This window comes from Celeribacter neptunius (assembly GCF_900113955.1).
Classification (GTDB): domain Bacteria; phylum Pseudomonadota; class Alphaproteobacteria; order Rhodobacterales; family Rhodobacteraceae; genus Celeribacter; species Celeribacter neptunius.
In genome coordinates, this window is the sequence record NZ_FORH01000002.1 from 1 (window position 1) to 115343 (window position 115343).

Annotated in this window: 108 protein-coding genes (1 of these 108 running past the window's edge); 52 read left to right on the plus strand and 56 right to left on the minus strand. The window is 62.3% G+C overall.

Features of this window, described 5'->3' with window-relative positions:
- Both BM151_RS06150 and BM151_RS06155 read left to right on the plus strand, forming a co-directional pair.
- The coding region (locus BM151_RS06150) for an AMP-binding enzyme (protein ID WP_425429535.1) at positions 1-366 on the plus strand (366 nt) is incomplete at its 5' end.
- A gap of 450 nt (positions 367-816) precedes the next feature.
- Positions 817-1674: a GNAT family N-acetyltransferase gene (locus tag BM151_RS06155; protein ID WP_090059232.1), complete on the plus strand. Its 858-nt coding sequence runs from the start codon at positions 817-819 to the stop codon at positions 1672-1674.
- A 15-nt stretch (positions 1675-1689) separates the two neighbouring features.
- On the opposite strand, the gene BM151_RS06160 is transcribed toward BM151_RS06155, so the two are convergent.
- A complete protein-coding gene (locus tag BM151_RS06160; RefSeq protein ID WP_090059234.1) occupies positions 1690-2010 on the minus strand; it encodes a DnaJ family domain-containing protein in 321 nt (106 codons plus the stop codon).
- Between the two features lie 80 nt (positions 2011-2090).
- Between BM151_RS06160 and BM151_RS06165 the strand changes: the two genes are divergently transcribed.
- The gene (locus BM151_RS06165) at positions 2091-2576 is read left to right on the plus strand and encodes a MarR family winged helix-turn-helix transcriptional regulator (RefSeq protein ID WP_218151329.1); all 486 of its coding nucleotides are present in this window, start codon (positions 2091-2093) and stop codon (positions 2574-2576) included.
- Positions 2577-2931: 355 nt separating this feature from the next.
- Here the strand turns inward: BM151_RS06165 and BM151_RS06170 are convergent, their stop codons facing one another.
- The 9 genes from BM151_RS06170 to BM151_RS06210 all read right to left on the minus strand — a co-directional run bounded on the left by BM151_RS06170 (position 2932) and on the right by BM151_RS06210 (position 10251).
- Positions 2932-3915, minus strand: a complete 984-nt coding sequence (locus tag BM151_RS06170; RefSeq protein WP_090059236.1) for an ABC transporter substrate-binding protein — start codon at positions 3913-3915, stop codon at positions 2932-2934.
- 67 nt (positions 3916-3982) lie between these two features.
- Complete coding sequence (locus BM151_RS06175; protein WP_090059237.1) at positions 3983-4759, minus strand: ABC transporter permease; 777 nt, start codon at positions 4757-4759, stop codon at positions 3983-3985.
- A complete protein-coding gene (locus tag BM151_RS06180) occupies positions 4756-5625 on the minus strand; it encodes an ABC transporter permease (protein ID WP_090059239.1) in 870 nt (289 codons plus the stop codon). Before BM151_RS06180 ends, BM151_RS06175 begins: the two co-directional genes overlap by 4 nt.
- On the minus strand, positions 5622-5837 hold the full coding sequence (locus tag BM151_RS06185; RefSeq protein WP_143093056.1) for a hypothetical protein: 216 nt from the start codon (positions 5835-5837) through the stop codon (positions 5622-5624). The genes BM151_RS06180 and BM151_RS06185 overlap by 4 nt, the downstream gene beginning before the upstream one ends.
- Entirely contained in the window at positions 5834-6268 is a 435-nt protein-coding gene (locus BM151_RS06190) for a GNAT family N-acetyltransferase (protein ID WP_090059242.1), read from the minus strand. Before BM151_RS06190 ends, BM151_RS06185 begins: the two co-directional genes overlap by 4 nt.
- Complete coding sequence (locus tag BM151_RS06195; RefSeq protein WP_090059243.1) at positions 6265-7041, minus strand: ABC transporter ATP-binding protein; 777 nt, start codon at positions 7039-7041, stop codon at positions 6265-6267. The genes BM151_RS06190 and BM151_RS06195 overlap by 4 nt, the downstream gene beginning before the upstream one ends.
- Positions 7022-7450 (minus strand): NUDIX hydrolase, encoded by a 429-nt coding sequence (locus BM151_RS06200; protein WP_177213047.1) that lies wholly within the window; start codon positions 7448-7450, stop codon positions 7022-7024. The genes BM151_RS06195 and BM151_RS06200 overlap by 20 nt, the downstream gene beginning before the upstream one ends.
- A gap of 7 nt (positions 7451-7457) precedes the next feature.
- Positions 7458-8912 (minus strand): dihydropyrimidinase, encoded by a 1455-nt coding sequence (hydA, locus tag BM151_RS06205; RefSeq protein WP_090059246.1) that lies wholly within the window; start codon positions 8910-8912, stop codon positions 7458-7460.
- Positions 8913-8997: 85 nt separating this feature from the next.
- Positions 8998-10251 carry a Zn-dependent hydrolase gene (locus BM151_RS06210; RefSeq protein ID WP_090059248.1) on the minus strand — a complete coding sequence of 418 codons (1254 nt, stop codon included), beginning with the start codon at positions 10249-10251 and terminating at the stop codon, positions 8998-9000.
- A 400-nt stretch (positions 10252-10651) separates the two neighbouring features.
- On the opposite strand from BM151_RS06210, the gene BM151_RS06215 reads away from it, so the two are divergent.
- Entirely contained in the window at positions 10652-11284 is a 633-nt protein-coding gene (locus BM151_RS06215) for a TetR family transcriptional regulator C-terminal domain-containing protein (RefSeq protein ID WP_090059249.1), read from the plus strand.
- Positions 11285-11700: 416 nt separating this feature from the next.
- Positions 11701-12336 (plus strand): hypothetical protein, encoded by a 636-nt coding sequence (locus BM151_RS21415; RefSeq protein ID WP_143093057.1) that lies wholly within the window; start codon positions 11701-11703, stop codon positions 12334-12336.
- 550 nt (positions 12337-12886) lie between these two features.
- Here BM151_RS21415 and preA read toward each other — a convergent pair.
- Both preA and BM151_RS06230 read right to left on the minus strand, forming a co-directional pair.
- The gene (gene preA, locus BM151_RS06225) at positions 12887-14188 is read right to left on the minus strand and encodes an NAD-dependent dihydropyrimidine dehydrogenase subunit PreA (RefSeq protein ID WP_090059252.1); all 1302 of its coding nucleotides are present in this window, start codon (positions 14186-14188) and stop codon (positions 12887-12889) included.
- Positions 14189-14192: 4 nt separating this feature from the next.
- Complete coding sequence (locus tag BM151_RS06230; RefSeq protein WP_090059254.1) at positions 14193-15530, minus strand: NAD(P)-dependent oxidoreductase; 1338 nt, start codon at positions 15528-15530, stop codon at positions 14193-14195.
- Positions 15531-15818: 288 nt separating this feature from the next.
- On the opposite strand from BM151_RS06230, the gene accB reads away from it, so the two are divergent.
- The 3 genes from accB (at position 15819) to aat (ending at position 18403) form a co-directional block, all read left to right on the plus strand.
- A complete protein-coding gene (gene accB, locus BM151_RS06235) occupies positions 15819-16313 on the plus strand; it encodes an acetyl-CoA carboxylase biotin carboxyl carrier protein (protein ID WP_090059256.1) in 495 nt (164 codons plus the stop codon).
- Positions 16314-16324: 11 nt separating this feature from the next.
- The gene (accC, locus tag BM151_RS06240) at positions 16325-17671 is read left to right on the plus strand and encodes an acetyl-CoA carboxylase biotin carboxylase subunit (RefSeq protein ID WP_090059257.1); all 1347 of its coding nucleotides are present in this window, start codon (positions 16325-16327) and stop codon (positions 17669-17671) included.
- An 87-nt stretch (positions 17672-17758) separates the two neighbouring features.
- The gene (aat, locus tag BM151_RS06245) at positions 17759-18403 is read left to right on the plus strand and encodes a leucyl/phenylalanyl-tRNA--protein transferase (RefSeq protein WP_090059259.1); all 645 of its coding nucleotides are present in this window, start codon (positions 17759-17761) and stop codon (positions 18401-18403) included.
- Here aat and BM151_RS06250 read toward each other — a convergent pair.
- The 3 genes from BM151_RS06250 to BM151_RS06260 are packed head-to-tail and all read right to left on the minus strand — an operon-like array spanning position 18367 to position 19768.
- Positions 18367-18915 carry a DUF2155 domain-containing protein gene (locus tag BM151_RS06250; RefSeq protein WP_090059260.1) on the minus strand — a complete coding sequence of 183 codons (549 nt, stop codon included), beginning with the start codon at positions 18913-18915 and terminating at the stop codon, positions 18367-18369. The two genes, aat and BM151_RS06250, sit on opposite strands and share 37 nt — an antisense overlap.
- A complete protein-coding gene (gene mlaD, locus BM151_RS06255; RefSeq protein ID WP_090059262.1) occupies positions 18915-19385 on the minus strand; it encodes an outer membrane lipid asymmetry maintenance protein MlaD in 471 nt (156 codons plus the stop codon). Before mlaD ends, BM151_RS06250 begins: the two co-directional genes overlap by 1 nt.
- The gene (locus BM151_RS06260) at positions 19385-19768 is read right to left on the minus strand and encodes an NADH:ubiquinone oxidoreductase subunit NDUFA12 (RefSeq protein ID WP_090059263.1); all 384 of its coding nucleotides are present in this window, start codon (positions 19766-19768) and stop codon (positions 19385-19387) included. Before BM151_RS06260 ends, mlaD begins: the two co-directional genes overlap by 1 nt.
- Positions 19769-19990: 222 nt before the next feature.
- Between BM151_RS06260 and BM151_RS06265 the strand changes: the two genes are divergently transcribed.
- Positions 19991-20470: a hypothetical protein gene (locus tag BM151_RS06265; RefSeq protein ID WP_090059265.1), complete on the plus strand. Its 480-nt coding sequence runs from the start codon at positions 19991-19993 to the stop codon at positions 20468-20470.
- Between the two features lie 144 nt (positions 20471-20614).
- Here BM151_RS06265 and clpX read toward each other — a convergent pair whose 3' ends face one another.
- From clpX to BM151_RS06325, 12 genes are all read right to left on the minus strand, one after another.
- The gene (gene clpX / locus BM151_RS06270) at positions 20615-21880 is read right to left on the minus strand and encodes an ATP-dependent Clp protease ATP-binding subunit ClpX (RefSeq protein ID WP_090059267.1); all 1266 of its coding nucleotides are present in this window, start codon (positions 21878-21880) and stop codon (positions 20615-20617) included.
- A 308-nt stretch (positions 21881-22188) separates the two neighbouring features.
- Positions 22189-22812, minus strand: a complete 624-nt coding sequence (locus tag BM151_RS06275) for an ATP-dependent Clp protease proteolytic subunit (RefSeq protein ID WP_090059268.1) — start codon at positions 22810-22812, stop codon at positions 22189-22191.
- A 352-nt stretch (positions 22813-23164) separates the two neighbouring features.
- A complete protein-coding gene (locus BM151_RS06280) occupies positions 23165-24271 on the minus strand; it encodes a DUF1513 domain-containing protein (protein ID WP_090059270.1) in 1107 nt (368 codons plus the stop codon).
- A gap of 58 nt (positions 24272-24329) precedes the next feature.
- On the minus strand, positions 24330-25391 hold the full coding sequence (locus BM151_RS06285; protein WP_245781123.1) for an imelysin family protein: 1062 nt from the start codon (positions 25389-25391) through the stop codon (positions 24330-24332).
- Positions 25392-25402: 11 nt separating this feature from the next.
- Positions 25403-26941: a di-heme oxidoreductase family protein gene (locus BM151_RS06290; protein ID WP_245781124.1), complete on the minus strand. Its 1539-nt coding sequence runs from the start codon at positions 26939-26941 to the stop codon at positions 25403-25405.
- A 13-nt stretch (positions 26942-26954) separates the two neighbouring features.
- Entirely contained in the window at positions 26955-27440 is a 486-nt protein-coding gene (gene bfr, locus BM151_RS06295) for a bacterioferritin (protein WP_090059273.1), read from the minus strand.
- A gap of 4 nt (positions 27441-27444) precedes the next feature.
- A complete protein-coding gene (locus BM151_RS06300; protein ID WP_090059274.1) occupies positions 27445-27696 on the minus strand; it encodes a (2Fe-2S)-binding protein in 252 nt (83 codons plus the stop codon).
- A gap of 71 nt (positions 27697-27767) precedes the next feature.
- Entirely contained in the window at positions 27768-29033 is a 1266-nt protein-coding gene (locus BM151_RS06305) for an imelysin family protein (protein ID WP_090059276.1), read from the minus strand.
- A gap of 477 nt (positions 29034-29510) precedes the next feature.
- Positions 29511-30656, minus strand: coding sequence for an ABC transporter permease (locus tag BM151_RS06310; protein ID WP_090059277.1), 1146 nt, complete (start codon positions 30654-30656; stop codon positions 29511-29513).
- A complete protein-coding gene (locus BM151_RS06315) occupies positions 30653-31618 on the minus strand; it encodes an ABC transporter ATP-binding protein (RefSeq protein ID WP_090059279.1) in 966 nt (321 codons plus the stop codon). Before BM151_RS06315 ends, BM151_RS06310 begins: the two co-directional genes overlap by 4 nt.
- A gap of 3 nt (positions 31619-31621) precedes the next feature.
- On the minus strand, positions 31622-32584 hold the full coding sequence (locus BM151_RS06320) for an HlyD family secretion protein (protein ID WP_090059280.1): 963 nt from the start codon (positions 32582-32584) through the stop codon (positions 31622-31624).
- Positions 32577-33311, minus strand: a complete 735-nt coding sequence (locus BM151_RS06325) for a TetR/AcrR family transcriptional regulator (protein WP_090059282.1) — start codon at positions 33309-33311, stop codon at positions 32577-32579. The genes BM151_RS06320 and BM151_RS06325 overlap by 8 nt, the downstream gene beginning before the upstream one ends.
- A gap of 270 nt (positions 33312-33581) precedes the next feature.
- Between BM151_RS06325 and BM151_RS06330 the strand changes: the two genes are divergently transcribed.
- Positions 33582-35252, plus strand: coding sequence for an NAD(P)-binding protein (locus BM151_RS06330; protein WP_090059284.1), 1671 nt, complete (start codon positions 33582-33584; stop codon positions 35250-35252).
- On the plus strand, positions 35245-38877 hold the full coding sequence (gene nifJ, locus BM151_RS06335; RefSeq protein WP_090059286.1) for a pyruvate:ferredoxin (flavodoxin) oxidoreductase: 3633 nt from the start codon (positions 35245-35247) through the stop codon (positions 38875-38877). Before BM151_RS06330 ends, nifJ begins: the two co-directional genes overlap by 8 nt.
- Before the next feature lie 101 nt (positions 38878-38978).
- On the opposite strand, the gene fdhA is transcribed toward nifJ, so the two are convergent.
- Positions 38979-40166, minus strand: a complete 1188-nt coding sequence (gene fdhA, locus BM151_RS06340) for a formaldehyde dehydrogenase, glutathione-independent (protein ID WP_090059288.1) — start codon at positions 40164-40166, stop codon at positions 38979-38981.
- A 298-nt stretch (positions 40167-40464) separates the two neighbouring features.
- Between fdhA and BM151_RS06345 the strand changes: the two genes are divergently transcribed.
- Positions 40465-40899 carry a cupin domain-containing protein gene (locus BM151_RS06345; RefSeq protein ID WP_090059289.1) on the plus strand — a complete coding sequence of 145 codons (435 nt, stop codon included), beginning with the start codon at positions 40465-40467 and terminating at the stop codon, positions 40897-40899.
- 198 nt (positions 40900-41097) lie between these two features.
- Positions 41098-41790, plus strand: coding sequence for a L,D-transpeptidase (locus tag BM151_RS06350; RefSeq protein ID WP_090059291.1), 693 nt, complete (start codon positions 41098-41100; stop codon positions 41788-41790).
- Positions 41791-42121: 331 nt separating this feature from the next.
- Here BM151_RS06350 and BM151_RS06355 read toward each other — a convergent pair whose 3' ends face one another.
- Both BM151_RS06355 and BM151_RS06360 read right to left on the minus strand, forming a co-directional pair.
- On the minus strand, positions 42122-42412 hold the full coding sequence (locus BM151_RS06355; RefSeq protein ID WP_245781125.1) for a hypothetical protein: 291 nt from the start codon (positions 42410-42412) through the stop codon (positions 42122-42124).
- A 174-nt stretch (positions 42413-42586) separates the two neighbouring features.
- On the minus strand, positions 42587-43540 hold the full coding sequence (locus BM151_RS06360) for a 2-hydroxyacid dehydrogenase (RefSeq protein WP_090059293.1): 954 nt from the start codon (positions 43538-43540) through the stop codon (positions 42587-42589).
- A 426-nt stretch (positions 43541-43966) separates the two neighbouring features.
- Here BM151_RS06360 and BM151_RS06365 point away from each other — a divergent pair, with 426 nt between their 5' ends.
- The 16 genes from BM151_RS06365 (at position 43967) to BM151_RS06435 (ending at position 57331) form a co-directional block, all read left to right on the plus strand.
- A complete protein-coding gene (locus tag BM151_RS06365) occupies positions 43967-44509 on the plus strand; it encodes a Na+/H+ antiporter subunit E (RefSeq protein WP_090059295.1) in 543 nt (180 codons plus the stop codon).
- On the plus strand, positions 44502-44765 hold the full coding sequence (locus BM151_RS06370) for an MrpF/PhaF family protein (protein ID WP_090059296.1): 264 nt from the start codon (positions 44502-44504) through the stop codon (positions 44763-44765). Before BM151_RS06365 ends, BM151_RS06370 begins: the two co-directional genes overlap by 8 nt.
- Entirely contained in the window at positions 44762-45106 is a 345-nt protein-coding gene (mnhG, locus tag BM151_RS06375) for a monovalent cation/H(+) antiporter subunit G (RefSeq protein ID WP_090059298.1), read from the plus strand. Before BM151_RS06370 ends, mnhG begins: the two co-directional genes overlap by 4 nt.
- Positions 45103-45384: a Na(+)/H(+) antiporter subunit B gene (locus tag BM151_RS06380; protein ID WP_090059299.1), complete on the plus strand. Its 282-nt coding sequence runs from the start codon at positions 45103-45105 to the stop codon at positions 45382-45384. Before mnhG ends, BM151_RS06380 begins: the two co-directional genes overlap by 4 nt.
- Positions 45381-46088 (plus strand): Na(+)/H(+) antiporter subunit B, encoded by a 708-nt coding sequence (locus tag BM151_RS06385; protein WP_090059301.1) that lies wholly within the window; start codon positions 45381-45383, stop codon positions 46086-46088. The genes BM151_RS06380 and BM151_RS06385 overlap by 4 nt, the downstream gene beginning before the upstream one ends.
- Positions 46085-46444, plus strand: a complete 360-nt coding sequence (locus tag BM151_RS06390) for a sodium:proton antiporter (protein ID WP_090059302.1) — start codon at positions 46085-46087, stop codon at positions 46442-46444. The genes BM151_RS06385 and BM151_RS06390 overlap by 4 nt, the downstream gene beginning before the upstream one ends.
- A complete protein-coding gene (locus BM151_RS06395; protein WP_090059304.1) occupies positions 46438-49572 on the plus strand; it encodes a proton-conducting transporter transmembrane domain-containing protein in 3135 nt (1044 codons plus the stop codon). Before BM151_RS06390 ends, BM151_RS06395 begins: the two co-directional genes overlap by 7 nt.
- Complete coding sequence (locus BM151_RS06400) at positions 49569-50486, plus strand: respiratory chain complex I subunit 1 family protein (protein WP_090059306.1); 918 nt, start codon at positions 49569-49571, stop codon at positions 50484-50486. Before BM151_RS06395 ends, BM151_RS06400 begins: the two co-directional genes overlap by 4 nt.
- Before the next feature lie 13 nt (positions 50487-50499).
- Positions 50500-51192 (plus strand): NADH-quinone oxidoreductase subunit B, encoded by a 693-nt coding sequence (locus BM151_RS06405; RefSeq protein WP_090059307.1) that lies wholly within the window; start codon positions 50500-50502, stop codon positions 51190-51192.
- A gap of 8 nt (positions 51193-51200) precedes the next feature.
- On the plus strand, positions 51201-51785 hold the full coding sequence (locus tag BM151_RS06410) for an NADH-quinone oxidoreductase subunit C (RefSeq protein WP_218151330.1): 585 nt from the start codon (positions 51201-51203) through the stop codon (positions 51783-51785).
- The gene (locus BM151_RS06415) at positions 51782-52963 is read left to right on the plus strand and encodes an NADH-quinone oxidoreductase subunit D-related protein (RefSeq protein ID WP_218151331.1); all 1182 of its coding nucleotides are present in this window, start codon (positions 51782-51784) and stop codon (positions 52961-52963) included. The genes BM151_RS06410 and BM151_RS06415 overlap by 4 nt, the downstream gene beginning before the upstream one ends.
- Positions 52964-52967: 4 nt before the next feature.
- The gene (locus BM151_RS06420) at positions 52968-54764 is read left to right on the plus strand and encodes an FAD-dependent oxidoreductase (protein ID WP_090059309.1); all 1797 of its coding nucleotides are present in this window, start codon (positions 52968-52970) and stop codon (positions 54762-54764) included.
- The gene (locus tag BM151_RS06425; protein ID WP_090059310.1) at positions 54761-55255 is read left to right on the plus strand and encodes a ferritin family protein; all 495 of its coding nucleotides are present in this window, start codon (positions 54761-54763) and stop codon (positions 55253-55255) included. The genes BM151_RS06420 and BM151_RS06425 overlap by 4 nt, the downstream gene beginning before the upstream one ends.
- Before the next feature lie 205 nt (positions 55256-55460).
- Positions 55461-55631 (plus strand): hypothetical protein, encoded by a 171-nt coding sequence (locus tag BM151_RS21595; protein WP_177213048.1) that lies wholly within the window; start codon positions 55461-55463, stop codon positions 55629-55631.
- A complete protein-coding gene (locus BM151_RS06430) occupies positions 55628-56257 on the plus strand; it encodes a ParA family protein (protein WP_090059312.1) in 630 nt (209 codons plus the stop codon). The genes BM151_RS21595 and BM151_RS06430 overlap by 4 nt, the downstream gene beginning before the upstream one ends.
- Positions 56258-56392: 135 nt before the next feature.
- Positions 56393-57331 carry a PHP domain-containing protein gene (locus BM151_RS06435; RefSeq protein ID WP_090059314.1) on the plus strand — a complete coding sequence of 313 codons (939 nt, stop codon included), beginning with the start codon at positions 56393-56395 and terminating at the stop codon, positions 57329-57331.
- 50 nt (positions 57332-57381) lie between these two features.
- On the opposite strand, the gene BM151_RS06440 is transcribed toward BM151_RS06435, so the two are convergent.
- Positions 57382-57777, minus strand: coding sequence for a RidA family protein (locus BM151_RS06440; protein ID WP_090059316.1), 396 nt, complete (start codon positions 57775-57777; stop codon positions 57382-57384).
- 250 nt (positions 57778-58027) lie between these two features.
- On the opposite strand from BM151_RS06440, the gene BM151_RS06445 reads away from it, so the two are divergent.
- From BM151_RS06445 to BM151_RS06485, 9 genes are all read left to right on the plus strand, one after another.
- Positions 58028-59023 carry an ABC transporter substrate-binding protein gene (locus BM151_RS06445; RefSeq protein WP_090059318.1) on the plus strand — a complete coding sequence of 332 codons (996 nt, stop codon included), beginning with the start codon at positions 58028-58030 and terminating at the stop codon, positions 59021-59023.
- Between the two features lie 69 nt (positions 59024-59092).
- Positions 59093-59899: an ABC transporter ATP-binding protein gene (locus BM151_RS06450; protein ID WP_245781126.1), complete on the plus strand. Its 807-nt coding sequence runs from the start codon at positions 59093-59095 to the stop codon at positions 59897-59899.
- Entirely contained in the window at positions 59896-60762 is an 867-nt protein-coding gene (locus BM151_RS06455; RefSeq protein WP_245781127.1) for an ABC transporter permease, read from the plus strand. Before BM151_RS06450 ends, BM151_RS06455 begins: the two co-directional genes overlap by 4 nt.
- 8 nt (positions 60763-60770) lie before the next feature.
- Positions 60771-62075, plus strand: coding sequence for a cytosine deaminase (locus BM151_RS06460; protein ID WP_090059323.1), 1305 nt, complete (start codon positions 60771-60773; stop codon positions 62073-62075).
- Between the two features lie 4 nt (positions 62076-62079).
- Complete coding sequence (locus BM151_RS06465) at positions 62080-63492, plus strand: FAD-binding oxidoreductase (RefSeq protein ID WP_090059325.1); 1413 nt, start codon at positions 62080-62082, stop codon at positions 63490-63492.
- Positions 63489-64088 carry an NAD(P)H-dependent oxidoreductase gene (locus BM151_RS06470; RefSeq protein ID WP_090059327.1) on the plus strand — a complete coding sequence of 200 codons (600 nt, stop codon included), beginning with the start codon at positions 63489-63491 and terminating at the stop codon, positions 64086-64088. The genes BM151_RS06465 and BM151_RS06470 overlap by 4 nt, the downstream gene beginning before the upstream one ends.
- Positions 64088-64708, plus strand: a complete 621-nt coding sequence (locus BM151_RS06475; RefSeq protein WP_090059328.1) for an NAD(P)H-dependent oxidoreductase — start codon at positions 64088-64090, stop codon at positions 64706-64708. Before BM151_RS06470 ends, BM151_RS06475 begins: the two co-directional genes overlap by 1 nt.
- Positions 64709-65647, plus strand: coding sequence for an isopenicillin N synthase family dioxygenase (locus tag BM151_RS06480; protein WP_090059330.1), 939 nt, complete (start codon positions 64709-64711; stop codon positions 65645-65647).
- The gene (locus BM151_RS06485; RefSeq protein ID WP_090059332.1) at positions 65644-66432 is read left to right on the plus strand and encodes a creatininase family protein; all 789 of its coding nucleotides are present in this window, start codon (positions 65644-65646) and stop codon (positions 66430-66432) included. Before BM151_RS06480 ends, BM151_RS06485 begins: the two co-directional genes overlap by 4 nt.
- Before the next feature lie 60 nt (positions 66433-66492).
- Here the strand turns inward: BM151_RS06485 and BM151_RS06490 are convergent, their stop codons facing one another.
- The 4 genes from BM151_RS06490 to BM151_RS06505 all read right to left on the minus strand — a co-directional run bounded on the left by BM151_RS06490 (position 66493) and on the right by BM151_RS06505 (position 70957).
- The gene (locus BM151_RS06490; protein WP_090059334.1) at positions 66493-67692 is read right to left on the minus strand and encodes an ABC transporter permease; all 1200 of its coding nucleotides are present in this window, start codon (positions 67690-67692) and stop codon (positions 66493-66495) included.
- The gene (locus tag BM151_RS06495) at positions 67689-68612 is read right to left on the minus strand and encodes an ABC transporter permease (RefSeq protein ID WP_090059336.1); all 924 of its coding nucleotides are present in this window, start codon (positions 68610-68612) and stop codon (positions 67689-67691) included. Before BM151_RS06495 ends, BM151_RS06490 begins: the two co-directional genes overlap by 4 nt.
- Positions 68609-69727: an ABC transporter ATP-binding protein gene (locus BM151_RS06500; RefSeq protein WP_090059338.1), complete on the minus strand. Its 1119-nt coding sequence runs from the start codon at positions 69725-69727 to the stop codon at positions 68609-68611. Before BM151_RS06500 ends, BM151_RS06495 begins: the two co-directional genes overlap by 4 nt.
- Positions 69728-69808: 81 nt before the next feature.
- Complete coding sequence (locus BM151_RS06505; RefSeq protein WP_090059340.1) at positions 69809-70957, minus strand: extracellular solute-binding protein; 1149 nt, start codon at positions 70955-70957, stop codon at positions 69809-69811.
- Positions 70958-71291: 334 nt separating this feature from the next.
- Here BM151_RS06505 and pdxR point away from each other — a divergent pair, with 334 nt between their 5' ends.
- Positions 71292-72764 (plus strand): MocR-like pyridoxine biosynthesis transcription factor PdxR, encoded by a 1473-nt coding sequence (gene pdxR, locus BM151_RS06510; RefSeq protein ID WP_090059342.1) that lies wholly within the window; start codon positions 71292-71294, stop codon positions 72762-72764.
- Positions 72765-72785: 21 nt separating this feature from the next.
- Here pdxR and BM151_RS06515 read toward each other — a convergent pair whose 3' ends face one another.
- Positions 72786-74276 (minus strand): aldehyde dehydrogenase family protein, encoded by a 1491-nt coding sequence (locus BM151_RS06515; protein ID WP_090059344.1) that lies wholly within the window; start codon positions 74274-74276, stop codon positions 72786-72788.
- Positions 74277-74481: 205 nt separating this feature from the next.
- Between BM151_RS06515 and BM151_RS06520 the strand changes: the two genes are divergently transcribed.
- Entirely contained in the window at positions 74482-75855 is a 1374-nt protein-coding gene (locus tag BM151_RS06520) for an aminotransferase family protein (RefSeq protein WP_090059346.1), read from the plus strand.
- A 31-nt stretch (positions 75856-75886) separates the two neighbouring features.
- Here the strand turns inward: BM151_RS06520 and eutC are convergent, their stop codons facing one another.
- The 3 genes from eutC to BM151_RS06535 form a co-directional block, all read right to left on the minus strand.
- Positions 75887-76648 carry an ethanolamine ammonia-lyase subunit EutC gene (gene eutC / locus BM151_RS06525; protein ID WP_090059347.1) on the minus strand — a complete coding sequence of 254 codons (762 nt, stop codon included), beginning with the start codon at positions 76646-76648 and terminating at the stop codon, positions 75887-75889.
- The gene (locus tag BM151_RS06530) at positions 76645-78027 is read right to left on the minus strand and encodes an ethanolamine ammonia-lyase subunit EutB (RefSeq protein ID WP_090059349.1); all 1383 of its coding nucleotides are present in this window, start codon (positions 78025-78027) and stop codon (positions 76645-76647) included. Before BM151_RS06530 ends, eutC begins: the two co-directional genes overlap by 4 nt.
- Before the next feature lie 114 nt (positions 78028-78141).
- The gene (locus BM151_RS06535; RefSeq protein WP_090059350.1) at positions 78142-78831 is read right to left on the minus strand and encodes a TetR/AcrR family transcriptional regulator; all 690 of its coding nucleotides are present in this window, start codon (positions 78829-78831) and stop codon (positions 78142-78144) included.
- Positions 78832-79041: 210 nt separating this feature from the next.
- On the opposite strand from BM151_RS06535, the gene BM151_RS06540 reads away from it, so the two are divergent.
- Together BM151_RS06540 and BM151_RS06545 are read left to right on the plus strand one after the other, a co-directional pair.
- Positions 79042-80241 carry an efflux RND transporter periplasmic adaptor subunit gene (locus tag BM151_RS06540; RefSeq protein ID WP_245781128.1) on the plus strand — a complete coding sequence of 400 codons (1200 nt, stop codon included), beginning with the start codon at positions 79042-79044 and terminating at the stop codon, positions 80239-80241.
- A 21-nt stretch (positions 80242-80262) separates the two neighbouring features.
- Positions 80263-83373: an efflux RND transporter permease subunit gene (locus BM151_RS06545; RefSeq protein WP_090059352.1), complete on the plus strand. Its 3111-nt coding sequence runs from the start codon at positions 80263-80265 to the stop codon at positions 83371-83373.
- 327 nt (positions 83374-83700) lie between these two features.
- Here the strand turns inward: BM151_RS06545 and mntR are convergent, their stop codons facing one another.
- Complete coding sequence (gene mntR / locus BM151_RS06550) at positions 83701-84129, minus strand: manganese-binding transcriptional regulator MntR (protein WP_090059354.1); 429 nt, start codon at positions 84127-84129, stop codon at positions 83701-83703.
- Between the two features lie 235 nt (positions 84130-84364).
- On the opposite strand from mntR, the gene BM151_RS06555 reads away from it, so the two are divergent.
- Positions 84365-85654: an Nramp family divalent metal transporter gene (locus tag BM151_RS06555; protein WP_090059355.1), complete on the plus strand. Its 1290-nt coding sequence runs from the start codon at positions 84365-84367 to the stop codon at positions 85652-85654.
- Between the two features lie 247 nt (positions 85655-85901).
- Positions 85902-86396 (plus strand): P-loop nucleotide/nucleoside kinase family protein, encoded by a 495-nt coding sequence (locus BM151_RS06560; RefSeq protein ID WP_177213049.1) that lies wholly within the window; start codon positions 85902-85904, stop codon positions 86394-86396.
- Between the two features lie 175 nt (positions 86397-86571).
- On the opposite strand, the gene BM151_RS06565 is transcribed toward BM151_RS06560, so the two are convergent.
- The 8 genes from BM151_RS06565 to BM151_RS06600 form a co-directional block, all read right to left on the minus strand.
- Complete coding sequence (locus tag BM151_RS06565) at positions 86572-88203, minus strand: alpha-D-glucose phosphate-specific phosphoglucomutase (RefSeq protein ID WP_090060086.1); 1632 nt, start codon at positions 88201-88203, stop codon at positions 86572-86574.
- 115 nt (positions 88204-88318) lie between these two features.
- Entirely contained in the window at positions 88319-90220 is a 1902-nt protein-coding gene (locus BM151_RS06570) for a 4-alpha-glucanotransferase (RefSeq protein WP_090059356.1), read from the minus strand.
- A complete protein-coding gene (glgX, locus tag BM151_RS06575; RefSeq protein WP_090059358.1) occupies positions 90213-92303 on the minus strand; it encodes a glycogen debranching protein GlgX in 2091 nt (696 codons plus the stop codon). The genes BM151_RS06570 and glgX overlap by 8 nt, the downstream gene beginning before the upstream one ends.
- Positions 92300-93733, minus strand: coding sequence for a glycogen synthase GlgA (gene glgA / locus BM151_RS06580; RefSeq protein WP_090059360.1), 1434 nt, complete (start codon positions 93731-93733; stop codon positions 92300-92302). The genes glgX and glgA overlap by 4 nt, the downstream gene beginning before the upstream one ends.
- On the minus strand, positions 93733-94992 hold the full coding sequence (gene glgC / locus BM151_RS06585) for a glucose-1-phosphate adenylyltransferase (RefSeq protein ID WP_090059361.1): 1260 nt from the start codon (positions 94990-94992) through the stop codon (positions 93733-93735). The genes glgA and glgC overlap by 1 nt, the downstream gene beginning before the upstream one ends.
- Before the next feature lie 57 nt (positions 94993-95049).
- Positions 95050-97254, minus strand: coding sequence for a 1,4-alpha-glucan branching protein GlgB (gene glgB / locus BM151_RS06590; RefSeq protein ID WP_090059363.1), 2205 nt, complete (start codon positions 97252-97254; stop codon positions 95050-95052).
- 48 nt (positions 97255-97302) lie between these two features.
- A complete protein-coding gene (locus BM151_RS06595; protein WP_090059364.1) occupies positions 97303-99708 on the minus strand; it encodes a glycogen/starch/alpha-glucan phosphorylase in 2406 nt (801 codons plus the stop codon).
- 246 nt (positions 99709-99954) lie between these two features.
- Entirely contained in the window at positions 99955-100578 is a 624-nt protein-coding gene (locus BM151_RS06600) for a glutathione S-transferase family protein (protein ID WP_090059366.1), read from the minus strand.
- A gap of 154 nt (positions 100579-100732) precedes the next feature.
- Between BM151_RS06600 and BM151_RS06605 the strand changes: the two genes are divergently transcribed.
- The gene (locus BM151_RS06605; protein WP_245781129.1) at positions 100733-101308 is read left to right on the plus strand and encodes a carboxymuconolactone decarboxylase family protein; all 576 of its coding nucleotides are present in this window, start codon (positions 100733-100735) and stop codon (positions 101306-101308) included.
- 45 nt (positions 101309-101353) lie between these two features.
- Here BM151_RS06605 and BM151_RS06610 read toward each other — a convergent pair whose 3' ends face one another.
- The 8 genes from BM151_RS06610 to BM151_RS06645 form a co-directional block, all read right to left on the minus strand.
- Complete coding sequence (locus BM151_RS06610) at positions 101354-102142, minus strand: DNA-binding transcriptional regulator (RefSeq protein WP_090060089.1); 789 nt, start codon at positions 102140-102142, stop codon at positions 101354-101356.
- A 138-nt stretch (positions 102143-102280) separates the two neighbouring features.
- Positions 102281-103135 carry a fumarylacetoacetate hydrolase family protein gene (locus BM151_RS06615; RefSeq protein ID WP_090059367.1) on the minus strand — a complete coding sequence of 285 codons (855 nt, stop codon included), beginning with the start codon at positions 103133-103135 and terminating at the stop codon, positions 102281-102283.
- 3 nt (positions 103136-103138) lie between these two features.
- The gene (mhpA, locus tag BM151_RS06620; protein ID WP_090059369.1) at positions 103139-104647 is read right to left on the minus strand and encodes a bifunctional 3-(3-hydroxy-phenyl)propionate/3-hydroxycinnamic acid hydroxylase MhpA; all 1509 of its coding nucleotides are present in this window, start codon (positions 104645-104647) and stop codon (positions 103139-103141) included.
- A gap of 2 nt (positions 104648-104649) precedes the next feature.
- Positions 104650-105642, minus strand: a complete 993-nt coding sequence (locus BM151_RS06625; protein ID WP_090059370.1) for a VOC family protein — start codon at positions 105640-105642, stop codon at positions 104650-104652.
- Positions 105643-105746: 104 nt separating this feature from the next.
- Positions 105747-106751, minus strand: a complete 1005-nt coding sequence (locus BM151_RS06630) for a TRAP transporter substrate-binding protein (RefSeq protein WP_090059371.1) — start codon at positions 106749-106751, stop codon at positions 105747-105749.
- A 28-nt stretch (positions 106752-106779) separates the two neighbouring features.
- Positions 106780-108081 (minus strand): TRAP transporter large permease, encoded by a 1302-nt coding sequence (locus tag BM151_RS06635; protein ID WP_090059373.1) that lies wholly within the window; start codon positions 108079-108081, stop codon positions 106780-106782.
- Complete coding sequence (locus BM151_RS06640; RefSeq protein WP_090060091.1) at positions 108081-108566, minus strand: TRAP transporter small permease; 486 nt, start codon at positions 108564-108566, stop codon at positions 108081-108083. The genes BM151_RS06635 and BM151_RS06640 overlap by 1 nt, the downstream gene beginning before the upstream one ends.
- A 261-nt stretch (positions 108567-108827) precedes the next feature.
- On the minus strand, positions 108828-109784 hold the full coding sequence (locus BM151_RS06645) for a LysR family transcriptional regulator (RefSeq protein WP_090059375.1): 957 nt from the start codon (positions 109782-109784) through the stop codon (positions 108828-108830).
- Positions 109785-109934: 150 nt separating this feature from the next.
- On the opposite strand from BM151_RS06645, the gene BM151_RS06650 reads away from it, so the two are divergent.
- The 7 genes from BM151_RS06650 to BM151_RS06680 form a co-directional block, all read left to right on the plus strand.
- Positions 109935-110720: a transporter substrate-binding domain-containing protein gene (locus BM151_RS06650; protein ID WP_090059376.1), complete on the plus strand. Its 786-nt coding sequence runs from the start codon at positions 109935-109937 to the stop codon at positions 110718-110720.
- Between the two features lie 127 nt (positions 110721-110847).
- Entirely contained in the window at positions 110848-111495 is a 648-nt protein-coding gene (locus tag BM151_RS06655; RefSeq protein ID WP_090059378.1) for an amino acid ABC transporter permease, read from the plus strand.
- 42 nt (positions 111496-111537) lie between these two features.
- Positions 111538-112194, plus strand: a complete 657-nt coding sequence (locus tag BM151_RS06660; RefSeq protein ID WP_090059379.1) for an amino acid ABC transporter permease — start codon at positions 111538-111540, stop codon at positions 112192-112194.
- Positions 112195-112212: 18 nt separating this feature from the next.
- Positions 112213-113019 carry an amino acid ABC transporter ATP-binding protein gene (locus BM151_RS06665; RefSeq protein ID WP_090059381.1) on the plus strand — a complete coding sequence of 269 codons (807 nt, stop codon included), beginning with the start codon at positions 112213-112215 and terminating at the stop codon, positions 113017-113019.
- A complete protein-coding gene (locus tag BM151_RS06670) occupies positions 113020-114378 on the plus strand; it encodes an aminotransferase family protein (protein WP_090059382.1) in 1359 nt (452 codons plus the stop codon). It abuts the gene before it with no gap.
- Positions 114365-115057, plus strand: a complete 693-nt coding sequence (locus tag BM151_RS06675; protein ID WP_090059384.1) for a CoA transferase subunit A — start codon at positions 114365-114367, stop codon at positions 115055-115057. The genes BM151_RS06670 and BM151_RS06675 overlap by 14 nt, the downstream gene beginning before the upstream one ends.
- Positions 115058-115076: 19 nt before the next feature.
- Positions 115077-115343, plus strand: the beginning of a protein-coding gene (locus tag BM151_RS06680; protein WP_218151332.1) for a 3-oxoacid CoA-transferase subunit B. It continues 384 nt past the right edge of the window; 267 of the gene's 651 nt are visible here — the first part of the coding sequence; the start codon lies at positions 115077-115079; its stop codon lies beyond the right edge, outside the window.

Here is a 115343-nt window from a genome sequence, read left to right on the forward strand (position 1 = left end):
GCCGAGGTCGAGAGCGCCCTCGTGGCCCACGCCAAGGTCGCCGAAGCCGCCGTGGTCGGCATGCCGCATGAGCTCAAGGGTCAGGGCATCTACGCTTACGTGACCCTGATGAACGACGTGGAACCGACCGACGAGCTGCGTGTGGAACTCGAGAAATGGGTGCGCACCGAGATCGGCCCGATCGCCAAACCGGACTTCATCCAGTGGGCCCCCGGCCTGCCGAAGACCCGCTCCGGCAAGATCATGCGCCGCATCCTGCGCAAAATCGCCGAAAACGACACCGGGTCCTTGGGCGACACCTCAACCCTCGCAGAGCCGCAGGTCGTCGACGAACTCATCAGCAATTCGCTCTATAACAAGGGCTGATCCCCGGTGACGGGCGCGCAGATCTGAAATGCAAACAGGCCACCCGCTCGGGTGGCCTGTTTGTTTTGCTGGCGGTGCATCCGAATGTGTCTCAACCCGTGACACACCGCCCAAGGTCAGCCCCCAGCGGACCCTTGTTCTGACGTGAGCAACCTGCTGAACCCATCGCGCCGCGTGAGGGGTGGGGTATGGCGCGCCGGATCATTTTGAGCACCAACACATCGGTGAGATGCGTGGGAAATGGTGCCGTTGCCTCCTGAGAAACCTCATTGGTTAATAAGCTCACTCTGCGGCATTAACCCTGACAAAACCTTAACGAGGCGAAGATTTTTCGAAAATTTTCGTCAACTCCCGAAGACCCGGGAAACTGCGAGGAAAAATGCCGGAGAAAGCCGCGCCGCGCATGAAAAAGGAAGGCTTTGTTAACCAAGACGCGCGACATCTGGAGCCATGGAGATACGTGAGATCGATCGGCAAAAAGATTGGGAGGTTCTGGCGGACCGCGTCATGGCGCCCCTGCCGCAACGCTGGATCTATGGCGAAGCTGCAAAGCGCATCGGGCGCGAGGTGCAAAGGCTTTGTGTCTTTGATCGCGAGACCCGGCCCCTCGCCATGGCGCAGGTCATCTTGCGCCCCATGTTCGGAATGCGCACCAGCCTGATCACCCGCGGACCGCTCTTTCTCGAGACCTGCGAGCGCAAGGCGGCGGTGAAGGCGCTGCGCCGCGCCCTGCCCTTTGGGATCAAGCTGATGAGCCCGGAAGAACCGCTTGCCGGGCTGAAGCTCTCCGCCCCGCCCGAACTGGCCGAGCTGGACCTCCTGCCCGATCTCGACACCCTGCGCGCCGGTCTCGACGGCAAATGGCGCAATGCGTTGAAAAAGGCCGAAAGCTCCCGGCTGCGCGTGACGCAGATCCAGGCCTCGGCCCAGACCCTGATGCCGCTTCTGAAGGCGGAAAAAGACCGTCAGGCCGAGGGCAAATATCGCGGCCTGCCGCCGGAATTCGCGCTGGCGCTTCAGGATGTTGCACCACGTTCCTTACGGTTGTTCGCGGCCTCTGACGCGCAGATGCTCTTTGTGCTGCATGGCAACAGCGCCACCTATCAGATTGGCCATACCGGCCCCGAGGGACGCAAGGCCAATGCCCACAATCTCATTCTGTGGGACGCGATGAAGCGGCTGAAAGCCGAAGGGGTCATGCGGCTCGATCTCGGCACGCTCGACCGGGAAAAGGCCCCCGATCTGGCGCGTTTCAAGCTCCGCACCGGGGCGAAAGCGCGCAAGCTCGCGCCGGCGACGCTGATGTAAGGTGATGCGCCAAGCTCATGAAGTGCGGTAATATTTCCGCCTGGCTTCGATCTCGATGTCGAGCCGGAGCTGCACCCCGGTGATCTTCTTGATCAGCGCCTTGCGGGCCTCGGGCTCGGTGAGCTGTTTCAGCTCTGCATTCATCGCCTCGACCTCTTTGCGCAGCTCAAACTCGCGCGGCACCACGCCCGCCTCCGCCATGATGCGAAACCCGGCGGCGTCGCTGTCATTGCCGGTTCGCGCGTTCAGGGGCTTGCCCGCCCCCTTGAGATCATCGAGCTGGCCTTCGGCCTGCGCCTTGAGAATTTGCCGCTCGCTGAGGGATGACCATTTCATCGCACGCACCTCACACAGATTCGTCAACTTGGTTGACAATATAGCTCATCCCCGCCTAAGAGACAAGAAAGGAGTGACGCATGACCGAGATCGACAGATCAGAAATGAGCCTGCCGGAGCAGCTTTATGCCGGCATCACCCTCACCCGACCGCTGGTGCGCAATATCACCGCGCGGGTGGAGCAGGATTTGCAGGACACCGGCATCACGGTCGGCCAGCGCGCCATTCTCGAAGCGCTTCTGGCCTTGGGGCAAGCCACGGCGCCGGAGATCACCGACGCGCTCGATGTCACCCGCCAGTTTGTCGGGCGGGAACTCAAGAGCTTGCTCGAAGACGGCAAGCTGGAGACGGTCGAGAACCCGCGTCACAAGGCGTCGAAATACTATCGGCTGAGCCCAGAGGCGCGGCGGGCGATCGAGGCGATCCGGGCGCGGGAAATGGCGGAGATTGCGGAATTTTCCAAAGGGTTCACGGCAGAAGAAATTGGCGGTTTTTACAAGATCCTCACGGTGCTGAACCGCGAATTCGCCAAGACCCGCACGGAGCGCCCCGCCGCCCCGGAATAGACCTGCGCGGAGACGCCAAAACCCGCGTTCGCGCCCTTGGGGGAATTCGATTGGAGAGCGCCTGCGCTGGCCCGTAGGGGAGCGCTCTACCAAGTGTGGTCGCCGCTTTATGCCAATCAACTCCGCAGGAATTCAACCCTTTGCGCGTGGCAGAAAATGCGCTCGCCCGCAGGGACGGGCCAGCGCAGGCGCGGCGGCTTCGCCTTGTTCCGCGCCGATAGCTCTTCGTTCAAATGACAGCAAAGTCCCGCAAAACCGTCATTGGCAGGACCATGAAATTCGCTTGGCCTGACTGAAAAGCGCCCGATCCATACGGACCGGGCGCTCAAGGTTGATGCAACCAAGGGTGCCGTGCTTAGTTCAGCGCCGCGTCGGTGATTTCCAGCGTATAGGCACCTTCCGGCTCTTTGGTGATCACCGGATCGGAGCCACCGGACAGCAGAGAAGACACGGTACGCTCGTAGTCGGCCACGTCGAGCGCACCGTTGGAGCCGGCGGTGAGCTTGGCCACTTCGGTCATCATGCGTTCCTGATGCTTCATGGTCTGGGCACCGGTTTCATCGTATTCGAGCACGATCTCGGCGGCCTCGGTCGGGTTCGCTTCGGCGTATTTCCAGCCCTCCATGGAGGCTTTCACGAAACGCACCATCTTGTCCTTGAAGGCGGCATCGCCGAGGTTGTCCTCGAGCACATAGAGACCGTCCTCGAGCGTGGCCACGCCCTGATCCTCGTATTTGAAGGTGATGAGATCGTCGGCGGAAATGCCGGCATCGATCACCTGCCAATATTCGTTATAGGTCATGGTGGAGATACAGGCGGCCTGTTTCTGCAACAGCGGATCGACGTTGAAGCCTTGCTTGAGCACGGTCACGCCACCGTCGGAGCCATCGGTCGCGATGCCGAGCTTGCCCATCCACGAGAGGAACGGATATTCGTTGCCGTAGAACCAGACGCCCAGCGTCTTGCCCGGGAAATCCTCGGGACCGGTAATGCCGGATTCCTTGAGACAGGTCAGCATCATGCCGGAGCTCTTGTAAGGCTGGGCGATGTTGACCACCGGGGCGCCATTTTCACGAGCGGCGAGCGCAGACGGCATCCAGTCGACCATGACATCGGCACCGCCGCCCAGGAGCACCTGCACAGGTGCCACATCAGGGCCGCCCGGCTTGATCGTCACATTGAGATCTTCGGCTTCGTAAAAGCCCTTTTCCAGAGCGACATAGTAGCCCGCGAACTGGGCCTGGGTCACCCATTTGAGCTGCAGCGTCACATCGTCAGCGGCAAACGCACCGGTTGCCATAGCGGCGAGAGCAGCAGCGCTCGTCAGTAGCTTCTTCATAGTCTTACAACCTCCAAGTTGTGTCTTCGGCCGGGGTATTCCCCCCCGTGCCTTCGTCTTGCGGGACTTACCCGCGTTGGGATGGGTGCCAGAAGGTCACCCGTTTTTCGATGCCCGCCACGAGGCCGTAAAGCGCCGTGCCGGTCACTGCGGACACCACGATTTCAGCCCAAACCATGTCCGTTGCCAAGCGTCCCATCTCTGTTGTGATGCGAAACCCCATGCCGCGGATCGGAGAGCCAAAATATTCAGCAACAATGGCGCCGATCAGGGCCAAAGATGTCGCGATTTTCAAACCGTTAAACAGAAAAGGCAGCGCCGCCGGACCGCGCAGTTTTTGCAGGGTCTGGGCATGTGAGGCGGCATAGGTGCGCATCAGGTCCCGCTGCATAGGATCGACGGCGGCGAGACCGCCCAGGATGTTCACCAGCATCGGGAAAAACACCATCACCGCGACCACGGCCGCTTTCGAATGCCAATCGAACCCGAACCACATCACCATGATCGGTGCGAGGCCGACGATGGGGAGGGCTGCAAAGAAATTCGCCACCGGCAAAAGCCCGCGTTTCAAAAAATCGAACCGGTCGATGATCAACGCCACCACAAGCGCGGCGAGCGTGCCCATCCAGAGCCCGTTGACGGCGCCCTTGAGCACGGTCTGCACCCAGTCCTCCCAGAGCGTGCCGGGATTTTCCCGGATCGCGGCGGCAATCGCGGTCGGCGCCGGCAGGATCGCCGGTGAGACGCCAAAGCCCCGCACCACGATTTCCCAGAGCACCAGCACCGCGAGCCCAAAGCCGATGGGCCAGGCGATCTTCTCAAATGTCGTATCGGGACGGTTCATGCCGTACGCCCTCCCATCAGTTGCCGGGCGATGCGTTCAAACGTGCCGACCAGGAAAATCAGAATGGCGGCGAGGATCGCGGCGGCAAACAGCGCCGCCCACATGATCATCGGTTCGCCGAATTGCGAGCCGATCAGCATCCGCGCGCCGAGACCCGCGATGGCCGAGGTCGAAAGCTCCGCCACCACCGCACCAACAAAGGCCGCCGCCACCGAAACCTTCAGCGAGGCGAAGAAATAGGGCATCGAGGACGGCAGGCGCAGTTTCCAGAACACATTGCTCTGGCTGGCGCCATAGGTTCTGAGCAGATCCAATTGCATGGCATCCGGGCTTGAGAGGCCTTTCACCATCGACACCAACACAGGATAGAAGCTCAGATAGGCGGCGATGATCGCCTTGGGCACCATCAGCGTGCCGGTGCCTGCGGCGTTCGACAGCACCACGATGATCGGCGCCAGGGCCACGATCGGAATGGTCTGGGAAATGATCGCCCAGGGCATGAGCGTCAGCCGCCCGATGCGGCTCAGCACGATGATCGTGGCCGAGGCAACACCGAGCACGATGCCCAGAGCAAAGCCCAGAAGCGTGGTTTTCAGCGTAATGGACCCCTGATAGATCATCGAGCGTTTCGAGGTGATCTTCTTCTCCACCGTGGTCTTCCACAGCTCCGTCACGATCTGATGCGGCGCCGGCAGAAGCGGCCGCGATTGCGACATGGTGTCGGAGATCAGCTCGGAAAATGTCACTTGGGTGCCGGCGCGTTCGGCCTGATCATAGGTCCATGTGCTGTTCATCTTGATGGCGGCCCCATACCAGAGGACGACGAGCGCCGCGACGACGGTGAGAATGGCCGTGAGATTCTTCATTCCCCGCCCTCCTGTTTGTTCAGCCAGCGCCAGTCGAGCCAGGCAATGACAGGCGCGGCGATGGGGATGCCATAGCTCAACACGATCAACAGTGCGCCGAACATCCCGTCGGGGCTTGCACCGCGCGCGACAAAGAGCACCACGAGCCAGACCGCGAGCAACAGCGCCATGCGGGCCATGAGGCGGCGTTTCACAGATGCAGCGCCGCTCATGCCGCCCACTCCATTTTCAACTCATCGGGCATGCCGTCCAGGGTGGCCGCCTGCTCTTCGAGGGCGGTGAAACCTTCGCGGGCATAGAAGCGCTGCGCGTCAGCGTTGGGCAGATGGGTGTTGAGCGTGAGATGGGTTCGGCCTTCCTTGACCTTGTCCATCAATCGCTTGCCATAGCCCTGCCGCTTCGGCCCGACATAGAAACCACCGATATGTTCACGGCTCGGATCAACCGAAATATAGGCTTCGACGGGGTCGCCGATCACCCAGATCTCGCGGAGATCAAAAGCCTCATCGAGGGCGTTTTCGATCACCTCGAGTGAAGCATGGGCCGGGTTCCAGTCGGTCTCCGCCTCCCAACGCGCGACAATCGCGGCCATGGCCGGAATATCCCCCCGCGTGGCGGATCGTATTTCTGCCGTCACGCTCATGCGTCATGCCCCGCGCGCAGGCCTTCGCGGACGCGATGGGCGATCTCGATGAACTCCGGCGTGTCGCGAATCTCGAGCGGGCGTTCCTTTGGCAAGGGGCTCTCGATCACATCGGTGATCCGGCCGGGACGCGGGCTCATCACCACGATCTTGGTCGAGAGATACACCGCCTCGGGGATCGAATGGGTGACGAAACCGATGGTCTTCTCGGTCCGGGCCCAGAGCTGCAACAATTGCTCGTTGAGGTGATCGCGGACGATCTCGTCCAGGGCGCCGAAAGGCTCGTCCATCAACAGGATCTCGGCGTCAAAGGCCAGCGCCCGGGCAATCGAAGCACGTTGCTGCATGCCGCCGGAGAGCTGCCATGGGAATTTCTTCTCAAATCCCGAAAGATCGACGAGTTCCAAGACCTTGCGCACATGTTCGTCATGCTCGGATTTCGGGTAGCCCATGATCTCCAGGGGCAATTTGATATTGCCCGCGATCGTCCGCCACGGGTAAAGCCCCGCCGCCTGGAACACATAGCCGTAAGCCCGCGCCTTGCGCGCCTCTTCCGGGCTGATGCCGTTCACCGTGAGCTTGCCGCCGGTCGGCGTCTCGAGCCCGGCGATACAGCGCAGAAACGTCGTCTTGCCACAGCCCGACGGGCCGATGAAAGAGACGAAATCGCCCTTGTTGATCTCGAGATTCACATCCTTGAGCGCATGCACCGGACCATCGTTGGTCTGAAAGGTCAGATCCACCCCCTGCGCGTCAATCACTGGCTTTTTCATTGGCTCGTTCGTCTCCCGTCCGCCAGATCAGCGGCATGATTTTATTCTTCGTCAGGGGCGCGAGGCAAAGCTCATCACCCGCCCCCACCCATCGTGTTTCCTCGATCTCGGCGGTCAGTTCGAAATCCGGCCAATGCCGGGGCGCGAGCTGAAACACATCCGCGACCACCTCTGTGTCCGGTTCATTGGCGGCGATTTCGCCAGCCTGACCGAGGTGGTGCAGCGCCTCCTGTGCAATGTCCAGCCCCAACTCTTCACGCAACTCCCGGACCAGAGCCGCTTGCGGGCTCTCGCCCGCATCGATCTTGCCGCCCGGCTGCATGAAGGCCTCGGTGCCGCGTTTGCGGACGACCAGCATCCGGTCCTCCGCATCGCAGATCACAGCAACGGCCAAATTGAGACGCTGCATCAGAGGCTTACACCCCGGTCGCCGGAATGCCAGAACGCTCGACCGGCTGCGGCGAGGTGAGGGCTTTCCATTTGCTGAGCGCCTTGTTCACCGTGGCATTCGGGTCGCGGGCGACGAATTCACCGTGGCCTTCCTTGGCCTTCAATTCGCCCTTGTCCACCGCGACATAGCCGCGGGTCAGCACGTAGCGCGGCAGGGCCGTCACCTCGATGCCTTCAAAGACATTATAGTCGATGGAGGAGGCTTGCGTGTCTGCCGAGATGGTCTTCGACATGGTCGGGTCCATGACGATGAGATCGGCGTCGGAGCCCACGAGAACCGCGCCCTTTTTCGGGTAGCAGTTGAGGATCTTGGCGATATTCGTCGAGGTCACGGCGACGAATTCGTTCATCGTGATGCGGCCGGTATCGACCCCCTTGGACCACAGGACCGGCAGGCGGTCTTCGAGCCCGCCGGTGCCATTGGGGATTTTCGAGAAATCGCCGACGCCGTAGCGTTTCTGCTCGGTGGTGAAGGCACAGTGATCGGTGGCGACACAGGAGAGCGTGCCCGAGGCCAGACCGGCCCAGAGGCTGTCCTGATGCTTCTTGTTGCGGAACGGCGGCGACATGACGCGACGGGCGGCATGATCCCAATCCTCGTTGAAATACTCGGACTCGTCCAACACGAGATGCTGGATCAGCGGCTCGCCCCAAACGCGTTTGCCGTTCATCTTGGCCCGGCGGATCGCTTCATGGGCTTCCTCGCAGGAGGTGTGCACCACATAGAGCGGTGCGCCGGCCATATCCGCGATCATGATCGCACGGTTGGTGGCCTCGCCTTCAACCTGGGTCGGGCGGGAATAGGCGTGGCCTTCTGGACCATTGTTGCCCTCGGCCAGAAGCTGCGCGGTCAGCTCGGCGACGACATCGCCATTCTCGGCATGCACCAGCGGCGTGGCACCCAGCTCGGCACAGCGTTTGAACGAGGAATAAAGCTCGTCATCATTGACCATCAGCGCGCCCTTGTAGGCGAGGAAGTGCTTGAAGGTGTTGATGCCTTTTTCTTCGGTGATGATCTTCATCTCGTCGAAGACCTGCTCGCCCCACCAGGTGATCGCCATGTGATAGGAATAGTCGCACGACGCCTGGGCCGACTTGTTGTCCCATTTCTTCAACGCGTCGAGCAAGCTCTCGCCCGGATCGGGCAGCGCGAAATCGACCACCATCGTGGTGCCGCCGGCCAGAGCCGCGCGGGTGCCGGAGGCGAAATCGTCCGAAGAATGCGTGCCCATGAAGGGCATTTCCAAATGGGTGTGCGGGTCAATGCCGCCGGGCATGACATAGCAGCCCTCCGCGTCGAGGATCTCGTCCCCGGTGAGATCCGGCCCGATCTCGACGATCACCCCGTCCTCGATCTTGACGTCTGCCTTGTAGGTCAGGTCCGCGGTCACCACCGTGCCGCCTTTGATCACCTTGCTCATATTGTCACTCCTTGTTGGTCGAAGCGGCGCGCCGATACCGGCGCGCTCTGGCTTATGTCTTGTGTCTTGGCCCTTCAGCGGGCGCTCACTCCACGATCTCCGCCGTCTCCAGAACCGCGTGCATCAGCACGTCGGTGCCGGCGGCGGCCCAGTCCTGGCTGATATCCTCGGCCTCATTGTGTGACAGACCGTCGACACAGGGGCACATGACCATGGTGGTTGGCGCCATGGCGGCGGCCCAGCAGGCGTCGTGACCGGCGCCGGAGACGATATCCATATGCGAGTAGCCGAGTTTCTCGGCCGCGTTGCGGACATTCGAGACGAGGTCCGGGGTGAAGGTCACCGGGTCGAAATGGCCCACGGCCTCAACCGCATAGCCGACACCAAGCTCATCACAGATCTTCTCGGCGCGTTCCTCTATCTGGCTGCGCATCGAGGTGAGTTTCTCGATGCTGGGCGTGCGGATATCGACGGTAAAGACCACACTGCCGGGCAGCACGTTGCGCGAATTCGGGGTGAATTGCATCTGGCCGACGCCACCCACCGCGTTGGGCTGATGATCCATCGCCACGTCCTGCACCATCTCGAGGATACGTGCCATGGCAAGACCGGCGTTGGTGCGCATCGCCATCGGGGTCGAGCCGGTGTGCGCCTCTTTGCCGGTAAGCGTGAATTCGAGCCACCACAGACCCTGACAATGGGTCACGACCCCGATGTCTTTGCCCTCGGCCTCCAAAATCGGCCCCTGTTCGATATGCAGCTCATAGTACGCATGCATCTTGCGGGCGCCGACCTCTTCCTCGCCTTTCCAGCCGATGCGGGCGAGCTCTTCACCATAGCTCTTGCCCTCGAGATCGGTGCGGGCGTAAGCATAGTCGAGCGTGTGCTTGCCGGCGAACACGCCAGAGGCCAGCATCGCGGGGGCAAACCGCGCGCCCTCTTCATTGGCCCAGTTGGTCACCACGATCGGATGTTTCGTCTTGATGCCGAGATCGTTCATCGTGCGCACGGCTTCGAGCGCGCCCAGCACGCCCAGAACCCCATCGTATTTGCCGCCCGTGGGCTGGGTGTCGAGATGCGAGCCGACGTAAACCGGCAGGGCCTCCGGATCGGTGCCTTCGCGGGTCATGAACATCGTGCCCATGGCATCGACACCCATGGTCATCCCCGCCTCTTCGCACCATTTCTGGAACAGTTTGCGGCCCTCGGCATCCTCATCGGTCAGCGTCTGTCGGTTACAGCCACCGGCGATCCCCGGCCCGATCTTTGCCATTTCCATCAGGCTGTCCCAAAGACGATCGGAATTGATTTTGAGGTTTTCACCAGCAGCGGCGGACATGGGCTATCCTTTCAAGTTTCATCATTGTGCCAAACGGTACCATAGAGGCATATTTCCCGGGACAGACATTCACGTCACATGAGCGGTGCCTTGCACCCGATCTCATGCCACTGCCTGCTGACCCGCTCCCTTTCACGGAGTTTTCATGACGCCTTTTCATGGCGCTTTCTCATGAAGCTTTCTCATGGTCAGTCAGACGATCCTCCCGGTCACACCCTCTCGCAGGTTTGACCATTTGGTCAAGAGAACACTAGCAGCAGCGTCGCGAGACACAAAACCATGCAAGTGCCGAAAAACCATGCAATCTTGCTACAAGTGCGGTTTTAAGGCGATTCCCTCTTCGGTTTGGCGTTTTTTTTGGCAATTATAGAGCAACCAACGACAAGAACGAGGGGACCCCATGGGAATCGAGCGACATATGCCGGGCCGTCAACCACGCACAAGAATCCAGAAAAAGAACACCGAAACCATTCTGGAGGCGGCTCTGGACGTGTTTTCCCAGCATGGGTTCCGCGGTGCGACGCTCGATCAGATCGCCAAGGCGGCGGGGCTCTCGAAACCCAATCTGCTCTATTATTTCCCCTCGAAAGTCGCCATTCACCGCGCCCTGATCGATGGTTTGATGCAAACCTGGCTCGATCCTTTGCGTAAAATGCGGGCGGATGGCGACCCGATCGAAGAGCTGCTTGCCTATGTCTTGCGCAAATTGGACATGGCCCGGGAGTACCCGCGCGAGAGCCGGTTGTTCGCCAATGAGATCGTCCAGGGCGCGCCCAATATCATGGACAAGATCGAGGGCGAGCTGAAAGATCTGGTCGAGGAAAAGGCCAAGGTGATCGAAGCCTGGATCGCCACTGGCAAGATCGCCCCGGTGAACCCCTATCACCTGTTGTTCTCGATCTGGTCGACGACTCAGCACTATGCCGATTTCGATGCCCAGGTGCGGGCGATCCTGCACCCCGAGGGCGACAGCCATTTCACCGATGCGGCCGAGTATCTCGAGACCCTGTTCCGGCGGATGCTGACGCCCTGAGGACGGGCGCTAATGGCCGCCTTGCGGACGAAGAAGACTTTGCGCTTACCGACGTGAGCCGTGACAAGCCTGCCCGTGGGATGGCGCCATGACAGTGGTGGTCTGTACTTAATCCCGACCAAGTCCGCGAGAGTTCAATCTCTTGCGCGTGGATGACAATGCGCCAGCCCGCCGGGACGGGCAGGCGCAGGCGCGGCGGCTTCGCCTTGTCCCGCGCCGGAAGACAAATGTCCCCAATGCCCCCCATCCCCCCTCTTGGAAACCATATCCCGCGCGCCCGCGGCCTGGCAGCGCCGGGGGCGTTAAGCTGGGGGCGTTAACCAAGATTAAAAATATCTGAAAACGTTAACCTTTAGGACACCAAGAACATATATAAAGGAAGCTGGTGGGGGCTCCTGAGAAGAAGGAGCAAGTGCATGACCAATATCGCTGGTGTGCCGGCTTTTGGAGGGGGTGGATTTGCATTCAGACAACCGCCCGATCCGCCAGAGCCCGCTGTTCCCCAGATCGCGGAAACCGCACTGAATGGAACAGCAACTTATACAAAGGGGAATGAACTCCCCGGACAAAACGGAGAACCTCTCTCCTATCGCCTGCCCGAAGTTTCGGAAGAGTCCGAAGCCAATGTCACGGCAAGCGAAAAGGCCATGACCGAGAGCTACGACATCTCCGAAAGACTGCCCGAAGATGTGTTGACCGGACCGACCCCGGCCTTCCAGGCCTCCGTACTGGAAGTCGAGCTCGACCTGCGCAACACGATCGCGGAACTGGCCGCGCGCCGCAGCCAAGCCGCGGATGAAAGAGCCATTGCCGCGGCGGCTTCGGAGCAACGCTCCGACGCGCCGACATCGGTACAGGCCCAGCGGCAGACCGCTGAGGAAACCACCGAAGCGCCGGATACCACTGCGGAAGACAGTGCCACGGATTACGCCGAGGACAGTGCGAAAGCACAAACGACCGCCCTGTCGGCCACGCCGTCAGAGGCTCAGGACCCGGAGGCCCAATATGCGGGACCTGCTGCGGTTCTCCGGACACCCTACGACAAGGGTTGATCCGATCTCCCGTGCCAGGATGGCGCGGTCTACAGATATTTTGACGACAGCTCCTCATCGCGCACCCCTGCACGTGTCGCTATGAGCGGCGAGCTGGTTCAATCGGGCAGAAGTCCGCCACCCCCTCCGCGTCCGTGGTGACGTTCGGAGCCAAGGACTTTGTCTTGGACTTTGTCTTGCCCCGGCCCCCAAAGGGGAGCCCGGCCCCTTTGTCATGCGCAAATGTCGTCATGCGCAAATGAGACGCCCAAATACTTTGTGCCAAATATTCTGTGCAACGCTCAGCGCAAAACAGCAGGCAGACGACCACGCGGATCGGGCAACCGGGCGCCCGGCCGCTCTTCGATCCACCCTATCGCTTGAAGTTTCAGAAAACGTAAACGCGGGTCGCCGATCCGCCCACCCGTTTTGAAAAGACGATCTCTGTCAGAGGATTGCGTCACGGGATGACCCTGGGAATGGAATTGGGACCGGGATAGAAACCGGAAAGACCCAGAAAGCCGCCGCGCGCGAAGGACAGGGACAACAGCCCCCGCGCGCGGCTTTGACGTCACTCCGCCGAAACGGCGGCAACGTTGTTCGGGTGCGTGGTCCAGTTGGCATAATCGCCGACCGGCTTGCCCGTGCGCTCATCCACCGCGCCTTTATCAAGCGTTTTCATGGTGATACAGCCCTCGATCGGGCAAACGTTGACGCAAAGGTTACAGGCGACGCATTCGTCATCCTTGACCGTGAACACGCGATCCTCGGACATTTCGATGGCCTGGTGCGAGGTATCTTCGCAAGCCGCATAGCAACGCCCGCAATTGATGCACTCGTCCTGATCGATCACCGCCTTGGTGACGTGGTTCAGGTTGAGATATTGCCAATCGGTGACATTGGGCACGGCCCGGCGCGAGATCTCGGAGACCGAGGTAAAGCCCTTCTCATCCATATATTGGCTGAGACCGGAAATCATCTCCTGCACCACTTTGAACCCATAGGTCATCGCCGCGGTACAGACCTGCACATTGCCGGCGCCAAGCGCGAGGAACTCTGCCGCATCGCGCCATGTGGTCACGCCGCCGATGCCCGAAATCGGGATCTGCGAGGTTTCCGGGTGACGGGCGATCTCGGCCACCATGTTCAGCGCGATCGGTTTCACCGCCGGGCCGCAATAGCCGCCATGGGTGCCCTTGCCGTCGATCATCGGCTCCGGGGAGAACGTGTCGAGATTGACCGAGGTGATCGAGTTGATCGTGTTGATCAGACTGACCGCATCGGCGCCGCCGCGCACCGCGGCCTCGGCCGGGTAGAGGATATTGGTGATGTTCGGCGTGAGTTTCACGATTACCGGCAGGTCGGTCGCCTCCTTGCACCAACGCGTCACCATCTCGATATATTCGGGCACCTGCCCCACGGCAGAGCCCATGCCGCGTTCGGCCATGCCATGCGGACAGCCGAAGTTCAGCTCGAACCCGTCACAGCCGGTCTCGGCAATGCGCGGAATGATCGTTTTCCAGCTGTCGGCATCGCAGGGCACCATGACCGAGGCAATCAGCGCGCGATCCGGATAGTCCTTTTTCACCCGGGTCATCTCTTCGAGATTCACCTCGAGCGGACGATCGGTGATCAGCTCGATATTGTTGAGCCCCAGAAGCCGCCGGTCGGCGCCATGGATCGCGCCATAGCGCGGGCCGTTGACGTTGACCACCGGCGGGCCTTCCTCGCCGAGGGTCTTCCAGACCACACCACCCCAACCGGCCTCGAAGGCGCGGCGGACGTTATATTCCTTGTCGGTCGGCGGCGCAGAGGCCAGCCAGAACGGGTTCGGGGATTTGATGCCACAGAATTCAGTTGTCAAATCGGCCATTGGCTTACCCTTTCATCAGGCTGGCGTGAATGTCTTCGGCGGCGTCGCGGCCCTCGGCCACCGCCGTCACGGTCAGGTCTTCGCCGCCCGAGGCACAGTCGCCCCCGGCCCAGACGCCCGCAACAGAGGTTCGGCCCGTGGCCGACACGGCGATCTTGCCGCCGGTGATCTCGATCCCTTCCGGAGCGCCGACAAGGGTCTGACCGATGGCTTTGAACAGCTGATCAGCGGGCAGACGGAACATTTCGCCCGTGCCGGTGAGTTTACCGTTCTCATCCTTGGTGTATTCGAATTCGACCTCGGCACAGGCGCCGTTGCCATGCACCGCCACGGGCGCAGCCCCGTAGATGATCTGCACGCCTTTCGAGGTGGCGAGTTCCTGTTCATACTCGGAGGCGCTCATCCGTTCCTTACCGCGGCGGTAAACCATGGTGACGCTCTGGGCGCCCAGAAGCTTCGATTGCACCGCGGCATCGACGGCGGTCATGCCGCCACCGATCACCACGACATTGCGGCCCACCGGCAAGGTCGACAGGTCCTCGCTCTGGCGCAGGTCAGAAATGAAATCCACCGCATCCATGACGCCTTGCTTGTCTTCGCCCTCGGCGCGCAGCGCGTTGACGCCGGCAAGCCCGATGGCGAGGAAGACCGCGTCAAAATCGGCTTTCAGAGCCTCAAGCGAGAGCCCTTCCCCGAGTTTCTTGCCGGTCTCGACGGTGATCCCGCCGATCTGCATCAGCCAGTCGACTTCCTTCTGGGCGAAATCATCCGGCGCCTTGTAAGAGGCGATGCCATATTCGTTCAGACCGCCCACCTTGGCGCGCGGATCGTACATCACCACGTCATGACCATGCATCGCCAGACGGTGCGCCGCAGACAGGCCCGCCGGGCCGGCGCCGGCCACGGCGATTTTCTTGCCGGTGCTCGCGGCGCGGGTGAACGGATGGGAATTCTTCGCCATCAGCCGATCGGTGGCGTAGCGCTGCAGGCGTCCGATCTCGACCGGCTGGCCCTCTGCCGCCTCGCGCACACAGACCTCTTCGCAGAGCGTCTCGGTCGGGCAGACCCGGGCGCACATGCCGCCGAGGATATTCTGTTCGAGAATGGTCTTGGCCGCGGCCTCCGGCGTGCCGGTCATGATCTGACGGATGAACAGCGGGATGTCGATTGAGGTCGGACAGGCCGTCATGCACGGCGCATCATGGCAGAAATAACAACGGTCGGCGGCCACCAGCGCCTCATGGTCATCGAGGGCCGGGTGCAGATCGGAAAACTGCGCCGCGTAGCTCTCTTGAGGCAGGCGTCCGGCGGTGATTCCGGGCGTCAGCGGGGTGTTGGACATCGGGCTTGCTCCCTGTAGGCTTGCTTTTATCTCGCTTCAGCGTGGCATGTCGTATTTTTTTATCAAGCGGTAAAATTTATACTTCGGACATTTTCGATCCGAAACCCGGCCCGACGCCACAGAATGATGCGCGGACGCCTAAATTCTGGGCAAATTTTACCGCCGCCGCCCGGCAGAGAGATCGGATATCGGGTTTTCACGCAACGTCACAGGGCCTATATACGGTGATCAGAACACCAATCAGCCTGGGGCAAAGCGATCCCGGGCGGCCCCAACTCGAGTGAACATATGACCAAGCAAAACGACGCCGATGTGGCTTTCATTCAGGCACTGGCCGAGCTTCTTGCCGCCAACGATCTGACCGAGCTCGAAGTGAAACGCGAATATGGCGAGAATGACCGCCTGAACGTCCGCGTCTCGAAAGCGCAGGAAATCGTTCAGACCGTGGCCTCCGTCGCTGCGCCGGCCCCTGTCGCCACCGCCGCGCCCGCCGCCGCACCGGTTGCGGCGGCCCCTGCCGCCGTCGAGGCCGGCGACCCGGCCAATGACCCGAATGCCGTGCCCTCGCCGATGGTCGGCACCGCCTATCTGTCGCCGGAACCGGGTGCCGCAACCTTCGTCAAGATCGGCGATCAGGTCTCCGAGGGCCAGACGCTCCTCATCGTCGAAGCGATGAAGACCATGAACCACATCCCCGCTCCGAAATCCGGCACCGTGAAACGCGTGCTCGTCGAGGACGGCACCCCGGTCGAGTTCGGCGCCCCCTTGATGATCATCGAATAAGGGGTTTTTCGATGTTCGATAAAATCCTCATTGCCAACCGCGGCGAGATCGCGCTCCGGGTGATCCGGGCCTGCCGCGAAATGGGCATCCAGTCCGTGGCGGTGCACTCCACCGCCGATGCTGACGCGATGCATGTGCGCATGGCCGACGAGGCCGTCTGCATCGGCCCGAACAGCTCGGCGCAGTCCTACCTGTCGTTTCCGGCGATCATCGCCGCCTGTGAAATCACCGGCGCCCAGGCGATCCACCCGGGCTATGGCTTTCTCTCCGAGAACGCCGCCTTCGTGCAGATCGTCGAGGATCACGGCCTGACCTTCATCGGACCCTCGGCGGAGCATATCCGCCAGATGGGCGACAAGATCACCGCCAAGGAAACCGCCGAACGCTTGGGCATCCCGGTGGTGCCCGGCTCCAAGGGGGGCGTGCCCGATGTCGAGGCCGCCAAGATTGCCGCCGCCGAGATGGGCTATCCGGTGATCATCAAGGCGACCGCCGGCGGCGGTGGCCGCGGCATGAAAGTGGCGAAAGACGAGGCCGATCTCGAGGTCGCCTTCCGCACCGCACGCTCCGAGGCCAAGGCCGCCTTCGGCAATGACGAGGTCTATATGGAGAAATATCTCCAGAAGCCGCGTCACATCGAGGTACAGGTCTTTGGCGACGGTCAGGGCGGTGGGGTTCACCTGGGTGAACGTGACTGTTCCTTGCAGCGCCGTCACCAGAAGGTCTTCGAAGAGGCCCCCGGCCCCTCGATCAGCCCAGAAGAGCGCGCGCATATCGGTGGCATCTGTGCCAAGGCCATCGCCGAGATGGGCTATCGCGGCGCCGGTACGATCGAATTCCTCTACGAGGATGGCGAATTCTATTTCATCGAGATGAACACCCGTCTTCAGGTGGAACACCCGGTGACCGAGGCGGTGTTCGGCCAGGATCTCGTGCGCGAACAGATCCTCGTCGCGTCCGGCGAGAAACTGTCGTTCAAACAGGAAGATCTCACGGTCAACGGTCACGCCATCGAGGTGCGGATCAACGCCGAGCGCCTGCCGAACTTCACCCCCTGCCCCGGCAAGATCACCCAGTATCACGCCCCGGGCGGTCTCGGCGTGCGGATGGATTCCTCGCTCTACGACGGCTATTCGATCCCGCCCTATTACGACAGCCTGATCGGCAAGCTGATCGTGCACGGGCGCGACCGGCCCGAAGCGCTGGCGCGTCTCAATCGCGCCCTTGGCGAGCTGATCGTCGACGGCGTCGACACCACCGTGCCGCTGTTCCATGCGCTGTTGCAGGAAGAGGATGTGCTCACCGGCAATTACAACATTCACTGGCTGGAAAAATGGCTCGAGGAAAACCTCGGCTAACAGGCTGGAAATGATGATGAAAGGCCGCGCCCCTTCGCCCGGGACGCGGCCTTTTCTTTTGCCGCAATTCACGTCAAAGTCTGCGCCATGAACCATGTCACCCTGACCCCGGACCTGATCCTGCAAGCCTATGCCAATGGGGTGTTTCCCATGGCCGAAAGCCGCGAGGATCAAAGCCTGTTCTGGGTCGATCCGAAGGAGCGCGGCATCATTCCGCTCGAAGGGTTTCACATCTCGCGATCTCTGGCCCGCCTCATTCGGCAAGAGCGCTATCAGGTGACGCTGAACCGCGATTTCACCGGCGTCATGGAAGGCTGCGCCGATCGGCCCGAGACCTGGATCAACGACACGATCTTCGAGCTTTACGGCACGCTGCACGAAATGGGCTTTGGCCATTCGGTCGAAGTCTGGGAGGGCGACCGGCTGGTCGGCGGCACATACGGCCTGGCGCTCGGCACGGCGTTTTTCGGCGAGAGCATGTTTTCACGGGTGCCCAATGCGTCGAAACTGGCGCTGGCCTATCTGGTGGCGCGACTCCGGCGGACCGGCTTTACGCTGTTCGACACGCAGTTTCTCACCGATCACCTGGCCAGCCTCGGCGGCATCGAGATCCCACGGGTCGAATACCGGGCGCGCCTGCGCGATGCTTTGGAAAAGCGGGCGGATATCACGGCGCTCGACGCGCCGCCCTCGCCTCAGGAGGTCTTGCAGCTCAGCGGCCAGATGTCATAGCGCTGATTGTCCATGGCGTTCAAAGCCGGCGATGAGGCGACCATCCAACCGGAAAACACCGGCGCCTCGACGCCCTCTTGCCGCACCACGAGATAGGCATAGGCATTGCCGGACGGGTTCTCGACCGGGTAGCGGCAATCGCCGAGAAAGACGTTGATCCGGCCGAATGTCTGATTGCCACCGGTCTCGAGCGCCAGATCCTTGACCTCGCCCGTGAGTTTGTCGAGCGCACGCACCGTGGCGCCGGGGGCCGAGGCGACCTTTTCCTGCAGCTCGGTGGTGATGTCTTTCAACTCTTCCTGAAACCCGCCATTGGGCAGGTTCTGCAGATCTTCGAGCGACAGGCCGCCAGTGCCGAAACCGCCGACATTGTCCCCCTCATCCAGCGGCTGGATGGTGATCTCGTCGAGCCCGGTTTGCAGATCGTCGGTGAACCCGCCCTCCTGTGCATATGCAGATGCGGACACCAGACAGGCGGCGCAGAACGCCGGGACGACAAAAGAAAGGCGCATCACTGGCTGCTCCCGTCGCCGCTGTCGCCACTGCCGGTGACGAATTTCAGCAAGAGGTTGATCAGGCTGACCGACCCCTGGGTATCGGCGATCACCTGACCGTCTTCAAAATTGAACATCGAGCCGCCGGGGATCAATTCGACGAAATTGCCGCCCAGCAACCCCTCGGACGAGATCATCGCCGCCGTGTCATCGGGCAGTTCGACATCGCCGTCGAGCGTCAGCCCGGCCTCGGCGCGGAAGGTGTCACGGTTGAGATCCAAAGAGGTCACGGTGCCGACTTTCACCCCGGCCAGACGCACATCGGTGCCCGTGGCGATGCCTTCGGCAGAGCGGAAGGAGGCGGTGAGACGATAGGTCTCGCTCGCGCCCGCGCCAAAGCCCGTCACCTGGCCCGCATAGACCAGAAAGCCAAGAGCGAGCGCAATCACGCCCGCTCCAACGGCGACTTCTGTCGGATTCTCGGCCATTATTCGGGCTGCCACGCCTCGTAATCACGGCGTTCGACCGGCTGGGCCTGACGCAACGAGCCGGCCGGCGCATAGGCGGCCATGGTGCCGGTGAGGTTTTCCACATGCTCTTTCTCCCAGAGCTTGTGATCCAGCGCTTCGTGACCCGGGTGGTTGGCAAACGTGTGGTGCAGCCAGCCATGCCAGTCGGGGGAAATCCGCGAGGCTTCGATATCGCCGTTATAGACCACCCAGCGGCGGCTATCATTCTCGTTGCGATAGAAGATATTGCCCTGCGCGTCTTCGCCGACCTTGATGCCATGGCGCCAGGTGAAAAGCTGCGTGCCGATGGTCCCGTCTTTCCACCAGATCAATGCCCGCAAGGCCGTGTTCAAAATCCCCATGGAAGTGTCACCTTTCGAATTTCGCTTGGTCTTTCTATGAACCATCCTGTGGCCGAGGTCCAGAGGCAGGAATGCATTCCGGTGATTTGAACGCGAGAGATCGCCCATCGCGCGCGATAAGGAAAGGATGGAGGGAAAGATCAAGGGCAGCTTTGCGGGACGAAGCAGACATTGCATTCTTGCAGGTTTCTGCGAAAACCAACTGATCCAAGAGTACAGACGATGAAACTGTTCGGCACATTCTATTTGGTAAATGCGTTTTACCTGCTTGTAGCTTCTATCGCCCATGCCTCCGATCCAGCGGACCTCGGGGGCTTCATATTGGGCAGCTCATTGGAAGAAGCGCAGAGCCATGCGAGGACACAGGAATGGACGCTTGCGCCGATTTCAGAGAATCTGCCTGGAAGCTGGACTGTCGAAGGCACGAACCTTTCCCTGTTTATTTGCAACGGGACGGTCAAGTCGATCAAAGAGAAACTGGAAGGCGACTTCGAAGAATTTACGGCCCTCGTTTTCTCGATGCAGCTCGAACTTGGCCAGCCGGAAATCAAGATCCTTAGCCTTCCCTCTGGTGTCGGCGTTATATCGACGATTGATGTCCGTTTCGAAATGGCTGGCGGAGGTGCCTCCGTTCAACTTCAGAGCATCGGCGGTAACCGGACCTTTTCCACAAATCGTTGGATCGAGTCTGAGTGCCCGTGAGGGCTGCTGATAATCGCACGGGGTGAGCGGCGACAAAGGGCTCAAAGCTCCCCTCCCCTAAAGGCCGGCCAGACAAGAAAAACCCCGCCAACGTCTCCGTGGCGGGGTTCAAAAGATCGCGATCTATGGTGATCGGAGAGCGGCTCAGGACGCCGTCGCTTCCTTGTCTTCCTCGGAATAGATCATCAGCGGCTTGGCCTCGGAATTGACGGCCTCCTCGTTGACCACCACTTCGGTGACATTGTCCATACCCGGCAGTTCGAACATGGTGTCGAGCAAGATGTCCTCGAGAATGGACCGCAGGCCCCGGGCACCAGTCTTGCGCTCGATCGCGCGTTTGGCGATGGCGGTGAGCGCCTCCTCGGTGAACTTAAGCTCCACATCTTCGAGCTCGAACAGGCGCTGATACTGTTTCACCAGCGCGTTTTTCGGCTCGGTCAGGATGGTGACCAGCGCGTCTTCGTCGAGATCCTCGAGCGTGGCCAGAACCGGCAGACGACCGACGAATTCCGGAATCAGACCGAATTTCAGCAGATCCTCGGGCTCGAGTTCCTTGAACAGCTCGCCGACGCCACGATCATCGTCGTTCTTCACATCGGCGCCAAAGCCCATCGCGGAGCCCTTGTTGCGCTGCGCGATGATACGGTCGAGACCGGCGAATGCGCCGCCGCAGATGAACAGGATATTAGTGGTGTCCACCTGCAGGAATTCCTGCTGCGGATGCTTGCGCCCGCCCTGCGGCGGCACGGAGGCCACGGTACCTTCCATGATCTTGAGAAGCGCCTGCTGCACCCCCTCGCCCGAGACATCGCGGGTGATCGACGGGTTGTCGCTCTTGCGGGTAATCTTGTCGACCTCGTCGATATAGACGATGCCGCGCTGCGCGCGTTCGACATTGTACTCGGAGGCCTGCAACAGCTTCAGAATGATGTTTTCGACATCCTCGCCCACGTAACCGGCTTCGGTCAGCGTGGTCGCATCCGCCATCGTGAAGGGCACATCGAGAATGCGTGCAAGCGTCTGGGCCAGAAGCGTTTTACCGCAACCGGTCGGACCGATCAGCAGGATGTTGGATTTCGCCAGCTCGATATCACCCGCGCCCTTGGCGGCATGATTGAGGCGTTTGTAATGGTTGTGCACGGCGACCGAGAGCACGCGTTTCGCGGTGGCCTGACCGATCACATAATCATCGAGAACCTGACAGATCTCTTTCGGCGAGGGCACGCCCTCGGAGGATTTCAGACCGGAAGTCTTGGTCTCTTCACGGATGATATCCATGCAGAGCTCGACGCATTCGTCACAGATGAACACGGTCGGACCCGCGATCAGTTTGCGCACCTCATGCTGGCTCTTGCCACAGAAAGAGCAGTAAAGCGTGTTTTTGCTGTCACCACTGGACGAATTGCTCATCACATTCCCCTGGGCCCCGGATCGGACCCGTTTGTGTTACGCCCTGACCGACAGATGCCAGCCAGTCTTGCCCGAAGCGGCGCCGATCAGCGCCTTGGCCCCGAGGGCTGCAGCCCTTAACTTGCAGCCGTCGGAAAGTCTCATCCCGAGAAGTGTAGGACAGGCATTTTTCAGGCACAATGGCAAAATCCCATTCGCCTTAACGTCTGCCCGCCCTGCCCCTGCGAGATGGGCCGTCCTTCTCGGTTGCCCTGCACCGGTTCAAACCGGAACAGGTCTTCACTCTAGGCCCGTCTGGGCCCCGGGGATTACTCCTCGGGGGCTGCGCGGTTCTCGACGATCTCGTCGATCAGGCCGAATTCCTTGGCATCCTCGGGCGACATGAAATTGTCGCGCTCGAGCGCATCGACCACCGTCTGAAGCTCCTGACCCGTGTGTTTCACGTAGATCTCGTTCAAGCGGTTCTTGAGCTTCTGGGTCTCCTGGGCGTGGATCATGATATCCGTCGCCTGGCCCTGATAGCCGCCGGAGGGCTGGTGCACCATGACGCGGGAATTCGGCAGCGAGAAACGCATGCCCTTCTCGCCGGCGGTCAGCAGCAACGAGCCCATGGAGGCCGCCTGCCCCATCACCAGTGTCGAGACTTTCGGGCGGATGTATTGCATCGTGTCATAGATCGACAGGCCGGAGGTGACGACACCGCCCGGGCTGTTGATATACATGGCAATCTCTTTTTTCGGATTCTCGGCCTCGAGGAACAGAAGCTGGGCACAGATCAGCGAGGACATGCCGTCATGCACCGGGCCATTGAGGAAAATGATGCGCTCTTTCAGCAGGCGCGAGAAAATATCATAGGCGCGTTCACCGCGGCTCGTCTGCTCGACGACCATGGGAACCAGCGTATTCATATAGGTATCAATCGGATCTTTCATCGGGCCCTGCCTGTTGTGTCAACTGATGTGTTAGCGCGGAAGTGTTACCCGAATCTTAGTGTTGGACCGGGGGGGCTGCAAGAGCACCTGAGCCTTCGTGGCCCCCTCTTGCGGCACTGCACAGGTCGGCCTGACACGGGCAAGCGCATAACGACTAACAGTTTCGATTGAAAACAAAGCCTTAGATAGAAATTCCCTCAGGTAAACCATGACTTCAAAACGGCGCGCCCGGGGGGTGTTGCCAGTTTGCCTCAAATTTGGACAAAATTTTCTTAAAATTTTATCAGACACCTTGGATCGCTCCGGCACAGGGCCCTTCTCGCGATCCGGAACCTCCGCCCGACCCGCAGGATCAGGCGGCCAGCACCGGCAGGTTCACCAGATGATTGTCCCAGGCCAACCCCGGCACCGCGTTCAGAGGTGTCATCCCCTCTTTCAGCAAAGACAGCGCCCCGAACCCGTCCGAGCCGAGATAGCCCGCGCGCATGGGCGCCAAGCCGCAGATATCGCTGCGGATCACCGCGCCCAGGAAACGCCCGTCCGGTGCAAACCGATGGATGCGCCCGCCGCGCGGCGACGAGATCGCCACTTCGGAGCCATCACCGGCATGCGAGACCGAGCCCGCGTAGCCCTTCATCGTCATTTGCTCGGCCAGATCCGCTTCGCAGAGCACCGGTGCCTCGCCGCGGCGATGCAGGCCCAGAAGCGGCACGGTGTCGAGCGGATCGCCCTCCCATTGCATGGCAAAGGCGACCTGATCCGCCGAACCGATCGACAGGTGACGGATCGAATTCTGATGCAGCTCGGGCGCCAGTTCGACTTTCTCGAGCAGGGTATAGTCCGGTGACAGGTAGACGAGCGATCCGACCATCTCGGGGATGTTCAGCTTCTGCCGCCCCTCGCCGATCTCCGGATGGGTGAAAATCCCGCCATTGGCAATAACGAGCGTGCCATCAGAGAGCTGTTTCACATCATGCGGCCCGATGCCATGGCTCGCCACCTCGCCAATCCGCTTGTAGCCCAGCGAGCGCCGCCAGATGCCCAGCACGCCCTTTTTCTCGGCATAGTTGTTCTCCGGCGTCAGAAGGATCTCGCCATCTTCGACGAAGAGACCATGCCCCATGAAATGCCGCCCCTCGGGCGCCGCCAGCCGATGGGTGATCCGCCCGGTGGCGCAATTGACCACCACGGCGAATGTGCCCGGGCGGCGGGCAAAAGCCACGGCCTCGGGCTTTGCCGGATGGGCGGCGGCGGCATGGCCCCGGCCCGGCAAAGGCGCGCGGAACAGGATCTGCGCCTCGGCGTCCAACCCGTAGAGCGCGTAATCGCCCGAGGCATCCCTGGCGGCACCGAGATAGGCCGGCGATCCGGCATCGGCCCAGCTCAGACGCGGCACCACCGTGGCGGCGGTGGTGGCCAGGGCGGCTTTCAGAAAGCTGCGGCGGGAGGAGGTGCTCATGAGATTGATCCTGATGTCTGGTGGTCAGCGACGGGCAAGGCGGCGGTCGGGGCGCGGCTCAATCCCCGTCCCCGGCATTGAAGCCCACGGAAACGCCCAGAGGCGCGCCGAGCTCATTGGCGAGATGGCCGATGATGGCTTCGATATTCTGGCCGATGATCTCGATCTTGAGCCGCCCCATCGGATCGCCCGCCCCCTCGAACGACGGGTCATCGAGCGCCTCGGCCAGCGCGATGGTCTTGGCAAAGGCCTCTTCGGTGTTCGGCATCGCGACCGCGTCGCTTTGCGGCGCCATTTTACGGGCGAGATCGCGGGCGGCTTCGAGCTGCAGGATCACATTGCGCTCGGACCGGCCGGAGCGGCGCGCCTCGGCACGCGCCGGACGCGGCTTCTCAAAAGAACCGATCGGGCGGCCGATGCGCTGATCCTTGGTGTTTTCCAGGGACGAGGTCAGCATGGTGTAGAGCGCCTGCAGGCTTTCCATCCGGCTCAGATAGACCGGTGTCTCGGCCTCGGCCGCTTGCAAAAGCGTATCCTTGAAGCCGCCGTCCGAGGCCCATTCGACATCGATCGCATGGGCCATACGCCCGAGATCATTGGCGATCGCCTGCACCAGATGGCAGGAATAGCTGTCGCGCCCATAGCCATCATATTGGTCGTCATAGAGCATGTATTCGAGCGCGAAGAGCCCGCGCACCGCGATCGAGGCCTGGGCGAATTGCTCGGCATCGTCGATGATCGGGTCCTGATCGGCGATGAGCCGGCTCAGGGCGCGCGGCCCGAGACCCTTCTTGTCCGGCCAAAAGGCAATGGCGAGGATACGCCCGTCCTTTTCCACCGGCCCCATATGCAGGTGCTGCAGCCCCATCCAGGCGTCGAAGGCGGCATTGTAAGCAGGCTGCATCGCCTCTGGCCGGCAATCCTTTGCCGACGCCATGACCAGATCCCGCGCCGCATCGTCGAACGCGCGAACCGCCGGCACGGTGTGCTCGGTAACGGCGCGGTCCAGCGACTGCGCCTGAATCTCCTCGAGCGATTGGGCCGCGAGCGGCTGGACGAGCGGCTGGGCCGCCATCGGGGCCAGCAGAAACGTGGCAGCGGTGAGAAAGGATAGGCGCATGGGATCTCCAGTCACAGGCTTTCAAGAAAACGGATCAGCGCGGCGCGGTCATCCGGTGGCATCTGCACCACGGCATCGCGTGCGGCCTGCGCCTCGCCACCATGCCAGAGAATGGCCTCGAGGAGCGAACGCGCCCGCCCGTCATGCAGCAAGGTGGTATGCCCTGAGACCTGCGCCGTCAAACCGATCCCCCACAAAGGCGCTGTGCGCCATTCGCGCCCGGTGGCGCGGGCTTCGGGGCGCTTGTCGGCAAGCCCCGCGCCCATGTCATGCAGCAAAAGATCGCTATAGGGCCAGATCAGCTGAAAGGAGCGCGTCGTATTTTCCGCGCCTTCGAGCCGGGCGGTGACATGTTTCGGCGTGTGACAGGCCGCGCACCCGGCCGCGGCAAACAGCGCCTTGCCGCGCAAGACCTCCGGCTCCGCGACATCGCGCCGGGCCGGAACCGCCAGATTTTGCGCATAAAAAGTCACGAGATCGAGCCCGGCCTGATCGATCTCATCGCCCCGCGCATCGCCGGCACCATTGGGGGCATTGCGGCAGGCCGCCTGCTCCGGCGTGCAGTCGCCCGAGGGGGTCGGAAACAGCGGCGAGGAAATGCCGATATCGCCGTGAAAGGCGGCGGCGGATTGTTCCTCGACGGTTGGTTCCCCGGCTTTCCAGCCGAAACGCCCGAGCATCACCTGTTCGAACCGTCGCGACCAGACCAGATTGGCGCGGCCGGAAATCCCGTCGCCATCGCGATCCTCGGGATCGGCGGCGGCGAGGATCTCGGCGGCGGGAATCGCTTCGAGCAATCCGAGCCCGATCATCGGGTTGGCGACGCGCGGCGAGAGCTGAAGATCCTCGGGAAGCGCGCCATAGGCAGGATCGGCAATGGCATAGCTTGGCTGGCGCAGGGTGATCACCTCGCCGCCAGCGAGGCTCACGGGGATCTCCTCATAGAGGATCTGCATCCGCCCTTCCGGTGCGAGCCCGGGCAAAGAAAGATCCTGCAACTGCCCGCCATAGCCCGGAACCGGGCGGGTCCGCGCGGTGGCCGCCTCCCCGTCCAGCGCCGCAAGATAGTGCTCCAGCTCGCTCGCTGGCGCATCATCGGCGGCGGGGACGGAGAGACGCAGGAACATCGACGGGCTGCGATCCGCATCCTCCATCGGAGGGCGACCGCGCCCGTCGTTGACATGGCAGCTCTGACAGGAGCGCGCATTGTAAAGCGGGCCGAGCCCGTCGGAGGCCTTGGTCGAAGACGGCGACGAGACCCAGAGCTTCATGAAAAGCGCATTGCCCAGTTCGAAATCGAGTTTCCGATCAAACGGCAATGTCGCGGGCGGCAGGGAAAACGCCCTGTCATCCCCGGTATCCGCCACGGTGCCGGCGCCCCCCGAATTGGCTTCGAAAGCTTCCGGGGTCGTGACATCCGAGGCCAGCTTCGTCACCTGCGCAATACGTGCCGTCTCGGCCTCCGTGCGCGGCACGGTCTTCAGATGCGGATCAGATACCGGAAGCGTGGTCTGTGCCAAAGCGCCCTGCCCCGCGAGGGACAGGGTCAATCCCCAGACGACCTTATTCAGCTTCGTCCATGGGGACCGCGTTGAGGAGCGCGTAGCCTTGCTCGCCAAGACGGGCGTACAAATCGAGCTGGGTTTCGAGAAAATCAACATGGCCTTCCTCATCGGCGATCAGCTCTTCGAACAGAGATTTCGACACATGGTCGCCGACAGATTCACAATAGCTGCGCGCCTCGTTGTAGAGCGTCAGCGCATCCTGCTCGCCGGCGAGATCCGCCTCAAGCGTTTCTTTCGGGGTTTCGCCAATCCTGAGCGGATCGAGTTTTTGCAGGTTCGGGTGGCCTTCGAGAAAGATGATCCGGTCGATCAACTTGTCGGCGTGGTTCATCTCTTCGATGCTTTCCTCGCGCGATTTCTTGGCCATTTTCGCCAGGCCCCAATCGGCCTGAAGCCGGAAATGCAGCCAATACTGGGACACTGCAGTGAGTTCCGAGCGGAGTGCTGCGTTCAGGTATTCGATGACCTTTGCGTCGCCTTTCATGGGTTTATCCTCTCTGTCTGCGGGTGTTTTTGCGAAGTTCTTTCAGCCCGCGCAATTCGGCGGGAACTTCAAGGTTAGCATTTTGCCGCATCGTGGAAAGGAAGAGGGCCATACAGCCGCCGCAGTCCGGTTTTTTGCCCAAGGCGTGGTAGACCTTGCCGGGCGTGATGATCGTCTGCGGATCAGAGGCCCGCATCCAGTCGATCGCGGCATGGATGTCGCGATCCGTGATTGCATTGCAGGAACATACGATCATCCGAGCCCCCTTTCGACGGTCGCTTTGACGAAGCTATGGCAGGCCGGAAACCTCCGGCCCGCCGAATGGGTTTATTCGAAGACCGCCTCCGGGTTGTCGAGGCTGTCGGAGCCTTCGACCGCGATCTCGCTCGTGCTGAGCACGGCGACGGCACGTTCGATCTCGCGGGTCTGGGCGACGAGCGCATCGACGGCGGACATGATCAGCTCTTCGCCGGCGGCATTGCCGGTGGCGAGCATCTGGTCATAGGAGAAACCGCTCTCGGCCGCGGCCTTGATCTCGCCCAGCTCGGCCATGGTATGGTCGAGCGCACCACCCAGCTCTTTCGCCAGACCGGCATCCTGCGCCGTCAGAAGATCGGCCAGGCTTTCGCCCGTCACCTGCGTGCCATCGACACGGGTATATTTACCGAAATAGACGTTGTGAATGCCAAGACCGTCGTAGAAATGCGAGTTGTGGGTGTTGTCGGAGAAACAGTCATGCTCTTCCTCCGGGTCGTTCAGCATAACGCCGAGCTTCATCCGCTCGCCGGCCTGTTCGCCATAGGAGAGCGAGCCCATGCCGGTCAGCATGGCGGTGATCCCGGCAGAGGGATCGGCCAACACGGTCGCGCGCGCCTCGCCGCCCTCGGCCCATTGCCCGGCCATGAACTCGAGATCGGAGACCAGAAGATCGGTGGCGGCCTTCAGATATTGCGCGCGACGGTCGCAATTGCCATTGGTACAGGCCTCGCCCGCCGCGTAATCGGTGTAAGGCCGCTCGCCCGCGCCATGATCGGTGCCGTTGAGATCCTGCCCCCAGAGCAGGAATTCGATGGCGTGGTAGCCGGAGGCGACATTGGCCTCGACCTCATCGGCCTCGTGCAGCGTCTCGGCGATCAGATCCGGCGTGATGGTCGAGGCATCGACGGCCTCACCGGAGATCTCGAAAGCGGCATTGGCGATGACATTGAGCCCGCCCAGCGGGTTCTCATCGGTGGCGCCGGTGGTGGCGGGATCGACGTAATCGATCAGTCCCTCGTCCAGGGGCCAGGCGTTCACCTTGCCCTCCCAATCATCGACGATCGGGTTGCCGAAGCGGAAGACTTCCGATTGCTGATAGGGCACACGGGCCTCGATCCAGGCGGCTTTGGCGGCGGCGAGCGTCGCTTCGGAAGGGCTGGCGATCAGCGCGTCGATCGCGGCGCTCAGCTCCTGCCCCTTGATCAGCGCATCGCCATAGACGGCGGCACCGATGTTGGCGTAATTCTCGACCACCTCGGCCTCGCCCGCAATGGCGCCCGCGCCGGTGATGGTGGGAAGGCTCGCGGCGATCACGGCCGTCATCATGCGTTTCATTCTCTCAGTCCCTTCGCTTGCCCCTCTCGCACCTCTGATGGGCGCCCGGGGCCTTCCGATCTCTCGATTGTCATCTGTCATCTCGGGTGGCGCCGCCAAACGGGGCGACGCGTGCCTGAGGCTTAACTGACTTCTTTAGTCGGATATGTCAATCCCGATTATTTTAATAAGGATATTTGATTGCCGATGCCGCGATGGATTTCCGGATATGCGGCGCGCTTGCGAACGGCCTGAAAACCCGTCGAAACCGGTGAAAAGAGGCCTTTGGGGGCATTCACGCATCCGGCGCGGAACAAGGCGAAGCCGCCGCGCCTGCGCCTGCCCGTCCCGGCGGGGAGGCGCATTGCCATCCTCGCGCAACGATCTGATCTTTCCCGGACTTGGCAGGCATAAAGCGCAACGTTCAGTCGTTGCAGCGCCTGCCCACGCCCTCACGTCAGACCGATGACCAATGTCCGCTCCGTCCCGCACTCGCGTTCAATCGAGCGTCTGGCGATAGCGTTTCAGGGCCACGGCCACCACCACCAGCAGGATCACGGCAATCGCTGCCATATCCTGCGTCACCTCGGCCAGACCGCCGCCCTTGAGCATCACCTTGCGCACCAGCCGCAGGAAATGCGTGGCGGGAATGGCGGTGCCAATCGCCTGCGCCCAGCCGGGCATGGCGGCAAAGGGAAACATGAAGCCTGACAGGAGGATGGTCGGCAGAATGGTGAAAAACGACAGTTGCATCGCCTGCATCTGGGTCCGCGCCACGGTAGAAACCAGAAATCCGATCGCCAGATTGACGATGATATAGAGGTTGAACCCCAGAAAAAACGCTAGGAAAGACCCGGAAAACGGCACGCTGAACAGCGCGCGGGCCGCCAGCAGAAATACCGCTGTCTGCACATAGCCCACGAAAACATAGGGCAGGATCTTGCCCAGCATGACCTCCGACGGCGTCACCGGCGTGGCAATCAGGCTCTCCATCGTCCCTTTCTCGCTTTCGCGCACGATGGCCACCGCCGTGATCAACACCATGGTCATCGACAGGATCACCGCCAGCAACCCCGGCACGATGTTGAGCGAGGTTTCCCCCGACGGGTTGAAGGCCCGGTGGATCACCAGATCGAAAGGCGCCGGGCTTTTGGCGGCAAAGGACAGCGGGCCATTGAGGCTCTGCCCGATCGCGGTCTCCACCACGCCACTCATCGCACCGATGGCACCGCCGGCCGCCACCGGGTCGGAGGCATCGACGGTCAGCAGAAGCTCCGGCGTCACGCCCCGGATCAGGTCGGCTTCGAACCCGGGCGGGATGGTCAGGATGACCGAGGCCGTGCCATCTTTCAGCGCCTCGTCGCTCGCCGCTTCCGAGGTCACGATGCCGATGAAATCGAAATAGTCCGAGGTGTCCATCGCCGCCGTCAGGCTGCGCACCACCGGGCTTTCGTCGGCCACTTCGATCAGCGTCGGCAGGTTGTGCGGATCGGTGTCGATGGCATAGCCAAAGAGCAGGAGCTGCATCAAAGGCACGCCGATCATCATGCCGAAGGTCACCCGATCCCGGCGCATCTGGATGAATTCCTTGACCAGAACCGCATAAAACCGCGACCAGGCAAAAATATTGGCGAGACGGCTCATGACACGGGCTCCAGCATGAAATTGTCCTTGGCCCCGGCCATCAGGTAGATGAAGGCCTCTTCGAGCCCGGCCCTCTTCGCCACCCATTCATGGGTGCCCCGGGCGCGTTCGACCTCGGCCAGCGCATCGAGCGCCGCCTTGTCGGTGCCCGAGACATGCAGCTCGGCGCCGAAGCGGATCACCTGACCGGTGCCATCCTCCGCCTCGAGCCGCGCTTCCAGTTCCGAGAGATCCGGCCCGGTGACCACATAGGTCGAGAGCCCGATCTGGCCGGGAATATCGCGCGCCGCGCCGTCGATGAGCTTCTTGCCATAGGCGATATAGGCGATGTGATCGCATTGCACCGCCTCGTCCATGTAATGGGTCGAGACCAGCACCGTGACGCCCCGGGCCGCGAGCTTGCGGATCTCGTCCCAGAAATCCCGCCGGGCCTTCGGGTCGACCCCGGCGGTCGGTTCGTCCAACAGCAACAGATCCGGGGAATGGATCATGCAGGCGGCCAGAGCGAGGCGTTGCTTCCAACCGCCCGAAAGCGTCCCCGCGAGCTGACCGGCGCGGCCTTCGAGCCCGAGATCGCGCACCGCCTCGGCGACCAAGGCCTTGCGGTTCTTCATCCCGAACATGCGGGCGGTGAAATCGAGGTTTTCGGCGATGGTCAGGTCTTCGTAGAGCGAAAACTTCTGGGTCATGTAACCGACGCGTTTCTTGATCTCGCGACTGTCGCGCACGATGTCGAGGCCGAGACATTGGCCCGCGCCGCCATCGGGGGTCAGAAGCCCACACATCATCCGGATCGTCGTGGTCTTGCCGGAGCCGTTGGGGCCGAGAAAGCCATAAATGGCCCCTTTGCCGACCTGCATATCGAAACCGTCGACCACCTTGCGCGTGCCGAAGATCTTGGTCAGCCCCGTGACCGAAATCGCCACTTCCCCAGCCACTTTCTCAGGCACTTGCTCAGCCATGGCTCACTCCCCCGCCGCCCCGGATGCGTCAACCGAGATCGGCTGACCCGGCAGCACCCCATGCGGGTCGATCACTTTGGCCTCGACCCGGTACACAAGCCGCCCGCGTTCCTCACGGGTGTAGAGAATGGGCGGGGTATATTGCGGGTCTGAGGCCAGCCGCGAGATCTGCGCCGTCAGATCCACCGGGCAACCGTCACAAGACAGCGCCACATGATCGCCCGGGGACAGATCGGCCCGTTCGGATTGCGGCACGAAAAACAGCGCGGTCATCTGTCCGGGCGGCAGGATCGAGACCACCGGCGTGCCGGAGGACGCCACCTCACCCGCCTCGAAGAACACTTTCTCGACCTGACCGGACACCGGCGCAAAGATCTGACGGTCTTCGAGATCGGACCGCGCAATATCCACCTGCGCGGCGGCGGCATCGACGGCGGCCTCGGCGGCCAGGCGTTCGGCATCGCGGGCCGGCAGCTCAGCCACTTTCAGCTGTGCTTCCAATTGCTTGACCTGGGCGGCGGCCTCATCGACCGCCGCCTGTTGATCGTCCACGGTGGCCCGCGTGGTCGCTCCGCGGGTCAGAAGCGCCTCGGAGCGCTCGAGCCGGGTCCTGGCGATATCCAGCGCCACCCGCGCCTGATCGAGAGATGCCCGCACCACTTCGGTCTCCGCCGCGCGCGAGCCGGTGGAAAGGTTTTCGAGCTGGGCTTTCGCCTGCGCCAATTGCGCCTCTGCACTGCGCAGCGCGGCGCGGTATTGATCATCCTCGAGCGCGAACAGCAGCGTGCCTTTTTGCACCGCATCCCCCTCGGTCACATCGATCGTCTCGATCCGCCCGGCAGAAGCCGGGGCGGCATAGGTGAACTCCCCCTCGATATAGCCGTCATAATGATAGGGCGGCGGCGGGGTGATGCCGGGATAGATCGCGGCGATGACGCTCACAAGCCAGCTTGGAAGATCAGCCATGGGTCGGCTCCTTTCGCGGATCGGGGTCGGGCTCCAGCCCGGCAAACAACAGGGTCAGATGGGTCTCGAACAGCTCCGGGATGCGCAGATCGCCCGGCCTGTCGCTTTCCGGGTAGATGCCGAAGACATCGGCCAGAAGCACATGCATGAGAAACGGCCCGAGCAGCACCCGCACCGCCATCTGCGGATCAATCGCGCGGATATAGCCGCCCTCGACGCCTTGCCGAAACAGCGCGGTGAGCGCCGGTTCCACCCGGCCGATCACCCGGTCACGATAGATCTGCGCCAATTTCGGATGCGAGGGCGCTTCGCGGATCACCAGTTTCGGGATGGCCAGAATGCGTGGATCCGAGACCCGGGCCAGAAACAGCGGCATCAACTGCCGCAACAACACCCGTGGATCGCCGCGATAGTGTCGGATCCGCTCGGTCACCTCACCGACAAGCGTGCCCACGGCGCGGTCGACCAGCGCTTCGATCACGGCGTCTTTCGACGGAAAATACAGATAGACCGCGCCTTTCGAGACCCCGGCCCGACGGGCGATCTCCTCGACCTTGGTGCGGTCAAATCCCTTCTCGACAAAGAGATCGAGCGCGGCATCGAGCAGCTCATCGGGGCGCGCTTCCTTGCGGCGGCGGAACTTCGGCGCGGCCTCACCACCCTCGTCTGCGGCCTCGTTCCCAGTCCTGTTCCCGACCCCATCCTCGGCGGGTTTTTCCTCTGACATCTGCGCCTCCTGTGTGAGTCGCGGCAATAACTAACTGACCAGTCATTTATTTAAATTCCCGGCAAAAGTAAAGCCCCGCCCCGGAAAACCGCGCCAGAAGAGACATAAAGTTTCGCAAAATCACATGGATAGAACCGAGAGTTGCGCGGCACCCTCCTCACATGCGACGGTTGATATACATCAACGCCCGGCCCGAGTTTCCCCGCGATGGTGTGCCCAGCTCAGATCCGTTCAGCGACCGTTCACAAGACCTGCAAAGGGCTTACGCCAATGACCTCCGACACAAAATCCGGCAGCAAACGCGCCGACTTCACCCCTCTGGTAGATCAGACCAAGAGCTCCGGCACCGGCCCGATCCGCAGCCAGATCCCGTCTTATGTCACATTGACCCCGCCCTGTGCCGCGGCCTGCCCGGCGGGCGAGAATATCCGCGAATGGCTGGCGGCGGCCACCGCCGGCAACTATCGCGAAGCCTGGGAGATCCTGACGGCGCAGAACCCGATGCCGGCGGTGCATGGGCGTGTGTGCTATCATCCCTGCGAGGGCGGCTGTAACCGTGGTGAGGTCGACGCCCCGGTGTCGATCCACGCGGTCGAGCGGTTTTTGGGCGATATGGCCAATGAACAGGGCTGGCAATTCAAAGCGGTCCATCCGCCCACAGGCAAAAAAGTGCTGATCGTCGGCGCCGGTCCTTCGGGGCTCTCGGCCGCCTATCACCTCGCCCGTCTGGGTCATGAGGTGGAAATTCGTGAGGCCGGGCCGGTGGCGGGCGGCATGATGCATTTCGGCATTCCCGCCTACCGCATGCCGCGCGAGGAGCTGGCACAGGATGTGGCGCGGATCGAGGCCTTGGGCGTCAAGATCACGCTGAACCACAAGGTCACCGATCTGATGGCCGAGAAACAGGACGGCGGTTTCGACGCGGTCTATCTCGCCATTGGTGCGGGCGCCGGCAAACATGTCGACATCCCGGCTAAGGAAGCGCCGAAAATCCTCGACGCGGTCAATCTCCTGTCTGACACGTCGAAAGGCGATGCGCCGCTTCTCGGCCGTCGCGTCGTGGTCTACGGCGGCGGCAACACCGCAATGGACGCGGCGCGCACAGCCAAACGGCTCGGCGCCACCGAGACGCTGATTGTTTACCGCCGCGACCGCGAGCACATGCCGGCGCATGAGTTCGAGGCCGACGAGGCCATGGCCGAGGGCGTCAAGATCAAATGGCTCACCACGATCAAGGAGATCGATGGCGATGAGCTCAAGGTCGAGCGGATGGAGATCGGCGCCGATGGCCGCGCCAAGCCGACCGGCGAGTTTGAGACGCTGACGGCGGATGCCGTGGTGCTGGCGCTGGGACAGGAAACCGATTCCACATTCCTCAAAGGTGTGCCCGGTCTCGAGTTCTCGTGGAATGGCACGGTCGAGGTCGGTGAGAACCGCATGACCGGTTGCGCGGGCGTGTTTGCCGGCGGCGACATGGTGCCCGATCAGCAGTCTGTGACCATCGCCACCGGCCACGGCAAACTGGCGGCGCGCCATATCGATGCCTGGCTCTCCGGCACGACCTATGCGGAGAACGAGCCCCCTGCCCTTGTCACCGCCGACATGCTGCACCTGCCGGTCTACTCCGATGTCGATCCGAAAGAACAAGCGGCGCTGGCGACGCATCAGCGCGAGAGCTTCGACGAGGTACTGAGCGGGTTGACCGAGAAGGAAGCCCGCTACGAGGCGGCGCGCTGCTATTCCTGCGGCTCCTGTTACGAATGCGACAATTGCTATGCCGCCTGCCCCGAGGAGGCGATCGTCAAACTCGGCACCGGCAAGGGCTACGAGATCGACGCATCAAAATGCACCGGCTGTCAGTCCTGTTTCGATCAATGTCCCTGCCATGCGCTTGAAATGATCCCGGACGGAACCGTTTCGGAGGAGGCCTCCCATGCTTGATACCGCCAAACATCACAACACCGGGGATCGCAACACAGCGGTGCAAGCGACGATGGACGGCAATGCCGCCGTGGCCCATGTCGCCTACCGGGTCAATGAGGTCTGCTCGATCTACCCGATCACGCCGTCGTCGCCGATGGCGGAACTGGCCGATGACTGGACCGCGCAAGGGGTGAAAAACATCTGGGGCGACATGCCGGTCATTCAGGAGATGCAATCCGAAGGCGGCGCCGCGGGCACGGTGCACGGCGCCTTGCAGGCGGGCGCGCTGACCACGACCTTTACCGCCTCGCAGGGCCTGATGCTGATGCTGCCCAATATGTTCAAGATCGCGGGCGAGCTGACACCCACGGTGTTTCATGTTGCGGCGCGCTCTCTGGCGACCCACGCTCTGTCGATCTTTGGCGATCATGCCGATGTGATGGCGGCGCGCACCACCGGCTTTGCCATGCTCGCCTCGGCCTCGGTGCAGGAAGCCCATGACATGGCGCTGATCGCTCAGGCCGCGACGCTCAAATCCCGCATTCCCTTCCTGCATTTCTTCGACGGCTTCCGCACCTCCCACGAGGTCAACACGCTCTCTCTGATCCCGGACAGCCAGATCCGGGCGATGATCGATGACGATCTGGTCCGCGCGCATCGCAAACGCGCGCTCTCACCCGAGAACCCGTTCATCCGGGGCACGGCGCAGAACCCGGATGTGTTCTTCCAAGGCCGCGAGGCGGCGAACCCGTTCTATGCCGCCGTGCCCGAGATTGTCGCGGAAGAGATGGTCAAGCTTGGCGCCATGACCGGGCGGTTCTATCAGCCCTTCGACTACATCGGTGCGCCCGATGCCACCCGTGTGGTGATCGCCATGGGCTCCGGCACCGATGTCATCGCCGCGACGGTCAAGGATCTGGTCGCAAAGGGACAGAAAATCGGCCTCATCTCCGTGCGGCTCTACCGGCCGTTCTCCGCCAGGCACCTGTTCGCGGTTTTGCCCGAAACGGTCGAGAAGATAGCCGTGCTGGATCGGTCCAAGGAACCCGGCACAACGGGTGAGCCCTTGTATCTCGATGTCGTTTCGGCGCTGGCCGAGGCGGTGGCCACCGGCACGCGGGCGACGATGCCGCGCGTCATCGGCGGGCGTTACGGGCTCAGTTCCAAGGATTTCACCCCGGCGCAGGCCAAGGCGGTGTTCGACAATCTGACCAAGGACAAGCCAAAGGTGAATTTCACCGTCGGTATCCATGACGATGTGTCTTTCACCTCGCTCGAGGTAGACACGCGCTATGACATCGAGAGCGACAAGGTGGTACGCGCCCTGTTCTACGGGCTCGGCGCCGATGGCACGGTGGGGGCGAACAAGAACTCGGTGAAAATCATCGCCGCCGAACCGGATCACTATGCCCAGGGCTATTTCGTCTATGACAGCCATAAATCCGGCGCTGTGACCGAAAGTCATCTGCGCTTTGGTCCCGAACCGATCGCCGCGCCTTACCTGATCAGCTCCGCCAATTTCGTCGCCTGTCACCAGTTCCATTTCCTGATGAAAATGGATGTGCTGAAACTGGCCGCCCATGGCGCAACCTTCCTGCTCAATTCCCCCTATGGCCATGAGGCAACATGGGATCGGCTGCCACAGACGGTGCAACAGGCGATCATCGACAAGGGGCTCAGGTTCTTTGTCATCGACGCCTCGCAGGCCGCCCGCGAGGTCGGTCTCGGGGCCCGCACCAACACGATCCTGCAGACCTGTTTCTTTGCGCTGTCGGGCGTGCTTCCACGCGACGAGGCGATTGCAAAGATCAAACATGCGATCGAGAAGACCTACACGAAGAAAGGCCGCGACGTCGTTGAAAAGAACTTCGCCGCGGTCGATGGCGCTCTGGCCGGTCTGCATGAGATTGCCGTGCCCTCTGAGGCGACGAGCGGCATTCTGCGCCCGAGCCTCGTCCCCGACGACGCGCCGACATTCGTGCGCGACGTGACCGCCAAGATGATGGAGGGCATCGGCGACGATATCCCGGTCTCGGCCCTGCCGGTCGACGGCACCTTCCCCTCCGGCACCGCCGCCTGGGAAAAGCGCAACGTCGCCGAAGATGTGCCGGTGTGGATCGCCGAGGACTGTATCCAATGCGGTCAATGTTCCTTCGTCTGTCCGCATTCGGTCATTCGCGCCAAGTATTTCGACGAAGCGCTTCTCGAGGGCGCGCCCGAGGGCTTCAAATCCGCGCCGGTCAACGCGCGGGGCTATCCGGATGCGGAGTTTGCGCTCGAATTCTATCTCGAGGATTGCACCGGCTGCGGATTGTGCGTCGAGGCCTGCCCCGCAGTGTCCGAGGACGACCCGACCCGCAAGGCCATCAACCTGCATCAAAAGCTCGACCTGCCGCAGCGGGAACGCGAGAATATCGCGTTTTTCGAGAGCCTGCCGGTCAATGACCGCTCGCGCGTCGATTTCGCCAATGTGCGCGGCGTGCAATTTTTGGAACCGCTGTTCGAATTCCCCGGCGCCTGTGCCGGCTGTGGCGAGACACCCTATGTCAAACTGTTGTCGCAGCTGTTCGGTGACCGGCTGATGGTCGCCAATGCCACCGGATGTTCGTCGATCTATGGCGGCAACCTGCCGGTGACGCCCTGGACCAAGAATGCCGAGGGCCGCGGCCCGGCCTGGGCCAATTCGCTCTTTGAGGACAATGCCGAGTTTGGGCTTGGCTTCCGCCTCGCCGCCGACAAACAGACGGCTCTGGCACAGTCCCTGGTGAAGAAACTCGCGCCCGAGCTGGGCGAAGATCTGGTCGAGGCCATCCTCACCGCGCCGCAGATCCGCGAAAGCGAGATCCGCACCCAGCGCGAGCGGGTCGGTGCGCTCAAGACCAAGCTTTTGGCCCTGCCCCGATCCGAGGATGTCGAACACCTGCTCTCACTTTCGGATCACCTCGTCAAACGGGCGATCTGGCTGTTGGGCGGCGATGGCTGGGCCTATGACATCGGTTATGGCGGCTTGGACCACGTGCTGGCCTCTGGCCGCAATGTCAACGTGCTGGTGATGGACACGGAGGTCTATTCCAACACCGGTGGTCAGGCCTCGAAAGCCACGCCTTTGGGCGCGATCGCCAAATTCGCCGCCGCCGGCAAGCGCACCAACCGCAAGGACATGGCGCTTCAGGCCATCGCCTATGGCAATGTCTATGTGGCGCAGGTGGCGCTTGGCGCCAATCCGCAACAGACCCTGCAGGCCTTCCGCGAGGCCGAGGCCTGGGACGGCCCGTCGATCATTCTGGCGTATTCGCATTGTATCGCCCATGGCATCGACATGTCCAAGGGTCTGAACCAACAGCAGAAAGCGGTGAAATCCGGCTATTGGCCGCTGTTGCGCTTCGATCCGGCGCGCCATGGCACGGGGCGCGCGCCCTTCATGCTCGACAGCCCGCGGCCGACAATCCCGTTCAAGGATTACGCCTATGGCGAGCTGCGCTATCGCCAGCTCACCCAGACCCGGCCCGAAGAGGCCGCCGAGCTTCTGGAACTGGCGCAATCGGGCATTCTCGACAAATACCGCACCTATGAGGAATTTGCCGAGATGGAGAAAGGCCCGGACCCGAGCCGGGTGATGGGCACGGGGTCGTTTGCGACCTGATCCCCGGTACGCTCTCCCACCCCAAAAAGACATGAAAACGCGCGAGGCTTTCCCCCCGCGCGTTTCTTTGCACCTTCCCTGATGCGGTATCTTTCAGCGGATCAGCTGGCTTTCAGCATGCCATGCGGGTCGAGCACGAATTTCTTCGCGGCGCCGTGATCGAACTCCTCATAGCCGCGCACCGCGTCCTCGAGCGAGATCACCTGGGCGTTGACGATTTTCGCGATCGGCAGCCGGTCGTGCAGGATCGCCTGCATCAGCTGACGGTTGTATTTCAGCACCGGGGTCTGACCGGTGTGGAAGCTCTGGGCCTTGGCCCAGCCCTGACCGAAACGCAGCGACAGCGAGCCAACCTTGGCGGCCTCGTCGACCGCGCCCGGATCTTCGGTCACGTAGAGACCCGGAATGCCGATATTGCCGGCGACGCGGGTGATGTCCATCATCTGGTTGAGCACGATGGCCGGCTGTTCGCCGCCCGAGTGACCGCGCGCTTCAAAGCCCACGGCGTCGATCGCAGCATCCACCTCGGGGCTGCCGGTGATCTCGGCGATCATCTCGCCCAGACGGTCGCTTTTCGACAGATCGATCGGCACGAAGCCCATATTGGCCGCGTGCTGCAGGCGTTCCTTGTTGAAATCGCCGATCATCACCACGGCGGCACCGAGGATCTGGGCGGAGGCGGCGGCAGCGAGCCCCACCGGACCCGCGCCCGCGACATAGACCGTGGAGCCGACGCCGACACCGGCTTTCACCGCGCCGTGGAACCCCGTCGGCAGAATGTCGGAGAGCATGGTCAGATCGGTGATCTTGTCGAGCGCCTGATCGCGATCCGGGAACTTCAGCAGGTTGAAATCGGCATAGGGCACCATCACGTAGCGCGCCTGACCGCCGACCCAGCCGCCCATATCGACATAGCCATAGGCCCCGCCGGCGCGATCCGGGTTCACGGTGAGACAGACACCGGTGTCCTGTTCCTTGCAGCAACGGCAACGGCCGCAGGCGACATTGAACGGCACGGAGACGATATCGCCAACGTTGAGCATTTCGACATCGCTGCCGACCTCGATCACCTCACCGGTGATCTCATGGCCGAGCACCAGACCCGCAGGCGCGGTGGTGCGACCGCGCACCATGTGCTGGTCCGAGCCACAGATATTGGTCGAGACAACCTTCAGGATCACACCGTGTTCGAGCTTGCGCCCGTCCGGCGCGGCCATGGTTGGGTCCGCGATCTCCTGAACCTCGACCTTGCCGGGTTCGATATAGACGACACCTCTGTTGGAACTCATTTGTCTTCCTCCCTGATGTTTGCGCCCCAGTCACGGGCCGCTCTTATGCGCAACGCATTGGACAAGGATGGGTCGTGAAACGACCGGGCGGCGAGGAGGCCTGCGTCAAATGACCGGAAGGACTGCGTCACCCTGTCGCAGTCGGCAAGATGCCGCCACCCCCCTGGTGAGAGGGCTTTTTCCATATCCGCGGCAAAAATATTGACCGATGCCCCTCGATCGGGCCGAATGGAGCAACGCACGACCTAAACCCAGGAAAGATCCAACGCACAAAACAAACAAGACAGGGAGACATCACATGACTGCTTCTACGGAAACGCACCATTGGCTCGGAGTGAGCTACAAAACCATTTTGAGCCCGGAGACCTCCGGCGGCGCCATGTCCATCGTCGACAGCACGTCGCCGCCGGACAGCGGCCCACCCCGCCATGTCCACCATAGCGAAGACGAGGTCTTCGTGATCCTGTCCGGGGCCTGCAAATTCTGGATCGAAGGCACAGAGACGATCCTCGAACCCGAAGGTACGATTTTCATCCCGCGCGGCAAGGAACACACGTTCAAAGCGATTGGCACAGCCCCCTGTCGCCATTTGATCATCCTCACCCCCGGCGGGTTCGAAGGCTTCTTTGCCGCCATGGCAAAAGGCCAGTACCGCATTCCCGAGGACATGCCGGCCATTCTCGAGGAAGCTCAGAAGTTCAACATGACCTTCACCGGTCCTCCTCTGGACTGACAGCCCTGCCCTTGTGCGAGACGGCCCTCTCGGGCGGCCGCATCGCGCAAGGGGCCTTCGCCCCACCACATGCAAACGCAGTCACCACACGGATTCGTGACTCCCCTCTCGGAAAGACTTCCGTTTTGATGACAATCGCTTAGGGTGGGACCCAGGCCGCGCTGCGCCCCGTCCAGATTGTCTTAAAAGGAACCCGCCATGTTGACCCGTCGTCATTTCATTCAAAGCTCTACCGCGCTCGTTGCGACGACGGCGCTCGGTCTCTCGGGCGCGCGCCCGGCATTGGCGGCGACACAGGCCGACTGGGCCGCCTGGGATGCCCAGGTGACGCCATCGGGCTTCGACATAGGCACCACCAATCCCTGGGGGCTGCATGCACGCTTCCTGCCGCGCCGGGTCAAGACCACCAAGCCGGGGCTCATTCCCGGCGACATCCATGTCGATGCCGTGGCGCGCTATCTCTATCTCGTCGAAGAGGGCGGTACGGCGATGCGCTACGGCGTGGCGATCGGGCGCGACGGGCTCTACACGCCCGGCACCTACACGATCAAGCGCAAGGCGAAATGGCCGACCTGGACCCCAACACCGGCAATGATCAAACGCGAGCCCGAGACCTATGCGCAATATGCCGATGGCATGGAGCCGGGACCGCGCAACGCCCTCGGCTCGCGGGCGCTCTATCTCTATGTCGGCAATCGCGACACCTATCTGCGCATCCATGGCACGCCCTACCCGCGTTCGATCGGCACGCGGGCGAGCTCCGGCTGCGTGCGCATGGTGATGGCGCATGTGATCGATCTCTATGAGCGGGTCAGCCTGGGCGCGACGGCACATCTCTACCCGGCCACGGATGTCTATCGCCCCTATGATCCCTATTTGGCACAGAGCTGAGTCAACGATCAAGGCAGGCCGAGAGGGGCAGAAAGAGCCCATGGCGGACGTTGGGAACATCGCGCAACCGCCCGGAACAGCAACGCAGTTGCCCGGGCGTGCGCCGGACCGTTCCGGCGGTCAGGCGCATTTGTCATCCCCGTGCAACGGATTGATCTTTATCGGATTTGGCTGAGATAAAGCGCGGACCACCGAGAGCAGATGCGCCAGCCCACGGTCCGGCGCACGCCCTCATGTCGGTCAAATCGCCAATGTCCGCTCCGTCCGCAAAGCCGTCATTAAGGCCGCAACGCCGCCGCCCTGTCACACCACCGATCTTACATTGCCGGTCTTACATCGCCGTGGTCAGCTCCTGCGCCACGGTACAGATCGGCCGCCCGTCGAGCGCGCGCAGCGGCAGCAGGGTCGTCTCGACCGGGCCGTCGTGCTCGTACCAGTAGCAACCGTCATCCGGGTTCACCATGACTGCCGTGAGGTCCTGATGTGGTGCGACGATCTCGGCCAGCCCCTCGGGCAGCTTGGTCAGAAACCCGTCTTCCGTGGTCCGCCCCATCGGCTCCGCACAGCCCGCCAGCATCGTCAGAGCGACCATGGCCGAGACCGGCCCCCAAACATGTTTCATTCGAACATCCTCTCGCACGCTACAGAAGCTTTCTGCTCCCTTATGATTTTTCAGGAAAAATTCCCGGGGTAAAGCCCTGGCCGTATATTCCCGCGAATGTGAAGTCACGAAACCACAGCTCGAAACCGGAGACCCTGGCACAACGGCCCGCTTCAGCCGATGACCAGCGCGCGCTCAGTTCACCGGGGTCGGCAGCGGCTTGCCCTCGAAATAGGCGGTGAGATTGTCGCATTGCGCGATCGACATGTCGCGGCGGGTCTCCACCGTCGAAGAGGCCTGATGCGGCTGCAACAGCACATTCGGCAGCGCGATGAGCCGCGCATCCACATGCGGTTCGTTGTAGAAGACATCGAGCCCGGCGCCGGCGATATCGCCCGCCTCCAGCGCCTCGATCAGCGCCTCTTCGTCGATACAGCTGCCGCGGGCGATATTGATCACCACACCGCGCTTGCCCAGCGCCTGAATGGCCGCACGGGACAGGTAGCCCTTGGTGTGATCCCCGCCGACCACGGCCACGACCATCCAGTCGACCGCTTTCGCCAGAGAGACGACATCCTCGCCATGGTAAGTCCAGCCCTCGGGCGTGTCCTTCGCCGAGCGCGAGGTGTAATGCACCTCCATGCCAAAAGCCGCGCAGCGATCCGCGATGGCCCGGCCGATCCGGCCCATACCGGCAATGCCCACCGGCGCGCCGGACATTTTACGGTTGAGCGGCAGCTCCCTGCCCGACGCCCATGTTCCCTCACGCACCCAGGCGTCGCCCTTGACGATCTCGCGCGACCAGCCGAGCATCAGCGCCAGCGCCAGATCCGCGACATCCTCATTGAGGACATCGGGGGTATTGGTCACCCTGATGCCGCGCGCGGTGGCGGCGGCGACGTCGATCTTGTCATAGCCGACGCCGAATTGCGAAATCACCTCGAGATTCGGGAAAAGATCCATTTGATCCCCGTCAAACGGCTTGTGCCCCTTGTTGGCCACCGCCCGGATCCCGGCGCGGACATCTTCCGGCAAAGCAGACCGCTCTTCGGGCGTGCCGGCCAGCACTGCGGGCGCCACCGCCTCGATCCGGGCACGCTCCTCGGCGTCGAAATAGGGCGCAGAGATCAGGATCACGGGGTCGGTCATGTCAGAGCCTTTCTTGTCAATACCATAGCCGGTCTGAAGCGGCGAAAACCATGGTTCAGTCCTAGGCGATCGAGCTCGGTTTGAAAAGGCTTCAGCCGCCGGGTTTTACCGCTAACCCTCTGGTGTTTTCCGATCATCCAAGCCCCAGCCATCGTCCTGGTTCATGGCCGTTATGCACCCGCTAACCATCCCCGAAAAATGCACAGTCATTTGTCCGACATCAAATCGAGAGGGCTGAATATGTGCTCTAAGCGGGGCGGGACAGCGCGAGTATCCCTTCATTCCAGAGCCTGCTTTCGAACACAGGCGGAGCTTTACCTGCCGCAAAGGCAGCCCGGGCCAAGTCACCTTGCGCCCGACCGGAGGAGGCTTGCTCGCAAAAGTCCAGATCTCGACGACGTTCTCTACGACGGAGGCCTGACGACCATGAGTGATACGGGTGTGCCCATCCCCGCCAAAGGCACCACAGCGCCGCCCCTGGGTCGCTTTGCGACGCGGCTGTTTGCGACGCTGTTTCTGTTCTGGCTTCTGCTGAACGGCTCGCTGAGCCCGGCAACGCTTTTGAGCGGTGTCGTGGTCGCCGGCGTGATCGCCTTTTTCTTTTCCCGCAACCTGTCCTTCCTCTCAGGCTTCAATCTGACGCCCAAGGGTATCGGCGCGGGGCTCATGTTCATCGGCTACTTCCTCAAGGAGCTGGTGAAAGCCAACCTGGCGCTCGCCAAGCTGGTCGTGACACCGTCGCTGCCGCTCTCGCCCGCCATCGTCAAGGTCCGCACCCGCCTGACCCATCCGGTCGGGCGGCTTTTGCTTGCCAATGCGATCACCCTGACGCCCGGCACGCTGACCACCGAGATCCAGGGCGAATATCTCTACATCCACTGGGTCGTCGCCAAGGACACCGAGATCGACGCCGCGACGCAGGAAATCGTTGCCGGGTTCGAGCAATATCTGGAGGTGATGTATGGCTGACCTGCTCCTCATCCTCGCCGCTCTGGCCACGCTCGCCGCCTTTGTCATGGCCGCATGGCGTTTCATCAAGGGACCGCGCGCCACCGACCGGGTGGTGGGGTTCGACGTGCTGACCATCGTCTCGATCACCGGCATCGTCCTGGCCGCATTGATCACCGGCCGCGAAATCTATCTCGATGTCGCACTGGTCTATGCGCTCCTGTCATTTTTGGGCGTCATCGTCGCCGCCCGTTATCTGGAAGGAGGCGAGAAATGAGCTTTTCCGGACCTCTCGACACGCTGGGCGCTCTGGTCCTTCTGACGGGTGCGCTGTTTCTGGCGCTTGGCGGGCTTGGCCTTGTGCGCATGCCCGATGTGTTCAACCGCATTCAGGCCGGCACCAAGGCGACGACGCTGGGGACGCTTCTCGTTCTGATCGGCGCCGCTCTGATCATGCCCGGCTGGGCGATCAAGCTTTTGCTGATCATGCTGTTTCTGATGTTCACCAACCCGCTGAGTTCGCAGGTTCTGGCCCGCGCCGCGCATCGTTCCGGTGCGCCCATGGCGCCGCAGACCCAGGTCGACCGGCTGGATGAAGATGCGGAGGAGCTGGCATGACTTTCTTGACCCTCATGGCTGCGGTTCTGGCATTGGCCACGCTCGGTGCCGCCCTCATCGCGCTTCTGACCCGCTCCACCGTGGTGGCCGTATTGGCGGCCGGGCTGGTGTCGCTCTTTGCCTCAGTCCTGTTCCTCATTCTGGCCGCGCCCGATGTGGCGATGACCGAGGCGGCGATCGGCTCCGGGCTGACCACCTTCCTGTTCTTCTTCGTCCTCGGCCGTCTGCGCCGCGAAGGCGCGAAACCGCAAGGCACGAAAATGGAGGGTTCGAAATGACCACCCGCACCGCCATTCCCCTCGTGCTTCTGGCGCTCTTGGGTACAGCGTTCTTCACGCTGTTCGCCGGCTATGTGCCGGATGCCGAGCTCAATCGCACCGCCGCCTATTATGCCAATCAGACCGTGGCCGAGACCGGCGCCCAGAACGTGGTGACGGCGATCATCGTCACCTATCGCGGGCTCGACACGCTGGGCGAGGTCACCGTGCTGTTCCTCACCGCCGCCATCGTCGGGCTGGTTCTGGCGCATTCGAAAGCGCCGAAGGGCCGTTCCGGCTCCGGCTTTCTGCCCTCGGGCGAGCTTTTGACCACGGGCACACGCATGCTGGTGCCGGTGATCCTCCTGTTCGGGGCCTATGTCTTCGTCAACGGCCACCTGACCCCGGGCGGCGGTTTCCAGGGCGGCGCCATCGTTGCCTCCGGCCTGTTGCTGATGCTGCTGGCCGATCCGGCAGAACGGTTCTCGCACGGGCTGATTTCCCGCATCGAGAGCTCTGCCGGGCTCACCTATGTGATCCTTGGCCTTCTGGGCATGATCCTCGCCGGCGGCTTTCTCGACAACCGTATCCTGCCCTTGGGCACGTTCGGCTCGATCCTCTCGGCTGGAGCGATCCCGCTCATCTACATCCTCATCGGTTTGAAAGTCGGGGCGGAATTCTCCTCGATCCTGACCTCTCTCGAAGAAACGGAGGACGCGGAATGATCCTCATCCAAATCGCCATGCTCCTGGGCTTTGCGTTGATCCTTCTGGGGCTCTACGGCGCGCTGACCAATCGCGACATCATCCGCATGATCGTGAGTTTCACCATCGCCGACACCGGTGTGAACGTGGTTCTGGTCTCGGTCGGCTATCTCACAGGCCGTGAGGCGCCGATCCTCGACACCATCCCGGTCGCAGATGCCGCCGCCCGTATCACCGATCCGGTGCCGCAGGCGCTGGTGCTCACCGCCATCGTCATCGGGCTGGGCGTCACCGCCCTCATGCTCGCCTATGCCTATCGGTTGTTCCGCGCCCGCGGCAGCCTCGACATCTCTGACTATACGGAGCTGAAATGGTAAGCCCTCTTCTCATCCTCGCCGCCGGGCTGGGTGCGGCATTCCTCCTCGGGCTTTTGCGCCAGACCTCTGAGCGCGCAGCCTTCTATGTCACCATCGCGGCTCTGGGCTTCATGGGCTTTATCGCCCTGTCCTGGACCGTCGGGCTGGCGCTTGGCGACGCCCTGCCGGTGATGATCACCACGGCGGGAACCGCGCCGCCCTTTGCCATCAACCTCTTCATGGGGGGGATGGAAGCGGCACTGATCTCCGTCGTTACCCTGACCGGGCTCCTGTCCGCCTTCTACATGCGCAAGGATCTCCTGCGTCTCGGGCGCCGCGTCATGGCGGTACTTCTGGTGCTGATCATGGCGCTCTCGGGGCTGATCATGACCCGCGACCTGTTCAACCTCTTCGTCTTCATCGAACTGATCGTGATCGCCTCGGCCGGTCTGATCCTTTTGTCGAGAGACACACGCGCGCTTGGCGCCGGGTTCAAATATCTCGTGGTCTCGCAGGTGATCTCGATCCTTCTGCTCGTGGGGGTGATTTTCACCTATCACGCCAATGGTTCGCTCAATATCGACGACATCCCGGCCCGCCCGATGGTCTTCACCGGCGCTTCGCTGGCGATTTTCCTCGTGCTGATCGCGCTGGTTCTCGAATTGAAACCTTTCCCTGCCAATGGCTGGGCGCTCGACATCTATGAGAGCGCGCATCCCGGCTTCTCGGCGATCTTCTCCGCCGCCTCCGGCACCGCCGCCGCCTTTGCCGCGTTCAAGCTCTTTGACGTGGCCGGCCCCGCCTGGTTGCCGCTCGCGACCGGCATCGGCATCGTCACCTTTGTCGGCGCCAATCTTCTGGCGCTGGCGCAAAGCCACGACCGCCGCCTGCTGGGCTATTCCTCGGTGGGCCAGATCGGCCTCGTGTTGATGGTGATCGGTCAGGCCGACATTCTGGGCGCGACGCTCCCCTATGTCGCCGGCGGTATCCTGATCTCGCATGCGGTGGCGAAATCCGGTCTGTTCTGGCTCTCCGGTCTGGTGAAAGGCCGCGAGCTTTCCGACTGGGCCGCGCTGCGCGACAATCCGGTGCTGATCGTCGCCTTCGCCACCTTCATCGCCATGCTCACCGGCCTGCCGCCCTTCCCGGCGTTTTATGCCAAATGGGCGCTGGTGCATGCGCTGATGGCCAATGGCGCCTTTGCGCTCACCGCCGCCTTCCTGATCGCGGCGCTGATCGAAGCCGCCGTACTATTCCGCTGGTTCGGCATGGCGATCAAACGCGAATCCCGTCGCGCGGTCGTGGTCAATCTCACCTATGAGGCCGTGGTGCTCCTCGCCATGGGCACAAGCTTCGTGCTGAGCTGGATCTGGGGTGCGGCAAGCGGTCAGGAGAACCTGATCACGCTGGTGCCGCTGCTCTTCGCGCTTTTGTTCCTGCCTTTGGACATTTTCCCGGCCAAGGCCAAGAACCTGCTGGCGATCGCCGGGCTGGTGGTCTGGTTCGCGCTGTCGTTTCACGGGCTCGACCCGATCCGCCTGGTGTTCCTGATCATCATGGTGCTGGGCGGCGCGCTGCTGCTGCTGGCTTCGTTCCATGCCGAGGGCCGTCGCATGGGCTTCTACACCCCCGCGATGCTGATGTTCGCCGGCATGGCGCTCCTGATCACTTCGGAGACGAGTTTTCAGTTCTTCGCCGCCTGGGAATTCCTCACCGTGGGCAGCTATTTCCTGATCCTGCGGGGCCATGACAGCGAACCGCATGCGCTCTCCTACATCGTCTTCTCGCTGGGTGGCGCCTTTGCCCTACTGGCGGGGTTTGCGCTCGCTTCCGGCGGCAAGTTCACCTTCTTCGTCAGTGAACTGTCGGAGATCGCACCGCAGGTGGCGCCCTATGTCTTTGTCCTGCTGGCGATCGGTTTTCTCACCAAGACCGCCGTCATGGGGTTGCATATCTGGCTGCCCGGGGCCCATGCCGAGGCCGAGACCGATGTCTCGCCGATGGTGTCTGGCATCCTCTTGAAGGCCGGTCTCTTCGGCCTGTTCATCCTGCTCCTCGAAATGGGTCACCAGACGCTCTACGGCATCGATCTGACCGTTGTACTCGTGTGGCTCGGGGCACTCTCCGCCTTTGTCGGCGCGGTGCTCGCCGCCTTTCAGGAAGATGCGAAACGGCTTCTGGCCTATAGCTCGATCTCGCAGATGGGCTACGCCGTCTTCGGTCTGGCGCTGATGAACCATTTGGGCTGGCTCCTCGCGCTGATGTTCGCGATCAACCACTTCGTCTACAAGTCCATGCTGTTTCTGGCCGTGGGCGGCGTCAAGGAGCGCACCCATACCAAGCTCATGTACAAGATGGGCGGGCTGATCACGCTGATGCCCTACACTTTCGTCTCGGTTCTGGTCGGCATCATCGCCATGTCGGGCGTGCCGCCGCTCTCGGGCTTTGGCGGGCGCTGGATCTTCTACAACGCGATCATGTCCACCGATCTTCGCCTGCCGATGATCCTCGTGTTCATGTCCGGCCCGGTCGGGTTCCTGTATCTGTTCCGCCTGATCCACTCGATCTTTTTGGGCCAGCCGAAAGACGAGCTGCGCATGGTGAAAGAGGCGCCGTTCTGGATCGTCGCGCCGCAGATGCTCTTCGTGGCCTTCCTGATCGCCTTTGCCGCCCTTCCGGGCATGATCCTGAGACGCGTCGATGGCTATATCGGCCAGATCTTTGGCGACCAGCCACTGACATGGTCGGGCCGGATCGTCGACAGCCAGTTCGGCACATGGAATCCGGTGGCAATCTGGGGCGTGATCGCGGTGGTGTTCATCACCATCCTGCTCCTGCTGATCTGGATGAACCACAACGCCCAGCGCGTAAAACAGTTCAACATCGTCTTCTCCGCCGAACGTCCGTTCAAACCGCAGACCACGCATTTCGCCTGGAACTTCTTTGCGCCCTACCGCAAGGCGATGGGGTTCCTGGAAGCGCCCATCGCCACCGGTTTCTGGACGGGCGTGAGCAATGCGCTCCACGGCACGGCGGAATTCACCCGTAAATTCTACACCGGCAATGGCCAGACCTATGCGGTGCAGCTCCTGCTGTTCGTTGTTGCGGTCTATCTGATCGTCCTTGGCTCCATGGGAGGCGCGTCATGAGTTCTTTTCCCAACTTCGCATGGGGACAGGTGCCCCTCGCCCTGCTGACGCTGTTCATCGTCATCAACTACGGCATGATCATGACCGCGCTGGTGCGCAAGATCGGGGCACGGGTCGGCGGGCGTTACGGCATTCCGATCTGGCAGAACTATATCGATCTGCTGAAGAATATCGCGCTCAGATCGAAGATCTCGCACGGGGTGATGTATTACCTCGCCCCGGTGTTTCGCCTCACCGGCGGCGTGGGCCTTCTGCTCTTCGTGCCGACGATCTACGGCTCGGACTGGCATCAGAATTTCTCTTATGCCGGCGATCTCATTCTGGCGCTCTATTTCGTCTTCTTCGGCACGCTGGGCATGGCCTTGGGCGCCGGCGAGAGCGGCCATCCGCATTCGGCCATCGGCGTCTCGCGCGGTCTTTCCCAGGTGACCATGGCGGAACTGCCGCTGGCGCTTGGTGTCTATGCCATTTCGCTTCAGTACCAGACCCTCGACATCACCCAGATCGTCGCGGCACAGCAAGGCTCGATCTTCAACTGGACGCTCTTCACCAACCCCTTGGCCACCATCGCCGCCATGTTCGCCTTTGTCGGCACGATGATGCGCTCGCCCTTCGACGTGGTGATCGCACCGCAGGAAATCCCGATCGGCCCGCCGACCGAATATCATTCCTCCTATCTGGCGCTGATGCAGACCAACCGCGTGCTCTTCCCGGTCGCCAAGACGGTGATCTACATGAACCTGTTCTTCGGCGGCGCAACGAACTGGGCCGAATTCGCGATCAAGGTGTTCGTGCTCTACATGCTCACCGCCGTGATCGGTGTCGTGCACCCGCGTTTCCGGGTCGAACAGAGCATCCGCTTCTTCCTCAAATGGGGGCTGCCCGTGGGCGTCCTCGCCATCCTGACCGTGTAACGGGGGTGACATCATGAAAGACGTTGACGACAAGTTCCGCAAGGACACCGAAAAGCAGGTTCCGCTCCGTGAAGAGCTGAAACCGCGCAAGGTGACGACGCCCGACGGGCAGGAAATCGACATCGATCCGCTGCGCGATTATTTCTGCGACGCCAAGCCGAAGGTGCATCCCAAGGCCTACTCAAAGATTGTCGAGGATTTCTACAACTGGGCGCGCTCGAACTCGCTCTGGATTCTCGGCTTCGGCACCGGCTGTGGCGCAATCGAGATGCGGCCTCTGATGACGCCGCGCTTCGATGCCTATCGCTATGGCATCCAGTGGCGCCCCACCCCGCGTCAGGCCAACCTGCTGGTGATCTCCGGCTATCTCTCGGTCAAGACGCTCAAACGCGCGATCCGCGCCTATGAGCAGATGCCCTCACCGAAATACGTCATGGGCTTAGGTTCCTGCACCATCAATGGCGGCATGTATTGGGACAGCTACAACACGATCAAACGGCTCGACGATTACCTGCCCGTCGACATGTATGTCGCCGGCTGCATGCCGCGCCCCGAAGCGCTGCTTCATGGCTTCATGGAACTCAAGCGGGTGATCCGCGAGGGCAAGGGTGAAGGCGCCAACACCTATGCCGAGAATTTTGACCAATACAAGGTCAACCAGAAGGCCGTGATCAAGGACTGGGACATGCCGGATTACAATTGGTGATCGAGATGATGAGAGAACTTCTATACCGCCTCAAAGACCGCTATCACCTCGGCACGCCGACGTTTCAGCGCGACGATCTGACCTTTGTCACCGTCAAACGCGACGAGCTGCGCGCCATTCTGACCGAACTCAGGGATGTCGAGGGGTTTACCCATCTGACCTTCCTCACCGCGGTCGACTGGATCGAAGAAGGCCTGTTCCAGCTCACCTATATGATCAACAACCGTGAGGCCAACCAGTCGCTCGGTCTGCGCGTCATGCTCACCCGCGAGGATGAGCCGGGCGCCACCACGGGCGACACGATCCACGATCTCTGGCCTACCGCGGCGACCTATCAGCGTGAGTTGAACGAGATGTTCGGCATCAACTTCCCCGGCTCTCCCCGCGTCGATGAGGAATTCATCCTCGAGGGCTGGACCGACCTGCCGCCCTATCGTCGCGATTTCGACACGCTCGCTTATTCGCAACAGACCTATCGCGAGCGTCCGGGCCGTGGCCGGTCTGATCCGAAGGCCCATATGCAAGAGACGCTTTACCCGGATTATCCGAAACCCCGTGAGGCCGCTCACGCCCACAAAGAGGAGGCGAAATGATGTTCTCCTTCAAACCCGACCGGTCGCAATACCCAGAGCCCGGCCCCGACGGCAAGCTCGAGATCGATCTCGAGACCGGCAAGTACCTCAAGCTCTGGCACGGGCCGAACCATCCCGGCATCACCGGCAATATGTCGGTGGAGCTCACCGTCTGCGGCGATGAGGTCGTGGATGGCAAGACCCATGTCGGCTATCTGCACCGTGGCTTCGAGAAGCTGATGGAGCGGCGGACCTTCATTCAGGTCTTTCCCATCGTCTGCCGGGTCTGCGTGCCGGAGCCGGATTTCAACGAATATTGCTATGCCGCCGCGGTCGAGGAACTCGCCGATATCGACGTGCCGGAAATGGCCAACTGGATCCGGACGCTCATTCTCGAAATGGGCCGGTTCAACAGCTACATGATGGCCATGGGCGGCATCTCCGGCGCCTTGGGCCTCGGCGTTGTCGGTCAGTGGATGACCTATACCCGCGATCTGATGCTCGACCGGTTCGAGGAACTCACCGGGGCGCGGATCTATCACATGTTCATCCTGCCCGGCGGCGTGCGCGCGCATCTGCCCGAAGGGTTCGAGGCGCGGATGGAAGAGGTGCTGCAAACGGCGGAGAAATACCTCGCCGATGCCGAGAAGCTGATGTTCCACAGCTCCGTTTTCAAAACCCGCACCAAGGGTGTCGGCTATATCGATCCCGCGCTCTTTGAACGCTACGGCGTGACCGGGCCGAATGCCCGCGCCGGCGGTGTGGCCAAGGATGTGCGCAAGGACAGCCCGTATCTGGTCTATGATCAGCTCGAGTTTACCGTGCACACGGAAACGGAGTCGGACATCTATGCCCGCACGCTGGTGCGCTACAAGGACCTGCAGGAGACCATTCAGCTTATCCGTCAGATCCTCCGCAAGATGCCGAAAACCGGCGAGGTGATGAGCAACCTGCCCAATGTGCTGCATTGGAAAATCCCGCGCGGCGAGACCTATATCAAGGGCGAATCCTCGCGCGGCGAATATGGCTATTACCTGGTGACCGACGGCACTGGCTATCCGCGCCGGATCAACGTCCGCGGGCCGAGTTACACCCATGCCATGGCTTTGCTCGAACATCTGATCCCCGGCACCAATATTTCCGACGTCGCGGCGCTGATGGTGTCGCTGCACACCTACCCGCCCGAGATCGAGAGGTAATCCCATGTCCCTGCGCGACGTACTCTCCCCCTTCACCGCCTGGAAACATGTGATCGACACCCCGGTCACCATCCAGGACCCGTTCAACCGCGAGGCCGCCGATCGTTACCGGGGCTTTCACCAGAACGACATGGACAAATGCATCGGCTGCGGCTCTTGCGAAGAGATCTGTCAGAACGACGCCATCGACATGGTGCCGGTCGAGGGCCAGAACGCCGGTCCCGGCGACTCCGGTCTCCGCCCGATGATCGATTATGGCCGCTGCTGCTGGTGCGCGCTCTGCGTCGATGTCTGCATGACCGGTTCTCTGACCATGTCCAACGAATACACCTGGGTCGACAGCGACCCCGATGCGTTCAGGTTCATCCCCGGCGTCGATGGCAAGTCCTGGGATCTTGAACCCAAGGGCTATCAGCGCGAGGACACGCGCCGTCTCACCGGCACCACCCGCGCGCCGATGGGCGAGATGGAGCCCGAGGCACGGATCGGCAATTTCGACGAGATCGTCGACGGGTTCACCCGCGAACAGGCGGTGATCGAGGCCGATCGTTGCGTCGAATGCGGGCTCTGTGTCGCCACCTGCCCGGCGCATATGGACATCCCCGACTATATTTCGAAAGTCCGCGATGGGGATTATGAGGGCGGTTTGCAGATCTTGTACGAGACCAACCCGTTCTCGCAGGCCTGTGGCCGGATCTGTACCCACAAATGCGAAACCACCTGCGCCGCGATGCATGAGGGCGACGCGATTGCCATCCGCTGGCTGAAACGCGACATCACCGACAATGTACCGCGCGAGCGCTATTTCGACCTGATCCAGAAACCGGATGTGCCCGAAACAGGCCAGAAGATCGCCGTGATCGGTGCCGGTCCCGCCGGCCTCACCACCGCCTATGATCTGGCACGCAAGGGCCACAAGGTCGTGGTCTTCGAAGCCTTGGACAAGCCCGGCGGCATGATGCGCTACGGCATCCCGGAATACCGCCTGCCCTATGATGTGTTGGACCACGAAATATCGGTGATCGAAAGCATGGGAGTCGAGATCCGTTGCAACATGCGCGTGGGGCATGAGATCTCCATGCAGCAGCTCGAGAAAGCCTATGACGCCGTGGTGCTCTCCATCGGCTTGCATCAGGGCCGCTCCACCCGCGTGCCCGGCTCCGAGAAAGCCGAGGCCGCCATCGATCTGTTGCGCCGGATCACCGCCGGCGAAGAGGTTCCGGTGCCCGAACAGGTGGCGGTGATCGGCGGCGGCAACGTGGCGATGGACATCGCGCGCTCGATGGCGCGTCTGCAGAAGGTGAAATACGACAAGGTCGGCGTCACCATCACGGCGCTCGAAGAGCTCGACCGCTTCCTCGCCGATGCCGAAGAGATCAAGGAAGCCCAGGAAGAGGGCTGCGTGATCTACCCGGCGCGCGGGCCGCAGGAAATCACCCTGGAGGGCGAAAACGTCACCGGTCTGCGCACCTGGAAGGTCAAGGCGATCTTTGACGACGAGGGCCGCTTTGCCCCAAAATATGACGAGGCGGATGAGATGGTTCACCCGGCGCAGATGGTCGTCGAGGCCATCGGCCAGATGTCCGATATCTCGCTTCTGGGCGCGGAACTGACCGAGAAGCTCGAATGGAACCGTGGCCGGATCATGATCGACGCCGATGGTCAGACCTCGGAAGCCTGGCTCTGGGCGGCGGGCGATGTGACCTCCGGTCCGGACGTCATCCATGCGGTTGCCGATGGTCACCGCGTGGCGCGTTCGGTGGGCAAAATGCTCGCGACAAAACGGGAGAAACTGCAATGAGCGAAGCGAACAAGGAAAAACTGTCCGGTCTCACCAGCGTGAAAGAGATCATGGACACGGCGACATCGTTTGAGGTGGTGGCGCGGGATTTCTATCAGGCCCTCGCCCCGAAAGTGTCGAAGAACATCCGCTGGCTGGTCGATGAACTCGCCGAAGAGGAACAGGGCCATGTCGATCTCTTCACAAAGCTCGCAAATGATCCGAAAGTCTCCGAAGTGATGGCCGAAAAGATCCAGCGTCCGGTGGCCGACGGCAAATTCTCCGACTGTGTGCAGGTACCGGATCTGGGCGAGAACCCGGACGATCAGACTGTGCTGCAATATGCGCTTCTGCGCGAAACCGCGGCGATGGAGCAATATACCGAACTGGCCGAAACCGCCCCCGAGGGACCGTTGAAAGAGGCCTTTGTCTTCCTCGCCAATGAGGAGGCCGAGCACAAGGAAGAGCTCGAGAAGATCTATTACGAGGTGGTGCATTCCGGTGGCGTGTAAACGCCATCCTGCCCGCCACCGCAGCTCCGGTTTTGCCAATCGCCCCAAAGATATGCCACGATGGGGGAGCAACCGGCGGGGGCCGGACGCAGGCATAACGGAGCGCGGCGGCCTTGCCATGTCGCTTCGCGGGCCATGCGCTTGACCCCGCCGCAGATACGTATATACATCGTATAGGCAATTCAGGGGTGAAACAGGGCGAGACATGGGCCAGAAAAACAAGAAAGACAGCTCGCTGATCATTCGGCTGCCCAAGGCGGACCGGGATGATTTTGTTGCGCTCTGCGAAGAGATGGATACCTCTGCCTCGCGCGAGTTGCGCGACCATATCCGCAAATTCCTCAAGAAGAATGCCAAGAAAGGGTCGTCATCGTGAAAACGCTTCTCGTCGCCAATTCCAAGGGTGGCTCCGGCAAGACGATGACAGCAATCACCCTGGCCGCCGCATTGAAGGCCGCCGGGTACAAGGTCATGCTGGCCGATGCCGATCCGCAGCAATCTGCGCGCCGCTGGGGCAAGCGCCGCTCAGCCTATGCGCCGCATATCCCGACCGCAAACTGGACCAAGACCCCGCGCCCGTCTGTGCCGAGAAAGACCGACTGGCTGGTGATCGACAGCGGCGCTGGCATCGAGGCCGAGGAGGTCAAGCCCTTTGTCAAAGAGGCGGATTTCCTGATCACCCCGGTGATGGCCTCGATGTTCGACGAGCTGGCGGTCAAGGGCTTCTTCAAGTCACTGCAAGAGCTCAAACGCATCCGCAAGGACAAGATCGAGATCATGACCATCGGCTCGCGTGTCGATCTCCGGCGCAAGGACGCCAAGCTTCTGGGCGAGTTTCTCGAGGCCAATGGCCAGGAGCTGGTGACGCTGATCTCGGAACGCGCCGCCTATATCGATCTGGCCCGCGAGGGCCTGTCGATCTTCGATCAAAAACAGGCCAAATACAAAGCCATGAAAGAGCAATGGCAGCCGGTGCTGAAACGGCTGGGTGTCAAGCTCTGAGCGCAGGCACCGCCCTGCCCCCATGGTTTTCGCGCCTGGCCCCATGTCAGGGGACTGACAGCCGAAAGGCGATCTGTCACGGATAGGTCATACCGGGCCGCTACAGGACCCGGGACCATCTTCGGAGCACAGATCATGATCCCATCCGCCTTCACCGCCCCCGGCCGTTTCTACCGCGGCAATCTGCACACCCATTCCAACCTCTCCGACGGTGGCCTCGAGCCTGCGGAAGTCTGTCGTCGCTACAAGGCGGAAGGCTATGATTTCATTGCGCTAACCGATCATTTCATCGGCATGTACAAATATCCCCTCGCCGACACCCTGCCGTTTCGCGATGACAGTTTTACCACAATTCTGGGCGCCGAGCTGCACTCGGGCGCGATGGAGAATGGCGAACTCTGGCATATTCTGGCAGTCGGCCTGCCCGCAGACTTCGCGCCGTCGCATTCTCCCGCCTTCACCCCGGTCGAGGGACAGGAGAGCGGCCCGGAGATCGCAGAGCGCGCCCGCCAGGCCGGTGCCTTTGTCGCCGTGGCGCATCCGCAATGGTCGGGCATGAGCCTCAATGACGCCCGCTCGATCGAGGCCGCCCATGCAGTGGAGATCTACAACCACGGCTGTGCCATGGGCTGTGACCGCGCCGACGGGGCGTTCTACGCCGATCTGCTGCTCTCGGAGGGCCGCGACTTGACCCTGATTGCCACCGATGACGCACATTTTACCGAACCGGATCATTTCGGCGGCTGGGTCATGGTGAAATCCGAAGCCCTGACCCCGGAGGCGCTGCTCGAGGCGCTCAAGCGCGGCGATTTCTACAGTTCGCAGGGCCCGGAGTTGCGCCATATCGACGTGACGAAACAAACGGTCACGGTCGCGACCAGCGCGGCCTCCTCCGTCATCGTGCAGGGCCACGGTTCGGCCGCCGTCGCCGTACATGGCGAGAGCCTGAGCCGCGCCGAAGTGCCGCTCATGCGGTTTTACAACAGCCCATGGTTGCGGGTGACGGTGATCGACCGGGCCGGAAAGCGCGCCTGGTCGAACCCGATGCCGAACCCCGGCTACGCGGGCACTTAGAGCCGACGAAAAAGGCCGCACCTCCTGTTCACTCGGGTCCTACCGCGCGCTCAGGCCGGCGCCACCGCCGTCACCTCGACCTCGACCTTGAACTCTTCGCGGGTAAACCCCGTGACGATCAGAAGCGTCGAGGCGGGTTTGACCGCCACCTCGGCGAGCCAGGCATCGCGCACCGCCATATAGATCGGGAAATCCTCGCGCCTCGTGACAAAGCCCGAGACGCGGATCACGCTGTCGCGGGTAACCCCGGCCTCGCGCAAAATCGCGTCGATATTGGCGAAACACTGTTCCGCCTGTTCCCTGACCCCCGGGGCGCAGCTGCCATCGGCGGCCAGCCCCAATTGCCCGGAGGTGACGATGACCCGCCCGGCCGGTGCGGAGGCAATCCCATGATTATAGGCGCCGAAAGGGGCGGCAATCGTGGTCGGGGTGAGAGGTTTGTGCATGGGCAGCTCCGGTGCGAGATTCGTATTGCGTCGCACCGGTGATGCCATTTCCATGACCCGAGCGCCGCAATTGTGTACAATCTCGCATCCGATCCCGTCGCCCCCTGCATTAAATTTGACCATGCGGCCAGAAATTTGCCTGCAATTACGGCAAATGCGAATTACGCGCAAAATCACGCAACTCCGCCTGTGCCTGCCCCGATGACGCTCGCTAACGTGGGTTTCGGAATTTCACCCACGGAGAGTTTACATGACTTTGAAACGCGTTCTCGCGGGGCTTGCCCTTGCCGCGACCACATCCACCGCCGCGCTTGCGGCCGACCTCACGCCGGTCGCATTCGGCACCAACTGGCTGGCCCAGGCCGAGCACGGCGGCTATTACCAAGCCGTGGCCGATGGCACCTATGCCGCCTGTGGCCTCGACGTGACGATCCAGCCGGGCGGCCCGCAGGTGAACAACCGCGCGCTGATGCTCGCCGACAAGATCCAGTTCCACATGGGGGGCGATCTGCTTCAGGCGTTCAACGCCGCCAAGGAAGGCATCCCGGTCGTCGCCGTCGCCGCCACCTTCCAGAAACACCCGCAGGTGATCATCGCCCATCCGGGCGTGGCCGAGACCTTCGAAGATCTGAAAAAGACCACGCTTCTGATCGGCGACAACGGTTTTGCCTCCTATTACCAGTGGATGATCGCCGCCTATGGCTTTACCGCCGAGCAGCGCGAACCCTACACGTTCAACCCGGCGCCCTTCCTGGCCGATGAGATGAAGTCGATGCAGGGCTACCTGTCGTCCGAACCCTATGTGATCGAGAAAGAGGGCGGCTTCACCCCCGATATCTTCCTGATCGCGGACGCCGGTTACTCCACCTATGCGACCACGATCGAGACCATGCAGAAGACCATCGACGAGAACCCCGAAGCGGTGAAATGCTTTGTCGATGGCTCCGCGATCGGCTGGTACAATTATCTCTACAACGACAACTCTGCCGCCAATGAGATGATCATGTCCGACAACCCGGACATGACCCAGGACAAGATCGATTTCGCCATCGAGAAAATGAAATCCGAAGGCATCGTCGACAGCGGCGACGCGCTCGAACTGGGCATCGGCGCGATGACCGACGAGAAGATCAAGGATTTCTACGACAAGATGGTCGATGCCGGCGTGATCGAAGCGGGGCTGGATTATTCCGCCGCCTACACGCTCGACTTCACCAACGGCAAAGTCGGTATGGACCTGAAATAAGCTCCTGATCCCAAAGACCTCGCGGGGGCGGTGCGCCGCCCCCGCAGCTCTCGATTTCGAAAGACGCACATGACCCTCCCCCCTTCCATCCCCCCCATGGGCCAGCGCGAAAAGCTGTTGGAGATGTCCAATGTGGACAAGGTCTTCAACGGCAATGTCGTTGCGCTCAAGGATATGAACCTGACCGTCAACCAGGGCGATTTCATCTCGCTTCTGGGCCCCTCCGGCTGTGGCAAATCCACCGCTCTGCGGCTGATCTCCGGGCTGATGCGCCCGACCTCTGGACAGATCGCCTGGGAAGGCGGGATGAAGACCGGGGATTTGGGCGTGGTGTTTCAGGAACCCACGCTGATGCCCTGGGCGACGGTGGAACAGAATGTCTGGCTGCCCTTCCGGCTGCGCGGCAAATCGATCCGCGACGTGCAGGACGAAATCATGTGGGCCTTGAAGATGGTCGGACTCGAGAAGTTTCAGAAAAGCTACCCGCGCGAGCTTTCCGGCGGCATGAAGATGCGGGTCTCCATTGCTCGCTCGCTGGTGACCGAACCGCGGCTGATCCTGATGGACGAACCTTTCGCGGCCCTCGACGAGATCACCCGACACAAGCTGAACAACGATCTGCTGGAGCTGCGCGACAAGCTGAAATGCACGGTGATCTTCGTCACCCATTCGGTGTTCGAGAGCGTGTTCCTGTCGGACCGTATCGTGGTCATGGCGGCGCGCCCCGGACGGGTGTCGTCGGAAGTCACGGTGGATGCGCCCTACCCGCGCACCGAAGAGTTCCGCACCTCTGCGGACTATGCGGAACTGTGCCGCAAGGCCTCCGACGCGCTGCATGGCGCGATGAACGAACATGGCGCGAGGGCTTCCGCATGAGCACGACCGATATGAATGCCGCCTCTTCCACCGCCCCCGTGGTCGACGAAGAGGAACTCCGCTACGCCCGCGCCCAGAAGCGCGAGAAGATCGGCAAATGGCTGCTGCCCATTCTGGTGATCTCGCTGGCGATTTTCCTGTGGGACCGCGTCGTCGTGTGGAATGAGATCCCGCATTACATCCTGCCCGGCCCGGGTCTCGTGGTGAAAACCCTCATTCAGGACTGGGGCATGTTGTCCTCGGCGCTCTGGGTGACGGTGAAAATCACCCTGGCCGCGCTCTCGGTCGCGGTGATCGGCGGGGTGGGCCTCGCGATCCTGTTCACCCAGTCGCGCTATTTCGAGATGTCCTTCTACCCGTTCGCGGTGATCCTGCAGGTGACGCCTGTGGTCTCGATCGCGCCCTTGATCTTCATCTATGTCGACAGCCGTCTGGCGGGGCTTTTGCTCTGTGCCTGGATCGTGGCCTTCTTCCCGATCCTGTCGAACACCACCTTGGGCCTCAATTCGACCGATCATAACCTGCGCGATCTCTACAAGATCTACGGTGCCACCCGCTGGCAACGCCTGCGCTACCTGCAACTGCCGACGGCGCTGCCCTATTTCCTCGGGGGCCTGCGCATCGCCGGCGGGTTGTCTCTGATCGGCGCCGTGGTGGCGGAATATGTCGCCGGCACCGGCGGTATCGGATCAGGTCTGGCGTTTCGCATTCTCGAGGCCGGATATCGCCTCAACATCCCGCGCATGTTCGCGGCCCTTCTCCTCATCGCCGCCACCGGGGTGGTGATCTTTACAGCAGCCTCGCTCTTGAGCCATGCGCTTTTGCACAAATGGCATGAGAGCGCCATTAAACGGGAAAATTAAGGACTTACATGAGCTTTTGCGTTCTGCCCAGCGGCGCGAAGACACTGAAAAATGTCACGGTCCCTGCCAGCCTCATTGGCCAAACCGGGGACCTCATCACCACCGATCTCACGATCAAGGACGGTAAAATTAAAGAGGGCGAGATTGTAAAAACGGACGCTGGGCAACCGGCCGAAACTACAATCGATATCCCCGTCATCGACATGCAAGGCGCGATGGTCTTTCCGACCTTCGTCGATATGCACACGCATCTCGACAAGGGCCACATCTGGCCCCGCGCCTCGAACCCCGATGGCTCGTTCATGGGGGCCTTGGAAACCGTGCGCGCCGATCATGCCAACTGGTCGGCCCCGGACGTCGAGGCGCGGATGGATTTCGCCCTGCGCTGCGCCTATGCGCATGGCACCAAGGCGATCCGCACCCATATCGACAGTCTCGACAATCTCGCGGCCTCGTCGTTCGGCGTGATCAAGAAGATGCAGGAGAAATGGGCCGGCAAGATCGATCTTCAGGCGTCTTGCCTGGTCGCCATCGACCGCATCTTCAAGGATGAGGGCGATTTCCCGGCGATTGCCAAGATCGTCGCCGAGGGCGGGCATACTCTGGGTTCGGTCACCTACCCGGTGCCGGATCTGAAAGAACGTCTGCTGGACTTCTTCCATTTCGCGATGATGTATGATCTCGAGGTGGATTTCCACGTCGACGAGACCGACGATCCGACCTCGGACACTTTGCGTACCATCGCCGAAACCGTGTTGGAACTGGGTTTCAAAAACCGCGTCACGGTAGGCCATTGCTGTTCGATCTCGGTGATGCCCGAAGAGACCGCCGATGAGATCATCGCGCTGGTGGCCAAGGCCGGGCTCAATGTCGTCTCGCTGCCGATGTGCAACATGTATCTGCAAGACCGCTACAAGGGCCGCACACCGCGTTGGCGGGGCGTCACCATGGCGCATGAGCTTCACGCCGCAGGCGTCAATGTCTCCTTCGCCTCGGACAACACCCGCGATCCGTTCTATGCCTATGGCGATCTCGACATGATCGAGGTGATGCGCGAGGCCACCCGTATTTGTCATCTCGATCATACGGATGTGCCCTGGGTGAACGCCTTTCTGACCAACCCGGCCACGGCCTGCGGTTTCGACGCGCCCACACTCGCCGCCGGCGCCCCGGCCGATCTGGTCATCTGCAACGCACGCGGCTGGACCGAGCTTTTCGCCCGGCCGCAATCCGACAGGGTGGTGCTGAGGGACGGAGATCCCATCGACCGCACCCTGCCCTCTTACCGTGAACTCGATGCAATCGTGAGCTGATATCATGAAACCCAATGTCGCTGCGGCCAAGGCCGCCCTGTCCCATCTCGAATTGGACGAAAACCCCGCCACCATCCGCAACAAGAGCCGCGATTTCTTCTGGTATTCGCCGGTCTTGAAGGCCGAGATGGACCATCTCGAGGCCGATTTCGTGGTCAATCCGAAATCCGAAGCCGAGGTGATCGAGGTCCTCAAGACCTGTTATGCCCATGACGTGCCGGTCACCTGTCGCGGCGGTGGCACCGGCAACTATGGTCAGGCCATGCCGCTGGCCGGTGGCTGTGTCATGCACCTGACCGGCATGAACAAGATCAAGGAGATCGGCCAGGGCTATGTCGTCGCCGAACCCGGCATCATCATCAAGGAGATGGACGCCGAGCTGAAAGAGAAATCGGGTCAGGAGCTGCGCATGTTCCCCTCGACCTATTCGCAGGCCTCTTTGGGCGGCTTCATCGCCGGCGGTTCCGGCGGGGTCGGATCGGCCAATTGGGGCGCGCTCAGGGATCTGGGCAATATCAACCGCTTGCGCGTGGTGACGATGGAAGCCGAACCGCAGGTGCACGACTTCACCGGCGAAGAACTGCACCGCGTTTCCCATGCCTATGGCACCAACGGCATCATCACCGAGATCGAGATGCCTCTGGCCCCCGCTTATGAGTGGGTCGAGATGTTCGTGCGCTTCGACACGTTCCGCGCCGCCACCGAGTTTGCCGGCGCCCTGACCAAGGAGCCGGGCATCCTGATCAAGCTCGCCTCGGTCTATGCCGCGCCGATCGCGCATAAGTATTTCCAGCGCGTCAAAGCCCATGTGACCGAAAACGATCACCTCTGCGGCCTCATGGTGGCCCCGCAATCGATGGACGGGTTCAAGACCCTTCTCGACCGCTTCGACGAGGGCGAGGTGATCTATCGCTCCGACAAGGTCGAGTGGGATCGCCATCCCGGCCCGGTCTATGAATATGGCTGGAACCACACCACGCTGCGCGCCCTCAAATTCGAGAAAGACCTGACCTATCTTCAGGTCCGTTACGGCGGCGATGTCGAGAAGGTGATGAACGCCTATGAGGCCTTCAAGGACGATCTCTACATGCATCTCGAGGTGATGCGTGAAGGCTCCGGGATCTCCTATGCCGGTCTGCCCATCGTCTTTCCAAAGGACAAGGCCGAGCTCGACGATCTGGTGGCACGCCACGAGGCGATGGACTGCATGATCTTCAACCCGCATCGCTATACGCTCGAGGAAGGCGGACGCCAGTCCACCGACCAACGCCAGCTCGATTTCAAACGCGAGGCCGACCCGAAGGGGCTATTGAACCCCGGCAAGATGATCGCCTGGGACGATCCCGAATTCGATTACGCCGACATGTACAGCTACGCCAAGATCTTGCCGAAACCGCAAGAGGAGCCGGCGCAATGAGCTCGCCCGCATCCAAGGGCCGGGTGTTGGTGCTCTACGCCCACCCCTGTCCCGAAAGCTTCAACGCGGCAGTACATGAGGTGGTCGTGGACACGCTCACCAAATCCGGTTGGGAGGTCGACGATTGCGATCTCAATGCCGAGGGCTTTCAGCCGGTACTGACCACCGAGGACCGTCGCGGCTATCACGACGAGCCCGACAATATCGACCCGGTGCGCCCCTACGTGGAGCGACTTCAGGCCGCCGATGCGCTGGTCATGGTCTTCCCGGTGTGGAATTTCGGCTACCCGGCGATCCTCAAGGGCTTTCTCGACCGGATTTTCCTGCCGGGCGTGTCGTTCAAACTGAAGGACGGCAAGGTCCGCCCGGGCCTCACCAACATCAAGCGGCTCTATGCCTGCACCACCTATGGCGGCACGCGGATGCGGGCGATGATGAATGGTGATCCGCCGCGCAAATGCGTCACACGGCCCGTCTGGTACGCCTGTGGCATGCCGAAAAAGAAATACATCGGCCTCTATGACATGAACCGCAACGAGGCGCCGAAACTCAAGGCGCATCTCGAGCGGGTGCGACGCGAGATGGAGGCGATGTGATGAAACGCGCCCTCGTGGTCTACTGCCACCCGCGCGAGACCTCGTTCAATTTCGGCATCAAGGCCCGGGTGATCGAGCGGCTCGAGGCGGCCGGTGTCGACTATCGCCTGCGCGATCTCTATGCCGAGGGGTTCGATCCGGTGCTCTCGGCGCATGATCACGAGGTCTATGAGAACGTGCCGGAGAACCGTGCCCTCGTGGAACGGGACTGCGACGATCTCCTGTGGTGCGACAGCCTGATCTTTGTCTACCCGACCTGGTGGTACGGGCTGCCGGCGATGCTCAAGGGCTGGCTCGACCGGACCATGGTCTCGGGCGTCGCCTTCATCATGCCGCAGAGTGACGGTGAGGATATCAAACCGGGGCTGACGCATATCACCAAACTGGGCGTCTTCACCACCTGCGGCGCCTCGCGTTGGCTCACCTTCATGGTCGGCGCGCCGGGCAAGCGCACGCTGATGCGCGGGCTCCGTGTGATCCTCGCCAAGCGTTGCAAGACCGCCTTTGCCGCCCATTATCTGATGGACAGCTCGACGCAGGCAAGCCGCGCCAAACATATCGAACGGGTCTCGACCAGGCTCGATCGCCTGATCAAGGCACCGACCCCGAAGGAGGGATGAATGGACATACCTGTACTCGACTGGCAACGGTTTGCCACCGGTGCCGATACCGACGGATTCGTGAAAGACTTGGGCGCGGCCTGCCGCGACACCGGGTTCTTCCTGATTTCCGGCCATGGCATTCCCGAGGCATTGATCGCTGATGTTTTCGCGAAAGGCGATGAATTCTTTGCCCTCCCCGTGGCAGAGAAGTCCGTGATCGACATCCGCAACAACCCGCACAATCGTGGCTGGGCCTGTCAGGGCTCCGAGGCATTGGACGAGACCTCCGGGATGATGGACCGCAAGGAAGCCTTCAATGTCGGGTTCGATCTGCCCGCTGACGATCCACGTGTTCTGGCCGGCGAGCCGTTTCGCGGCGTCAATGTCTGGCCCGAGGTGGACGGGTTCCGCGACACGATGCTCGGCTATTACAAGGCGGTGCTCGATCTCTCGGTGGCGCTGCACCGGGCGTTCGAGATGGACCTCGGCCTGCCCGAAGGCTATTTCCCACCGCATTTCACCGAGCCGATGGCGACGCTCCGTGTGCTCTCCTACCCGGCCGCGCCGGATGGCGAAGGCATTGGTGCCGGCGCGCACACCGATTACGGCTCTGTGACCATGCTGATGACCGACGGTGTCGGCGGCTTGCAGGTCAAGCCGCGCGGCCCGGAAAACCAGAGCGGCTGGATGGATGTCCCGCATGTGCCGGGTGCCTTTGTGGTCAATATCGGTGACTGCCTGATGCGCTGGTCGAATGACATCTATGTCTCGACCCCGCACCGGGTGCTGCCGCCGAAACAAGCCCGACGCTCCATCGCCTTTTTCCTCGACCCGAACCCCGACAGCGTCATCGCAGCGCTGCCGGGCACGGGTGAGGCCAAATACCCCGCGATCACCGGCGCCGATTATCTGCGCGCCCGGCTGGACGCGACCTACACGCCAAAGGAAGTCAAATGAAACGCTATGACTGGGCCGAATACCGCACCACGGAATTCGCCAATTTCGACCCCGAGAAAACCATCGTGATCCTGCCCACGGCCGCCGTGGAACAGCACGGGCCGCATCTGCCGGTCGGTGTCGACACCTATATCAACGAGGGCATGCTGGCGGAATTGCGCGCCTGCTGCCCCGAGGATCTCGACATTCTCATCCTGCCGGTGCAGGCGGTGGGCAAATCCAATGAGCATATCCATGCCAAGGGCACGCTGACCTACACGGCCAAGACCGCTTTGGACGCCTGGACCGAGATCGGGCTGTCGGTGGCGCGCGCGGGGCTCAAGAAGATGGTCATCGTCAACTCCCATGGTGGCAATCTCGATCTGATCTCCATTCTGGGCCGCGAATTGCGGGTGCAGGCCGGAATGATGGTGGTGAAATGCCAATGGGGCAATTTCGGCAAGCCCGAGGGCATGTACAGCGAGCAGGAAAGCAAATTCGGCATCCATGGCGGCGATTTCGAAACCTCGCTGATGCTGCATTTCAAACCGCATCTCGTCGACATGGAACAGGCCGAGGATTTCCGCTCGACCGCCGAAACCGCGCCGATCTCCCCCATCGGGCCGGTGAACCTGGCGTGGGTGTCGAAAGACCTCAATCCCAAGGGCACGGTGGGGGAAGCCCATCTGGCCACGGTCGAGAAAGGCAAGGCCACCGCCGAGCATATGGTGGCGGGTTTCATCGAGATGCTGAAACAGTTCCGCGATCTCTCGACCGAGGGCTATGCGCGGACCATTCCGGAGTGAGAAGCCGCGCGAGGACGGCAAGACAGACGTAAAAAGGGGGCCATTGGCCCCCTTTCCTTTTCACTCCTCCAGTTTCGGCGCGGTGATGCCGCCAAAGGCGCCCCCGAAGGCCGAGGGGCTTTCAGGTTTTGGTGCGGCGGGTTCAGCCGATTCCGGCGCAGGCGTCGCCCCGCCCAGCCCACCGAACGCGCCGCCAAAGGCCGAATTGGACTTGGGCAAGGTGCTTTGTTGCTTTTGCTCGGCTTCGATCCTGGCCTTTTGTGCTGCGCGCAACTCTTCCTGACGGTCGAGCTTTTCTTGCAGCACCGCCGCCTCGCACATGGAACTGTCATGGCGTGACCCGGCAAAGCTCACCACGGCGATGATCCCCACGAGAATGGCAAAGACCACCCCCGGATGGGTCAGCGCCCGGGTCACCGGATTGGCATAGAGCGGCGAGCGCGACGCCCGTCCGCCCATCTCCGCCTCCTTGCGGCGCTGATAGGCTTCGTTGGTCAGAGCCCCCACCAGGGTGATGGTGATGATGATCACCGCCAGCGCCGACAGCGAGGGATCGGTGCCGTGACGGACTTTCGAGGCCAGCGCCGTGGTGAATGTGCTCTCGGAGAGCACGGTGAACACGGTGGTGTTGTAATTCTCGAAAGAGGCCAGAAGCGTGATGAAGGCGGCAGAGCCGATGGCGGGCGCCATGAAGGGCAAGAGGATCTTGCGAAACGCCTGTCCCGGCGTGGCACCCAGATCCAGCGCCGCCTCGGTCTGGGTCGCGTCAAAGCGCTGCAGACGCGCGATGAACACCAGCATGGCATAGGCGGAGATGAAGGTGATCTGGCCCACGATCGTGAGGAAATAGCCATTGTACAGCCCGCCTGCCCCGAACCCGCGCGAGATCTGGCCCCACAAGACGATGGTCGAGATCCCCAAGACAACGCCCGGGATCAGGATCGGCAGGATCAGCACGGTGTAGAGCGTGGCGCGGAGTTTCGAGGGCAGCTCGGAGAGCGCCAGAGCGCCGGCCAACCCGATCGGCACGGCGAGCGCCACCACGCCCGCGCCGATGATCACCGAGTTCAGGAGCCCGTCCATCAGGCGCTGGTTGCCGAACAACTCGCCGAACCAGCCGGTGGTGAAGCATTCCCATGGCACGACGCGCGGGAATTTCGACGAGTTGAAAGCGGTGATCACCATGATCACCAGCGGCCCGAACAGGAAGGAAAAGAAAGCCACGGCATAGGCGCCGCCGAAAAGCGTGTTGCGGTTCATTTGCCGATCTCCCCGACCGAGACCTTGAAGACCCGCATGGTCAACAACACAAAGGAGATACAGGTGAACAGCAGCACCACGGCATAGGCCGAGCCTCTGGGCCAGTTGGAGCTTTCGTTGAACCACTGATAGATCACCTGCGTGAACCACAAGGACGACGGCCCGCCCAAGATCTGCGGCGCGGCCAGTGCGCCTGCGGTGAGCATGAAGACCATGGTGGCGCCCGAGACGATCCCCGGCTTGGCAATCGGCAGGACCACCCGCCAATGTACCCGCCACAAGGGCGCGCCCATATCGCGCGCGGCCTCGACCTGGGTATGATCCAGCGCCTCGATGGCGTTGTACATCGGGAAGATCATCAACAGGATATAGGCGTAGGACAGGCCGAAATAGAGCGCCACATCGGCACGGATGAAATCCACCGGCACGTCCCAGAGCCCGATCTGCATCCCGACCGTATTGACCACACCGGTGGCGCCAAAGAGCACGCGAAAGGCAAAGGCCCGCAGGATCTCGTTGATCCAATAGGGGATGATCAAACCGATCACCATCAGCCTTGCCGCGACGCCCTTGGCCCCATGTGCCAGAATATAGGCAATCGGGTAGCAGATCAGCACATCGATCAGCGTGACAATCACCGCCGCCACAATCGTGCGCAGCAGGATCATCAGATCGAGCGTGTTCACCGAGCCGTCATTGTTGAAGAAAAAGCTGCGATACTGATCGAGCGTGTAGTGATCCGCCTCTGTGCCGATCTGATCCGCTGGCAGGTTGAAACGGAAGGAATAATCGAGCATCGAGAGCTGCGGCAGGGTGATGAAGACCACCACCCAGAGCGTCACCGCAATGGCGACGAACAGCGCCGCCCCCATACCATGTTTCGCAAGCATCGTGTCATAGGCGAGTTTCAGCTGTTTCATGTGTCACTCGCCATATCGGCCACCGGCAGGATGGTGGCGTTCATCGGCGCAAAACCGAGAGACAGGGTTTCACCGGCGGCAGGCAGGCTGCCCGCGAGCCCGGCATTGACCATGGAGACGCGCAATTCGCTGTCCCCCGCCTTGGCAAAGACATGGTTCGTGGCGCCCTCAAACTCCTGACGGGTGAGTGTCGCCTCGAACGCGTTGTCACCGGCGCCGGGAACAAGCTGTTCCGGCCGCACGAACAAAAGCGCCTTGTCCCCGGCCTTGTATTTGCGACCGCCCCCGACCCGGGCCTCAAACGTCCCCATCGGTGTGTCGAGCGCCGCCGTCTCGCCGCTTTGCACCTTGATGACGCCCTGCAAGGCGTTGTTTTCCCCGACGAAAGAAGCCACGAAGGCCGAGCGCGGCCGGTTGTAGATCCGATCCGGTTCACCGACCTGCTCGATCACCCCCTTGCTCATCACCGCGACGCGGTCGGACATGGTCAACGCCTCGCCCTGATCGTGGGTGATGTAGATAAAGGTCACGCCCACCTGTTTCTGAATGGCGCGCAGTTCCGTGCGCATATGCTGGCGCAGCTTCAAGTCCAACGCCGAAAGCGGCTCATCGAGCAACAGGATATCCGGCTCCACCGCCAGCGCACGGGCAATCGCAACGCGCTGTTTCTGGCCGCCCGACAGCTCCGAGACCTTCTTGTCGCCAATCCCCGGCAGGGCGATCATCTCCAACAGCTCATCGGCCCGTTTGCGGCGCTCTTTCTTGGATACCCCGCGCACCTCGAGCGGAAAGGCGATATTATCGGCGACCGACATCAGCGGAAACAGCGCGAGATGCTGGAAAATCAGCGCAGTGGGGCGCTTGTTCGGACCGACACCGGCCATATCCTTGCCGCCGATCAGCACCTTGCCCTCGGTCGGCTCGGAAAAGCCGGAGATACAGCGCAACAGCGTGGTCTTGCCGCAGCCTGACGGGCCCAGGAAAGAAAAGAATTCGCCGGAATTGATCTTGAGATTGGCGTTGTCGACGGCGGTGAAATTGCCGAACCGGATGGAAACGTGATCGAGGAGGACGGAGCGATCCGGGGTCTGGTCGGGCCGGGATGTATCGGGCATGTTGCCTCTCTTATGAATTGGATATGAAAAGGCCCCGCGCAGGCACATCCATGGGCGCGCGCGGGGCCAGATCTTCAGCGTTTAGGCAGAGAGGAACTTGTTGGTGAACTCGGTGCGCATTTCCGAGTACCACGGCGCCTCGGCCGGCCATGCGTTCAGGTTGGCCAGCGCCTCGCCCGGATAGGCATCGGCAAAGTTCTTGGCATAGATCTCGCCACCATAGGCATCGGCGCCCAGAACCGGCGAGTTGTAGCCATGGGTCTTGATCGCCTCACCGGCCCATTCGGGGTTGTAGCAAGCGTCGATGAAGGCGTAGATCTGATCGATGTTCTTGGCCCCCGTGGGCATCGCCATACCGTCGACCCAGGCCATCGCGCCTTCGATCGGCGCGCGGTACATCACCGGCTCGCCTTCGTTCTTCAGCGCGATCGGCGGACCGTCCCAGGTCTGGCCGACCACGACGCCCTCGTTCAGAAGACCGTTCTTCTGGGTGTCGGCATCGTTCCAGATCAGCTTGATATTGCCTTTCTTTTCAATCGCGTGATCGACGAGCTTGGTCCAAACCTCGGTCATTTTCTCGGGCGTCTCATAGGCGGCCCACATGGAGCCCGGCTCGAGCAGACCGAGGCGCTCCATGCCGAGGCCAAGCCCCAAGAGCATGGAGTGACCACGGCCCATGGTCTTGCCGGCGTTGGCATCGTCCCAGATGTCATAGTAGGACGGGAATTCGCCCGCGGGCGTGAACATGTCGGTGCGCCAGGCGACCCCTTCGGTGCCCCAGATATGCGGCACCCAGCAGGTGCCCCCGAAGTTCCAGTGTTTCTCCCCCAGGGCCATCGCCGGGTTCACCTTGGTGATGTCGATCTTCGACATGTCGAAGGGCTGCAACAGGCCCAGCTCGGCCCAGAGAAGGTTGCGGTTCACGGTCGGCGAGACGATGTCGAAGCCCTCGCCACCGGTGGCCTTGAGCTTGTTGATGATCTCTTCGTTGGAGCCGATGCCGGTAAAGTTGAGCTTGATCCCGGTGGCGCCTTCAAAGGCGGTCACGAAGCTTTCCGGCAGGTAGTCGGACCACATCATCACGTTGATCTCGCCCGACGAGGCCAGAGCGGAACGGCTCACGATGGCCGGGGCCGCGATGCCGCCCAGAACCGTCGCCGTGCCCTTCAGGAACGAGCGGCGTTTGAGACCGCCCGCTTGTGAAACCGTGGTGGATTTGAGTTTTGTCATGTCACTCCCCGTGAACTTTCTTTGCGTTGTCTTGATCTTGTCTTGTTGTTTTGTTCTGCGCAGCTCCGGGAGCCCCGAAAGCCGCTCGCACATCAGCCTAGGAGTGGCCCAAACGCCCAATTTAGAGCCAGAATTGCGAAACTATGGGGCCAGAGGGGCTTTCCCCACTGGACGCCCGCGCCCTGCACAATAGAGTGGCGCTAACAGGGCGCAGCTGCCCGCCGAGCGAGCAGGATCAGGACCGGAAATCTGCCCCGAAAACCGGACTTGGCCCGCCCGCGACGACCGCAATGACCGCGCCCCTCCCAAAGCGCTTGCAAGATGAGACAAGACGATGCTGGATCGCTATTTCGATGCGCCGTTCAATGACAGCGCCTCGCTGCAACATCAGATTCAGGAACGCCTGATCCAGGCCATTCTCGACGGCGCGGTCTCGCCCGTCGATCCGCTGCCCTCGTCGCGGGTCTTCGCGCAGCGGCTCAAGGTCTCGCGCAACACGATCTCCATCGTCTATGAGCGGTTGCATCAGGACGGGTTCATCACCGCAAAACCACGGCGCGGTTATTTCATCGATGAGAATTTCGTGCGCGAAAAGCTCGATGTCGCGCCGCCGCGGCATCGCCCGGGCGGCAATACCGCGCCGGATTTCGCGGCGATGATGCCGCATCGGTTCAGCACCCAGGAAAATATCGAGAAATTGCCGGACTGGCGGCGTCACCCCTACCCGATGATTTTCGGTCAGGTGGCGCGCGATGATATTTCGGTGGCGCGCTGGCGCGATTGTCTGCGCCGTGCCGGTACCTCGCGCCATGTCGGAACCTGGGCCGACGATCTGATCAACAGCGACGATCCGCTCTTGTTGGAACAAATCGCCCGCCGGGTGCTGCCACAGCGCGGATTTCGCGCCTCGCCCGATGAGCTCCTGATCACCGTGGGCGCGCAAAACGCGCTCTGGATGGTGGCGACGCTGTTTCTCGCCCCGGGCAAGTCGATCCATATCGAGGACCCGGGCTATGTCGATGCCCGCAACATCTTCCTGTCGCAGGATTGCGAGGTCCTCCCCGTGCCGATCGACCGCAACGGGTTGAAACCCGGACCCGGGCTCGCCGTGGCCGATATGGTCTATGTCACGCCGGGGCATCAGTCGCCGACCAATGTCACCATGCCGATGGAGCGGCGTCTGGCGCTTCTGGAGGCGGCGAACCGGCATGATTTCCTCATCCTCGAGGATGATTACGAGCACGAGCTGAATTTCGTCGGCGCCCAGCACCCGACCTTGAAAGCGCTTGATGCCAATGGCCGGGTGATCCATGTCGGCTCACTCACCAAACCGCTGTTTCCCGGCATCCGTCTCGGCTTTGTCGCCGCCGACCGCGAGGTGATCCACGAGCTGCGCGCATTGCGGCGGCTGATGTATCGTCATCCTTCGGCGCTGGCGCAACGCGCCATGGCGCTGTTCCTGTCCGAGGGCCATTACGATGCCCATATCCGTCGGCACCGTCGCGGCATGGCGGAGAAATGGCGGGTGATGCTGCGCGAACTCGACCGGCAACTGCCGGATTGCGAGGGCACGATGACTACCGGCGGCTCCGGCATCTGGCTCGCCCTGCCGGAAAACGTCAGCGCGGCGGCGGTGAAGCAAGCCGCGTTGGAGCGCGGCGTGGTGGTCGAGGACGGGACATTGTTCTACATGCGCGAAGATGCGCCACAGAACCGGCTGCGGCTTGGCTTCGGCGCCATCGATCTCGCCAAGATCGCCCCCGGCGTGGCCGAGCTGAAGGCCGCGATCGACAGCGTCCGACCGTGAGTCATTTCTGAAGTTCCGCCCTCAATCCATTGCAATCACGATGGTTTTCGAGCGCGTGAAATGCGCCAGCATGGCTTCGAGAGAGGCTTCCTTGCCCAAGCCCGAACGCCCGAAACCGCCATAGGAGACATTCGGCTGGATCGTCAGGTTCTGGTTCACCTGCACATAGCCGGCGTGGAGCCTTGAGGTGGCATCGAGCGCCCGCGACAGGTTTTCGGTCCAGACCGTGGCGGCGAGCCCATAGCGGCTGTCATTGGCCCGGGCGATCACATCGTCGTAATCCGACCATTTCTGGATCACCGCGACCGGCCCGAAAATCTCGTCTTGCACGCAGGCGTGATCCTCCGGCAAGTCAAGCAAGAGCGTCGGCATGGCGAAGAGATCGGGCGAGAGACCCATGCCCACCGGCGGCTGGCCACAGCGGACAACGGTGGCGCCTTCGGTCGCTTCCGCCTCGGCGACATAGCCCGCGACCACGGCCGCCTGTTTGGCATTGATGATCGTGCCGATATCGGTCGCCTCATCGAGCGGATCGCCGATCACCAATTGGTCGAGCTCGGCCCGCAGTGCCGCGATGAACGTCTCATAGAGGCTCTCATGCACATAGATGCGCGATGCGGCGGTGCAGCTTTGGCCCTGACGGGTGAAGCGCATGCCGGACATCGCACCGGCAACGGCTTTCTCGAGGCTCGCATCTTCACAGACGATCATCGGGCTTTTGCCGCCCAATTCCAGTGACACCGGCACGATGCGTTCGGCCCCGGCCTTGTAGACCGTTTCGCCCACGGCTTCGGAGCCGGTGAAGGTGATCTTCGCAACATCCGCATGCGCGGTCAGCGCCGCGCCACACTCCGCCCCGGTGCCATTGATCACGTTGAGCACCCCGTCGGGCAGGTATTGCATCAGGATCTCAGCGGCGAGATAGGTGGCAAAGGGGGCCTCTTCCGAGGCTTTCACCACCGCCGTATTGCCCGCCACCAGCGCCGGTGCGATTTTCAGCATCATCAGCACCAGCGGCACGTTCCAGGGCACGATGGCGGCGACCACGCCCAGTGGCTCCCGCGTCGTCATGGTGAGCATGCGCGGGCTGAACGGAATGGTTTCACCTTTCAGCTCAGAACCCAAACCGCCATAGAATTCAAGGATATCTGCGGCGGTCTTCACCTCACCACGGCATTCGGTGCGGATGGCCTTGCCGGTCTCGCGCGCCAGCACCTGCGCGACAATCTCGAAATGCTCCAGAAGCGCCCGACCGGCGGCGGCCACCGCCTTGCCCCGCGCGCGCGCCGGTGTGGCGGCCCAAAGGGGACCGGCCGCTTTCGCCGCTTTCACCGCCTGATCGACCTCCGACGCGCCCGAGGCCGCCGCCTGCCCGAGCACCGCACCGGTGGCCGGGTTCAGCACATCGAGCCCCCGGATGACCGGCACATGGGCGCCGCCCACGAGGTTGAGGTTGCGGTAAGCGGCAATCGCCGCCTGCGGATCGGTGGGTGGGGTGAAAATCTGGCTCATACCCATGTCCTTGCCCGAAATCCGCGCCGCGCCTAGGGGCCAGAATTTCGAAATGATGAGTCCACTGGCATGATCGGTTTTTCTTGCCGAATTTTGACCAATCGATATAAAACATGCACTGGCCCAATAAAACTTGAACGCTGGCCCTATAGTCGCGCGTGACAAGCGGTGCTTTACTCATGTCCAAGAAACCAGGGAGTCCCCCATGCACGACAATGATCTCTCCGCCATCGTCGAGGCCGATCGCGCCCACGTCTGGCACCATATGTTCCAACACCAGCTTCTGGAGAGCCGCGATCCGCGGATCATCGTCGAGGGCAAGGGCATGACCGTCTGGGACCAGAACGGCCGTGAATTCCTCGATGCCGTCTCCGGCGGCGTCTGGACGGTGAACGTCGGCTATGGCCGCGAACGCATCGCCAATGCGGTGCGCGACCAGCTCTTGAAGATGAACTATTTCGCGGGCTCCGCGGGGTCCATCCCGGCGGCAAAATTCGCCGAGGTGCTGACCGCGAAAACCCCCGGATTGAGCCGCATGTATTACTGCAACTCTGGCTCGGAAGCCAATGAAAAGGCTTTCAAAATGGTGCGTCAGATCTCGGCGCAACGCTACGGCGGCAAGAAATCCAAGATCCTTTATCGTGACCGCGATTACCACGGCACGACGATTGCCACGCTCTCGGCCTGCGGCCAGGAGCAGCGCGCCAGCCATTACGGCCCCTTCGTGCCGGATTTCGTCCCCGTGCCGCATTGTTTGGAGTATCGCAAACAATGGGACGTCGAGAATTACGGTGAACGCGCTGCCGAGGAGATCGAGGCCATCATCCTGCGCGAAGGCCCGGACACGGTCGGCGCGCTCTGCCTCGAGCCGGTGACCGCCGGCGGTGGCGTGATCACCCCGCCCAAGGGCTATTGGGAGAAGATCCAGGAGATCTGCCGCAAATACGACATCCTGTTGCATATCGACGAGGTGGTCTGTGGCATGGGCCGCACCGGCACCTGGTTCGGCTATCAGAACTACGGCATCGAACCGGATTTCGTCACCACGGCAAAGGGCGTGGCCTCCGGCTATGCCGCCATCGCGGTGATGCTGACCTCGGACCGGGTGTTTGACATGTTCAAGGACAAGCCCGAGGACCCGCTGAATCATTTCCGCGACATCTCGACCTTTGGCGGCTGCACCGGCGGTCCGGCGGCGGCGTTGGAAAACGTTGCGATCATCGAGGAAGAGGGCCTCCTGGAAAACACCAAGGCCATGGGCAAACGTCTGATGGACGGGCTCGACGCGCTGATGGACAAACATCCGCTGATCGGCGACACCCGTGGCAAGGGCCTGTTCTGCGGCGCCGAGCTGGTGGCCGATCGCGAAACCAAGGAGCCTCTGTCCGAGAAGCTGGTGCAGGCGGTCGTGGCCGAATGCGACAAGCAGGGCGTGATCATCGGCGCCACCATGCGCTCGCTGCCCGGCTTCAACAACACGCTGTGTTTCTCGCCGGCGCTGATCTCGAAAGAGGACGATATCGACCGCATCCTCGACGCGGTGGACAATGGCCTCACCACGGTGGCGGCCGCGATGTAAGATCACCCCCTAGCGGTTTGAAAGAAAAGGATTACGCCTCGTCGATCGACGGGGCGTTTTCTTGTGAAATGGCGCCGCTCTCTTCCTTCAACCCCGTTCCCGTCAGCCCACGCTCCAGCGCGGCGCGGGAGAGCCACGCAATCTTCTCCGCCGCCTGATCGTAGCTCATGCCGCCCTTGCCATGGATGTTCGACAGGCAGTTGCGCTGGCTGTCCTTCACTCCCGGCTTGGGATCATAGGTCAGGTAGGCACCGAGGCTGTCGGCCACGGTGAGCCCGGGGCGTTCCCCGACCAAGAGCACCACGAGACGCGCGCCGAGCACCTGCCCGATCTCGTCGCCAATCGCCACACGTGCCTCGGAGGCCACCACCACAGGACCGAAGCTCAGCCCCTCGAGCCTAGCCGACGCTGCATGGACCACCGCCGCCGCGTGCGCCTGCACCGCCGCCGAGGACAGACCATCGGCAATGACGAAAGCCACATCGCAGGGCGTGCGAGCGTTGAGCTTCTCCGCCTCGCCCGTCGCGAGCTTGCGGCCGAGATCGGGACGGCGCAGATAGCTGGCCCGATCCGACGCGGCGGAGTTGACGCGGATCACCTCGAAGGGCTGGAGCCCCGCCGCCAAAGCGTCGAGATCGAGCGGCGAATGCACCGCATCGCGCGCCCGGGCATGGGCGAATTGAAACTCGAGATTGGCGCCGGTGGGCAGGCCCGCGCCGGTGCGCCCCAGGGCGATGCGCGCGGGGGTGGCCTGTCGCAGCGCCGCCCATTTGTCGCGCATAAGATCGCTCATTGCGCCGCCTCCAAAAGCCGCTGTGCGCCAATGCCACTGTCCAACAGGTGCCCGGTCTCGCTGACCAGCCCCATGGAGGTGAGCCAGGCCTCGAATTCCGGCGCCGCTTTCAGCCCGAGAGAATTGCGCAGATAGGCAATGTCATGGAAGGACAGGCTTTGGTAATTCAGCATGATGTCATCGGCGCCGGGCACGCCGATCAGGAATTGCGCCCGGGCGTCCGCCAAGAGCGTCATCAGCACATCCATGTCGTTCTGATCGGCCTCGGCATGGTTGGTGTAACAGACGTCACAGCCCATCGGCAGGCCGAGAAGCTTGCCACAGAACACGTCTTCGAGCCCGGCGCGGATGATCTCCTTGCCATCGTAGAGGTATTCCGGCCCGATGAAGCCCACCACCGTGTTGACGATCAGAGGATCATAGGCGCGACAGACCGCATAGGCACGAGCCTCGAGCGTCTGTTGATCGATGCCGTGATGCGCGTCCGCCGAGAGCGCAGAGCCCTGCCCGGTCTCGAAATACATGACATTCTGGCCGACCGTACCACGCCCGAGCGACAGTCCCGCCTCATGCGCCTCTTTCAACATCGCGAGCGTGACGCCAAAGCCCTCGTTCGCCGCTTCGGTGCCGGCAACGGATTGGAACACCAGGTCCAGGGGCGCGCCGCGCTCGATGATCTCGATCGAATTGGTGACATGGGTCAGCACGCAGCTTTGCGTCGGGATCTCGTAGCGCTGTCGCAGCTCGTCGAGCATGTCCAGAAGCACCATGGCGGTGGGGATATTGTCGGTGGCCGGGTTGATGCCGATCACCGCGTCACCCACCGCGTAGCTCAACCCATCGAGTGTCGAGGCGACGATGCCCTTCAGGTCATCCGCCGGATGATTGGGTTGTAGCCGCGAGCCGATCCGGCCCTCGAGCCCCAAAGTGGAGCGAAACGCGGTAATGACACGGATCTTGCGGGAGACCGCGATGAGATCGCGATTGCGCATGAGTTTCGACACGGCGGCGGCCATTTCCGGCGTCAATCCGGGGGCAAGCGCCGCGAGCGTTGCGGTGTCCGCGGCATCGGAGAGGAGCCAATCTCGGAACTGCCCGACGGTCATATGCGCCACGGGGACAAAGGCGTCGGCGTCGAATGTGTCGACGATGAGCCGGGTCACCTCGTCCTGCTCATAGGGAATGAGCAGCTCTTCGAGAAAGGCTTTCAAGGGCAGATCGGCCAACACCATCTGGGCGGCGACACGCTCGACATCGCTCTGGGCGATGAGACCGGCAAGCGCATCGCCCGAGCGCGCGGGCGTCGCCTTGGCCATGACCTCGGCCAGATCGGAAAACCGGAATGTCTCGCCGCCGAGACTGCATCTGTAGGCGCTCATGCTCCGCCATATCCTGTCGTATCTTGATCTCTCTCCCGCGACCCTAACGCGACGGCGGGCGAAGGCCCGTCTTTTCGTCACCCGCCCGGCACCGACGAGGGGCTTGCCCCTTTTTCAGGCAGCGCCGCCCAAATCTTTCGCAGCGCAGCCGCCTAAGAACAGGTCGATCGCCAGATCGCGGCGCTGCGTCATGTCCTCGGGACCCGGATGCGGCAGGCTGGGATCGAGCATGCGCGGGATCGGGTCCTCGAACACCATATCCACAAGGATGGCCCCCGCCAGTTCGATCCGCTCGGCGGGCACGGCGATCTCGCCGCGCGCCACGGCCCGGAGCAATTCGGCGGTGACGAAGCCGACCAGCCGCCCCCGCCCGTTCTCGAGCAATTGCCGCGCCAGCGTCGGATAGGTCTGGGCCTGGGCGATGATGGTGCGCAGGAATTCGAGCTTCTGCGCCTCGCTCCCCACCGGCTTGTTCAAGGTCAGCAGCAGCTTCAGGCGCTCCGACAGGGGCCGCTCGGTGTCTTCGAGGGCCAAAGGCCGGAAAATCGTTTCGCCGATCCGGGCAATCACCTTGCCGAGCAAGGCCTCGCGCCCGTCAAAATGCTCATAGAGGGTGCGCTTCGACATGCCGGCCCGCCGGGCGATGGCCGCCATGGTGACATGATCAACCCCCTGTTCAGAGAGAAGATCCCCCGCAGCCTCGAGAATGGCCTCTTCCCGCGCCTGCAGATCCATCTGCACCGGACGACCGCGCCGCCGCACGAATGTGCCACAGCATTCTCCCTCTGCCCGAATTTTCACCATATGCCGCTTTCCACACCTCTTGTTCAGACGCGCACAACCGGGGGGTCGTGCTGTCACTTTACAAAACTATCCGGTTTCATTAATCGAATTCAAGAGTAACTCTTGTCACCATGACGATCGCACAGACTCGAAACGCAAGATCTGCCGGGCAATGACCCGGCGCTCCCCGTCCCGCTGTTACGGTTCGGGGCTGTTTTTACGGAGACTTACATGCCCAGCCCATTGTCGGCCGCTCGCAGCCGGACCCTCCCCGCCCTTCTCCTCTCCCTGATGGCCTTGGCGCCGGTTGTGACCCCGCTTGCGGCCTCTGCCCAGGCCCCGGGCGGCGGCGCACCGGCCATGCCGGTGACCGTGGTTACGCTCTCGGCAGAAGACGTCACGCTCTCGAGCCCGCTGCCGGGCCGGGTCGCGGCCTCGGCGCTTGCCGAAGTCCGTCCGCAGGTCGGCGGCATCATCCAGGAGCGCCTGTTCGAGGAAGGTACCCCGGTGATCCAGGGCGATCCGCTCTACACGATCGACCCCGCCTCCTATGAAGCCGCGAAAGCCGCTGCAGAAGCCAGCCTCGCACAGGCGAAAGCGGCGCTGAAATCGGCGGAGATCGAGTTCGAACGGCAAGAGGCGCTAAAGGCCCGCAACGTGGTCGCGCAACAGAATCTCGACAGCGCCATCGCGGATCGTGATTCCGCCGCCGCCGCGGTGAAGGTCGCCGAAGCCAATCTTCTGGCCGCCAATATCGATCTCGATCGCACCACGATTCGCGCCCCTCTGGCCGGCGTGACGGCGCTCAGCGAGGTCAGCCAGGGCGCGCTGGTGACCTCTGGTCAGGCCACGGCGCTGACCACGATCCGGGCGCTCGACCCGATCTATGTCGACGTCACCCAATCCGCCGCAGAAATGCTGCGCTGGCGCCGCGCCGGAGACGGCAGCGAATTTGCCGAGCAACTCGGTCAGAGCGTTTCGTTGAGCCTCGCCGATGGCAGCAGCTATGAGTTCAAGGGCGAACTTGCCGCCGCCGAACCCTATGTGAACGAGCAGACCGGCACGATCGTCCTGCGCCTGTCCTTCCCGAACCCGGATCATTTCCTGCTGCCCGGCATGTATGTCCAGGTCGAGATGCCGCAGGGCGTGGTGGCCGGCGCCATCAAGGTGCCGCAGGAAGCAGTGAGCCGCGATCGCCGCGGCCGTCCGATGGCGCTGGTGGTGAATGCCGAGAACGTGGTCGAGCAACGCGTGCTCGACGTGGTCAGCGATCAGGGCACCTCCTGGGTGGTCACCGGCGGTGTCGCCGCAGGTGAGCGCGTGATCGTCGCAGGTCTGCAGAAGACCGCCCCGGGCGCCACCGTGGTGCCGCAGGAACGCGGTGCCGAAGCCGCAGCCCCCGCAACCGCCCCAGCAGCCCCCAGCGAATAACGCGCGGCGAAAGGACCTTTCATGGCACGCTTTTTCATCGACCGCCCGGTTTTTGCCTGGGTGATTTCCATTCTCATCATGGGGATCGGCCTGTTGTCGATCTTCACCCTGCCCGTGGCGCAATATCCGCAGATCGCGCCGCCCTCCGTCTCGGTGCGGGCCACCTACCCCGGTGCCTCGGCAGAGACCGTGGCCAATACCGTCACCCAAATCATCGAACAACAGATGACCGGGCTCGACGGCATGCGCTACATGTCCTCCTCGTCAACCTCCTCGGGCTCGGCCTCGATCACCCTAACCTTCGAGACCGGCACCGACCCGGACATCGCCCAGGTGCAGGTGCAGAACAAACTGTCACAGGCCACGGCGCTTCTGCCCGATGCGGTGCAGCGTCAAGGTGTGACGGTGCAGAAGAGCTCCGCCGGCTTCCTGATGGTGATCGGTGTGATCTCCGAGGACGGCAGCATGGATCAGGCCGACCTCTCGGACTATCTCAACTCCAACCTCGTGGATGCGTTCAGCCGCGTCGAAGGTGTCGGCGGCACCCAGGTGTTCGGCGCCAAATACGCCATGCGGATCTGGCTCGACCCGTCGAAACTTACGGCGTTCGACATGACGCCCTCGGATGTGACCAACGCGGTCTCCGGCTATAACGCGCAAATCTCGGCCGGGTCTTTCGGCTCTCTGCCCTCGCCCGGCGGTCAGGCCTTTACCGCGACCATCACCGCACAGTCGCTGTTGGAAACACCGGAAGATTTCCGCAACATCATCCTGCGCTCCGAACAGGACGGCGGGCTTGTCCTGCTCGGCGATGTCGCCCAGGTCGAAGTCGGCGCGGAAAACTACATGACCATCGCCGAATACAACGGCAAACCCGCCTCCGGCATGGCGATCCAGCTGGCACCGGGGGCCAACGCGCTCGACACGTCGAACCGTGTGCGCGCGATGATCGAGGATTATGCCGAGTTCTTCCCCGAGGGCATGACCTATGTGATCCCTTACGACACGACCCCCTTCATTGAGATTTCGATCCATGAGGTGCAGAAGACCCTGATGGAGGCCATCGTCCTGGTGTTCTTCGTGATGCTTCTGTTCCTGCAGAATATCCGCGCCACGCTCATTCCGACGCTGGCGGTTCCGGTGGTTATCCTGGGCACTTTCGCGATCCTGGCGGCCTTCGGCTTTACCATCAACGTGCTGACCATGCTCGCCATGGTTCTGGCCATCGGCCTTTTGGTCGATGACGCCATCGTGGTGGTGGAAAACGTCGAACGGATCATGGAAGAGGAAGGGCTCGGGCCACGCGAGGCCACCAAGAAATCCATGGATCAGATCACCGGTGCGCTGATCGGTATCGCGCTCGTGCTCTCCGCCGTGTTCGTGCCGATGGCTTTCTTCGGCGGTTCCACCGGCGTGATCTATCGCCAGTTCTCGATCACCATCGTCTCGGCCATGGGCCTGTCGGTGCTGGTGGCGTTGACGCTGACTCCGGCACTCTGTGCCACGCTCCTGCGCGGCAAGGATGCGCATCACACCCATCGTGGTCCGTTCGGCTGGTTCAACACCGCCTTCGAGAAACTCTCCGGTGGTTATGGCGGCACGGTCGGCTTTATCATTCGCCGCCCGCTGCGCATGTTCATGGTCTACGCCCTGATGGGCGGCGGCATCGTCTGGCTGTTCATGCAGACCCCCACGGGCTTCCTGCCCGATGAGGATCAGGGCATCATGATGGCGCTGGTACAGGGGCCGTCCGGCTCGACCGCAGAGAACACCCAGGCCGCCACCGACCAGATCCGTGACTATTTCCTCTCCGCCGAGAGCGACAATGTGGACTCGGTCTTCTCCGTGGTCGGCTTCTCCTTCTCCGGCGTGGGGCAGAACAACGGCCTCGCCTTCGTCCGGCTGAAAGACTGGGAAGAACGCCCCTCGCCCGCACAATCGGCGCAAGCCATGGCGGGGCGCGCCTTCCCGGCGATGATGGGCATTCAGGAGGCCATGGCCTTCCCGATCGTGCCGCCGGCGGTGATCGAACTGGGCAATGTCTCGGGCTTTGACTTCTACCTGCAGGCGCAGGGCGGTCAGAGCCACGAACAGCTCCTCGAGGCCCGCAACATGCTCCTCGGCATGGCCGGGCAAAGCCCGCTCATCGCCTCGGTGCGCCCCTCGGGCCAGGAAGATGCGACCCAGTTCAAACTCGACATCGACTGGCGCGCCGCCGGGGCCATGGGCGTGTCGCCCTCCGAGGTCGGCACCACCCTGTCGATTGCCATGGCCGGGTCCTATGTCAACGACTTCAACGACAGCGGCCGGACCAAACGCGTCTATGTCCAGGGCGACCCGGACAGCCGCGCCACCCCGGCAGATCTGCAGAAATGGCGGGTGCGCAACAACGCCGGCGAGCTGGTGCCCTTCTCCAACTTCACCTCGGAGCGCTGGGTCTACGGCCCGCAGGGTCTGACCCGCTACAACGGCACGCCCTCGATGCAGATCCAGGGCTCGCCCGCCCCGGGCGTCTCGACCGGCGAAGCCATGGCCGAGATCGAAAACCTGGTCAGCCAGATCCCCGGCGGGTTCTCGGTGGCCTGGACCGGCCTGTCGCTCGAGGAGAAGGACAGCGGCTCGCAAGCGCCGATGCTCTATCTGCTGTCGCTGGCGGCGATCTTCTTCTGTCTCGCGGCGCTCTACGAGAGCTGGGCCATTCCCTTCTCGGTCATGCTCGCCATGCCCGTGGGGATCCTCGGCACCCTGTTCACCGCCTGGCATTTCGGCTTCCAGAACGGCGTGTTCTTCCAGGTCGGCCTGCTGACCGTGATCGGTCTGACCGGCAAGAACGCCATCCTGATCGTCGAATTCGCCCGCGAACAGGTGGAGGCTGGCAAGGATCTGTTCGAGGCCGTGCTGACCGCGGCGAAACAGCGCTTCCGCCCGATCATCATGACCTCGATGGCCTTCTCGCTCGGCGTGGTGCCGCTGGTGCTCTCCTCGGGCGCGGGCGCCGGTGGCCGGACCGCCGTGGGCGCCGCCGTGCTCGGCGGGACCATCACCGGGACGGTGTTCGGCATTCTCTTCGTGCCGCTGTTCTTCGTGATCATCTTCAAGATCTTCGGCGGGCGCAAAAAAGCCAGCGCCTGATCGGCCCTACAAAACAAGAAAAGGCCGGGCGTTTTGCCCGGCCTTTTTCGTTTCGCACCACGCTTGCCCTCGGGAGTGCCCGGCCATGAAGAGCCCGGCAAGTTTGCGCCAGAGCCATCGAACCATCGTGTTTCGAACAACAACAAGAACGAAGAGCAACACCAGTAGCCCACCGCACACATGATGCATCCTATGGCATGCAGCATATGGCGCGCGCCCCCCCCATGCGCCAGGACCGAAAGCGCCAGAATCAAAAGTGTCAGGATCAAAAGCGCCGGCATCAGGCGTGCAATCGGATGTCGCATGGCCGGTCTCCAGCCCGCCCGGTCACCGCGCTTTGAGAAACCGTTCGAACGCCTGCAGGCTCTGTTCCGAAACATGGTGTTCGATGCCTTCGGCGTCGAGCTCCGCCACCTCTTCGGGCACGCCGACGGCGACCAGAAGCTCCACCACGGTGCGATGACGCGCCCGCACCTTATCGGCCAGGGCGGCGCCCTCTTCGGTCAGGAACACCCCGCGATAGGGGCGCGAGGTGGCGAGCCCCTCGCGTTTGAGCCGGGCAATCGCCTTGGTCGCGGTGGGTTGCGCCACCCCCATGCGGGCGGCGATATCGGCCACACGGGCCTCGCCCAGCTCCTCGATCAGATCACCGACCATTTCGACGTAATCTTCCAGAATCGCCATGGATTGCGCCTCGCGGGCACGGGCAAACCGGTCTGCGGGTGTCTGGATCTCGTCCGCCTGCTGCTCTGCCATACTGCCCTCCCGGCTGATCAAAGAGGCGTGCCTTTCACCCGAAACCCCGGACAAAGGCAAGTCGCTTTCGTGGGAAAGATTTATAGCCAAGGCTTCAGATCTTGCCAATGCTTTTCAATCACCGGCCTGAGCGACATTGGAACGGTTCGAAATTCACGATTGCAAATGAAATAGCCTTGGCTATATTTTCCAGCAAAAGCAAACTCGGCATTCCGCACATAGGATTCTTCCTGCGATGAACGATCTTACCCATTCGGCCCGCGCCGGCATGTCCGCCGTTCTGAGCGGCGAGCGCCGCGGCTGGCGCGGCAGGCTTCTGTTCGCCGGCCCCGCGATCATCGCCTCGGTGGCCTATATGGACCCGGGCAATTACGCCACGAACATCCAGGCCGGCGCCGGCTACGGGTACACGCTCCTCTGGGTCGTCCTGATGGCCAATCTGATCGCCATGCTGTTTCAGGCGCTCTCGGCGCGTCTGGGCATCGTCACCGGCAAGAACCTCGCGGAACTTTCGCGCGACAATTTCCCCCGCCCCGTGGTCTGGGTCATGTGGGCGGTGAGCGAGGTGGCGGCGATGGCCACCGACCTCGCGGAATTCCTCGGCGGCGCCATCGGGTTGTCGCTCTTGTTCAACCTGCCGCTGATTGTCGGCATGGCGATCACCGCGATTGTCACCTATGCGATCCTGGTGTTCGAAGGCCGCGGCTTCCGGCCGATGGAGCTGATCATCGGCGCGCTCGTCGGTGTCATCGGGTTGTGTTACCTGGCCGAGATCCTGATCGCGCCGATCGACTGGCCGGCCACCGGCATGGGGCTGATCACCCCCGACCTGCCCGATGCCGCCGCGCTGACCATTGCCGTCGGCATCATCGGTGCCACGGTGATGCCGCACGCGATCTATCTGCACTCCGGCCTCACTCAGGGCCGCGCCGTGGTCCGCAACGAAGACGACCGGCGCAAGGTGCTCAAATTCTCCAACACCGAGGTGGTGCTGGCGCTCGCCGTCGCGGGCATGGTCAATATGGCGATGGTGATGATGGCCGCCTCGGCCTTTCATCAGGGCCATTCCGAAGTGGCCGAAATCGAAACCGCCTATCACACGCTCACCCCGCTTCTCGGGGCGGCGGCGGCGGGGATCTTCCTGACCTCGCTGATTGCCTCCGGGGTCTCCTCCTCGGTGGTGGGCACCATGGCCGGTCAGATGATCATGCAGGGGTTCCTGCATATCCGCATCCCGATCTGGCTCCGGCGCCTGATCACCATGGTCCCGGCCTTTGCCGTGGTCGCCGCCGGCGTGAATGCCACGCAGGCGCTGGTGATCTCGCAGGTGATCCTCTCGATCGCCTTGCCGGTGCCGATGATCGCGCTGATCATCTTTTCCGGACGGCGCGACATCATGGGGAATTTCGCCATCGGGCCGGTGATCCGCATCTTGGCGATCCTTGGCGCCATTGCCGTTCTGTCGCTGAACTTCATCCTGCTGGCGCAGGCCTTCGGCGTGCCGATCCCCTTCCTGGTCGGCTGATCGCCCCCCGAACACTGCCTGTGCGCCCTCTGGCATGGACATGCGCGGCCGGCTCTGGCAGGTTCCGTGCATGACCTATCCTGTTCAACAGATCACCCTGCATCGCGCGGCGACACAGACCGCGCGAATTATCATCCCGGCCTGATGCGGCGCGGACCCAGACGGGCCGGGCCTGCGCCGGGTCGGGTTCTGTCCCTCACGTGATCGCTTTCCCGCGCAGATCTGCGCCCTTTTGAACAGGTTTCTCATGTCCAAGACCTCTCCCATGCTGCATCTTCTGTGCGGCAAAATCGGCTCCGGCAAATCCACCCTCGCGACCCGGCTCGGGCAAGCGCCCGGCACGGTGGTGATCTCCGAAGACCACTGGCTCAACGCGCTCTACGGCACAGAGATGGCGACGATTCCGGATTATATCCGCTGCGCCGAGAAACTGCGCGGGGTGATGGCGCCGCATGTGCTGGCGCTTCTGCGCGCCGGCACCTCGGTGGTGCTGGATTTTCCGGCCAACACGCTGGAGACCCGCCACTGGATGCGCGAACTCATCGCCCGGACCCAAGCCGCACATGAGCTGCATTTTCTCGATCTGCCCGACGAGATCTGTCTCACGCGGATGCGGGCGCGCTCTGCCGCAGGGGAGCATCCGTTCGAGGTCAGCGAAGAGCAATTCCGCAAGATCACCAGCCATTTCGTCCCGCCGACGGAGACCGAAGGTTTCCATGTGGTGAGACACGGAGCTGAGTGACGAAAACCGGGGGGATGGGCCCTTTGGGGACGTTGGGACAGAGCGCCTGCGCTCGCCCGCCGGGACGGGGTCATGCCGGAGGCATGCTTTCAGCATGGCGCAGGCGCGGCGGCTTCGCCTTGTTCCGCGCCAAGAGGTCCGCTTTGTCCGGCAAAGCAGACCCTCATCTCCTGCCTCAGGTGATCACATCCGGTGCGTTGCGACCCGTGCGCGCCCGGATTTCGGCCAGCTTGTCCGCCGCAGAGATGATACCGGAGAGCGCGTTTTGCGGATTGTCCTGCAGCGCCGCCACCTCGGTCTCGACCTTTTCGAGATAGACCCGGAGCGTCGCCCCCTCGGTGCCGGTTCCCGACAGACGGAAGACGATCCGCCCGCCGCCCGCAAACAGGATGCGGATGCCCTGCCCTTCGGAGCGCGACCCGTCGACCGGATCGTCATAGGCAAACTCATCCGCCGCCTCGATCACCATGCCTTCGACCTCGCGGCCCGGCTGGTTCGGCAGCCGCGTGCGCAGGGCGTTCATCAAACCGTTGGCCGCCTCGCTGTCCACCGCCTCATAATCATGGCGCGAATAATAGTTGCGGCCGAACCGGGCCCAGTGATCGGCCATGATTTCTTCCACGCTCTGCTTGCGCACCGCCAGCACGTTGAGCCAGAACAGCACGGCCCAGAGACCGTCCTTCTCGCGTACGTGATCAGAGCCGGTGCCGGCGCTTTCCTCGCCACAGAGCGTCGCACGCCCGGCGTCCAGCAGGTTGCCGAAGAATTTCCACCCCGTGGGCGTCTCATAGCAGGCAATCCCGAGGCTCTCGGCCACCCGGTCCAGCGCCCGCGAGGTCGGCATGGAGCGCGCCACGCCTTTCAGACCGCCCTCATAGGCCGGCACCAGGGAGGCGTTGGCGGCCAGAACCGCGAGACTGTCCGAAGGCGTGACATAGGCGTTGCGGCCAACGATCATGTTGCGGTCGCCATCGCCATCCGAGGCCGCGCCGAAATCCGGCGCCTCGGAGGAAAACATCAGATCCATCAGCTCTTTGGCCCAGATCGGGTTCGGATCCGGATGACCGCCACCGAAATCCGGCGAGGGCACGGCGTTGACGACGGAGCCTTCGGCCGCCCCCAGCGTCTCCTCGAGAATGGCCTTGGCATAGGGGCCGGTGATGGCGTGCATGGCATCGAAACGCAGGGTGAAGCCCGAGGCGAAGAGCGCGCGAATGGCGCCGAAATCGAAAATGCTTTCCATCAGCTCGGCGTAATCGGCGACCGGGTCGACCACTTCGATTTCCATCTCGCCCAGCATGGTGGTGCCGAGCGTGGCAAGATCCACGTCGGCGCTCTCGAGAATGGCATATTCGCTGAGCGATTTGGTCTCGGCAAAGATCGCCTCGGTCACGCCCTCGGGCGCCGGACCGCCGTTGGCGGTGTTGAATTTGACCCCGAAATCCTCCTTCGGACCGCCCGGGTTGTGCGAGGCCGACATGATGATGCCGCCATCGGTCGCGCGTTTGCGGATGAGGTTGGAGGCGGCCGGCGTCGACAGGAGCGCATTCTGACCGATGATGACTTTCCTGGCGCCATTGGCGGCCGCCATGCGCAGGATCACCTGCGCCGCGCGGTCGTTGAAATAGCGCCCGTCACCGCCCAGCACATAGGTCTTGCCCGCGGCGCCACCGGTGCCGTTGAAAATCGCCTGAACAAAGTTCTCCAGATATTTCGGCTGCATGAACACGGGCGTTTTCTTGCGCAGACCTGAGGTTCCCGGTTTCTGTCCTTCGATCGGGCTTGTGGCAACCACCTGTCGCGTCATGATCATCCGTTCCTCTCTCAACTCTCTGTCCAAAGCTCTGTTCTTTCTCAGCCGGCGCGTCCTGGCGCTGCCGACCCGTCTTAACCGTCGCGTGTAACACTCTCGCTTCGCACGCTTATCTGTCGTTTTGCCGCATGATCGTTGCCACACGTTCCAGCATCTCATCGCAGGCCAGCGCCGTGCTGTCTTCCGGCAGGCGCAGACGCCAGTTCGGATATTCCTCGGTGGTGCCGGGCAGGTTCTGCTGGTCCACCATACCAAGAATCACCTCGGCCTGCACGGCCACAAGCCGCGAGGGGGTTTTGGCCAGGAAATCATGCAGCGCATCCTGCCCCGGATCGGGCAAAAGCCGGTCGATCGCGGCCACTTCGCGGGCTCGATGCGCCAGCTCATGGTCCTCCTGATCCGCTTTGATGCCGCCGGCCTTGCGCCGGGCGGTGATGTCCGCGCCTTGCCGCCAGCCCTGCCATGTCGGCAGGTCATGGGTGGAGAATGACGCGATCGCCGCCTCGTCATAGGCCTCGGCGGGTTTGAATTCCGGGTCCTGCCAGTTCCAGCGCTCGAACATCGCCACGCGACAGCCCAGCACGCCGGCCCCCGCCAGTGCGCCTCTGAGCCCGTCCGGGATATTGCCGAGATCCTCACCGATGATGATGCCACCGTTGCCGCCATTGGCGCCGCCGCCCGCACGCGCCGCCTCGATCCGGGCCACGGCGAGCATCGAGTCACGCGGCATGGTCACATAGGACCCCGGAAGCTTTTCCCCCGCGCTCTCGGGCACCCAGAAGGTGCGCTCGAAGCCGAGAATATGGTCGACGCGGAGCATGCCCGCGACCTTGAGCTGGCGGGCGAAGGTCTCCGAGAGCGCGGCATAGGCGCTGTCCCTGAGTGCAATCGGGTTGAAGGGCGCAAGCCCCCAGTTCTGGCCATCGGCCGAAAAGGCATCGGGCGGTGCGCCGAGCGAGGCGCCGAAGGCAAAACTGTCGCGGTCTTCCCAGGTCTCCGCCCCGTGCGGATGGGTGCCGACCGCCAGATCGAGATAGAGCCCGTGCGACATGCCCGCGGCGATCGCTTCCGCCTGAACCTCGGCCAGGGCGGTCTCCGCCTTCCATTGCAGCCAGCTGTGAAACAGGATCTCTTCGCGCAGCTCCGCGCGCGCCGCCTCGGCGGCCGGGCTGTCCGGGTGCTGAAGCTCTTCCGGCCAGGTGGACCAGCTCGGACCATGGATATCCGAGAGCGCCTGATGCAGCGCGAAGGTCTCGAGCGAACGTCCCTCCGCCTGCAGATAGTCGAGGAAGGCCGGAGCAAAGGCATGCGCGTCGAATTCCTTGCGCAGCGCGGCCAGACGCAGCGGTGCCTCGTGGCGATGATCAACCAGCGGGCCGGTCCGGCCGGTCCTGGTGTCGAGATGCAGGATATTGAGCCGCCGGCGATGCGAGGGCGAATAGGGGCTGAACATGCCGGGATCGGCGGGGAAGCCCGCATGGACCGGGTTCATCCCGAGAAACCCGCCCCCCTTGGCGCCGAGGCTCTTGACCAGTGGCAGGAGATCGCCATAGGCGCCGATCCCGGCTTTCGAGAGCGCATAGAGCGGCGCGGTCATGCCCCAGCCGCGCTTGGGCAGCGGGATCGTTACCGGCGCCGCCAGAAGCGTGATCCGCTGTTGCCTGTCGGGTAGCTCGGCCACGAGGCGATGGATGCCCAGGGGCAGCTCCGGCAGGCTGCCGGCGCCCTGCCCCTCGATCACGGTGCCATCCTCGCGGGTCAGCACCCAGGCGCTGTCACCGATGTCGAGCCAGGGGGCCGTCCCGGCCTCGAAAACGATATCCCAGGGCAGATGCCCGTCGCCCGCCGCGAGATGCGTCCTCGCCTGATCTTCGGTCTCGGCCGCGATGCCCATGGCTTTCAAAAGCGCCACCGCCGTGTCGACCGGGGTCACGTGATGCACGCCCATCTGGTCGTAATATTCCGCGTGGATTCCCCGCGCATAGGCCAGTTCAAGACGCAGATCAGTCACTATAGGCCTCCAGTTCCAGCGCCAATGTGCTCTCATGGCTGGCGCGCAACAGCGGCCCGTCGATCACCTCGCCCTCGATCTCGGGATGGCCCGTGTCGATCCAGAGCCGCCAGCGCCGGCCCGGCGGACAATCGGGCAATTTGACCGAGACCGCCTCGCCACGGTTGAAAATCAGGAACAGGGCCTCTTCGCGCTGCGCATAGGCGGGCGTGCCCGACGCGATGCGCATTTCGGCACAGAGCGCCTTGATCTCTGGCGCCGACCAGTCGAGATCCCGCATCGGCGTGCCGTCCGGGCGCCACCAGAACAGATCTTCCATACCGTCGAGAATGCGTTCGCGCGAATGCAGGAAGCGCTTCTGCCGCAGGATCGGGTGTTCGCGCCGGAAGGCGATCAGCCGCTGCACGAATTTCAGGAAATCCGGGTCGCACGCCGACCAGTCGATCCAGCCGATTTCATTGTCCTGACAATAGGCGTTGTTATTGCCCATTTGCGAATTGCCCAGCTCGTCGCCCGCGAGGATCATCGGCGTGCCTTGCGAAAACATGACCGTGGCCACGAGGTTGCGCCGGCGTCGCGCCCGTGCCTCGAGGATCTTCTCGTCTGAGCTCGGGCCTTCGACGCCCAGATTGGCCGAAGCGTTGTCATTGTGGCCGTCGCGATTGCCCTCGCCATTGGCCTCGTTGTGTTTCTGGCTGTAGCTGACCACATCCGTCAGCGTGAACCCGTCATGGGCGGTGACGAAATTGACCGAAGCCGTGGCCGGGCGTCCGGAATGATCGAATTGCAGGGCCGAGCCGGTGATCCGGTCGGCCAGCACCGGCACATGGCCCGCGTCACCGCGCCAGAACCGGCGGATACCATCGCGGAACTTGTCGTTCCATTCGAGAAACGGCGGCGGGAAGCCCCCGACCCGATAGCCCCCCGGGCCAATGTCCCAGGGCTCGGCGATGAGTTTGACCCGAGTGAGCACCGGATCCTGACGGATCGCATCAAAGAAAGAGGCGCCACGGTCGAACCCCGTCGGCGTGCGTCCCAGCGTGGTGCAAAGATCGAAGCGGAAGCCGTCGACATGCATCACCTCGACCCAGTACCGAAGACTGTCCAGAACCATGCGCAGCACCATCGGGTGATCGATATTGAGCGTATTGCCGGTGCCGGTGTCGTTGATGTAATAGCGCGGATCGTCGGCCAGGCGATAATAGCTTCGGTTGTCGAGACCACGGAAAGACAGCGTCGGACCCAGCTCGCTGCCCTCGCCTGTGTGGTTGTAGACCACGTCCATGATCACTTCGATGCCGGCGGAATGCAGCCGGGCGACCATGTGCTGGAACTCGGCGATCTGATCATGGGCGAGATAGCGCGGATCGGGGGCAAAGAAGCCGAGCGTCTGATAGCCCCAGTAATTCACCAGGCCTTTCTCGACCAGAAACCGATCATTGAGAAAGGCTTGCGCCGGCAAAAGCTCGATCGCCGTCACCCCGAGCTTAACGAGGTGATCGAGGATCGGCTCTGAAGCCAACCCGAGAAACTTGCCCTTATGCTGCACCTCCGGGTGCAGCTGGGTCAGGCCTTTGACATGGGCCTCATAGATCACCGATTGCGAGGTCGGCGTGTGCGGCGGCTTGTCCCGTCCCCAGGCAAAGAGCACATCTTCGACCACGCAGCGCGGCATGTAGCGCGCTGAATCGCGCTTGTCGAAACTGAGATCCACCGCGTCATGGCCGACCTTGTAGCCCATCAGACTGTCATGCCAGTCGAGATGCCGGGTCAGGCGTTTGGCATAGGGATCCAGGAGCAGCTTGTTGTAATTGAAGCGATGGCCCTCATGCGGCGCATAGGGCCCGTCGGCGCGCAAACCGTAGAGCTGACCGGGCCGGAGCCCCGGCACATAGCCGTGCCAGACATCGCCATCGCGCTCCGGCAGGTCGATGCGATGGGTCTCCGCCCGCCCGTCCGGCGAGAACAGGCAAAGCGTGATCCGACGGGCATGTTGGGAAAACACCGCGAAATTAACGCCTTCGCCATCGAATGTGGCGCCAAGAGGTGCGGCATGACCGCCAAGGATCGTCAATGAACTCATTTCGTGTCGTCTGCCTCACCGGTCGGGTCAAGCATCTCCCGGAACAGATCCGCATAGGCGGCTGCGGACGTGTCCCATCCGACGGGCTGGGCCATGGCGTTTTTCATCATCTGCTGCCAGATCTTCGGTTTGCGATAAAGCTCGCAAAGCCGTGTCAGCGCCTGCGACAGGGCGCGCGCCGTGGTCGGGTAGAATTGCAGCCCGGTGGCCACGCCGGCGGAGAGCGCCGCCGGATTGGCATGGATCACCGTGTCGGCCAGACCGCCGGTCAGCGAGACCACCGGCAATGTGCCGAACCGCAAGCCGTAGAGCTGGGTCAACCCGCAGGGCTCAAACCGTGACGGCACCAGAATGGCATCGCCACCCTCGATCAGCCGCCGGGCAAAGGCCTCGTCATAGCCGATCCGCACCGCGACATGCGGCGACTTGAGCGCAGCATCGCGAAACGCGCTCTCGAAATAGCCTTCGCCCGAGCCGAGAAGCGCCAGTTGCCCGCCCTGTTCGAGAAACTCCGGCAGCGCCTCGAGCAGCAGATCGAACCCCTTTTGGCCGGTCAGCCGCGAGATCACCACGGCCAGCGGCCCGTCGCTCTCGGGCAGGTGCATTTCCTCGCGCAGCGCTGCCTTGTGTTTCGCTTTGCCCGCGGGAGTCTTGTAGGAGGGGTTCCAGACCTCTTCGTCGATGCCGTTGAGGATGCCGGTGAAATCATTGCCGCGGCTCGCCAGAATGCCTTCCATGCCGAGGCCGAACTCGCCGGTCAGAAGCTCGCGCGCGTAGGTCGGCGAGACGGTGGAGACCTTGGTCGAGGCAGTGATCCCCGCCTTGAGCGTCGAGACCTGGCCCCAATATTCGAAGCCGTTTTCGGAAAACCCCTGCGGCGGCAGACCGAGGGTCCGGACCATATCCGCGCCAAAACATCCCTGGAAGGCGATGTTATGGATGGTCATTAGGGTCTTGACCCGTTCCGCCGCGCCCAGTTCGCGCAGGTAAATCGGCGTCAACCCGGCCTGCCAGTCATGCAGATGCAGGACTTCGGGGACCCAATCCTCGATCCCGTGCGCGGCAATCATCGCGGCGGCCAGAGACAGGGCGGCAAAGCGCTGCGGATTGTCCCACCAGTCATGGCCATCTGGGCCGATATAGAGCGAGCCGTCGCGATCATAGAGATGTGGCGCGTCGAGAATATAGAGCACACCATCGCCCAGCTTGCCGCGCCGAATGCGGGCAAAGCCGCCGAAGAGATCCCAGACCTCGAAGACGGTCTCGGCCTCTGGCTGCGCCTCGAGCACCGCGCGGTAACCGGGCAGAAGCGTGCGCATTTCGACCCCCAGCGGCGCCAGCGCGCCGGGCAGCGCGCCCGCGACATCCGCCAGACCGCCGGTTTTCACCAGCGGCACACATTCCGAGGTGACAGAGAGAACCCGTGTCATCAGCCTTCTGCCCTCCGGTCGAGCATATCCTGGGTGATCAGGGTGATGCCGCCCTCGGAGACCCTGAACCAGCGGGCATCGACCTCTGCGTCATAGCCGACCACCAGCCCTTCGGGCACTTGCACACCGCGGTCGATCACCACGTTTCTGAGCTGGCAATGCCGGGCGATCTCGACACCGGGCAGAACCACGGCGCGCTCCAGCGACGAATAGGAATTGGTGCGCACATGGGTAAAGAGCAGGCTCTCGCGAATTTCCGTGCCGGAGATGATGCAACCGCCCGAGACCATGGAACTCACCGCCGAGCCGCGCCGGTCGGGTCGGTCATGGATGAATTTCGCCGGCGGCGTGTTCTCGGAATAGGTCCAGATCGGCCAGTTGCGGTCCCAGAGGTCGAGCTCCGGGGTGAAATCGGTCAGGTCGATATTGGCCTTCCAATAGGCATCCACCGTACCGACATCGCGCCAATAGGCCTCGCCGCCTTCGGGGCGCACGCAGCTGTCGGTGAAACGATGCGCCTGCGCCTTGCCGTTCTTGACGATCTCCGGGATCAGGTCATTGCCGAAATCATGGCTGGAATTCTTGTCTTCCATATCCTTGATCAGCAGCTCGCGCAGGAATTTCCAGTTGAAGACATAGATCCCCATCGAGGCCAGAGATTTGTTCGGCATCCCCGGAATGGCCGGCGGATCGGCGGGTTTTTCGAGAAACGAGGTGATCCGGTCGCTGTCGTCCACGCCCATGACGCCAAAGGCTTTGGCCTCTTTGCGATCAACCGTGAGACAACCGATGGTGACATCGGCCCCGGTCTCCACATGCTGACGGATCATCAGCTCGTAATCCATCTTGTAGATGTGATCGCCGGCGAGGATCAGGATGTAATCCACATCATAGCTGTCGATGATGTCGATGTTCTGTGCCACCGCATCGGCAGTGCCGCGATACCAGGTGCTTTCCTCATAGCGCTGCGACGCCGGCAGGATGTCGATGAATTCGTTGCGCTCGGCCCGAAAAAAGGTCCAGCCGCGCTGGATATGGCGAATGAGCGAATGCGCCTTGTATTGCGTGGCGATGGCCATTTTGCGGATGCCGGAATTCAACGCGTTCGACAGGGCGAAATCGACGATCCGGTTCTTGCCGCCGAAATAGACGGCGGGTTTCACCCGATCATTGGTCAATTCCCTGAGCCGTGAGCCCCGCCCCCCGGCCAGGACGAAAGCCATTGTGCGTGGTGCGAGCCGGTTTGTCGAATGTGGCATCTCAATCCTCTCTGCGCGGTTCCAAGCGATCCGGGTTGCCCCGGCTCCCCCCTTTGGTCACGCGTCTTCCTTGATGAAAATCAGTGTCGAAAGTGGCGGCAGGGTAATCTGCGCCGCGGCAGGCTGGCCCTGCCACTCACCGGCAAGGGCCTCGGCCTGGCCCATGTTGCCGCGCCCGCCGCCGCCATAGGCCTCGGAATCGCTGTTGAAAGCTTCCAGCCATGTGCCGGCCGACGGCAACCCGAGCTTGTAATCGAGGCGCTCGACCGGTGTGAAATTGCACACCACGACCACCTCCGGATCGCCCTCCGCGCCGCGCCGGACCCAGGCGTAGATCGAGGATTCCGCATCATTGGCCTCGATCCACTGGAACCCGCCCTCTTCGCAATCCTTGACATAGAGCGCCGGGGTTTCCCGATAGAGCGTGTTGAGATCGCGCACCGCCGACTGCACGCCTTCATGCATATGATAGCTGAGACAGGACCAGTCGATCTCGGTCTCGTGGTTCCATTCCTGCCATTGCGCAAACTCCTGCCCCATGAACAGAAGCTTCTTGCCCGGGTGCCCCCACATGAAGCCGTAATAGGCGCGCAGGTTGGCGAATTTTTCCCAATCCGAGCCGGGCATTTTCGTCAGCATCGAGCCCTTGCCATGCACCACCTCGTCATGGCTGATCGGCAGGATGAAATTCTCCGAGAAGGCATAATGGATGCCAAAGGTCATCTGGTGATGATGGTATTTGCGATGCACCGGCTCGCGCGACATGTAGTCGAGCGTGTCGTTCATCCAGCCCATGTTCCATTTGAACCCGAAGCCGAGCCCGCCCGTCTCCACCGGCGCCGAGACCCCGGCATAGGCGGTGCTTTCCTCGGCCACGGTCATCACCCCGGGCATTTCACCATAGGCCAGCGTGTTCATGTTCTGCAACATGGCTATGGCCTCGAGGTTTTCGCGACCGCCCATAGCATTGGGAATCCACTGGCCCTCTTCGCGCGAGTAATCGCGGTAGATCATCGAGGCCACGGCATCCACCCGCAGCCCGTCGACATGATATTCCTCGAGCCAGTAGAGCGCGTTGGAAACCAGGTAATTGGCGACCTCGTGACGGCCGTAATTGTAGATCAGCGTGTTCCAGTCCTGATGAAAGCCTTCGCGCGGATCGGCATGTTCGTAGAGCGCGGTGCCGTCGAAATGCGCCAGGCCGTGAATATCGGTCGGGAAATGCCCCGGCACCCAGTCGACCAGAATGCCGAGACCGGCCGCGTGCGCCGCGTTGACCAGATCGCGAAACTCATGCGGCGGGCCAAACCGGATCGTCGGCGCGAACAATCCGATCGGCTGATAGCCCCAGGAGCCGTCGAACGGGTATTCGGAGATTGGCATCAGCTCGATATGGGTAAAGCCCATGCCCTTGGCATAGTCCACCAGCTCGACCGCCGCCTCCTTGTAGGAAATCGGCCGCTTTTCCCCATTGGCGCCCTCTTTGCGCCTCCAGGAGCCGAGCTGCACCTCGTAGATCGAGATCGGCTGATCGCGGCCCTGCAATTTCTCGCGCGTGTCGATCCAGGCCTTGTCGGACCAGCCATAGCCCGAGATGTCGCGCACCACGGAGGCGGTCTCCGGCGGGTGTTCGGCGCCGAATCCGACCGGGTCGGCCTTGAGCCGGACATCGCCATAGGCGCCCATGACCTCGTATTTGTAAACCGTGCCCTCGCCGAAGCCGGGCATGAAAATTTCCCAGACCCCGGTGGCGCCGCGACGGCGCATGACGTGACGGCGACCGTCCCAGGCGTTGAACCCGCCGACCAGAGAAACTCGCCTTGCATTCGGCGCCCAGACCGCGAAATGCGTGCCCGCCGTGCCCTCATGGGTCATGACATGCGCGCCCAGCGCCTTCCAAAGATGGTGATGCGTGCCCTCGCCCAGAAGATATTCGTCGATCTCACCCAACACAGGCCCGAAACGGTAAGGGTCCTCGACCTGCCAGGTCTCCTCGCCACGCTGCCCTTCGAGCAGATAGGGCTTGGCGCCGGTGACCTTGCCATGGAACAGACCCTCTGCCCCCTCGACCGGCACGAGCGGATACCGCTTGCCACCCGAGAGCGCGCTCATCGCCTCGGCGCCCGGGTCATAGGCGGTCACGTAGCGCGACCGACCGAGCTTGTGGGGACCGAGAATGGCAAACGGATCGTCGTAACGCCCCTCGCAAATCTGAGTAAGGACCAGGGGGTCTGCGAAGTCGTTCACAACAGTCGGCGCCATTTGGATTTCCCTTTATTTATGGCTAGATTAGAAGGTTTTAACCCCCAATCAACTCTTTGATTTTTGGGGAATAAGGCTTTCAGCTCCCCAAATATCGCACATATAGCCGCGAATGGTGCGATCGGATGAGAACCAGCCCGACCGCGCGACGTTCAGCGCGGCCATCTTAGCCCATTTCTCAGGTTGTCGATAGGCCGCGTCCACCTCGCGCTGCGCCCGCCAGTAATCGGTGAAATCGGAACAGACGAGGAAGTAATCCGACCAGGTGAGATTGTCGGCGATATGGGCGTAACGCCCCGGGTCCTCGGGGCTGAACGTGCCGTCACGCAGCGCATTCAGAGCCCGGGCCAGTCGCGGGTCGGCATGGATCGCCTGCTGCGCATGATCGTGCATCATCCGGCGCTGCATCACCTCATCGGCGAGCATGCCGAAGAGGAAGAAATTGTCCTCGCCCACATGTTCACGAATCTCGACATTGGCACCGTCGAGCGTGCCGACGGTCAACGCACCGTTGAGCGCGAATTTCATGTTGCCGGTGCCGGAGGCCTCCTTGCCGGCCGTCGAGATCTGTTCCGACAGGTCCGCCGCCGGGATCAGCCGCTCGGCGAGACTGACATTGTAATTCGGCAGGAAGATCACCTGCAGGTAATCGCGCGTCGCGGCATCGGCATTCACGAGCTTCGAGACATCGTTGATCAGCCGGATGATATCCTTGGCGAAATGATAGCCCTGCGCCGCCTTGCCGGCGAAGATCTTGACCCGTGGCGTCCAGTCGCCATTCGGGTTGTCCTTGATCTCCTGCCAATGGGCGATGGCCTCGAGAATGTTGAGGTGCTGACGCTTGTATTCGTGCATCCGCTTGATCTGGATGTCGAACATGGCATTTTCGTTGAGCTTGATGCCATGGGCGGTGGCGACATAATCGACGAGCGCCTTCTTGTTCGCCGCCTTCACCGCCCGGAACCGGTCGAGCCAGGCCTTGTCCTCGATCGCCGGTTCGAGCTTTTGCAATTGCTCGAGATCGGCGACCCATTCGTCACCGATGGTGTCGGTGATCAGATCCGAGAGCCCGTGGTTGCAGGAATGCAGCCAGCGGCGCGGCGTCACGCCGTTGGTCTCGTTGACGATCCGGTCCGGATGCAGCGCGTGCAGATCCTTGAACACCGTCTGTTTCATCAGATCGGTATGGAGCGCGGAGACACCGTTGACCTTGTTGGCGACGATGAACGACAGCTCGCCCATTTTCACCTGCCCGTCCGAGCGCGCGGAAAGCGGCCGGTTCGGATGAGCCTTGTAATGGGCGTCATCGATCCGGTCGATGATCTGCAAATGCCGCGGCAGTAGACGCCCGAACAACCGCTCGTCCCAGCGCTCCAGCGCCTCGGGCAGAAGCGTGTGGTTGGTGTAATTCATGCAGCCATGGGTGATCTCGAGCGCCTCCTCGAAGGACAACCCGCGTTCGTCATGCAGGATGCGACAGAGTTCCGGCCCGGCAATCGCCGGGTGGGTGTCGTTCAATTGGATCGCCACCTTTTGGGGCAAGAGGCGAATGTCGTCATGGGCACTGTCGAAGCGGCGCAGAATGTCGCGGATCGAGGCGGCCGAGAAGAAGAATTCCTGCTTGAGGCGCAGCTCCTTGCCGGCCTCGTTGCTGTCTTCCGGATAGAGCACGCGGGAGATCGTCCGGGCCAGCGCCTCATGTTCGGCGGCGGCAGCGAAATCGCCGGAGTTGAACAGGCCGAGATCGAACGGGTCGACGGCGCGCCCGGCCCAGAGCCGCAGCGTATTGGACCAGCGCCCCTGCCAGCCGATGATCGGCGTGTCGAAGGCCTCGGCCTGGATGAGCTCGGAGGGCCGCCAGAAGGTCCGGCCATTCTCGAAGATCACATCGCCGCCGAACCCGAGGGTAAAGCGGACTTCCGGGCGTTCGAATTCCCAGGGGTGCGGTTCTTGCAACCAGGTCTCCGGGCTCTCGACCTGACGGCCATCGACGAAACTCTGTTTGAACAAGCCGTTTTCGTAGCGGATGCCATAGCCCATGGCCGGGCAGCCAATTGTGGACAGGCTGTCCAGAAAACAGGCCGCGAGCCGCCCGAGACCGCCGTTGCCCAGCGCCGCGTCGGGTTCGTCATCGAGAATGGTGCGCATGTCCATGTCGAAGGAGGCCAGTGCCTCCTGCACCTCTTGGTACATCCCGAGATTGACGATGCCGTCCTCCAACAGCCGCCCGATCAGGAATTCCATCGACAGGTAATAGACCCGTTTGCCATCGATCTCGTAGGTCTCCCGCGTCGAGGCGACCCAATGGTCGACGATACGGTCGCGGATCGCGTGGCTCAGCGCCATGCGCCAGTCAAAGAACTGCGCGTGTTCCGGGTCTTTGCCCATCGTGTAGGTGAGATGTTGCAGGAGGGATTCACGAAAATCGGAGGTTTTGCGGGAGGTTCGCACCATGGATCACCTTATGACAATGGCAAGGGTTATGCGCAGGCATACACGTTCAATCGTATCCATTCACCTAAGCCGCAAAGAAAACTTATCGCAAGGAGCTCGGCGCAGTTTCTGACGGGTTGCAGAAGATTTCGTCGCAAAATCTCTTGATCTGCCAGTGTATTATTCAACGGCTGCCGCATGATCCCGCCCGAGTTGCACCGGGCAATGCGCCCTGCGCGCCCTTCCTATCGGGCGCGCATGACAGTTTTATGCAGTGGCGTTCGGAAACCCCCGCTCAAGCGCCGCGGCCACCGCGGGCCTTTGCGTCAGGGCGTCGTAATAGCTTTGCAGCGGCGCAGGCAGCGCCACCCCGATACGGTCCGTCCAGGACATCAGATAATAGGCTGCCGCATCGGCGATGGTGAAATCCTCGAACAGATACGGCCCCTCACCCAGTTGCTCGGCAAGACGGTCGAATCCCTCGCGCACCACCTCCTGCCCGTGCTGGCGCAGATCCGCCTGCGCCGCCGCGTCGGCGGTGAATTTCTGCGGCACCATGGCAAAGACCGAACCGCGCATATGCAGCCCCGAAACGATATGTTCGGTGAGTTCCATCACCCGCACCTCGTCTTCGAGACCCGCGGGCAGAAGCCCGGCTCCGGGATGGGATTTGGCGAGCCAATAGGCGATCACCGGGAATTCGGTGAGCATGCCGCCCCCGTCACGCATCAGCGCGGGGACCTTGCCCTTGGGGTTCAGCTCCAGATACTGCGGCTGGCGATGGGCGCCCTGTTGCAGGTTGGTGATCTCAAGCTCATAGGGTTGGCCGATCTCTTCGAGCAGGATGAGAATGCCCAAAGAGCATGAGCCGGGGGAATGAAAGAGTTTCAATGCGCGTCTCCTGTGCTAGATGCTCCTCGAGATAGACCGCTCCGACGGCGGGACAAAGCCCAAAGGACAGATGTCCGGTCGACGGACGGAACCGACGGCCTGCTTGCCCTGCCCGTCAGGCACGGTTTTGAACAAGAAAAACGGAAATACGCCCATGACCAATACCCCCATGACATCCGATACGCCCCGCCCTGCCCTCGCGCCTCTGTCCGATGCGGACTGGCCCGCCCCCGTGGCCGATCTGCGCGACGGTTTTGCCGGGGCGCTCAATGTCTATCGCACCATGGCGCATCACCCCGCGCTTCTGCGCGGCTGGGCACCGTTGCGCCAGCATGTGGTGAAGGACACATCTCTGGGGCTTGAGCGCTCCGAGGTGGTGATCCTGCGCACCGGAGTGCGGTTGGGCTCGGCCTATGAATGGGCGCATCACGTGTCGCGCGCCCGCGCACTCGGGTTTTCGGACGACCGTATCGCCGCGATCCGCTCGGCGCCGGAGCCCCTGCCGGAGGGCGAAGACGGGCTGCTCATTCGCGCGGTGGATGCGATCTTCGATCACCATCGCCTGCCCGCCGACCTGGAAGCCGAGCTGCGTGACGCGATCGGCAAGGACGGCGTCTTCGATCTCATCGCCACGGTCGGGTTCTATTCCGTGCTGGGCACGATCCTGATGACCTATGAGGTGCCGGTGGACGCCAATATCGCCGCCGAGATGGCCGAAAATCCGCTCTGAGATCCTTTCAGAAACGGTTCGGGCAGAAACGGTTCGGGCAGCCGATCAATCCGAGAGGCTGCCGCCGATCCGGGCGGCGATCTCCTTCAGGGGCTCGGCGTAATCCTCGAGCGCCTTTTTCGTGTTCATCGCCGTGCGGATCCAGATCATCGACACACAGCCCAGCACGGTCTCCGAGCTCCGGGCATCCGGGGCGCGGATCGGCACGGCAATCGAAGAGGTCTGCGGGTTGAATTCGCCGCTGTCGCGAATGGCCACACCGCGCGCCCTGATCTCGGAAATCAGTCGATTGAGCCAGCGTTCCTCGAGATAGGGGAGATCCTGCTCATCGCCCAAGCGGCGCAGATGCTCGAGGATCAGCCCGCGTTCCTCTTCCGGGCAAAAGGCGAGATAGGCCCGCCCTGCCGAGGTGCGCAGCACCGGCAGGCGATAGCCGGTCATGCCCCGGTCGATGGACAGAGGCGAGCGACCATGCGTGGTCTCCTGAATCACCATGGCGGCATTGTTGTAGACCGTGAGATCGAGCGGCCAGACCATGCTCCGCCCGTATTTGGCAAAGAGCGGCCCGGCGGTCTGCGACATCTCGCTGGTGAGCGCATAGCCATCGCCCAAGGCGGCCGCCAGACGGGTCACCCGGACATAGTTCGAGGTGGCGGAAAAGGTGACATAGCCCAGCTCCTCGAGCGTTTCCAGGAGGCGATAGACGGTCGGGCGCGGCAGGGCGAGCGCCTTGGCGATCTCACCGGGGCGGGTCTCACCCAACTTGTTCACGTAGCGCAGGATCGACAGCCCCCGGGCGAGCGCGCGCACAGAGCCTTTGGGCGGAGCTTTCATGAATTCTGCTTCCGGGTCTGAGACGGGGAGCGGCGTGGCAGGATCGATGGTCATGGGAGGACCATTTCACATGCCACGCCGGGTTGAAAGCGCGAAGGATCGCGCGCGGGATCACACGAAGGCGTCCGGGCCTGTGGCTCAGACTTCGGCCTTCACCGGGTTCGACAGCACGCCGACACCGGAGACCTCGACCTCGCAGATATCGCCGTCTTTCATGAACAGCGGCGGGTTGCGGCGCGCGCCGACACCGCCCGGGGTGCCTGACACGATCACATCGCCGGGCAGCAGCGGCAGGATGGTCGAACAATACGAGATCAGCCGCGGGATCGAGCACACCAGCATGTCGAGCGTGGTGTCCTGCACGGTCTCGCCATTCAGGCGGGTCTGCAGGCGCATCTTGGTGTGATCCCCAATCTTGTCCGCGATCTCGTCGGCGGTCACCATCCAGGGGCCGAACCCGCCGGTGCCGGCGAATGTCTTGCCCGGCATGAACTGATGCGTGTGCTTCTGCCAGTCGCGCACGGAGCCGTCGTTATAGCACGCATAGCCCGCGACGTAATCCATCGCATCTTCTTCGGAGATGCGGCGGCCTTCCTTGCCGATGATCACGGCGACCTCGCCCTCATAGTCGAACATGTCGCTCTCGAGCGGTTTGATCAGCGGCTGGTTGTGACCGATCTGCGAGCCTTGGTAGCGGGCGAAGAGCACCGGATTCGGGGTCTCTTCGCGGCCCGTCTCCTCGATATGCGCATGGTAGTTCAGACCGACACAGATGATCTTGTCCGGGTTCGGGATGACCGGATCGTGGGTGACGTCGTCAAAGGCGTAATCGGCCTCGGTTGCCGCGAGCGCTTCGGCGGCAGCCATATCGCCCGTGGCGAGGAAATCGCGCAGCGTCGGCGCGTCAAAGCGTTTGCCGAGATCGACGATACCTTGATCAGTGACGAGCCCGTAGGAGGACACGCCGTCTTTGGTAAAAGAGCAGAGTTTCATGGGTTAAGCCATTTCCGGTTGTTGCGTTTCAGAAGAGGGTTGAAGCGGGCTGGGCAGGATGCGCGTGATCAGCGCCTCCAGCTCAGCTCTGGTGTCGGCCCCGCCGAGCGTGTGACGGTCGGGGCGCAAAACGGTGGCGCGGGCGCCCAGGCGGGCAAGGTGGTCGGCGGCGTTGGAAGTGTCTGTGGTCACCAGACCGACGCCCTCGGGGAGATCGAGCCCCTCGACCAGACCGGCCTCGGCCACCACCACGAAAGCATGCGGGAACACGTCATCCATACGGCTGCCATCCGACATGCGCGGCTGACCGAACAGACGCCCGGCCTTGTCGCTGCCGTCCCCGAGCCCCGGCCCGATCGGCGGCGCGATGCTTTCCATCCGGGCGGAACCATCGGCGGAGGGCAGCGCCGCACGCAGCGCTTCTTCGGTGCCAACCGTGTTGATCAGCCCGCCCAGCCGCACCGCGGTCTTGATATATTCGGCGGCGTTGGGTTTGCGCTCGCTCTCGTAAGTGTCGAGCAGGCGTTCCGCCGCCTCGCCGGTGACAAGGCCTTTGCAGATCAGCGCCAGTTTCCAATAGAGATTGACCACATCGCGAGTGCCGGCGCACATGCCCTGCCCCATGAACGGCGGCGTCTGATGACAGGCATCGCCGGCCAGCAAAAGCCGCCCCTCGCGCCAATCCTCGGCCACCAAGGAGTGGAAGGTGTAGACGGCGGTGCGCTCCAACTCCGCCTCTTCCGGCTTGAGCCAGTCGGACAAGAGCTCCCAGACCCGTTCCGGTTTCGAAATGTCGTGGCTCGTCTCCTCGGGCAGGACGGTGATCTCCCAGCGCCGTCGCATCCCAGGCGTGCGCACATAGGTGGCGGGACGTTCGGGCACGCAATACTGGATCGAATGATCGCCGAGGCTCGGCTTGTCCTCATTGAGGATCACATCGACCACGAGCCAGCGTTCGTGGAAACCGTAATCCTCCATATCGCTCTCGATATAGCGGCGAATGAGCGAGCGCGCGCCATCGCAGCCGACCACATAGGAGGCACTGACGTGATGGACCTTGCCCTTGGTCATGTCCTCATAGCGCAGCTCGACCTTGTCGCCCTGATCGTCGATGTTGAACACATCGCAACGGGTGCGCACGGTGACCTCGGGGCGATCCGCAAGCCGGTCGCGCAACAGCTCCTCGAGATCGGGCTGGTGGAAGCGATAATTGGCGTTCCAGGCCTGCGGCCCCTCGCCCTGCGGGCGCGGCCAATCCAAAAGAATCTTGCCATCTCGGTCGACGAATTGCATGCCCGGGTGGCGATGGGTCTTTGCGGCCATCTCATCGGCAATGCCGATCCATTGAAAGGCGCGCATCACCTCGGCATCGAAATGCACCGCGCGCGGCAGGTGATAATGTGCCGCCTCGCGTTCCAAGACCAGAGTCTTGAGGCCGCAAGCCGCCAATAGATGCGCCAGCGTGGCACCCGCAGGCCCGTAGCCCACGATGGCAACGTCGAAATGTTCCATTCTCATGTCCTTCCAGATGCGTTCTTTTTGGCGAGCTCGCCGTAGAGCCACGGGCACTCCGCCACCGGCGGGCTGCGACGGCCGCGTTCGGCGGCGTCCAAGCGCATGTCGCGCAGGCGTTTGCGGCCCTGTTCCTCTTCGAGATAAAGCCGCTCATGACCCCAGAAGCTCGGCCCGTCATGGGTCTGATGCGGCTCCCATGTCTCGGGCTCGATCAACCGCCCGCCCCAGCCGTTCTCGACAAAGAAACCCGAGGGCGAATGGGCGTAATAGGAGGTCATGTAATCATTGGTATGGCGGCCGAGCGTATAGGCGACCCGGCCCTCTTCCCGTTGCGCCAGATCATAGCCCTGCCCCACGTCGTCAAGGTTCTGGAATTCGACCATGAAATGGTGAAAGCCCAATTGGCCGGAGCCGACCATGGCAAAGCTGTGGTGGCGCTCATTGAGATGGAAGAAGTAGAGCCCGTAAGGTTCCAGCCCGTAATCGGAGACATGAAAGTCCAGAAGATCGCGGTAGAAGGGCATCATCACCTCGATGTCCTTGACGTGCAGAACCGCATGGCCCATGCCCAGCGGACCGGTCATGAACCCGTCGATCGGGCGCCCCGGCACGAACGGGTCAGAGGCGATCATCGGATTGAAAAACAGCTCGACCCGGTTGCCGCCCGGGTCCTCGAACCAGATCAGCCCCTCGACAAAGCGCCGATCGCAGAGCTCCTTGGAGCCGAGCGTGACCCGAACGCCCGCCGCATCGAGCCGGCCCGCGTAATGTTGCAGATCGTCCTTGTGGGCCACTTCGAAACCCAGAAACGCCAGCGTCTCTCCGGGTTCATCGGACACCAGAAGCCGCTGCATCTTGTCATCCATGCGAAAGGCCAGCGCCTTGCCGCCGCGGTCGATTTTCTGCATGCCCAGAAGCTTGCCGGCAAAATCGGACCAGTCGTCGAGCTTGTCGGAGCGCACACCGAGATAGCCCAGAGCAATGATCGCCATGGTTGTCTCCATTGGTTGAATTCGGGATGCCTCAGTTTAAAAGGTCAGCGCCCTGACCCCGAGGCGAGATCCCTGTCCGTCCGAAGAGCGGACAGGGCATGCGATCAGTGACCGGCCACCTCATGGGCACGGCTCAGCGCCGCGTCGGCCGCCGCGGTATCGGATTGCTCCGCCACCCAGGCTGCGGGCGCGCCCTCGAAGGCTTTGGCCCAGGCCGCCATGCCGGCCGCGTCCGGGTCGACGAAAGTGACCTCGCCCGCGTCACGAAAGGCTTGTTCGATCTCCGCATCGGTCTGATCGACCACGGAGGCGATCCAGTCGGCGGTGGCGCGACCGGACATCTCGTCAATCACCGCCTTGTCGGCGTCAGACAGGCTGTCATAGGCGCGCTGGTTCATCAGGATCGACATAGGTTGAGCCATGAAACCGGTAGTGGAGATGTTCGGCGCCACCTCGTTGAGGCGGAAGGTGCGATAGGCATCCATCACCCAGACCGCGCCGGAAACCACGCCGCGTTCGAGATTTTCATAGACCTGCGGCGCCGGGATGCCGACGCCCGAGGCGCCGACCATGCCGAAGAGTTCGGAGCCGAATTTCGACGGCGAGCGCAGCTTCAGCCCGTCGAGATCGGTGGGGGTCTCGGCGGCTTTGTCCGTCATGAAAAACCGGTAGGCGGGCGTGGTGAACAGCGCAATCACCTTGTAATCGGCATATTCCGCATCGAGCGCGCCATCTTCGGACAATGTGTTGAGGATATCGGCGCCGGTCGCGCCCTTGTCGACCAGCCCCGGCAGCTCCACCACACCGCTCAGCGGGAACAGCCCCGGCGTGTAGGTCGGCACCACCAGGGCGACATCGGCGACACCGGCCTTGACCAGTTCGGCCTGGGCCGGCGGGGCACCGAGGATGGAGCCGGGGTAGAGCTTGAACTGCGCTTTCGGCGAGAGTTTCGCATTCACCTGATCGATCCAGGGCTGCAGGATTTTCGACGAATAGAAGCCCTGCGCCGGCTCGAAGGACGAGACGCGCATTTCCCGGGCCTCTGCGGCGGTGACCGATGCGGTCAATGTGAGAGCCATGGCGGCGGTTTTCAGCAGTCGGTTGAACATGGTTTCCTCCCAGATGTTCTTATGCGGTTCAGATGGCGTTGAGCGGCAGCCAGATCACGATGGCCGGAATGGCGATGATGATGGCGACGCGGATGAAATCGGCGATCACGAAAGGCGCAGCGCCTTTCCACAGTTCGGTGAGCTTGACATCGGGCTGCACGGTCTTGAGCACGAACAGGTTCATCCCCACCGGCGGGGTAATCAGCCCCATTTCCACAACCATGACGGCGAAGATGCCGAACCAGACGAGATCGATCCCGGCGGCCTGGGCGATCGGCACGAAGAGCGGCACGGTCAGAAGCAGCATGGCAAGACTGTCCATCAGCGTGCCGAGACCGAGATAGATCACCAGCATCAACAGGATCACCAGAAGCGGCTGATCGAGGATGCCAGAGAACATGCCGGTCAGAGAGAAGGGCAGGCCCGAGAGCGCCAGAAAGAAATTGAACAGGTTGGCCCCGATCAACACCAGATAGAGCGCACCGCAGGTCATCGCCGTGTCCATCATCGCGGACAGGAAACCCTCGCCCGACAGGCGCCGCGAGATCACCCCATAGGCCAGCACCACGGCGGCGCCGATGGCGGCGGTCTCATTGGCGGTGAAAACCCCACTATAGAGCCCGCCCATGATCAGACCGAAGATGCCGATGGGGGGCAAAAGCTCCCTGAGCGCGGCGTTGCGTTCCTGCGCCGTGGCCCGGGCGCGTTTCGGCGCAGAGGACCAGCCCATCCAGATCGGCACCCAGATGGCGAGACAATAGAGCGTGACGGCCAAAATGATCGGCCCGGCGGTGGCCAGCAAAAGCTCGCGAATGGACTGCTCTGCAATAAAGGCATAGATCACCAGCACGGTCGAAGGCGGGATCAGGATGCCCAGCGTGCCACCGGCGGCCACGGAGCCGGCCGAGAGCGAACGCGAATAGCCCGCGTCTTGCATTTCCGGCATGGCGATCCGACCCATGGTGGCGGTGGTCGCCAGCGAAGACCCGGAAATCATGCCGAAACCCGCAGAGGCCCCGATGGTGGCCAGTGCCAGCCCGCCGCGCCGGTGCCCGATCAGCACCGACATCGATTGATAGAGCTTGGCCGACAGCCCGGAGCGCGCGGCGATATTGCCCATCATCACGAAGAGCGGCAGCATGGTCAGCGTATAATTCGTCAGGCTGTCCCAGGTGGTGGTGGCACCGATGGCCATGGCCCCGTCCATGCCGATGATCATCGCGGAGCCGAGAAGACCCACCAGCCCCAGCGCCACAGCGACGGGCACTTCGAGGAAAATCATGACAATGGCGGCGGCAAAGCCGAGACCGCCCAAAAGCAACCCGCTCATCACCAATCCCTCTCATTGCGTGCCGCGAACCAGAGCCCGGCGATGGCCGCGATCAGGGCAAAGCCGAGCGTCACCGCCGCGACACTGATCGCCAGCGGAATCGGCAGGCCCAGATCCGCCGTGGTTTCCGGAGAGCCCCATTTCGAGACCACGTTCTCGCCCATGATCCAGAGCAGCAGCGCCGCGAAGATCAGCGACCCGATCGCTCCGACAAGACCCAGAGGCCTGGTGAAACGGTTCGGGCTCAGTTCCGACAGCAGCTTGGCGGTGACATGGGTGCGCTTGGCGTAGCACACGGGCATCGACAAGAGCGCGCCCAGACCGATCGACAGCGAGGTCAGCTCGATCGCACCCGGCACGTTCTTGCCAGCAACGGCGCGCAGGATCACATCGCTCACGGTGACGCCGGTGCCGAAGAGAAAGCACAGCCCTGCAGAGGCCAGGAGCGCGCCCGACACGATCTTCTTGGATTTCGAATGGATCATCTTGCCCGGCGCTCCTGTGGCAGGGCGCAGGCGGGCCAGAAACAAGCAGGCCAGAAATGCGTGGCGGGACATGCCCCCACGGCGTTCAGTCTCATGTGCGTTTTCACGGCGTTCCTCCCGTCGCTTTCCTTTGATCTACAAAAGATGTGAGCGGAAACAGGACCGTTAATCACGATGTGTCCGCCTGACGGACACCCTCTTTCCGATCCCGATGGAGCTGCACGCCGAAAGGCCGGCCAAAGCGCACTCACAGGCACCAGCTCAGGCGTAGGTCCGCTCCGCCACATCGGTGTCGCGCAGCATGGCGCTCAGCTCGGTGAGAAAGGCAGCTTCCGCATCGGAGCGTTTGCGCCGCGGGTTGGTCAAAAGGAAAATATCGATCAGCGGCAGCTCGTCGTAAGGCGGCAATTGTCGCAACAGTCCGAGCCCCACGTCCCGCGCCGCCACGTGCAGCGGCAACGCGCCAATGCCGACATTGGCGACGATCATCCGGCGAATCTCATGCAGGTTCGAGGAGATACCGCTCAGGCTGGTGGCGATCTTGGCCCTGAGCCGCATCCGCGTCACCGGCTCGAGCCCGCCACCTTCGGTCTCGGTCTGAAACGACACGGAGCGTTCATCCTCAAGCTCGGAGAGATCAATCGAGTCGCTATGGAACAGCCGGTGATTGGGACCGCAGAACAGACCGAAATACTCGCGGTAGAGCACCTCGGCTTTCAACTCTGCCGGGATTTTGTGCAAAAGACAGATGCCAAGCGAGGCGCGGTTCTGGCTGATCCGGGTGACGACCTCGTCGCTTTCGGCCACGGCGAAGGAAAAACTGACCTTCGGATGCCGCGCCGAGAACTGCCCGAGCACCCGATCGAAATGTTCCGAATTCACATGCGAGGTGATGGCGATCGAGATATGGCCGCGCAATTCGGCGCCGCCGACCTCGAGCAGAGAGGGCAGTTGCGACACCGCTCCGAAGATCGAGGAACATTCGGCATAGAGCAGTTGCCCGGCGCGGGTCACCTTGAATTCATTCGGTTTTCTGATGATAAGCTGATGCCCGGTGGTGTCCTCGAGACGCTTCAGCGCCGAGGAGATCGTTGGCTGTTTGAGGCCAAGGAAATCGGCCGCGCGCGAGATCCCGCGCTGTTCCACCACCACCATGAAAGTGCGCAGCAGGTTCCAGTCGAGATGCCAGGGGAAACGTTGTTGGCGCGGTTGCTTCATTGACCAAATCTATGTTAATGATTGTCATTATTTATTTGCGCAATAGACGGCCTCATGCAAGCGTTTTTGAAAGGGCGTCAAAAGCCTTTGGCCGGTGGGCGTGATCTGCGTGCCCTGCCGGTTGGATGTCTAACAGGAGAGAGAAGACTTATGACCGACCGTAGATCCTTTATCAAAACCGCGCTGATCATGGGCAGCTTTGCCGTGTCCGGGCTGAGCCTCGCCGCGCCGCTGGCCGCCGAAGAGCTCGACACGCTCAAGGAAAAAGGCGTGATGCGCATCGCCATGTCCGGCGCCTACCCTCCGTTCAACTTCGTGAGCGATTCCAATGAGGTGGTCGGTTTCGACCCGGCCATCGGCACCGAGATCAACAAACGCATCGGGCTCGAGACCGAGATCGTCACCACCGCCTGGGACGGCATCATCGGCGGGCTTCTGGCCAATAAATACGACGCCATCGTCGGCTCGATGACGATCACCGACGAGCGCGCCGAAGTGGTCGATTTCGTCGGCCCCTATTACACCACCGGCCGTGCCATTTTCAGCAAGCCGGGCAGCGGCATTGCCTCGCTCGACGATCTCAAGGACGTCAAGGTCGGCGTGACCTTGGGCGAGACCCACGAAGCCTGGGCCAAGGAAAAAGGCTACAAGGTGCGCACCTACAAGGGCCTGCCGGAACTTCTCCTCGAACTTGAAAACGGCCGTGTCGATGCCATCGTCAACGATTCCATCGCCGCCATCCTCGCGCTTAAGGAAAACGGCTACGAATATGAGATGTTCAACGATCCGGAGACCGAGCCCTTCGGCGCCGGCATCGCCATCCGCAAGAACAACCCGGAGCTGAAAGCGGCCATGCAAGAGGCGCTCGATGCGATGATGGAAGATGGCACCTATACCGCCATCGCCGAAGAGTGGATCGGCGAAGACATCCGCTGAGCCTATCGCTCCCCCCTGTCCCTGCCCGGCCCGTCGCCAAATCTGTCTGACGGGCCGGCGTTTGTCGCCGCGCGTTCTCGCGGTCTCCGCTCCCCCTTGAGAAAGCCCCGAAAGGAAGCCCATCCCCATGGATTTCGAGCTGATCTTAAAGGTCTATCCCTATTTCCTCGAGGCCGCGGTGGTCACCGTCGAACTGTCGGTGCTCACCATCATTCTCGGGCTGATCTGTGGCGCCCTGGGCACCGCTGCCCGGCTGTCGCGGTTTCGTGTCCTGCGCTTTCTCGGCGCCGCCTATGTCAGCGTATTTCGCGGCACCCCGGCACTCATTCAGCTGTTTCTGCTGTATTTCGGCGGGCCGCAGATCGGCATTCAACTCGATGCGTTCGAAGCGGGTGTGATCGGGCTCGGCCTCAACATCGGCGCCTATATGACCGAGACCATGCGCGGCGCGATCATTGCCATCGATCATGGTCAGGCAGAGGCGGCGCGCACGCTGGGCCTGTCGAAAGCCCAGGCCTTTCGCAAGGTCACGCTGCCGCAGGCGTTGCGCCTGATGATCCGGCCCCTTGGCGTCAATATCAACGCCCAGATCAAGGGCACCGCGTTGGTCGCGGCGATCTCGGTCGTCGAGCTGACCTATACCGCCCAGCGCTACATCGGATCGACCTACAAGCCTTTCGAAATGTTCTTTCTCGCCGGCATTCTCTACATCATCCTGATCACCATCACCGGCAAGGGCGTGGCCTATCTCGACCGCAAGGTGCGCCTGCCATGATGTTGATTTTCCGCACAAAACCCGCAAAGAAAGGCGCGTATCATGGGACTTGATTTCTCCGTGGTGCCCGGCTACCTCGACACGATCCTGCTCGGGGTGATCTGGACCATCGCCATCACCGTCGCCGCCGCCGTGGTGAGTTTTTTCGGGGGCATTCTGTTCGCCGTCATCGCGCTCTACGCACCGTGGTTCATCCGCCTGCCGGTGCGCTTCTTTGCCTGGCTGTTCATGGGCACGCCGCTGCTGTTGCAGCTGTTCCTGATCTATTTCGGCCTGGTCGAACTGGGCATCGATCTGCCCGCTTTCGTCGCCGGTGTCATCGGACTCGGGCTGCATTTCGCAGTCTACAATTCCGAGCTGATCCAGACCGCCATTCTCGCCGTCGACAAGGGCCAGATGGAAGCCGCCCGCACGCTTGGCTGTTCGCGCGGTCAGGCGCTGCGCAAGGTGGTGATCCCGCAGGCGGTGCGCGATGTCATCCCGCCGATCGGCAACAACATGATCGCGCTGTTGAAGGATTCCGCACTGGTCTCGGTGATCGGTGTGTCGGAGCTGACGCTCTCGGCCCAGCTCGCCATCGGTCGCACCTATCGGCCGTTCGAATTCTACGCCGTCGCCGCCGTGCTCTATTACATCGTCAATCTCGGGATGGAAGCCGTCCTGCGCCGCATCGAGCGCAAGACCGCGCTGTCGCGCTAAAGCCTCTGAGGACCCCCTATGTCTGATACATCGACCACTCAGAAATCAGAAACGCAGAAGTTCGTGGACATCCGCCACGCCCAGAAATCCTATGGCGAACTGGAGGTGCTCAAGGATATTTCGCTCACCGTCGACCGGGGCGAGATCGTCGCCATCATCGGCCCGTCGGGCTCCGGCAAATCCACCCTGTTGCGCGCCATCAACGATCTCGACCCGCTCACCGGCGGTGAGGTCTGGCTCGACGGGGTGCAGATCAACAAGGATCTGCCGCATCGGCAATATGAAAAGCATATCAACGAGATGCGCCAACAGGTCGGGATGGTGTTCCAGCATTTCAACCTCTTCCCGCATCTCTCGGTGCGCGAGAATGTCACCATGGCGCCGAAGCTCCTGAAGGGCATTTCCGATGCCGAGGCCAATGCGCTGGCCGAGCAACAGCTCACCCATGTCGGCATGCTCGAGCGGATCGACTATTACCCGTCGCAGCTTTCCGGCGGTCAGAAACAGCGCGTCGCCATTGCCCGCGCCCTGGCAATGAACCCGAAACTCATGCTGTTCGATGAGGCCACCTCCGCGCTCGACCCGGAACTGGTCGAAGAGGTCAACCTGGTGATGAAGCGCCTCGCCGAAGAGCATATGACGATGATCATCGTCACCCATGAAATGGATTTCGCCGCCTCGGTCTGTGACCGGGTGATCTTCATGGACAAGGGCGTGGTGGTCGAGGAAGGCCCGCCCTCGGTGGTGTTCAAGAACCCGACGCAGGAACGCACCAAGGAATTCCTGCGCAAACATCTCTCTCAATATGCTGAAAGTGCAAAATAAATGACCCAAGATCGGAGTCACATGTTCTCCCTCACCAAATTGCCGCGGCCGTTTCTCGACCGGGGCGAGGGGATCTATTTCTTTGATGAATCCGGCAAGCGCTATATCGATGGCTCTTCGGGCGCCATGGTGTCGAATATCGGCCATTCGAACCCACGGGTTCTGGCCAAGATGAAAGCCCAGATGGATCGCTCCACCTTTGGCTACCGTCTGCATTTCCGCACCCATGCCTCCGAGGATCTGGCAACGAAGATTGCCGAGATGATGCCCGAGGGGCTGGACCGGGTGTTCTTTGTCTCCGGCGGCTCCGAGGCGGTGGAATCCTGCATCAAGCTGGCCCGGCAATATGCGCTGGCCAAGGGCGAGCCCGACCGTTGGAAGGTGATTTCGCGCTTCCCCTCCTATCACGGATCTACCCTGGGCACGCTGGCGCTCACCGGCTATGACCCGCTGGCCCGGCCTTTCGATCCGATGCTGCAGGACATGCCGAAGATCGCCGCGCCCCGCACCTATCTCGACCGCGACAACCTCACCGAGGAGGAACGCGGGCTGAAATACGCCGAACTCCTGCGTGACAAGATCCTCGAAGAAGGCCCGGAGAGTGTCGCCGCTTTCATCATGGAGCCCGTGGGCGGTGCCTCCACCGGCGCGCTGGTCGCCCCCGACAGCTATTTCAAACGCATCCGCGAGATCTGCGACGAGTTTGGCATCCTGCTGATCTTCGACGAGGTCATGACCGGCGCCGGGCGCACCGGCAAATTCGTCGCCTCGGAACATTACGATGTCATCCCCGATATCGTGGCCATGTCGAAAGGCCTCGCCGCAGGCTATGCGCCACTGGGCGCCATGGTGGCCAAGGGCGAGATCGTCGAGGTGGTCGAGGCCCATGGCGGTTTTCTGCATGGCTATACCTATTCCGGCAACCCGCTGGCCTGCGCCGCCGGTCTCGCCGTCTTGGAAGAGATGGAAGAGCAAGGGATCATCGAGAATGCCGCCAAGATGGGCGAGATCCTCAAAGCCCGGCTCATGGCGTTGATGACGCGTTACCCGTTCATCGGCGATGTGCGTGGCAAGGGGCTGTTGCTGGCCTTCGAGCTGACACAGGACCGCGAGGAGATGGCGCCGCTGCCGAAGGCCTGGAACGCCTATCTCGAGCTGGTGGAACTGGCGTATGAGCGCGGGTTGATCATCTATTCGCGCCGCACCCGTGGCGGCTCCGAAGGCGATCACTTCCTGATCTGCCCGCCGCTGATCGTCACCGAGGCGCAGATCGACGAGATCATGGCGATCCTGACCGCCGCGCTTGACGCCTTTGCCGCCAATCATGACCTGCCGGTGCTGCGCCATGAAACTGCCTGACAAGAGCCTCTCTCTCGACGCCGCCGTGGCGCGTATCCCGGATGGCGCGACCGTCCTGGTCGGCGGCTTCGGGGTGCCCGGCACTCCCTTCACGCTCCTGCGCGAGCTGATGCGGCAGGGTCAGAAGGACCTGACTCTGGTCAAGAATGACGCCAATGAGGCGGGCATGGGGATCGATCATCTTCTGGCCAATGGTCAGGTGAAAAAGCTGATCACCACCCATCTCGGGCTCAATGCCAATGCCATCGCGATGATGAATGACGGGCGGCTCGAGGTCGAATTCTGCGCGCAGGGCATCCTGGCCGAGCGCATTCGTGCCGGCGGTGCCGGGCTCTCGGCCATTCTCACCGATATCGGGCTCGAAACCGAATTGGCAGAGGGCAAGCAGATCGTCGAAATGGACGGAAAACGGCTTCTGGTCGAGCCCGCGCTTCGCGCTGATGTGGCGCTCATCCATGCTGACCGCGCCGATCCTTTCGGCAATCTCGCCTATGCCGCCACGGCACGCAATTTCAACCCGGCCATGGCCATGGCCGCCGATCTGGTGATCGCCGAGACCGAGCGTCTCGCGCCGCTAGGCGGGCTGTCGCCGGAAGAGGTCGAGACCCCGGGTGCCTTTGTCGATCAGGTGGTGCGGCTCTCCGAGATCAGCGAGGAGTATGGCGTTGTCAGACGTTAAAGAAAGACAGGCGAACCCCATGGACGCACGCACACGCATGGTGGCCCGGGCGGCCCGCGAGATCACCCCCGGCATGGTGGTCAATCTCGGCATCGGCCTGCCGACGAAAGTGGTGGATTTCCTGCCCGAGGACATGCCGGTCTGCCTGCATACGGAAAACGGCATGACCGGGATCGGCCCGACCTTGCCCGATGAAGAGGCCGACCGCAATCTGATCGATGCCGGCGGCGCTTACGTGTCGCCGATCCCCGGCTCGGCCTATTTCGACAGCACGGTGTCTTTCGCG

Coding starts and splice junctions, on each gene's coding strand:
- BM151_RS06350 (WP_090059291.1), top strand. CDS start 41,098: ATGTTGACCCGTCGTCATTTCATTCAAAGCTCTACCGCGCTCGTTGCG.
- BM151_RS06455 (WP_245781127.1), top strand. CDS start 59,896: ATGAGCACGACCGATATGAATGCCGCCTCTTCCACCGCCCCCGTGGTC.
- BM151_RS06615 (WP_090059367.1), bottom strand. CDS start 103,135: ATGAAACTCTGCTCTTTTACCAAAGACGGCGTGTCCTCCTACGGGCTC.
- BM151_RS06355 (WP_245781125.1), bottom strand. CDS start 42,412: ATGAAACATGTTTGGGGGCCGGTCTCGGCCATGGTCGCTCTGACGATG.
- BM151_RS06230 (WP_090059254.1), bottom strand. CDS start 15,530: ATGTCCAACACCCCGCTGACGCCCGGAATCACCGCCGGACGCCTGCCT.
- BM151_RS06210 (WP_090059248.1), bottom strand. CDS start 10,251: ATGTCCGCCGCTGCTGGTGAAAACCTCAAAATCAATTCCGATCGTCTT.
- BM151_RS06535 (WP_090059350.1), bottom strand. CDS start 78,831: ATGGTGAAAATTCGGGCAGAGGGAGAATGCTGTGGCACATTCGTGCGG.
- BM151_RS06410 (WP_218151330.1), top strand. CDS start 51,201: ATGAGAGAACTTCTATACCGCCTCAAAGACCGCTATCACCTCGGCACG.
- BM151_RS06325 (WP_090059282.1), bottom strand. CDS start 33,311: ATGTCAGAGGAAAAACCCGCCGAGGATGGGGTCGGGAACAGGACTGGG.
- BM151_RS06545 (WP_090059352.1), top strand. CDS start 80,263: ATGGCACGCTTTTTCATCGACCGCCCGGTTTTTGCCTGGGTGATTTCC.
- BM151_RS06420 (WP_090059309.1), top strand. CDS start 52,968: ATGTCCCTGCGCGACGTACTCTCCCCCTTCACCGCCTGGAAACATGTG.
- BM151_RS06275 (WP_090059268.1), bottom strand. CDS start 22,812: ATGAAAGATCCGATTGATACCTATATGAATACGCTGGTTCCCATGGTC.
- BM151_RS06155 (WP_090059232.1), top strand. CDS start 817: ATGGAGATACGTGAGATCGATCGGCAAAAAGATTGGGAGGTTCTGGCG.
- BM151_RS06260 (WP_090059263.1), bottom strand. CDS start 19,768: ATGGGGATTTTGAACACGGCCTTGCGGGCATTGATCTGGTGGAAAGAC.
- clpX (WP_090059267.1), bottom strand. CDS start 21,880: ATGAGCAATTCGTCCAGTGGTGACAGCAAAAACACGCTTTACTGCTCT.
- BM151_RS06190 (WP_090059242.1), bottom strand. CDS start 6,268: ATGAGCGTGACGGCAGAAATACGATCCGCCACGCGGGGGGATATTCCG.
- BM151_RS06495 (WP_090059336.1), bottom strand. CDS start 68,612: ATGAAACAGCTGAAACTCGCCTATGACACGATGCTTGCGAAACATGGT.
- BM151_RS06180 (WP_090059239.1), bottom strand. CDS start 5,625: ATGAAGAATCTCACGGCCATTCTCACCGTCGTCGCGGCGCTCGTCGTC.
- BM151_RS06310 (WP_090059277.1), bottom strand. CDS start 30,656: ATGAGCCGTCTCGCCAATATTTTTGCCTGGTCGCGGTTTTATGCGGTT.
- BM151_RS06560 (WP_177213049.1), top strand. CDS start 85,902: ATGTCCAAGACCTCTCCCATGCTGCATCTTCTGTGCGGCAAAATCGGC.
- BM151_RS06280 (WP_090059270.1), bottom strand. CDS start 24,271: ATGAGCACCTCCTCCCGCCGCAGCTTTCTGAAAGCCGCCCTGGCCACC.
- BM151_RS06670 (WP_090059382.1), top strand. CDS start 113,020: ATGACCCAAGATCGGAGTCACATGTTCTCCCTCACCAAATTGCCGCGG.
- mhpA (WP_090059369.1), bottom strand. CDS start 104,647: ATGGAACATTTCGACGTTGCCATCGTGGGCTACGGGCCTGCGGGTGCC.
- mlaD (WP_090059262.1), bottom strand. CDS start 19,385: ATGGCCGAGAATCCGACAGAAGTCGCCGTTGGAGCGGGCGTGATTGCG.
- BM151_RS21415 (WP_143093057.1), top strand. CDS start 11,701: ATGACCAATATCGCTGGTGTGCCGGCTTTTGGAGGGGGTGGATTTGCA.
- BM151_RS06445 (WP_090059318.1), top strand. CDS start 58,028: ATGACTTTGAAACGCGTTCTCGCGGGGCTTGCCCTTGCCGCGACCACA.
- pdxR (WP_090059342.1), top strand. CDS start 71,292: ATGCTGGATCGCTATTTCGATGCGCCGTTCAATGACAGCGCCTCGCTG.
- BM151_RS06675 (WP_090059384.1), top strand. CDS start 114,365: ATGAAACTGCCTGACAAGAGCCTCTCTCTCGACGCCGCCGTGGCGCGT.
- BM151_RS06390 (WP_090059302.1), top strand. CDS start 46,085: ATGATCCTCATCCAAATCGCCATGCTCCTGGGCTTTGCGTTGATCCTT.
- BM151_RS06385 (WP_090059301.1), top strand. CDS start 45,381: ATGACCACCCGCACCGCCATTCCCCTCGTGCTTCTGGCGCTCTTGGGT.
- BM151_RS06565 (WP_090060086.1), bottom strand. CDS start 88,203: ATGACGCGACAGGTGGTTGCCACAAGCCCGATCGAAGGACAGAAACCG.
- BM151_RS06415 (WP_218151331.1), top strand. CDS start 51,782: ATGATGTTCTCCTTCAAACCCGACCGGTCGCAATACCCAGAGCCCGGC.
- BM151_RS06630 (WP_090059371.1), bottom strand. CDS start 106,751: ATGTTCAACCGACTGCTGAAAACCGCCGCCATGGCTCTCACATTGACC.
- accB (WP_090059256.1), top strand. CDS start 15,819: ATGACCAAGCAAAACGACGCCGATGTGGCTTTCATTCAGGCACTGGCC.
- BM151_RS06395 (WP_090059304.1), top strand. CDS start 46,438: ATGGTAAGCCCTCTTCTCATCCTCGCCGCCGGGCTGGGTGCGGCATTC.
- BM151_RS06665 (WP_090059381.1), top strand. CDS start 112,213: ATGTCTGATACATCGACCACTCAGAAATCAGAAACGCAGAAGTTCGTG.
- BM151_RS06635 (WP_090059373.1), bottom strand. CDS start 108,081: ATGAGCGGGTTGCTTTTGGGCGGTCTCGGCTTTGCCGCCGCCATTGTC.
- BM151_RS06345 (WP_090059289.1), top strand. CDS start 40,465: ATGACTGCTTCTACGGAAACGCACCATTGGCTCGGAGTGAGCTACAAA.
- BM151_RS06505 (WP_090059340.1), bottom strand. CDS start 70,957: ATGACAAAACTCAAATCCACCACGGTTTCACAAGCGGGCGGTCTCAAA.
- BM151_RS06650 (WP_090059376.1), top strand. CDS start 109,935: ATGACCGACCGTAGATCCTTTATCAAAACCGCGCTGATCATGGGCAGC.
- BM151_RS06165 (WP_218151329.1), top strand. CDS start 2,091: ATGACCGAGATCGACAGATCAGAAATGAGCCTGCCGGAGCAGCTTTAT.
- BM151_RS21595 (WP_177213048.1), top strand. CDS start 55,461: ATGGGCCAGAAAAACAAGAAAGACAGCTCGCTGATCATTCGGCTGCCC.
- BM151_RS06625 (WP_090059370.1), bottom strand. CDS start 105,642: ATGGCGATCATTGCTCTGGGCTATCTCGGTGTGCGCTCCGACAAGCTC.
- BM151_RS06605 (WP_245781129.1), top strand. CDS start 100,733: ATGACCAATACCCCCATGACATCCGATACGCCCCGCCCTGCCCTCGCG.
- BM151_RS06370 (WP_090059296.1), top strand. CDS start 44,502: ATGGCTGACCTGCTCCTCATCCTCGCCGCTCTGGCCACGCTCGCCGCC.
- BM151_RS06555 (WP_090059355.1), top strand. CDS start 84,365: ATGAACGATCTTACCCATTCGGCCCGCGCCGGCATGTCCGCCGTTCTG.
- BM151_RS06645 (WP_090059375.1), bottom strand. CDS start 109,784: ATGAAGCAACCGCGCCAACAACGTTTCCCCTGGCATCTCGACTGGAAC.
- BM151_RS06490 (WP_090059334.1), bottom strand. CDS start 67,692: ATGAACCGCAACACGCTTTTCGGCGGCGCCTATGCCGTGGCTTTCTTT.
- BM151_RS06305 (WP_090059276.1), bottom strand. CDS start 29,033: ATGAAACGCATGATGACGGCCGTGATCGCCGCGAGCCTTCCCACCATC.
- BM151_RS06330 (WP_090059284.1), top strand. CDS start 33,582: ATGACCTCCGACACAAAATCCGGCAGCAAACGCGCCGACTTCACCCCT.
- BM151_RS06500 (WP_090059338.1), bottom strand. CDS start 69,727: ATGCCCGATACATCCCGGCCCGACCAGACCCCGGATCGCTCCGTCCTC.
- BM151_RS06265 (WP_090059265.1), top strand. CDS start 19,991: ATGAAACTGTTCGGCACATTCTATTTGGTAAATGCGTTTTACCTGCTT.
- BM151_RS06655 (WP_090059378.1), top strand. CDS start 110,848: ATGGATTTCGAGCTGATCTTAAAGGTCTATCCCTATTTCCTCGAGGCC.
- BM151_RS06480 (WP_090059330.1), top strand. CDS start 64,709: ATGGACATACCTGTACTCGACTGGCAACGGTTTGCCACCGGTGCCGAT.
- BM151_RS06300 (WP_090059274.1), bottom strand. CDS start 27,696: ATGATCGTATGTTCCTGCAATGCAATCACGGATCGCGACATCCATGCC.
- mntR (WP_090059354.1), bottom strand. CDS start 84,129: ATGGCAGAGCAGCAGGCGGACGAGATCCAGACACCCGCAGACCGGTTT.
- glgC (WP_090059361.1), bottom strand. CDS start 94,992: ATGCCACATTCGACAAACCGGCTCGCACCACGCACAATGGCTTTCGTC.
- mnhG (WP_090059298.1), top strand. CDS start 44,762: ATGAGCTTTTCCGGACCTCTCGACACGCTGGGCGCTCTGGTCCTTCTG.
- BM151_RS06380 (WP_090059299.1), top strand. CDS start 45,103: ATGACTTTCTTGACCCTCATGGCTGCGGTTCTGGCATTGGCCACGCTC.
- BM151_RS06320 (WP_090059280.1), bottom strand. CDS start 32,584: ATGGCTGATCTTCCAAGCTGGCTTGTGAGCGTCATCGCCGCGATCTAT.
- BM151_RS06465 (WP_090059325.1), top strand. CDS start 62,080: ATGAAACCCAATGTCGCTGCGGCCAAGGCCGCCCTGTCCCATCTCGAA.
- BM151_RS06215 (WP_090059249.1), top strand. CDS start 10,652: ATGGGAATCGAGCGACATATGCCGGGCCGTCAACCACGCACAAGAATC.
- BM151_RS06435 (WP_090059314.1), top strand. CDS start 56,393: ATGATCCCATCCGCCTTCACCGCCCCCGGCCGTTTCTACCGCGGCAAT.
- BM151_RS06610 (WP_090060089.1), bottom strand. CDS start 102,142: ATGAAAGCTCCGCCCAAAGGCTCTGTGCGCGCGCTCGCCCGGGGGCTG.
- BM151_RS06425 (WP_090059310.1), top strand. CDS start 54,761: ATGAGCGAAGCGAACAAGGAAAAACTGTCCGGTCTCACCAGCGTGAAA.
- BM151_RS06360 (WP_090059293.1), bottom strand. CDS start 43,540: ATGACCGACCCCGTGATCCTGATCTCTGCGCCCTATTTCGACGCCGAG.
- nifJ (WP_090059286.1), top strand. CDS start 35,245: ATGCTTGATACCGCCAAACATCACAACACCGGGGATCGCAACACAGCG.
- glgA (WP_090059360.1), bottom strand. CDS start 93,733: ATGACACGGGTTCTCTCTGTCACCTCGGAATGTGTGCCGCTGGTGAAA.
- aat (WP_090059259.1), top strand. CDS start 17,759: ATGAACCATGTCACCCTGACCCCGGACCTGATCCTGCAAGCCTATGCC.
- accC (WP_090059257.1), top strand. CDS start 16,325: ATGTTCGATAAAATCCTCATTGCCAACCGCGGCGAGATCGCGCTCCGG.
- BM151_RS06440 (WP_090059316.1), bottom strand. CDS start 57,777: ATGCACAAACCTCTCACCCCGACCACGATTGCCGCCCCTTTCGGCGCC.
- BM151_RS06660 (WP_090059379.1), top strand. CDS start 111,538: ATGGGACTTGATTTCTCCGTGGTGCCCGGCTACCTCGACACGATCCTG.
- eutC (WP_090059347.1), bottom strand. CDS start 76,648: ATGAGCGATCTTATGCGCGACAAATGGGCGGCGCTGCGACAGGCCACC.
- BM151_RS06160 (WP_090059234.1), bottom strand. CDS start 2,010: ATGAAATGGTCATCCCTCAGCGAGCGGCAAATTCTCAAGGCGCAGGCC.
- BM151_RS06315 (WP_090059279.1), bottom strand. CDS start 31,618: ATGGCTGAGCAAGTGCCTGAGAAAGTGGCTGGGGAAGTGGCGATTTCG.
- BM151_RS06475 (WP_090059328.1), top strand. CDS start 64,088: ATGAAACGCGCCCTCGTGGTCTACTGCCACCCGCGCGAGACCTCGTTC.
- BM151_RS06195 (WP_090059243.1), bottom strand. CDS start 7,041: ATGAAAAAGCCAGTGATTGACGCGCAGGGGGTGGATCTGACCTTTCAG.
- fdhA (WP_090059288.1), bottom strand. CDS start 40,166: ATGAGTTCCAACAGAGGTGTCGTCTATATCGAACCCGGCAAGGTCGAG.
- BM151_RS06460 (WP_090059323.1), top strand. CDS start 60,771: ATGAGCTTTTGCGTTCTGCCCAGCGGCGCGAAGACACTGAAAAATGTC.
- BM151_RS06365 (WP_090059295.1), top strand. CDS start 43,967: ATGAGTGATACGGGTGTGCCCATCCCCGCCAAAGGCACCACAGCGCCG.
- BM151_RS06175 (WP_090059237.1), bottom strand. CDS start 4,759: ATGAACCGTCCCGATACGACATTTGAGAAGATCGCCTGGCCCATCGGC.
- bfr (WP_090059273.1), bottom strand. CDS start 27,440: ATGAAAGGCGACGCAAAGGTCATCGAATACCTGAACGCAGCACTCCGC.
- BM151_RS06485 (WP_090059332.1), top strand. CDS start 65,644: ATGAAACGCTATGACTGGGCCGAATACCGCACCACGGAATTCGCCAAT.
- preA (WP_090059252.1), bottom strand. CDS start 14,188: ATGGCCGATTTGACAACTGAATTCTGTGGCATCAAATCCCCGAACCCG.
- BM151_RS06450 (WP_245781126.1), top strand. CDS start 59,093: ATGACCCTCCCCCCTTCCATCCCCCCCATGGGCCAGCGCGAAAAGCTG.
- BM151_RS06640 (WP_090060091.1), bottom strand. CDS start 108,566: ATGATCCATTCGAAATCCAAGAAGATCGTGTCGGGCGCGCTCCTGGCC.
- BM151_RS06285 (WP_245781123.1), bottom strand. CDS start 25,391: ATGCGCCTATCCTTTCTCACCGCTGCCACGTTTCTGCTGGCCCCGATG.
- BM151_RS06530 (WP_090059349.1), bottom strand. CDS start 78,027: ATGAGCGCCTACAGATGCAGTCTCGGCGGCGAGACATTCCGGTTTTCC.
- glgB (WP_090059363.1), bottom strand. CDS start 97,254: ATGGCGCCGACTGTTGTGAACGACTTCGCAGACCCCCTGGTCCTTACT.
- BM151_RS06470 (WP_090059327.1), top strand. CDS start 63,489: ATGAGCTCGCCCGCATCCAAGGGCCGGGTGTTGGTGCTCTACGCCCAC.
- glgX (WP_090059358.1), bottom strand. CDS start 92,303: ATGAGTTCATTGACGATCCTTGGCGGTCATGCCGCACCTCTTGGCGCC.
- BM151_RS06200 (WP_177213047.1), bottom strand. CDS start 7,450: ATGCAGCGTCTCAATTTGGCCGTTGCTGTGATCTGCGATGCGGAGGAC.
- BM151_RS06170 (WP_090059236.1), bottom strand. CDS start 3,915: ATGAAGAAGCTACTGACGAGCGCTGCTGCTCTCGCCGCTATGGCAACC.
- BM151_RS06400 (WP_090059306.1), top strand. CDS start 49,569: ATGAGTTCTTTTCCCAACTTCGCATGGGGACAGGTGCCCCTCGCCCTG.
- BM151_RS06540 (WP_245781128.1), top strand. CDS start 79,042: ATGCCCAGCCCATTGTCGGCCGCTCGCAGCCGGACCCTCCCCGCCCTT.
- BM151_RS06595 (WP_090059364.1), bottom strand. CDS start 99,708: ATGGTGCGAACCTCCCGCAAAACCTCCGATTTTCGTGAATCCCTCCTG.
- BM151_RS06405 (WP_090059307.1), top strand. CDS start 50,500: ATGAAAGACGTTGACGACAAGTTCCGCAAGGACACCGAAAAGCAGGTT.
- BM151_RS06515 (WP_090059344.1), bottom strand. CDS start 74,276: ATGAGCCAGATTTTCACCCCACCCACCGATCCGCAGGCGGCGATTGCC.
- hydA (WP_090059246.1), bottom strand. CDS start 8,912: ATGAGCAAGGTGATCAAAGGCGGCACGGTGGTGACCGCGGACCTGACC.
- BM151_RS06250 (WP_090059260.1), bottom strand. CDS start 18,915: ATGCGCCTTTCTTTTGTCGTCCCGGCGTTCTGCGCCGCCTGTCTGGTG.
- BM151_RS06520 (WP_090059346.1), top strand. CDS start 74,482: ATGCACGACAATGATCTCTCCGCCATCGTCGAGGCCGATCGCGCCCAC.
- BM151_RS06185 (WP_143093056.1), bottom strand. CDS start 5,837: ATGAGCGGCGCTGCATCTGTGAAACGCCGCCTCATGGCCCGCATGGCG.